The following is a 93,448-nucleotide window of genomic DNA, read 5'->3' as shown; positions in this document are numbered from 1 at the left end:
AACACAAAATCCGCAACCCCGGCGCGCAGCGCGGTGATCGCGGTTTCCAGGTCCGCATAGGCGGTGATCAGGATCGCATCGGCAAAAAATCCGACCCGGTGTTGTTCGCGCAGCCAGTCGAGCCCGGTTTTACCTGGCATGATATTGTCGAGGATCACCAGGTCAAAATGATTGCCGTCCAGCAGTTTGGCCGCCGCCGTTGCACTGTCGGCCTGCTCCACCCGCTTGCAGCGCGGCGCGAGAATTTTATGCAGGAAATTCCGCATCCCGGGTTCGTCATCTACAATCAGGATCGAGGCGCGGAACAGGCTTTCACCATAGGTATCAGCGTCTTGAGAGACAGGGCTCCGGGTTGCGGGGATCCGGGCGGCCGGGCTGTGCCGGTTCATTGGTCTAACCTGACGGCAGCACCCAGGTTTTGCTCCTGAGACGAAAAGCCGGCCGTTTGCAGCGCGAAATTTGCGGTAATGGTAATCAACACAATGGCGGCAAAGGCCAGCAACATCGTTTTCATCTCAAATCCCCCATGACGAAATCATTCTCTTGTCGAAATCACTCAACCGTCGGCTCAGAAGCTGAAGGGGCAGAATCAGACGGGCGGTCTTCAGATGAAATTTCATCAAGCCAGAGAGAGTGATGCTCGCGCGCCCACTGCTCTTCGACTTCGCCGCTGCTCATCGCATCAATTGCGCCCTCCATGCCGACCGAGCCGATATAAATATGCGCCAGCACGATCGCCATCAGGACGAATGCTACCAAAGCATGGGCGATCTGGGAATACTGCATTTCCTGGTGCGGCGTCTGCGCCAGCGGCAAATCGCCAATACCAAACAATTGCGGCAGGCCAGAACTGTTCAGAACGGCGAAAGTTTTGGCAAACAGCGGCATTTCAAAGGGGAACAGAAGCGACAGGCCCGACAGCGACACCGAGGCGCCAAGCAGAATGACCGTCCAGAAAATCAGTTTCTGGCCAGCGTTGAATTTGCCCGCCGGCGGGTGCACGCCTTTTTTCAGAATGCCGCCGCCCTGGGCCAGCCAGGTCAGATCGTGGCGTTTGGGAAGGTTGTGCAGCACCCACATAAAAAACACCAGGATGAGGCCGATGATGAAGGCCCAGGAGATATTGTTATGGATCCATTTGGAACTGCCGGCCAGCAGCGCAAAACTGTCGCGGCCAAACATTGGGATCAGCACCGTACGGCCAAAGAGCGTGATCAGCCCGGTCAGCGCCAGCACAATGAAAGAGCCGCCCATCAGCCAGTGGGCAAAGCGCTCCACCGCTTTGAAACGGGTCACCGTGTTGCCGGTTTTTTCACCGTCAATGCGGATGCGGCCGCGGATCAGGTAAAACAGCACGAGCGCCAGCAGCGTGCCGCCCAGCAGCCAGGCACCGCCCCGCATCAGGGGCCCCTCGCGGAAGTTCAGCCACCAGATGCCCTCGTTCTGGATCACCACGCCTGCGGCCGGCCCCCGGGCAGAGACCGTCACATCAGCTGAGCCATAGCGCAGCGCGCGCCAGAGTTCGGGATCAGAGACACCACCCAGCGTACCAAGCGGGTTAACCAGGCCGGCCGCATTGTCCGGATTGCCGGTGGCACCGCTGCGGAAACTGTCGTCAATCTGCGCGCCACGCTGACGGGACATGATATCCGACAGCGTCTGGGCGCCGCCGGTTGCGCTGCGGTCAGGCACGCCGGTTTCCTGCGCCACAGCCGCCAAGCTTAGCAGCAGGCTCAGTAAAACGCCGGACAGGAATGCAAAAAGGGCGCGGGCCATTGGCGGGCTCCTAGAAAAGGTAAGGGAGAAGACGGCTCCAAGGGACACGGGACCCACGGGACAGAGACATCCGTTGCACAGGGACACCGATGCGCCGGGGTATCCGTTGCACAGAGGCGTCCGTTGCGTGGAAGCGTCCGTTGCGCGGAAGCGTCCACGGCTCAGAACCAGACTTCAGGTGTCGGAAACAAAGGGCGGCCCGTCAGAACCGCCCCTTGCTGTGTTACATGAGGCCCCAAATGTGGCCTGCAACAAGGTCCGGCTTAGCCGCCCTTCTGGTTATAGGCCGTGCCCCAGCCCCAGGCGCCGGAGCCAAAGCCGCGCGCCACAACCCGTTCGCGGTAAATGCCCGAGACCACATCGCCATCCCCTGCAAGCAGGGCTTTGGTAGCGCACATCTCGGCACAGATTGGCAGTTTGCCCTCTGCGATCCGGTTGCGGCCATATTTGGCGAATTCGGCGGCGGAGTTGTTTTCCTCCGGACCACCGGCGCAGAAGGTGCATTTGTCCATCTTACCGCGGGAGCCAAAGTTGCCGGCCTGGGGATATTGCGGAGCGCCAAAGGGACAGGCGTAGAAGCAATACCCGCAGCCGATGCACAGGTCCTTGGAATGCAGCACCACACCTTCGTCGGTCTGATAGAAACAATCCACCGGGCAGACCGCCATACAGGGCGCGTCAGAACAATGCATGCACGCCACCGAGATTGAGCGCTCACCGGGTGAGCCATCATTGATGGTCACCACTTTGCGCCGGTTGATGCCCCAGGGCACCTCGTGCTCGTTTTTACAGGCTGTCACGCAGGCATTGCATTCAATGCAGCGTTCAGCATCGACGAGAAACTTAGATCTTGCCATCAATCATACCTCCTTATGCTGACCAGATTTTGCAAAGAGTGGCTTTGGTCTCTTGCATCTGTGTCACTGAATCATAGCCATAGGTCTGCGCGGTGTTGGAGGATTCCCCCAGCACATAGGGATCGGCGCCGTCAGGGTATTTGTGCCGCCGGTCCTCGCCTTCAAAATGGCCGCCAAAGTGGAACGGCATAAAGGCGACACCTTCGCCGACCCGCTGGGTAACCATGGCCATCACTTTGACCTTTGCGCCTTCAGCGCCCTCGACCCAGACCTGTGCACCATCGCGGATGCCCAGGTTGTTGGCGTCTCTGGTGTTGATTTCCACAAACATGTCCTGCTGCAATTCAGCGAGCCAGCGGTTGGAGCGGCTTTCGTCACCCCCACCCTCATATTCCACCAGACGACCAGAGGTCAGGATCATTGGATAATCCTTTGAAAAGTCGTTCTTCTGGATCGAGGCATACATGGTGGGCAACCGGTAAAATTTGCGGTCTTCATAGGTGGGATAATCCTCCACCAGATCGCGCCGGTTGGTATAGAGCGGCTCTCTGTGGACCGGCACCGGATCGGGGAAGGTCCAGACCACAGCGCGGGCTTTGGCATTCCCAAATGGCGCACATTCATGTTTGATCGCCACCCGCTGGATGCCACCGGAAAGATCGGTTTTCCAGTTGGTTTTTGGCCCCGCCACCGCATCAATCGCGGCGCGTTCTTCAGCGGTCAGATCGCCGTCCCAGCCCAGATCCATCAGCATCTGCATAGTGAACTCAGGGTAGCCATCCTGAATTTCAGAGCCAGCAGAATAGACGCCCTCGGCCAGCAGGTTGTCTCCGTCGCGTTCCACGCCAAAGCGGGCGCGGAAAGTCAGCCCGCCTTCAGACACCGGTTTAGACATGTCATAAAGGTTGGGCGTGCCGGGATGGCCCATTTCGGCTGTGCCCCAGCAGGGCCATGGCATGCCGTAATAATCGCCGTCAGCCGGTCCGCCGATCGCCTGCAACGTGGTGCGGTCAAAGGTGTGCTGATTGGCCATATGCAGTTTGATGCGTTCCGGCGACTGGCCGGTATACCCAACGGTCCACATGCCGGCGTTGATTTCGCGGGTGACGCTTTCCACATTCGGCGTCTCATCGTCTTCCATCTCAATGTTGCGGAAGAACCGGTCCCCCCAGCCGAATTTATTGGCGAATTTGGCCATGATCACATGGTCCGGCAGGCTTTCAAACAGCGGATCCACCACCTTGTCGCGCCACTGGATCGAGCGGTTTGACGCGGTGACCGAGCCCCGGGTTTCAAACTGGGTACAGGCCGGCAGCAGATAGACCCCGTCTTCGCGGTCATGCAGCACGGCGGATACAGTGGGATAAGGATCCACCACCACCAGCATGTCGAGCTGCTCCATCGCGGTTTTCATCTCTTTGCCGCGGGTCTGCGAGTTGGGCGCATGGCCCCAGAGCACCATGGCGCGCACCTTGTTGGGCTGGTCCATGTTCTCAACATCTTCCAGCACGCCATCGATCCAGCGGCTGACCGGAATGCCGGTGCTGTTCATCAGCTTCTTGTCTTTGCCGTCGGCGCCTTTGAGAACATCAAACTGGGCTTTGAGCCAGTCCAGATCTTCGCCCCAGACACGGCCCCAATGGGCCCAGGCCCCGGCCGACAGCCCGTAATAGCCCGGCAGCGTATGGCTGAGCACACCAAGGTCGGTGGCGCCCTGCACATTGTCATGGCCGCGGAAAATGTTGGTACCGCCACCAGAGGTGCCCATATTGCCGAGCGCCAGCTGAAGCACGCAATAGGCGCGGGTGTTGTTGTTGCCGGTGGTGTGCTGGGTGCCGCCCATACACCAGATCACGGTGGCGGGACGATTGTTGGCGAGCGTGCGCGCCACTCGGCGCAGCTGCGAGCCAGGCACGCCGGTGACACGTTCGGTCTCTTCCGGGGTCCAGCGTTTCACCTCTTCCCGGATCTGATCCATGCCCCAGACACGGGTGCGGATGAACTCTTTGTCTTCCCAGCCGTTTTCAAAAATATGCCACAGCAAGCCCCAGATCAGCGCCACATCAGTGCCGGGACGCAGGCGCACATATTCATCGGCATGCGCAGCGGTGCGGGTAAAGCGCGGATCACAAACGATCAGCGGTGCGTTGTTCTGCTCCTTGGCCTTGAGGATATGTAGCAGAGACACCGGATGCGCTTCGGCCGGGTTGCCGCCGATCAGGAAAATGGCGCGGGAATTGTGGATGTCGTTATAACTGTTGGTCATGGCGCCGTAGCCCCATGTATTGGCCACGCCGGCCACGGTGGTGGAATGACAGATACGCGCCTGGTGGTCGACATTGTTGGTGCCCCAGTAGGCGGCGAATTTGCGGAACAGATAGGCCTGTTCATTGCTGTGTTTGGCCGAACCGAGCCAATAAACTGAATCCGGGCCGCTTTCTTCGCGGATCTTCATCATGCCGTCGCCGATCTCGTTGATCGCGGTTTCCCAGCTGATGCGTTTCCATTCACCGCCTTCGCGTTTCATCGGATATTTCAGCCGCCGTTCGCCATGGGCGTGTTCGCGCACCGAAGCACCTTTGGCACAATGGGCACCCAGGTTAAACGGGCTGTCCCAGCCGGGTTCCTGGCCGGTCCACACACCATTGTCGACCTCGGCAATCACCGTGCAGCCAACGGAACAGTGGGTACAGACCGATTTCACCGTTTCAACCGCCATGCGGGCGGCGCTCTGGGCATTGGCGGCGGTGACGGTACCGCCAGTTGCGGCAATGGCAGTCAGCCCGCCGATGGCCAGACCGGAACCGCGCAGAAAGGCACGGCGGTCCACCGCTGTCTCGCGGGCGTCAGAAAGGATACTTGTCCGCTGGGAGCGTCGCGCAACCCCGTTGGTCTTTTTCCTGAGCATATCAATTCTCCCTTGCTGGCACCGGCGGGGCCGGGCTTGCTGGGTTTCAAAATCTCCGGACAGTCGGGCCTCACGCAACCAGTCGTCCGAAGTCAGTTAATGTCGTCTTTGTCTTAAAACCGGGCGCTGTCGAAATAGGCGCGGGTATGGGCGGTGTCCTGCATTTTGTCCGAGGTGAGATCCACCGGTTGGGCCTCAGCCGCAGTGCCACTAATGGCGACAGCGGCCACCGCAGCCGGCGCGGTCGTGGCCGCTAATTTCAGGAAATCGCGACGGCTGGTGCCATCGTCAGTCTTGTTGGTCATCTGACTTCTCCCTTCTGGTGTGTGGCGGCTGTTGCCGCCAATGTGCGGGCCGGGCCCGCGATCATGCGAAACGCTTCGCGTTCGACGTCGATAAAGGCTTTGCCCACCGCACCGACAGAGGCGTAGAGGACAGAATTTTTCGCCGCTTCCAGATCGGCAAAGAAATGTGCCGCCCAGGGTGCGATGTGTTTGTTGAAAAACACTTTTTGGCTTTCCAGGTCAGAGCTGCGGCCAAAACGCCCGACAATCATGCCGCCCATCATTTCCATCAGCGAGGCGATATTGTCTTCGGGTTCAAACACGTTCGGGGCCCGGGTCACGCCGCGTGCTGCCATATCGGCGCGCAAGGCGGCCAGCGGTTTTTCGTTGAGAAATCCGGTCAGGTAATAGCTGGCATAGGGCAGCAGTTCGCCGCGTCCCAGGCCAATAAACAGAGCGTTGAATTCGCTGATGACCGCCTTTTCTTTTGAGACCTTCGCCACGCGCGCAAGGGTTGAGATTGACTGACCCAACGGGCTGGCGTCCCCACTCAACGCGGCGCTCTGCAACAGCAGTGTCTGGTCCGGCGGGCCCGAGAGCATCAGGCCAAGATAGTTGTAAAGATCGGCGCGCAACCGGTCTTCAGAGATCACGGGGAGCACAGAGGTCTGATCAGAAGCCGGGCCTTCGGTCTGAATTGCGGTCGGGTCTGCAGTGGCGCTCATGTTCGGATCTCCGGCGTTGGATCGGGGGTAAAATGAAACTGCATGCGGCGGCGCGGCAGCGGCGGCTCCTCGACAGGAGCCTCGGCAAAGGTGTCCGGCGCGGCCAATGGAGAAATCAATACCGGCGCCGCATCGGTATCAGCAGACGTATCCGCCAGATCCGGAGCTGCAGAGGGTGTCGGTTCAGAGGGTTTTTCGCTGTCAGCAGTTATGTCTTTGAAATGTTCGGGCTGCAGCGGCGCAAGCGCGTCCGGGGCGGTATCTATCTGCATCCTGGCTTGTTCAGCGGCCTTTTCTTCCGCCTGGCGCGCCATTTCCTGCACATGTTTCAACATGCCTTTTCCGACCTGATAGGCGGTCTGCAAATTTTCCACTGCCAGCGCACTGTCAGAAAAGTCCTGACCGTAATCAACCAGGCCGTCCACATTGGCCAATACCGGATTGAGCCGCCACAGCTGACGCAAGGCGCGCCGGCGCAGGCGCTCGGGCACGGCTTTGGCCATGAACCCGGCAATGTTGTCGCCAGGCTGCAGCGTATCGGGATCGGGCAGCTCCAGTTCAAGCAACAGTTCTTCGTCAGATTTTTCTTCCTGAAGTGCCAGCTCTGACGCCTCCAGCGCAGCCTGATCGGCTTGCACTTCGGCGCGGGCTTCGGCCTCGACCCGGGCTTTACGCCGGGACCAGAAATCGACTGGCGGGGCTGCAGAGGTCAATTTAACACCTCTTTGCCGGCGGGCCTGTGCGGGGCGCGGTAGACATCGGTCAGCTGCGGGATACGCGCATCCCCAACACCGTCCTCAACCGTATCTACCCGCTGGCGGTCGCGGCGCCGTTTCACAAAGGTCTCGTGCTCGTGGTATTTTTGGGCAAAGTCGCGGATCCAGGCGATCAGCCCCTCGGGCATCGGGATTTTTTCCACCAGGTCTTCGCCGTTGTCGGCGTAATCCTGCGCCTCATAGGGCGACGCGGTCACCAAAAGCACCTCCCAGGCTTTTTGTGTATCCCCGGTCTGGCGCAGCACAGTAAATATGGACGGGATCCGGTCAGAGAGTCCTGCGAGATAAGCTTCGCTTTCGGCACCATGCAGTTCCAGAAATGGGGTGGAGATGTGATAATCTGCGGTCTCGCCATCGCGGCGCAACAGGTGCCAGTCGGCTTCGGCAGCACCGGGCAAAACGGCCACGACCTGCCAGGTCCAGCGCGCCCAGCGGGTTACCCCCGGGGATTTGCGCAGTACAATACCAAGCGGCATTGTCTGATACTGATGCGGATTATGTATCAAAGCTCCTCCCAAAGCCGAGTTGCAGTCTCTGGAAGCAACGCTGGCCCAGGCCCGCAGCATCACAAAGCCATTTTGCACGAATTTTAGCGAATTGCGGCGAAGCTGGACAATTTGGGGCGGTGGACAGGCCACGGTGTTCGACCCGGGACGAATTGTCCCTTGGGGCGGCACGCCATGCGCCTGAAACGCGCTTCACAGGCGGTGCTTGCCACCCTGATCCGAATCGCTTTGCGTCGCCCTGCCCCCACAAGAAGCACCGGATTTTTTGTTTACGCGCCCTCTTTTCCGTGACTACACTCGGAGGAATTCAGCACAAACCGGTCGCCAATTTTTGACCAATAGCGGGCAGGAATACATGTCTAAGAAACTGATATTATGCGATTGTTTGGGCAGCCAGCAGATGGACGCCGAAGGGTTGGAGCGGGCGACAGACATGCAGTGCTCTCGCGTCTACAGCAGCCTGTGCACCACTCAGATTGACAGCGCTGCACGCCTGATTGCCGCAGGGGAAACCGTGATTGCCTGCCAGCAGGAACGCCCCCGTTTCGAGGAACTCGCACGTGAACTGGAGGCCGAAATCGCAGGTTTTACCGACCTGAGGGACCGGGCGGGCTGGTCCGCGGACAGCGCTTCAAAACTACCCAAAATGGCCGCACTTGTTGCCGAGGCCAACCTGCCGGTGCGCGGCGAATTGACCGGGGTCCGGACGCTGGACGTGCTCTCCGAAGGGCTCTGCCTGATCATCGGGCCCGGCGAAGTGGCGCTGGAAGCCGCAGAACAACTGCGCGATATCTTAAGTGTCACCGTGCTGCTGAGTGATATGAGCGCGCCGCCCGTGGGTGCCTCCTTTGAGGTAATCCGCGGCGCAATGCGACAGGCGCAGGGCGCCCTTGGCGGCTTTGAACTGCAACTGGACCGGTTGCAGCAGATTGAGCCTGGTGGCCGCGGAATGCCAGAGTTTGGGCCCGCCAACGACGGCGCCCACACACAATGCGATATCATCCTGGACCTGAGTGGCGCCCCTGCCCTTTTTCCAGCCCCGGAAAAACGCGAAGGCTATCTGCGCGCCGACCCGAAACACCCGGCCGCCGTGGCCAAAGCGGTACTCGCAGCCTCACAGCTGACCGGCACTTTCGAAAAGCCACTGTATGTGCGGCTGGAGCCGGCGCTCTGTGCCCATTCGCGTGCCGGACAGCCCGCCTGTTCCAATTGCCTGGACGCCTGTCCGACCGGTGCCATTACCACGGCCGGCGATTTTGTCAGCATCGATCCGATGATCTGTGCTGGCTGCGGCGCCTGTTCCTCGCTCTGCCCGTCGGGCGCGATCAGCTATGACGCACCGCCGGTTGAGACTCTGCTGCGGCGCCTGCGAGTGCTGGCCGATACTTATCGCAAAGAAGCAGGATCTGCGCCGCGCCTGCTGGTGCATAATGACACCCACGGGCGCGAGATGATTTCCCTGTCCGCCCGCATGGGACGCGGTTTGCCGGCGGATGTTATCCCGTTTGAGATCAGCGCATTAGCTTCGTTTGGTCATGCGGAAATTTTGGCGACGCTGGGGGTTGGATTTGCCGCTGTTGATGTGCTTGTCTCCCCCGGATCAGACCACGATACATTACAGCGGGAGGCGGAGCTGGCGCAGGCGGTCAGTGCCCGCACCACCGGGCTGCTGGAGCTGGAAGACCCGGATGCGCTGTCGGACGCCCTGTTTGACGCTGAGGTCCCGGACGCCGTAGACACGCCAATCCTGCCGATGGGAACCCGGCGTCAGGTGACCCGCACCGCCGCCAAAGCGCTGGCGGCAAAAGACGCTATCCTGGCCCTGCCCGACAGCGCCCCTTATGGAGCTGTGCTGGTCGATACCGCGGCCTGCACCCTGTGCCTGTCCTGTGTCTCGCTGTGCCCTTCCGGCGCTTTGGGCGACAATCCGGACGCACCACAGCTGCGCTTTCAGGAGGACGCCTGTCTGCAATGCGGGCTCTGCGTCAATATCTGCCCGGAAAAGGCGATCACGCTGGAACCGCGTTTAAACCTGAGCGACGCCGCCTTTAATCAGGTGGTGCTGCATGAAGAGGAGCCCTTTGCATGTATCGAATGCGGCAGCCTGTTCGGGGTGAAGTCGACGGTGGAAAAGATCACCGAAAAACTGGCCGGAAAACACGCGATGTTCGCCAATCCGGAAACTGCAAAGATGATCCAGATGTGCGATAATTGTCGCATTCAGGCCCAGTATCATTCCCAGGACAACCCGTTTGCAGGTGGCGAACGGCCGCGGGTGCGCACCACTGACGATTACCTGTCAAAGCGCAAGGATCACTGAGCTTGCAACGGAGCACCAAGATCAGCCGGCGCGATGGTTGCCACGTAATCCGTGATGGCGTCGAGCTCCTCCGGCGTCAGCCTGAGCGGCACAATCGGCGGCGGGCGTGCCGGATCAAACGGCGCGGTCACGCCTTCGATCTGGGTATAGGCGGGATGTGGTTTACGGGCATAGAAGCTCTGAAACCGCTCTTCCCAGTCGTCAAACGTCCTGAGCAGAGCAAAAGACGGGGTCGAACCGATGGAATTCATCCGGTTTTTCTCATTCACCACATGGCAGCGGCCGCAGGTGGTCAGCGCCAGACCTGCACCGACAGCGGTGTCCACCGGCGCCCCTGCAGGCGCTGTGGCGACGCGTTCAACTGTCGGCGGCGTGAACAGAGACACCCCATCAGGCTGATAGCCCAGGATGGTCCGATGACCGATGTCAGAGGCGAGCCAGGTCAGGAAGCGCGCGGCCGCAGGGCTGTCCGAAACACGTTCAATATGCCAGAGTATCTGCGGGCCCTGAAACACTGCCGGCCCGCCGTTGCTGTCATTGCCGCTGGCGCTCAACTGCAAATCTGCTGCAGCGCCTGGAGCGGCCCGCTGAATTCTGACCGATGTTTTCAGCGAAAACCGGGGCAGCAGATAGTCGAGAAATCCGCTGTTTTCAAGCGCTTGCGGCACAGACAGCACGAAGCTTTTTTCCTGAGCGACAAGGCCCGACGGGATCAGGAAACAAGCCAGAAATGCACAGATCAAAATACGCATGCGACCTCCGGAAATGAATTTATACCGACAGTGTTAGCGGCGGATCAGCCTTCAGGTCAATCTTGTGACCAAAGCCAACAGGAGTGAAATACATGAGCGATGAATTTAATATGTCGATGCGCAAATTTCTGAAACAAGTCGGTGTCACCTCGCAGCAGGCCATTGAGCAGGCTATGCGCAAGAGTGGCAGCGGCACAAAAACCTATGAGGCGAAAGTGGTGCTGACCATTGATGGGCTGGCGCTGGAACATATGGTCACCGGCACCATTACCGGAGCGGACAGCTGAGATGGCGGTCACGAGGGACGAAGTACTGGCGGTTCTCAAACGTATTGCAGACCCGCAGTCTGAGCAGGATATTATGGCCGCAGGTCTGGTGCGGGCGCTGTCAGTGGACGAGGGCAATGTGCGCTTTGTGTTTGAAGTCACAGCCGCGTCAGCCCCGGTGATGGAGCCGGTGCGGGCACGGGCGGAAGCGGATCTGAAAGCGTTGCCCGGCATTGGCAAAGTCTCGGCGCTGATGACCGCCCACAGCAGCCCGGCGGCGCCACCGGACTTGAAACCACACCGCAAGGCCGAGCCGGCAGGTCCGGAAAAAATCCCCGGCATTGACCACATCATCGCAATTGCCTCGGGCAAAGGCGGCGTCGGCAAATCCACCGTGGCGGCCAATCTGGCCTGCGCGCTGGCCGCTGAGGGCAAGCGGGTCGGATTGCTGGACGCTGATGTCTACGGGCCGTCGCAGCCGCGCATGCTTGGCGTGTCCGGCCGGCCGGCTTCGCCTGATGGAAAAACTATCCTGCCGCTGCGCAATCACGGTGTCACCATGATGTCGATTGGGCTGATGACCAATGACGACCAGGCGGTGGTCTGGCGCGGACCGATGCTGATGGGCGCGTTGCAGCAGATGCTGATGCAGGTGCAATGGGGCGCGCTGGATGTGTTGCTGGTGGATCTGCCGCCGGGCACCGGAGACGTGCAGATGACGCTGGCGCAAAAGACCAGACTGGACGGGGCGATTATCGTCTCGACACCGCAGGATGTGGCATTGATGGATGCGCGCAAGGGCATTGATATGTTCAATCAGCTGGGCACCCCGATCCTCGGCATGGTGGAGAATATGAGCACCCATATTTGTTCCGCCTGTGGCCATGAGGAGCATATCTTTGGCCATGGCGGCGTGGCGCAGGAAGCGGAAAAACTGGGCGTACCGTTGCTGGCAGAAATTCCGCTGCATCTGGACATAAGGCTGGCGGCGGATGGCGGCGCACCGATTGTGGTGTCTGACCCTGAAAGCGCCCAGGCACTGGGGTTCCGCAATCTGGCACGCAGGTTGATGGCAGAGGGGACGTTATGAGGGACGCGAGTTTTCCGCCGCTGCTGAGCGGCTACCCTGTCGCGGGCGAATCTGACCCGCTTGACGCGGCGATCGCCCAGGCGGCGCTGGGCTGTGATGCCGGGCTGGTGGTCTATAATCTGGGCGCGTCCGAGTTGCGCGCCTCCATCATCTTTGCGCCGGAAGTGCCGCTGGAGGACGCCATGGCGATGCTGCCGGCCTGTGGCATCGGTTTTCAGAACGCGCTCGGGGCGCTGGCCCCACCGGAAGTGGCGGTGCATCTGGACTGGGCTGGTGGCATAAAAATCAACGGCGCCAGCTGTGGCCACCTGCGGGCAATCAGCTCAACTTCAGATCCGGCGCAAGTGCCCGACTGGCTGGTGATTGGGCTGGAACTTCCGCTGTGGCCGGCTTCAGACGGGCCGGCATCCGACCGTCCGGGCGACACTCCGGGCGAAACCGCGCTTTATGCCGAGGGCTGCGCCGATGTGGACGCCAAAGCCCTGTTGGAAAGCTGGGCGCGCCATACGCTGGTGTGGATCAACCGCTGGTCCGGTGAAGGCACAGGCCCGCTGCACAATGAATGGCGTGGCCTGGTGCCGGGCATCGGCGAAGAGGCGAACCAGGGCGGGCTCAGCGGCACTTTTCTGGGGGTGGATGATCGTTTCGGCATGTTGTTGCGCGATCAGGACGGCACCACCCACCTGATCCCGTTAAGTTCCCAACTGGAGGCGACACCATGAGCGCGGAGAACAGACCGCTGCTGGCGCGTGCAATTCATTTTGACGAAAGTGATATGAACATCTTTCACACTCCTGCCCGCACCGGCGAGTGGTGTATTTCCGGCGGGTTTGAATTTTCTGACTGGTCTGAGGGCGATCTGAACGGCAAGGCACGTCAGGCGTTTGCCAATGGCTGGCTCGGGCTCGAGACTTTCGGCCGGGTGACCTTTGTGGCGGTCACCAGGGTTGAAGCCTCCGAGACCGCTGAGCTCGTGGAGATGCTGGCGGCGCATTTTGTCAGCCATTACGGCGCGCCTTCACTTGAGGCAGCGCGTGGGGTCGCAGAGAGCGAGCTGGCGCAGATGGCTGAGCTCTGTGACGGCCATGACGACAACACATTGCTGACCGTAAGCCGGGAGCTAACGGATGCCGGGGTGAAAGAAGCCTATCGCAATATCGCACCGCAGCAGGCGGAGCTGGATCAGTTTGCGGTACATGGCTCTCTGGACGACGCGCCGCACACACATTAGTGGCGGCTGCGGGCCCGGAGGTATCTGACGCCGGCCAATCCCGGTCAGTTTACCGACCAACGCTGAGCCAGCGCGGCCTGAAGTATGCGATAAGGACCGGGTCAACTTCAGCCGGGGCGCTGGCCTGGTCTTTGGCCGATCCGCGCATTCATGCCCGCAGCAGTGCCCGGCAGGAACCGGTCAGGGTACCGGATTTGCATTGAAAGTAAAAAGGGTCTCGCCGTTGATCTGATACCCGTTGATAAGCCCGGCGGCGCGCTCTGAGGTCAGCCAGCTCTCCAGTTTTTGCACCAGATTGTTTTTAACATGGGGGAAACGGGCGGGATCAACCGGGATAAAGGCATATTGGTTGAACAGCACCGGGTCGCCGGCATAGAGCAGCGCCAGATCGCCTTTGTTGGCGAAGTTAAGCCAACTTGCGCGGTCCGCCATCAGATAGGCGTTCATACCAGAAGCCGTGTTCAGCGCCGCGCCCATGCCAGCGCCAACCGGACGGTACCAGCCTTTAAACGTGTCGGGTTCAAGCCCGGCGGCGGTCCAGAGCGTGCGTTCCATTTTATGAGTGCCGCTGTCGTCGCCACGGCTGACAAAGACTGCTTGTTGTCCAAATATGCGCTGTAGCGCCTGCGTGGCGGTCGGTGCGCCGGAAATGCCTGCCGGGTCCTCTGCCGGGCCGATCAGAACAAAATCATTATACATAATTTCGCGGCGGTAAGTGCCGTAGCCCTCTGCCACAAAAGCTTCTTCGGCGGCGCGCGAATGCACCAGAATTGCGTCCACATCGCCGGCTTTGCCCAGGCGCAACGCCTGGCCAGTGCCCACGATCAAAAGTTGTACTTCTATTCCGGTGTCCTGTTTGATCGCTGGTAGCAGGACGTCCGAAAGACCTGAATTGTTAAAGGAGGTGGTGACGGCGAGTTTCAGCGTCTGGGCCTGAGCAACAGAGGCAAACAAAGTTAAACACAGAGTTGAAATCAAGGCAAAAACGCGGATCATTCGACGATATCTCCGTTCAGAAGCGCAACAGCCTGAGGCGTGGACGGGGTGTGAAAAAAAGTGGTTGCAGGGCCGGTTTCGATGATCCTGCCGCCCATCAGAAAGACAACATCGCTGGCGAGGCGCCGGGCCTGGCCGATGTCATGGGTCGACATCAGAATGCGGGTGCCATTGGCCTGGGCGGTTTGCAGAATGGCCTCGATTTCGCGGGTGGCGCGCCCGTCCAGATTGGCGCATGGCTCGTCCAGAAACAGGATCTCCGGGTCGCGGATCAGCGCACGGGCGAGCGCCAGTTTTTGCTTTTCACCGCCCGAAAGCTGGCTGGCGGCCTGATCCAGCATGTCCCCCAGGCCGATTTTCTCCGCCCAGAGCCCGGCGCGTTGGCGGGCCTCTTTGCGCCGCACACCATGCACGATCAGCGGATAAGCGAGGCTGTCCCGCACATTGCGCCGCATCATCACCGGCGCCTGAAAGACAAAACCCTGGCGGCTGCGCGCATCCCGCAGGGGCACCTGCCAGCGCGCCGAGCCGGAATCAAGATGTTCCAGCCCGTGCAGCGCCCGCAACAGGGTGGTTTTCCCCGCCCCGTTGGGACCGAGGATGATGGTAAAGCCCCGGGGCGACACCGTCATATCAACAGGGCCCAACAAGGTCTTTTTGCCACGTTTCACCGTGGCACCGCTGAGCGTCAGAGGAAGAATGGAAGTCACCACTTGCCCTCACTTTCCGTGCGCCCGATCATATGAGTTGTCACGTTGACCAGGATCGCCAGCGCGATCAGCACAAAACCAAGCCCCAGCGCCAAATCAAAGTTGCCCTTGCCGGTTTCAAGTGCAATGGCGGTGGTCAGAACCCTCGTAGCGTGTTCGATATTGCCACCGACAATCATAATGGCGCCGACTTCGCCGATGGCGCGGCCAAACCCGGCCAGTGCCGCTGTGATCAGCGCCCGCCTGCCGTCCCACAACAGGGTGGCGATGCGCTGGCGTTTGCGGGTGCTGATCGAGATCAGCAGATCATGATAGCTGGCCCAGAGATCGCGCATCGCCTGATGCGAGATCGAAGCAATCAGCGGGGTGACAATCACAATCTGTGCCAGGATCATGGCCGTGGGAGTGAACAACAGATCAAGCACGCCAAACGGGCCGGCGCGCGACAGCAGCAGATAGACCACCAGCCCGACCACCACCGGTGGCAGCCCCATCAGCGCGTTCAGCAGCGCGATGGTGGCGCGGCGGTGGCGAAACCGGTGCACTGCCAGCCAGGCGCCAAGCGGCAGTCCGATGAGTGAAGCGATGGCGACGGCGGTCAGCGTCACCTGAAGCGAGCGCAGGGTAATCTCAACCAGGTCAGAATCAAAAGTCAGCACCAGCCAGGAGGCCGCCTTAAGACCTTCAAGAATTTCGTTCATGGCCGGGTTCCGCCTGCTGCCTCCAGCCCGGAATTGCCGTGGCTGCTAAGGCCCTAAAGATTCCACGCGCCCCGAAAATATTCAATCGTGAAAACCTCGCGTGCACCATTTCGGACAAATTGGCCGCGATAAGTCCGGACCCCAGGCAAGTGAGATCAGTTTGTCCAGCAGATCTGGCCCGGCGGCGGCTCCGAGGCGGCGATCTGCGTACTTATATATGCAGGCCTGATCAATACAGAGCAGCGCGCAATATCAATGACATAGGAGGGTATCCAATCCTGCGCCCGACAAAGCGGAGCAGCGGGCAGAGGCTTTCCGTATTCGCGGGTTGCGATTGGCATTCCAGGCAGACGGCACCGCTTTGCCGGGCCGGAAACCTGCGGTACGCCGGTAGCCCGGGCGAGTTGTGGCGCTTTGACGGCACAGAGAGCGACAGATTTACCGGCATCGTAGCCCAGAGAATCAATCGCTGCCCGCGGGGGGCTGCTCTGCAATCCAGGCCCAGCGCGCAGTGGCAAAGTTGTGCAAAATTGGTATGCATGCTTTGTGCAATTTTGGACATTTTTATACTACCATTACCCTGATAGGCTTTGACCAGACAGCTCACCAGCAACCGGTTTTCCGGTGAATACGGGGAATTCCGATGAATATCAGTGCCAAGACCCAGATCCTGCCCAGCGTATGTCCGCTGGATTGCCCCGACACCTGCAGCCTGAATGTGGAAGTGACCGGGGGTAAGATCAGCGGCATCAGGGGCTCAGAGGCCAATCCGTTCACCGCTGGGGTGGTCTGCAACAAGGTCATGCGCTCCTATCCCGAGTTTGTGCACGGGGAAGCACGGCTGACCCATCCGATGAAACGGACCGGGCCGCGCGACAGCGGTCAGTACGCGCGTATCAGCTGGGCAGAGGCGCTTGATCTGATTCACGTCGGTTTCACCCGCGCGATCGACGCCCATGGCCCCCAGTCAGTGATGCCGTTCAACTATGCCGGCCCCCATGGCGAATTGGCCGCTGCGTCGATGGACCGGCGGTTCTTTCACCGGCTGGGTGCGACACAGCTGAACCGCGGGCCTCTGTGTGGCGCGGTGCGGGGACGCGCCTACAGCAGCCTGTTTGGCGCTGCGCCAGGCATGCCGCCGGAACAGGCGGAACACAGCGATCTGATCCTGATCTGGGGCAACAATGTCACCGTGTCCAACTTGCATCTGATGCGGGTGATCAAACGGGCGCGCAGCCAGGGCGCGCTGCTGGTGGTGATTGACCCCAAGCGGACCAAAGTTGCCGAGCAGAGTGACCTGTTTATCCAGATCCGGCCCGGCACCGATGTGGTGCTGGCGCTGGCGCTGGCGGCGGAGGTGGAACGGCGGGGCGCGTTGGATCACGCGTTTATCAAACAGTGGGTTGAGGGCTTTGAGCCCTACATCAGCGCGGCGCGGCAGTATTCCGTCTCTGACGTGGAACGCATCTGTGGTGTCACTGCGGATCAGTTCCACCAACTGGCAGATCTCTATGTCAGCCGGGACAATGTGGCGGCGTCATTTGGCAACGGCATTGAGCGTGGCCACAGCGGCGGCTCGGGCCTGCGCGCGGCGATGGCATTGCAGGCGCTGACCGGCAATCACGGCCGCCTTGGTGCCGGGGTGCTGGCCAAACCGGGACTGGCCGCGCCCAAGACTCAGGAGCGTCTGCAACGCAGCGATCTGGTGCCTGCGGGCACGCGCACCTTCAATATCGTCGATGTCGCCGCGAAACTACTGAACAAAAACATGAAGATACCGGTCAAAGCGATGATGATCTATAACCACAACCCAGTGGCCACGCACCCCGATCAAGCGCGGCTGATCCAGGGGCTGATGCGGGATGATCTGTTTATTGCCGGCTGCGATGTGGTGATGACCGACAGTATGAAGTTTGCCGATGTGATCCTGCCTGCTGCCAGCCATTTCGAAATAGACGACATTTATGGCGCCTATGGGCAGAACTATGTGCAACGGGCGGCGCCGGTGATCCCTTGTGTTGGCGAAGCGCTGCCCAATACCGAGATCTTCCGGCGGCTGGCGGCGCGGTTTGGCTTTGATGAGCCAATGTTTAGCGACAGTGATGCCGATCTGATGGATCAGGCGATGGATGGTGATGATGTGCGTTTTGACGGGGTACGCCCAAGCCAGATTGCATTGGACCAGGCGATCGAAATGCGCGCGCCGGGCGGCGAGGATCTGATCCTGTGTAAAACAGTGAAACCCGGCACCAAAAGCGGGTGTATTGAGCTGTTTTCCCAGGAGTTGCAGGAACAGTATGGCTATGGTCTGCCGCGCTATGAGCCGGTGGCACGTGATCTGCCGCTGGTCCTGATCACGCCGTCTTCCAGCAAACGCACCAACGCGACTTTTGGCGGCTGTGCCAGCTCTCTTGGGGCTGAGGTGGTGGAGATGCACCCGGAAGACGCTGACAGTCGTGGCCTGCTCAATGGCGCCAAGGTGGTGGCCTGGAACGCGCGCGGCCGGGTGACGTTTGTGCTGGCGGTGACCGATGCGACCCGGCCTGGCGTGCTCTACAGCCCTAAAGGGACCTGGCGACACTCGAGTGACACGGATTTGACCGCCAATGCGCTAATCCCGTCTGACATCCGCACCGATATCGAGGACGGCGCTTGTTACAACGAAACCTTTGTTGAGGTTGAGCTGCAGTGAGGTCCAGTCTGCTGGGGTTACGGACTGGCAAGGTGATGGGACAGCGCACTGCGGGGGACTGCACCGCGGAGGGACTGTGGGGCAGTTGTCGCGCCTGTGATGCGCTCTTATGGTGCTGATATCACCAGTTGAGGCAGAGATATCCCGATGAAGCAACCCGTGCCACAGCCCAAGCCACAGCCCTCTGGCCTGGCCATTTTTATTGACCGCGCCTCAAAGGTGCCGGTGTTTGAACAAATCTGCGCTGCGGTGCGGGAACGCGCACGTTCCGGTGCCATGGCGGCCGGGGCCAGCCTGCCGCCGACCCGGGCCTGGGCCGTTGAACTCGGCGTGTCGCGCTCCACCGTGGTCAGCGCCTACGAACAATTGGTGGCAGAAGGCTATCTGAGCAGCCTGCCGGGTTCAGGGTATACGCTGTGCCCGGTCGGAGCGGTTGAGTTGCCAAAGACCCATCCGCTGTCTGAACCGCCAGCACCAGAATTGACAACACCGGAGCGTGCCCCCGGCGCTGCACCCGGCGCTGCACCCGGCGCTGCACCCGGGCCCGCCAAAGCAGCGCGCAGCGAACCCCAGACACGGCCCCGTCCACGCCCGTTTCACGCAGGCGTGCCCGACATGCGACTGTTTCCCCATCGCCAGTGGGCCAGGGCTCTGGCGCGGCTGTGCCGGAGCAATCCAGCCGGGCTTTTGCAAGGGCATGGCCCGTTCGGAAACCCGGAGCTGCGCCAGGCGGTGGCGCGCCATGTCTCGGAATGGCGCGGGCTGCAGGCAACGCCGGCACAGATCATCATCACCGCCGGCGCCACCGATGCGCTTGAACTCTGTATGCGCACTCTCGCCCGTCCCGGCGAGACCATCGCGCTGGAAGATCCGGGCTTTCTGCCCATACGCGCGCACGCAGGCGCGCTGGGGCTGGTGCCGCAATCCTTGAGAAACGACGACCAGGGCGCTGTGCCAGGACAAAACGAGGCGCGGTTGGTGGTTTTGACACCTTCCCATCAGTTTCCCCTGGGAGGCGCGATGTCACCCCAGCGCCGGCAGGCTTTCCTGCACCAGGCCCAAGCGCGTGACAGCTGGATCATTGAGGATGATTATGACAGTGAGTTCCGTTACGCGGGCCGGCCGATCCCGGCGATGGCGGGTTTTGACGCGTTACAGCGCAGCATTTACATCGGCAGTTTTTCCAAGATCTTCTCCAATTCTCTGCGGCTGGGGTATTTGATCATCCCGGACAGTTTGTGCGACCAGTTTCAGCGCAGCCTGGAGCGGTTTGGCAGCAATGGGTCGGTGATAGCGCAACAGCCGCTGGCGGATTTCATTGCCAGTGGCGAGTTTTACCGTCACCTGCGCCGGGTGCGGCGGATCTATGGCGAGCGCCGCCGGTTCCTGACCACGCGGCTGGCGGCGGATTTTGCCACGTTTGGCAGCTTCAGCGATCATCAGGCCGGTATGCAGATCGCCTTTCATCTGCAGGCGCGTTTTGACGACCGGAAGATTTCCATCGCCGCCACGGAACTGGGCCTGAGCACCCAGGCACTGTCGGGCTATTGCAGCGACAATCGCGATATCAATGGCCTGCTGCTGGGGTTCTGCGCTTTCAGCGAGGCGGAAATGCAACCGGCACTGGATCAGCTGCACCGGTTGCTGTCCAGGCACTGACGGCTCAAAGCCAGCACAGAGACGGCACAAGGCAGGCGCAACGGTAACAGCTCGTTGCGGCGTGCATTGATTGCTGCAGCGGCGGACACACGTTCGGGCTGTTTTCGACTGCATTCCGGCCCCGGCGAAAAAGCCCGCATTTGGCCCCCGCCCGCCCTTGGCCCGGCGGGGTTGCCCGGCTATGCTGGCGCTCCCGATCCCCATGCCCAGGACGCATATGACTCCCGAGACCTCCCGCCGTATCGCCAGCACCATTGCCACCGAAATCAGCGCCCGCCCCGATCAGGTTGTGGCTGCGGTGTCCCTGTTGGACGAAGGATCGACCGTGCCGTTTGTGGCGCGTTACCGCAAAGAGGCAACCGGCGGGCTGGACGACACCCAATTGCGCAACCTGGCGGAGCGGCTGGTCTATCTGCGCGAACTGGAACAGCGGCGCGGGGTGATCCTGCAAACGATCCGGGACCAGGGCAAGATGACGGATATGCTGGAGAAATCCATCAATGGCGCCAGTACCAAAGCGGTGCTGGAAGACATCTACCTGCCCTATAAAACCAAGCGTCGCACCAAGGCGACCATCGCGCGGGAAAACGGGCTGGAGCCGCTGGCGGATGCGATCCGCGCCAACCGTGCCGCCGATCCGCAGCGGCTGGCCACTGCCTATAACACCGACGCTGTGGTCGATGTGAAAGCGGCTCTGATGGGGGCGCGGGACATTATTGTGGAAGGGCTGGTGGAAGACGCCACGCTGATCGGGCGGCTGCGCGACTATATGCAGAAAAACGCCTGGATGAACGCCACGGTGATCAAGGGCGAAGAGGACAAGGGCGCCAAATTTTCCGACTATTTTGCCCATAGCGAGCGTTGGTCTGTGGTGCCGGGTCACCGGGCTCTGGCGATGTTGCGGGCCAGCAAGGAGCAGGTTCTGACGCTGGAGATTACGCCGGGGGCGGAAAATGACACCGCGCCGGTCGAAGCGATGATCTGCGGCGCGCTGCAGGTCAGCGGCCAGCAGCCGGGCGATCTCTGGTTGCGCACCCAGGCGTCCTGGGCCTGGCGCATCAAGTTGAGCCTGTCGATGACGCTGGATCTGATGGCAGATCTGCGCCGGCGCTCCCATGACGAGGCGATCCGGGTGTTTGCCCGCAATCTCAAGGACCTGCTGCTGGCCGCGCCCGCCGGACCGCGCGCCACGCTCGGGCTGGACCCGGGCATCCGCACCGGCTGCAAAATCGCAGTGGTAGATGCCACTGGCAAGGTATTAGACACAGCGACGGTGTACCCGTTCCAGCCACGCAAAGACATTCAGGGTTCGATGGCAACGATTGCGGGTCTGATCCGCAAACATGGCGTCGATCTGATCGCGATCGGCAATGGCACCGCCAGCCGCGAATCCGAGCGGCTGATTGCCGATGTATTGCAGGCGCTGCCGACGCCCAAACCCACCAAGGTGATTGTGTCCGAGGCCGGTGCCTCGGTTTATTCTGCCTCTGAGCTTGCGGCGAAAGAATTCCCTGATCTCGACGTGTCGCTGCGCGGTGCAGTGTCGATTGCGCGGCGTCTGCAGGACCCGTTGGCGGAACTGGTGAAGATCGAGCCAAAATCCATCGGTGTTGGCCAGTATCAGCATGATGTGGACCAGTTCCGCCTTGGCCGATCGCTTGAAGCGGTGGTGGAAGATGCGGTGAACGCGGTCGGAGTGGATCTGAACATGGCTTCGGCACCGTTGCTGGCGCATGTCTCCGGTCTCAGCCCGGCGCTGGCGGAAAGCATTGTGGCCTATCGCGATGAAAATGGTGCCTTTGAAAGCCGCAAGGCGCTGATGGAAGTGCCGCGGCTTGGCAGCCGGACCTTTGAGCAATGCGCCGGATTTCTGCGCATTGCTGACAGTAAAGAGCCGCTGGATGGCTCTGCGGTCCACCCCGAAGCCTATCGTTTGGCGCGCAGGATCATCAAGGCCTGTGGCCGCGATCTGCGTGCGTTGCGCACAGAGCCGGCGCTGCTCGCGAATATTGCGGCTGAGGATTTTGTCGACGAGAAATTCGGCCTGCCGACAGTGCGCGACATTCTGGCGGAGCTGGAAAAACCCGGGCGCGATCCGCGTCCCGAATTTGTCACCGCCAGTTTCACTGATGGCGTTGAGGATATCAAAGACCTGAAACCGGGCATGTCGCTGGAGGGCACGGTCACAAATGTGGCGGCCTTTGGTGCCTTTATCGATGTGGGGGTGCATCAGGACGGGTTGGTGCATGTGTCACAACTGGCCGACCGGTTTGTCAAAGACCCCCATGAGGTGGTCAAGGCCGGCGATGTGGTCAAAGTACGGGTGGTCGAGGTGGATATCCCACGCAAACGCATCGGGTTGACCATGCGCAAAGACAACGCGGGCCAGCAGGACGCCGGGCGTGGCGGCGCAGCCGGGACGCGGGACCAGGATCGCAGGGGCGGTAGTAAGCCTGGCGGTGGCGCTGGTGGTAAATTCCAGGGCCAGTCAAAACAGGGTCAGCACAAGCACGGTAAAAACCAGCACACGCCAAATCAGGGCCAGAAACCGGCGCCAAAAGCGGCGGAAACCGGGGCTTTTGGCGCCGCGCTTCTGGATGCGATGAAAAAGAAATGAGGCCGGTCCGGCAGCCGCGACACCGGCATCCGCTATAAGTGTGTATTGGCGACACCGGCACGAAGTTGAACAAAAGGGGTCGCTGCGCCCGCCATCCGGCACCTGCAGCGGCTGTACAGTACGAAATCTACGGGGGACCGGAATGAGCGCTTTGGTATTTGGCGCGGTGATCGCCGCCGCTTTGCTGCACGCGACCTGGAATGCGCTGGTTAAAAACGGTGCCGACAAATACACCAGTATGACCGCTGTCGTAATGGGGCACATGCCGCTTGCGGCGCTGAGCCTGCTGTTTGTACCCGCCCCGTCCGTTGCCAGCCTGCCCTGGCTGATCACAGGTATCGCGCTGCATGCGGGCTATCAGCTGTTCCTGCTGCATTCTTATCGCGCAGGGGATCTGACCCAGGTCTATCCCATTGCCCGGGGCAGCGCGCCCTTGCTGGTGGCGCTGGTGTCGGTGCTGTTTCTTGGGGTGGTGCTGCAACCGCTGGAACTGCTGGCCGTCGGCATCATCGGGGCCGGCATCCTGAGCATGAGCCTGGTGCGCCGCAGTGACGGGCAGCGCAATCTGAAAGCAGCAAAGCTTGCCTTTGTCACCGGCTGTTTCATCGCCGCCTATTCGATAGTGGACGGGATGGGGGCGCGGCTGGCGGGCACGTCGCTTGGGTTTTACAGCTGGCTGGCGTTGGGCAATGTGGTGCTGATCGCCATCTACACCGCGCTCACCGCGCCGCGGCGTTTCAAAACGGTGTTCACCTCGGCCTTGCCGGTGTTTGTCTTTGGCGGTGGCGCGTCTTTTGTCGCCTACGCGCTGGTGATCTGGGCCTTTACCCAGGCGCCCATCGCGCTGGTCACCGCTTTGCGCGAGAGCAGCATTGTGTTTGCCCTGCTGATCGGCGTGTTCTTTATGAAAGAGCGCATGGACCTGGCAAAAGTGTTTTCGACCATGGCCACGCTTGTCGGCGCGGCACTGCTGCGCTTTGCCAGATAGCGGCCCGGGGAGACCGAGCGGCCAGGGCGCTGTAACTCCGGTAATTCCGAACCTTTGGTGGCCTCTGCGCCCGGATATGCGAAGCGGCCCTTGGTCCGGAGACCGGGACGGGCCCCAGCGACAGGCATCAGTACCCGGGCCGTCAGCCCTGTTTCAGGCCTGGCACCCGCTCCACGTCAAACTTTGCGGCCACAGCAAGGTCCAGTTCCGCCACCTGTTGATTGCCCGCGCCGGGCAGGATGCGCAGCACCCGCCGCCCGAGCGCCAGCTCCGCCATCACCCGTTCTGCAATTGCAGCCTCGGTCCAGGCCGCTGTGACCTGAGTTTTGCCAATGCAGATCCGGGTGCAATCCCGTCGCGCCAGTTCCAGCACTGCGGCGCTGCTGGCATCGGGGTAAAACACGATATCGGCTTCCTGCAGGCGCTGCACCGCGCGCAGGGTCAGCAGATCAACCGGCCCCGGCCCTGCCCCGATCAGGGTAAGCGCCCCGTGCCCGGCGTCGTCCGGCGCACCCCCGGCAGCAATCGCCTCTTTCAGCAGACTGGCGGCCTCGCGTTCCGCGCCACGGGCATGGAGCCGGCGCGGCGCACCGCCAAACACCCAGCGCCACAAGCCGCGCCGCCGCTCGGACGCCACATGCTGGGCAGCGGAGAGCCGCAGACGGGCTGCAAGCGCCACCAATTCGCCAAGGCGGGGTTCCAGTGTCTCCTCAATGCGGGTTTTGATCTGGCGCGCCAGCACCGGGGCCGCGCCTTCGGTACCTATGGCAATCACCAGCGGATCACGGTCCACAATCGAGGGCGTGGTGGCGTCACACAGCTCGGGTTGATCCACCACGTTGATCATGGCGCCTGAGGGGCGCAGCTCGCTGCAGATCTCCGCATCCTGAGCGCTGTCGCCGGTGCAGATGAACACCAGTGCCGCGCCGCGCACACTGTCTGCGGTCGCCCGGTCGCCACGCCATTTGGCAGCACCCTCTGAAACCAGCGCAGAAAGCTCTTCGTCAAGCTCCGGCGCCACCAGGGTGATGCGGGCTTCCGTCTTTAACATCAGCCGTGCTTTTTGTGCCGACTGTTCGCCGCCGCCAATGATGAAGACATCCTGATCGGCGACGCGCAGAAACATCGGGAAATATTTCATACTGCACCTGTCTTATTACGGTCGCCCCAGAGGGTGTTGGCAAGCTCACCCGCCGCAGAGACGCTGTCGGCAGCGCCCAGGCTGTGCAACGCGAGCGCTGCTGTGCCAGTGACCACTGCGAGGGCAAACTCGTCTTGCAAATCGCCGCTCCAGAGCCGGGCAAGATCCGTAACCTGATAGTCGCCGTCGCCGAGCCGGCGGGCCTCACCGGACAAAGGCTGGCCCTGATCCTGCCAGGGCGCACCCTGACGCAGGCCAAACACGGCGATCTCTTTGGAGGGGTGGCGTTCAAACTCACCGCCACCGCCTTTGATTACGCTGAGGGCAGATTGCCCGAGCAATGCGCCCGCATCGGCCTGAAGTTCCCGGTAGGACGGATGAAACACTCCCTGCACCGAGGCCGGGGCCAGGCCCGGGTTGAGCATGCGGCAGACGGTGTTCATTGCCGAGCGCAGCCCCAGCACGTCGCGCAACTTCAGCAGGTCCAGCACTTTGGGGGCAAAAAGTTCAAGCGGCAGATAGGCAATGTTGTGGGATTGCAGCAGGGTTGAGGCCTGTTCGATACTGCTGGCCTCGGGGATGGCAGCGGCGGGCAGCGCTGCGCGCACTGACGCCAGCGGATTCTGGTGCGAGTTCCAACCATGCAGTAGAACCGGATAACCGGCGCCGGCAACCAGGCGCGCGGCAAGCAGGAACCAGGCCACGCCCCGTGTGCGCCCGGCCGCATAACTGGGCCAGTCCAACGCCGGGCGCGCGCCGCTCCAGGGCGCAAAATCCGCGCGCACCGCCTCAACAAAACCGGCAATTTCAGCGGCGCTTTCACCGCGGTAGCGCAGCAGCATCAACAGCGCCCCGACCGCTTCGGGCGCCGGCGTGCCGGCAAGGATCTGGCGCATTGCATCCTGCGCCTCCTCCTGGGTCAGCGCGCGGGAGCGTCCGGGGCCGCGGCCCAGGGTGCGAACATAACTGCTGAATTCCATGCCGGGCTTTCTGCTGTGGCGCCGGAGGGTCCGGCGCAGTTGCGGTGGGCGTTGTCGCATTCAGAGATAGCCGAGAATAGTGGGTAATGCCATGGCCGCCGCCTGCCTGGCTGCGTGGAAAGACAACTGGTCCACTGAACAGGCATTTGCAGCTGAAACAGCCCGTTTTTTCATCAGAACCGGGGAGGATGTCCAGGCCGGCGAATACGAGGCTAAAAAAGATGCTTTTGCATTTAATGTTTTATCAACAAATTCGGCGCTCAATACACCTATACGGCGAGTGCCGTCTGCGGCCCGCCTTGTTAACTGTGTAACGAGTGCGCCACCCTGCCCTTTGGACAGGGTGGTTTTTTTTGTCTTTAGCGCGGGGCCATCCGGATCGCACCGTCCAGCCGGATCACCTCACCGTTTAACATCGGATTGTCGATAATATGCGCCACAAGCGAGGCGTATTCGCCGGCCTTGCCCAGGCGCGACGGAAACGGCACCTGCTGACCCAAACTGTCCTGAACCTCTTGTGGCAGCCCGGCCAGCATCGGCGTCTGCATAATGCCCGGCGCAATGGCACAGACGCGAATCCCGGCCTGAGCCAGATCGCGCGCCATCGGCAGCGTCATCGAAACGATGCCGCCTTTGGACGCGGCATAGGCCAGCTGTCCCACCTGGCCTTCATAGGCGGCAACCGAGGCGGTGTTGATGATCACACCACGTTCGCCGTCTTCATTCACCGGCTCAGAGGCCGCCATCAGCGCCGCGCCCTGACTGGCAACGTTAAAGCTGCCGATCAGATTGACGCTGATCACTTTGGAAAACATTTCCGGATTGTGGGCGACACCGCGGGACACGGTCTTGGCGGCAGGTGCCAGACCGGCGCAATTGATCACGATGCGCAGGCCGCCACGCTGGGCAACATTTTCAAACCCAGCCGCGACACTGGCAGGATCGCTGACATCCACCGCCTCGAAATGCCCGTTGAGATCAGCAGCGGTGGCGTTGCCCGCCTCTGCATTCATGTCAAATATCGTGACCAGAGCGCCGGCATCCGCCAGGGTTTTGGCCACGGCAGCACCCAGACCAGAGGCCGCTCCGGTGACAACCGCCTGCATTCCTGCTTCAATTTTCATGGTCTCTCCTCATGCGCGAAATGAACAAACGTTCAGTTGAGCAGAGACTAGCGCCCCCCGGTCTGTTCAGGCAACAGAAATCCGGAGGGTACAGCTCATCTGCGCCGCGTCTCAGGCCTGAGTTTTGACTTGAGACGCACCCGGAAGTTTGACCGTCTGATCGCCCACATCCGCAAGCGCCCGCATCGCCTCATATTGCGACAGGAACACCTGACCGCTGAGATCACCCACAAAATCAACCCGTTGCAGTTTATCCATCACCGGGCCTTTGACCTCGGACAGGTGCAGCCGGATACCCATATCCTGAAGACGGTGATTGATCGCTTCGAGACTTTCCAGCGCCGACGCATCAATGTCGTTCACTGCCGGACACATCAACACCACATCGGTGACCGGACAATCTTTGGTGACTCGGTCATAGATCAGATCTTCCAGAAACCGTGCATTGGCGAAATATAGGCTTTCATCCACCCGGATGGTGACCAGATGGTCCCGGGTCAGCACGTCGTGGCGGTCGATATTGCGGAAATGCTCGGTGCCGGGAACCAGCCCGACTTCGGCCACATGGGGGCGTGAGGTTTTGTAGAGATGCAGCAGGATGGAGAGCAGCACGCCTGAGGAGACGCCGACCTCGACTCCAAATCCAAGAGTTAGCACCACCGTCGCAGACACCGCCGCGAAATCGGAGCGCGCATAGGTCCATGTGGTGCGCAGGATCGACAGATCCACCAGGCTGAGCACCGCGACGATGATGGTGGCGGCGAGCGTGGCCTTGGGTAAAAAGAACAGCAGCGGCGTCAGGAACACGGCCGCAAGCATGATGCCCACGGCGGTAAAAGCACCGGCGGCGGGAGTTTCTGCACCGGCGTCAAAATTCACCACCGAGCGGGAAAACCCACCGGTGACCGGAAAGCCGCCCGAGATCGCCGAGGCCACATTGGAGGCGCCCAGGCCGATGAGTTCCTGATTGGGCACGATGCGCTGACGTTTTTTGGCTGCCAGGGTTTGCGCCACCGACACCGATTCCACAAAACCAATAACGGAAATCAACAGCGCGGAACCAAACAGGCTGCTCCAGACCTGGGGCGAAAACCCAGGCAATGTCAGCGGTGGCAAGCCGCTTGGCACCTCACCGACAAGTGCGACGCCGCGCGCTTCAAATCCAAATGTCCAGGCGGCAATTGTGGTCAGCGCCACCGCGGCCACCGGCCCGGCTTTGGCGAGGATTTCAGCCATGCGCGGGCCCAGGCCCGTCGCCAGAAGAAGAGGTTTTAAGCCTTTGCGAACCCAGAACAAAAATGCAGTAGTAGAAACGCCAACCATCAGGGTAATCCAGTTGAAATCCCCCAGGTTTGACAGCAGTGAGCCGAGGATCTGCGGCAAAGTGTGGCCCTGAGCCTGGACGCCAAATATATGTTTCAGCTGCGAGGTGGCGATCAGAATGCCCGAAGCGGTGATAAAACCGGCAATCACCGGGTGAGACAGGAAATTGGCCAGAAAACCAAGACGGAACAGGCCCATCACCAGCAGGATCAGCCCGGAAATAAACGCCAGCGTGATCGCCGCCGCGGCGTATTCTGCGGTGCCTTGCAGTGCCAGATTGCCCACCGCCGCCGCGGTCATCAGCGACACCACCGCCACCGGCCCCACCGCAAGTACGCGCGACGTGCCAAACACCGCATATGCCAGCAGCGGGGCGATCGAGGCGTAAAGGCCCATCTCTGCCGGCAGACCGGCCAGCAACGCATAGGCCAGCGACTGCGGGATCAGCATGATGGTCACGATGAGGGCTGCCACCAGGTCATTGCTCAGCCGGTCACGGTTGTAGCGCGAGCCCCAGTCGAGGATCGGAAAATAGCCGCGCAGTTTTTCTGAATTGATACGCAACAGCGTTATCCTTTTTCTTTACGGCACCAGTTTGCGGGCGCCGTGTTGTTGACACGCTGAAGTGCTGTCGTGGTTCTTGATGCTTGTGCTGGCATGTCCCAGGATGAGCCAATACGTTCCGACACGCCCCGGCCTGGCGCCGGACCTGGGTGTTTATCTGCCGGGGTTCAGCATCGTCCAAAGCATGGCGGAGCGTCTGCCGGAAGCACAGTAGGCCAGAACCGGCTCAGGAAGTTCGCGCAAAGCGGCTTGTATTTCTGCAGCTTTATCTGCCGTCAGTTCCGTATGGGTCACCGGAATGTAGCGCAGCTCAAGTCCGGCTTTTTCCGCCGCGTTGCGAATGACCTGCACTGGCGGCTGTCCGGGCACTTCTGCATCTGGGCGATTACAGATGACGGCGCGAAAGCCGCTGGCCCCGATTTCGGACATATCATCCGGGTGGATCTGCCCGCAGACCGAAAAGGCAGGGCTGAGTTTACTGATGTCCATCATGACTCTCCATCGTTCAGGTTTTGCAACGGGGCCTGTCGCCAGCCGCCGCTAATAGGATTTATCGGAAATCAAAGCAGGTTGACCGGCACTTTCAGGAAGGTTGTGCCCTGCGCATCGGCGGGTGGCAGTTCGCCGCCGCGCATATTGACCTGCAGCGAGGGGATGATCAGCTTTGGCATGCCCAACTGCGCGTCACGCTCGGTGCGGAAGGCCACGAACTCGTCTTTGTTTTTGCCGCCGCCCACGTGAATGTTATGCGCCTTTTGCTCAACAACAGTGGTTTCCCAGGCAATGTCGCGCCCGTTGGGGGCGTAGTCGTGGCACATATACAATTTCATCTCATCGGGCAGGTTCAGCACTTTCTGAATACTGTCATAGAGTTCCCCGGCGTCTCCGCCTGGAAAATCGGCGCGCGCCGAGCCGCCGTCAGGCATGAACAGCGTATCCCCGACAAAAGTCGCATTGCCCATCGTATGGGTCATGCAGGCCGGGGTATGGCCCGGCGTCGCCATGGCAAAGCAGCGCATTTCGCCCACCATGTAGATATCAGCATCGGCAAACAGCTTGTCAAACTGCGAGCCGTCGCGTTGAAATTCGGTGCCCTCGTTAAAGACTTTGCCGAAGACCTCCTGGATTACAGTGATGTTTTCGCCAACGCCGATCTTGCCGCCAAGCTTGCCCTGGATATAGGGCGCGGCAGACAGGTGATCGGCGTGAACATGGGTTTCAATCAGCCATTCAAGGCTCAGACCATTGCCGGTGACAAAGGCGATCAACTCGTCGGCGTGATCACAGGTGATGCGGCCGGCAGCATAATCAATATCCATCACCGGGTCGATAATGGCGCAGGAAGTGGACGCCGGGTCCTTCACCACGTAGCTGATAGTGTTGGACGCCTCGTCAAAAAACGCGGTGACCTCGGGGGACACATTCATATCGGCTGGATAATTCACAGACATCTCTTTCTCCGTATATGCTGCCGGACACTCATTGTCAGATTGTTGCAGTCTTATTCATCATGGTTTTGGCGGCAAAAATTCCGGTCACCAGAGAGGCAACAAAGATCAGCACGTCCGGGTTCAGCGTGCCAAGCGCCGGCAATGCGCCACCCGGGCAGAACCCGGCAATGCCCCAGCCAATGCCAAACAGGGCGGAACCGCCGACAAGCCTGCGGTCGATCAAACGGCTGGAAGGCACGTTAAACGCTGTGTCCATCATTGGCGCGGGTCGTTTCAGCACAAAGCGGTAACCAATGAACGTCACCACCACCGCGCCGCCCATGACAAAGGCCAGACTGGGGTCCCAGCTGCCGGCGATGTCGAAAAAGTTAATCACTTTCGCAGGGTTGGACATGCCGGACATCACGATACCCAGCCCGAACACCAGCCCCGTCAAAAAGGTAAGTACATGTTTCATCAGACGTTCCTCACAGGCCAAGAACATGACGGACCACATAGACCGTCAGGAAGGTGAACAGCATGAATACTGCAGTGGCGACGATGGAGCGCGGCGACAGGCGGGCCATGCCGCAAACGCCGTGGCCCGAAGTACAGCCGGAGCCAAAGGTGACGCCGATACCAACGATCACGCCTCCGATTACCATCATCGGGGTAGAGACCGGCACCTGGATCACCGGCATCTGACCAAACAGCAGTGAATACAGCAGCGGCCCGGTGACCATGCCGGCCAGCAGCTGCGCCCGCCAGGTCCAGTCAGAGCTGCCGGAAGGGCTCAGGACACCTGCGAGGATGCCGGTGGCGCCAAAGACGCGTCCGCGCAGCAACATCAGCAGAACCGCGGCGAGCCCGATCAGTATGCCGCCGATCAGTGAGGCCCAGGGGGTGAATTCAGTGACCACGACCACGCTCCCTTTTGAGTTTCGAAATATTCATTTGTGCGTTTCCTTTTTGCAAACCCTACTTCAACCCGCTGGCGAGTTCGGTGAGTTTGTCACACAAGGAGCAAAAAAGACCAGGTTATCGTCGCGCCCGCGTGGTTATTCAGTAAAACCAATCACTTGAGCGGAAGAATATTTTACCGATCAGCAGATCGGCAGACCGTGCGAAGGTTAAAGCGCCTGGCGCAACTGTGCCATCCAGCTCAACACGCGCGCCTTGTTCACGCCCAGATCAGAGCGCCCGAAGCGCAGGCGGGCGAAAATCACCAGTTGGCTGCCGCCAGTCACGTCTGTCGCGGTCACGGAGGTGTAATCGGGAAAACCCCAGAAACGGCTGCGGGTGATATAGGTGATGCGGCCTTCAGCAACAGATCCGGTCAGCACTTTGGTGCGCGCCGTGGCGCGGGCAATCCCGTCCAGCGCGCGCAGCACTTCGCTTGTATCTGCCTCAAGAACCGGGTTGTCGGCACTGGACGCCATCAACAGATATCCTGCCCGGCCCGGATCAGCCGCTCGCAGCGGCGCCACATGCCAGAGTTCCGGATCGCTGGGGGCAAAGCGCACCCAGGCCGCAGCGCCGCCAATGAGCACCGCAACACTCAACAGCAGAATTTGCACCAGAGTCATCATATCTGAACCACCTGTCAGGGAGCGCCCTGCCCCCGCCTGTCCACAAAATATCTAGCGTGAACAGCTATGCAAACCAACAGGTTGCGTGACGTCAGTTATTTCGCCGCCCGATCTTCCAGCGCCATCCACTCTTCTTCGGCAGCGTCCAGCGCGGCCTGACGTTCCAGCAGCGCATCGGTGGCTTTCTGGAATTTCAGCGGCTCTTTGGTGAACAGATCCGGGTCCGACATGAAATCGGTGACTTTGACGATCTCCGCTTCCAGCCGTTCCATGATGCCGGGCAGCTCTTCCAGGCGGTGTTGTTCCGTATAGCTCAGCGCGCCGGCGGGTTTTTTCTCTGCAGCCGCAGATTTCCCCCCGTTTTGCCGCGAGGGTTTGACTGTGACGTCAATACCGAGTCGCTCCTGGCGCTGATCCTGATAATCGCTCCAGCCGCCGGGATAGAGCGTGGCATCGCCATCGCCCTCCATCGCCACGGTCATCGTCGCCACCCGGTCGATAAAGTCGCGGTCGTGGCTGACCAGCAGAACAGTTCCGTCAAAATCGGTCAGCAGTTCCTGCAGCAGATCGAGTGTTTCCACATCGAGATCGTTGGTCGGTTCATCGAGCACCAGCACATTGGATTCGCGCGCCATGATTTTGGCCAGCAGCAGCCGGGCTTTTTCGCCGCCTGAGAGGCTGCGCACCGGGGCGCGGACCTGGCTTTCGTCAAACAGAAATTCTTTCAGATAGCCAACCACGTGTTTGGGTTGTCCGCGCACCATCACCTGATCGGCCTTGCCGGAAACGCGCATGCCCTCTTCTGAGGTCATGCTGTCCCACAGGCTGAGATCCGGGTCGAGTTTGGAGCGGTTCTGATCAAACACTGCCATTTCAAGCCGTGTGCCCAGTTTGACCTCGCCACCGTCAGGCGCCAGCTCGCCGGTGAGCATTTTCAACAGCGTGGTTTTGCCAACCCCGTTGGGACCGACAAAGGCGATCCGGTCGCCACGGGCGATTTTGATCGAAAAATCGCGGCAGATGGTTTTGCCGTCAAAGGTTTTGGAAATACCGAAGGCTTCCACCACTCGTTTGCCGGATTTCTGCCCCGAATCCAAAGCCATGGCAGCAGCGCCCTGGCGGCGGATCATATTGCCGCGTTCCGCGCGCAAATCACCAAGGGCGCGCACCCGGCCCTGGTTGCGTTTGCGCCGCGCAGAAATGCCTTCCACCGCCCAGCGGGCCTCAGATTTGATTTTGCGGTCGAGCTTGTGGCGGTTGATGTCTTCTTCTTCCCAGGTCTTGTCGCGCCAGGCCTCAAAAGCGTCAAACCCCTGTTCCTGACGACGCACCGCGCCCCGGTCGATCCACAGGGTGGCTTTGGTCAGGGCGCGCAGGAATGCCCGGTCGTGGGAAATCAGCACAAAAGCGGCGCGGGTGTTCTTCAGCTGGTCTTCCAGCCAGGCGATGGCTTCGATGTCCAGGTGGTTGGTCGGCTCGTCCAGCAGCATCAGCCCGGGTGCTTCGGCCAGCAGTTTGGCCAGTGCCGCGCGGCGACGCTCGCCGCCCGAGGCTGTGGCGGTCTTGCCATCCGGGTCGAATTTCAGCCCTTCGGCGGCCATCGCCACTTTGTATTCTTCGCCCGCAGCGAGACCACTGGCGGCAAATTCGCCCAGCGTGTCAAATCCGGAGATGTCCGGGTGCTGATCCATATAGCCCACCGCGGTACCGGGGCGGATGATACGACTGCCGCTGTCCGCCTCCACCAGCGAGGCCATGACTTTCATCAGGGTTGATTTGCCCGAGCCGTTGCGGCCAACAAGTGCGACATGATCGCCTTGCTGGACCACCAGATCGAGGCCGTTAAATACAGGATCACCGCCAAAAGTAAGCGAGATATCGGAGAGCTGGAGTAAGGGTGCGCGTGCCATAACGCTCAGCTAACGCCCGGCGGCGGGCGCGTCAATGCCAAGCGACGGTTCGGGCCATGCAACGCGCCGTTTCAGCCAGAGAACTGACCGGTGTGGTGCTCCGGCGGCAGCAGTTACGTGCAAAACTGCTGTTGGCAAATCACTTTTAGGCCCGGTGCGCTGACGCGGCAGCGTGGACATCAGGCGACACGCCTGCCCGGCGATTGCAGCGACCTACAAAGCTGCTGTTGGCAAATCAACTGTGGGCCAACGGGCTAGCGGGGCCGCAATCAGGCGTTACGCCTGTCCGGCGGCGCTGCGCAGCAGACGCGCCCGTGCTGGCGGGATGGTTTTGATTTCCAGCCCCGTGAACACATGCAGCGTGTTCAGCTGCCGGTCCACCACCGCATGATCGCTGACCCACCCCCCCATCATCAGATAGCTGCGCAATAAAGGCGGTATCTGCGCCATAGCGCGCCGCAGGTCGGGTTCATTCCCCTCCTGCGGGGGAAAAGGAACCACCTCCGACGCTTTGATGCCCGGTGCCTGGCTCTCTGGCGCAAGGTGGCGGGCTCTGAGCCAGGCAAACGCATCCGCACAGGTGCCGGCATCGGTGCCCTGAAAGGAACTGCAGCCAAACAGCAGCGCCACGCCGGCCTCATCGACAAAGCGCGTCAGCGCCAGCCAGGCCAGGCGCATAATATCGGGGTCAAACCAGGCCGGATGGATACAGAAACGACCCATTTCCAGCATCGGACCGGGGAAGGCCGCCAGTTTTGAGAGATTATAAAACTGCGCCGAATAGCTCTGGGAAATGTCTGCGCCCGACGCCAGCGGCAGCAGCCGGAAACAACAGACCAGGGCGCCGGTTGCGACATCCTTCACCAGCACATGTTTGCACAGCGCATCAAACCGGTCGGCATCGCGCCCGTCCGCCCGGACTGCAGCCTGATCCGATGAGCACCCCGCCGAATGATTTTCTGTGTGCCTCTCTGTGTGCTTCTCTGTGCGACCCTCTGAGTGCCCCTCTGAGTGCCCCTCTGTGCTGCGACCTGCCACAAAAGCCAGATGGCGCAGCCGCTGCGCCGCGTCGATATCCGCAGGGCTCTCCGCGAGCCGCGCCTGGTAGCGCCCTTTGCGCAAAAGCAGCATAATATCTCCATTGTGATTTGCAGACCGGGGCCCGACCTATAAGTAAGGGGGAAAGCCCGGGTGCCGCAAGGTGGGGCCAGGGCGGCAACATGGGGAGCCAGCACGATGAGTGACAAAAATATCCGGTCTGATGAAGAGTGGCGCGAGATGCTGGATGCGGAGACCTATCGGGTGACGCGCCAGGCCGGCACCGAACGGGCTTTTTCCCATCCCGGGTTCCCGAAGTCTGAAGGGGTCTTCCATTGCAGCTGCTGTGGTGCAGAACTGTTTGAACAGAGTGAAAAGTTTGAAAGCGGTTGTGGCTGGCCTTCATTTTCCGCGCCCAAAGACGGCGCGCCGGTCGGTGAGACACATGATCTGAGCTTTGGTATGCGCCGCACCGAGGTGCATTGCGACAAATGTGCTGCCCATCTGGGACATGTCTTCCCCGACGGCCCTGGTCCGGGCGGGCTGCGCTATTGCATCAATGGCGTGTCGCTGGATTTCAAAGAGAAGAAGTAAGCCCTGTCCGCTCAGTGTACTGGACGGATTGGAACTTTGACCAAACGTCAGGATAAAGGGCAGCGCCTGAGCCTGCGGAGGCCGCGGATTTCAAATGAGAAGATCCACGCCTCAGAAGCAGTTTTTTCTGGCCCGCCTGGCAGGCTGACCGGGGATTAAGTTCCTTTGCCCGGCACCACCGGGCAACGCCTGTTTCAGGGCTCCGCCCGTTCAAACCTGAAATGGTCCCCCAGATCATTTCCGAGACGGTTCTCACTCCCCACGGCAAGGCGTTTCACGCCTCCCCAAGGTCTGGCACTGCGCTGTATTCTGGCGTCCGTCCGGAGTTCAACACCGGCAGCCCGATCTGCGGACCTCCCCCAAAAACAAAAACGCAGCCCCGGTGCTTCCGGCGGGCCGCGCTTTTCATTCCAGATATCGGACCGCGTTACTGGATCAGTTGATCGGCCGAAATTTGTCCCAGCCCGCCGAGCAGTTGCTGCAGGAAGGTTACGCCTTTGATATTGTCGTCGGTCACCCGGCGCGACAGAGCAACGACCCGGCCGTCGTCCAGTCCGAAGCGTTCAACATTGGACAGCACACCACGCGAATCAAAGCTGAGCGCAACCACCTGGCGGTCGACTTCCCTGGCTTCCTGCCAGGCAAACTGGCGGAACCGGCTGCCGACATAATACCAGGTGCCATCTTTTTGCATGCCCTGCGCCGTTGGCGCACCAATGGAGGTGGCAAGGCTTTCGCGGGTGTCAAAGCCCACGGTCAGATCCGCAAGTTGTTCTTGTCTGGGAACATAGCCGGTATTGCGGTATTGTGCGGCACAGGCCGACAACGTGACAAAAGCCATTGCAAAAATGCCCAAACGGACCCGTGTCGACATTTTCTGCATACTGTCCCTCTTGCCTTGCCTGGTCTTGCCTCGTATCGGCTTACAGAAGGTTTCACATCTGATCAAGACGGAGCGCAACCGATGAGCGCCAATACCCCGCCCCTTGCCTGGGCACATCCACTGCGGATCGCCGATCTGCCCAACCGTACTGCGACTCAGTTCTCGCTGATCCCCGATGCGCCCACGCGCGCGGCGATCGCCAGAGAACTTGGGCTGCATGGGCTTAAAAAGCTGCGTTTTACGGGTACCCTGCAAGCCAGTGGCAAGGCCGACTGGCAACTGAAGGCCGATCTGGGCGCTACGGTGACCCAACCCTGTGTGGTCACTCTCACGCCAGTCAGCACCCGCATAGATGAAAAAATGTTGCGTACCTATCTGGCAATGATTCCGGAAGACGACACTGAGCAGGGCGAAGAAATCGAAATGCCCGATGACGATTCGGTAGACCGCCTGGGCGCGTGGCTTGATCTTGGCGAAGTGATGATTGAAGCGCTGGAACTGGCAATACCGGATTACCCGAGGGCAGAAGGTGCGGAAATGAGCGAGGCCACTTTCAGCAAAGAAGGTGTAACGCCCATGACCGATGAGGATACCAAGCCATTTGCGGGTCTGGCCGCTTTGCGCAACAAGTTGCAGGAAAAATAAAATCGCCGGGCCCGGCCGGCCCCGGCGGTCGGCTGGCGCTCTGATTTCCGAACAAATACTGGCGTTTGCAATGTTTTTTGATAAAGGTTTGTATAAGGGCGCGGTTTTTCCTTGAATTACCTGCCACAAACACGCAAAAGGCCCGTCATATCCGGTGCACCAGAATTCTGGTTGCGCCGATCCGGAATCCGACTATGTTCCCGGGCTCGAGTACAAGTTGGGTTCAACTTCGGCGCGGTGAACGCATCAGACGCCGTAACCCAGAGATAACGGGGCATCTGCCCCCCTGAACGCCGAAGGTTGAGACATGGCCGTCCAAAAGAATAAAAAGACACGCTCCAAGCGCAACATGCGCCGCTCCCACGATGCACTCGTGGCCAGCAACCCATCCGAATGCCCGAACTGCGGTGAGCTGAAGCGTCCGCACCACGTCTGTGGCGCCTGTGGCAAATACGACGATCGTGAAGTCGTCGCACAAGCTGACGAGACCGATCTCGACGAAGACGCAGCATAAGCTATCCGGGGCACCCGCAGGTATGTCAGCGAGTTCGCAAGCTACACAGACGGGCGCCCGGCGCATTACAATTTCGGTTGACGCCATGGGCGGCGACCGGGGGCCGGCGACTGTTGTCGCCGGCTGTGCACATTCTGCCAGGCAGAATTCTGAAATTCTGTTTCTTCTTCATGGTCCGGAACCGGAACTGAAGACACTGGTGGCGCAGCACAAATCGCTGCAGGGCCGCTGTGAAATCCACAATTGTGACGATATTGTTTCGATGCAGGACAAACCCAGTCAGGTCATGCGACGTGGCAAGGGCACTTCTATGTGGTCCGCCGTTGATGCAGTGCGCAATGGCGACGCCGATGCAATTGTCAGCTGTGGCAATACCGGCGCGCTTATGGCGGTGTCGATGATCCGTCTGCGCAAGCTTCCTGGTGTCAACCGTCCGGCCATCGCCTGCCTGTGGCCCTCACAGAACCCGGGCGGCTTTAATGTGATGCTTGATGTTGGTGCTGATATTCGCGCCGATGAAAACGACCTGCTGCAATATGCGATGATGGGCACCTCTTATGCCCGCAATGGTCTGGGTCTGGCGCGACCGCGTATTGGTCTGTTGAATGTCGGCACCGAAGAACACAAAGGCCGCTCTGAACTGAAGCTGGCCCATGATCTGATTTCTGAAAATGCCAAAGCCGGTGAGTTCGAATTTGTCGGATTCGTTGAAGGCGGCGATATCCCTGGTGATTCGGTCGATGTGATTGTGACCGACGGCTATACCGGCAATATCGCCCTGAAGACCGGTGAGGGCACCGCCAGGCTGGTTGGGGATCTGCTCAAACAGGCGTTTCGGGCCAACTTGCTGTCCAAATTTGCCGCGCTTCTGGCGCTGCCATCGCTGAAACGACTGTCCGGGCGGATCGATCCGCGCCGGGTGAACGGCGGCGTTTTCCTCGGGCTGAACGGCACTGTGGTCAAGTCCCACGGCTCTGCCGATGCCACTGGTGTCTCCGCCGCAATCAAACTTTCCTTTACCCTGGCAAAGTCCGGATTTTCTGACCGGCTGGCGGCACGGGTTGCATCTGCTGCGACCTCGCGTAAAGATGCGCCCTCTGCGGGTGAAAAAGGCACAGAAAACACATGACAATTCGATCGGTTATCCGGGGCGTCGGGCATTATCTTCCTGAGCGTATTGTAGAAAACGCTGAGTTTGAGGAAAGCCTGGACACAACGGATGAATGGATCCGCACCCGATCGGGCATCGAACGCCGCCACATTGCCGCCGAAGGCCAGACCACATCCGATCTCGCAGTCAACGCCTCCGCAGCTGCGTTGAAAGACGCCGGCATGAGCGTCGATGATCTGGATGCTGTCATTGTGGCCACCTCCACTCCGGATCTGACATTCCCGTCTGTCGCCACTATGGTGCAGCACAAGCTCGGCATGAAGCGTGGTTTTGGTTTTGATGTCCAGGCCGTGTGCGCCGGGTTCGTTTTTGCCCTGACCAACGCCAATGCGCTGATCCTGTCGGGTCAGGCAAAACGGGTTCTGGTCATTGGCGCTGAAACCTTCAGCCGCATCATGGACTGGAGCGACCGCTCCACCTGTGTGCTGTTTGGCGACGGTGCCGGCGCTGTCATTCTGGAAGCCAGTGACGGTGATGGCAGTTCAGACGACCGCGGCATCCTGTCGGCCGACCTGAATTCAGACGGCCAGTATCTTGATATGCTTTATGTGGACGGCGGTGTCTCCAGCACCGGCACTTCGGGCAAACTGCGTATGCAGGGCAACCCGCTGTTCCGCCAGGCGGTTGGCAAACTGGCCTCCACGGCCCATCACGCGCTGGAGAAAGCCGGGCTCGGCGCAGACGATGTCGATTGGATCGTGCCGCATCAGGCCAACATCCGCATCATCCAGGGCACAGCCAAAAAAATGGGCGTATCGATGGATCGGGTTGTGGTCACCGTGCAGGACCATGGCAATACTTCTGCCGCATCGATTCCCCTGGCCCTGTCTGTCGGCCGTGACAAAGGCCAGATAAAACCGGGCGATCTGCTCGTCACCGAAGCAATTGGTGGTGGTCTGGCCTGGGGTTCTGTGGTTTTACGCTGGTAATCATCACTCTGCACCCTTGGCGCAAGCTGTTGATGTTGACTTAGAAATACCGGCGTTCCACACTGTCACTAATCTGTGAAGGGAGAAATCATGAGCGAAAAAACTTTGACCCGTATGGATCTCAGCGAGGCCGTGTTTCGTGAGGTCGGCCTGAGCCGCAATGAATCCGCGCAGCTGGTTGAAAGCGTGCTTGGACACATGTCTGACGCGCTGGTCTCCGGCGAAAGCGTGAAGATCTCGTCCTTCGGGACATTTTCCGTCCGCGCCAAAGCGGCACGGATCGGCCGCAATCCCAAGACCGGCGACGAAGTTCCGATCCTGCCGCGCAAAGTCCTGACGTTCCGCCCTTCGCATCTGATGAAAGACCGTGTGGCCGCCGGCAACAAAAAATAAGGTCACGCCGTCATGGATAAATCCAAAGAGGCCTTCCGTACCATCAGCGAAGTCGCTGAATGGCTCGAAACCCCTGCGCATGTACTGCGCTTCTGGGAAAGCCGGTTTACCCAGATCAAACCGGTGAAGCGGGCCGGTGGGCGACGCTATTACCGACCGGCCGATATGCGGCTTCTGGGGGGTATCAAGAAGCTGCTGCATGAGAATGGCATGACCATCCGCGGCGTGCAGAAACTGCTGCGCGAAGAGGGGGTAAAATATGTCTCCGCCCTGTCCACCGCACTGGATCCGGATCTGGAGAGCACCGCTGACGTCGTGCCTGAGGCACCGATGGCCGAAGACGTGCCACTGGAGCCGGTTGTGGACAATGTTGTGAGGATGCAACGGCCCGACGAGGAAAGCCTGGCGGCAAAAGACCCCGGCCAGGAAACACCGGGCGACAGCATCCTGGCGTCTGAAACCGGTGTTGACGCGGATGAGAACGATTCTGGCACCGCCGGTCGGAGTTACGATCCTGGCAAGGCGACCGGCATCCCTCCGGTATCTGACATCAGTCTTGAGCCGGTCGACTCAGGTCTTCAGACAAAGCCTGTCGCACCCCTCTCTCCGGTCGCTGAAGGCGCGCCGGAATTTGACGCCACGGCACCGGCAGATGCTGCGCCAGGTGCCCCGGTACCAGGCGACGCAGCAGCGGACAACTCAGCATGGATTGCAGGCGAAGAGCTAGTTCAGAGCGACATGGATCTGGCCCCTGCCCCTTCGTTGCCCTCAGAAGAGCCCGCGGAAGAGACTGCGCAGCCTGACACAGCGTTTGAGATACCAGCCCCGGAAACCGGGATCCCCGCTCCGGAACCGGATACGCCATTTATTGACGCCACTGAAATCCAGGATAATGAACCAGGCACAGGGGAAGACCTATCACCACCCCCAGTGGAGACGCCAGAGCTGGCGAGCGCGTCAGAGGCCCGCGACGCGCCTGTTGACGTCGTCCTGCCATCCGCAGCAGAAGCGAGCGCCGCTGACGAATTCACAGCGGTGGCAGCAGAGACTGCGACCTCAGATGCTGACAGCGTTGCAGACAGCGGCCCGGATTTGAAAGGTTTTGCCGACTTTGACACCGACGCGGCTGCAGATGCCGCTGCAGATGACATCCCGGAGTTTTCCGCCCCGGGTGTTGCGGTGCCCACCAGTGACCTGCCCGGGACTGAACCGGTACCGGCAGAAGCGCCGTTTGTCGCAGACCCTGTTGCTGAAACGCCCTATTCCGAAACGCCGGTTGCCGACGCGCCTGCTGTCGAAGTGACCGTTTCCGATGCAGATTTTTCAGAGCCGGAAGCAGCCGCCCTCCTGCCCGAAATGACGACGACTCCGATCACAGCCCCGGCGCCAGAGCCAAAAACCGGCGGTGATCTGCCACATCTGGTGCTTGCGACATCAACCGGTGACGCAAATCAGTCGGATCCACTGGACGACGATCTTACTTTTGTCTCTGAGAGCGGTGTGCTTGCCTCTCTGCGTCGCAAGCCGGATCTCTCGGCGTCACGCCAGCAGGTCAGCAAAATTTACCACCGGTTGAGATCACTGCGCGAACGGCTGTAAGCCCCGGGCAAATATTTGAGGCCGGAGCGCCGAGCAGCCGGAAATTTCTGCCACCGATTTCGATTCCTCTCTTGCAGCTGACCCAAAAGATAGTATGAACACTCTCACGTCGGGCTATAGCGCAGTCTGGTAGCGCGTCCGTCTGGGGGACGGAAGGTCGCAGGTTCGAGTCCTGCTAGCCCGACCAACAAAAACGCCCGCACCAGCAATGGTTGCGGGCTTTTTTGCAACCAGCGCCCTGATTTCACTGTAAATTCGGCGCCAATCGCATAGGCTGACGAACAACAGTCAGGGAGAAACAAGATGAGTGCAATGACCGGCGTTTTGCCCAGCCAGGTTCTGAGACAGCTGATTTCAGATGGCATACTGACCGGCAGCCCGGACATCACCGAAGCACAGATCCAGCCGGCCTCCCTTGACCTGCGCCTTGGCACTGTGGCTTACCGGGTGCGCGCCTCTTTCCTGACCGGCGAAGGCGCCACCGTGGCCGAGCGCCTCGCTGAGTTTGAAATGCACCGCATTGATCTGAGCGCTGGCGCTGTGCTGGAAAAGGGCTGCGTTTACGTGGTGCCGCTGATGGAACATCTGGATCTGCCAGACACAATCCAGGCGGTGGCCAATGCCAAATCCTCCACCGGACGGCTGGATCTTCTGACCCGCACCATCACCGATGGTGGCGTTGAATTTGACCGTATCGCTCCAGGCTATACCGGCCCGCTTTATGCCGAGATCTGCCCGCGCAGTTTTTCCGTGCTGGTGCGCCCGGGCATGCGGCTTAACCAGATCCGCTTTCGCCAGGGCCAGGCGGTGCTGTCAGATGCCGAGCTGAAGCAGTTGCACGCGGACGAACGCCTGGTGTCCGGAGAGGCATTGATTTCCGACGGGCTGGGCTTTTCGGTGGATCTCTCCCCCAGCGAAGGCACGCTTGTCGGCTATCGCGCCAAGCCCCACACCGGGGTGATCGATCTGGACCGTATCGCCCATTATGACCCGGCAGAGTACTGGGAACCCATCCACAGCACCGAGGGGCGAATCATCCTGGATCCCGGCGCATTTTATATTCTGGTCAGCCGGGAAGCGGTGCATATCCCGCCGCAATATGCGGCAGAAATGGCGCCCTATCTGGCGATGGTCGGCGAGTTCCGCGTCCATTATGCTGGCTTTTTTGACCCTGGTTTCGGCCATGGTGCCGCCGGTGGCACCGGCTCACGCGGCGTGCTGGAGGTGCGCTGCCACGAGGCGCCTTTTGTGCTGGAACACGGGCAGGTTGTCGGCCGGCTGGTGTATGAGCAGATGGCTGCGGAGCCTGAAACACTCTATGGCGCCGGTATATCGTCAAACTACCAGGGCCAGGGATTGAAACTGTCGAAACATTTCCGCTGATAGCGGCGGGCGGCCTGGCCGCCGCTCAGGCGCTGAACGGCAGCGGCTCCCGCGCCGCCATCTCACGCGCCTGGCCTTCAAGCTGTTCGCGCAGGTCCTCCGCTTCAACCCCGTCAAATTCTGCAACCATATTGCGGCCCTGATCTTTGGCACGGTACAGCGCCTGATCGGCACAGATGAGTCCTTCATACAGGCCAACTTCGCCCTGGCCCACTTCGGCAACACCAAAGGAGGCGGTGATGTCAAACGTGCCCCCCTCAGCATTAAGCCGCATGTCACTCTCCAGCGTGGCGCGCAGCCGCTCAGCGATCTCCACCGCCATATTCAGGCGGGTTTCCGGCAAAAGGATCAGAAACTCCTCCCCACCCCAACGGGCCAGTATGTCAGTGGGGCGCAGAGATTTTGACAGCAACCGGCTGACCCGGACCAGCACTTCATCACCGACCTGATGACCGAACTGATCATTGACCTTCTTGAACTCATCCAGATCCACCATGATCAGCGCCATGATACTGCCACCCGCCTGGGCATCCCCCAGCGCCACTTGTGTTTCCAGCAAGGCGCCCCGACGGTTGCGGGCACCGGTCAGAGGATCACACAGAGCCTGGCGGGCATAGCGCCGCTCGGCCGTGCGGCGATTGCGGTCCATTTTCTCCAGCGTTCTGGCGGAAGCGTAGACCATGAACCAGATAAACCAGGTCACCAGCGCGACAAACAGCGGCCCGGTCTGCTGGCTTTCCGGGTGGGCATCCCGCAACAGAAGAAAGCCGACAGCCCAGGGCACCAGCATCGCCAACAAGATCTGAGTGCGCAAAACCCGGCCCGATACCCGGTTGCTCAGGAACGGGCGTACATAGCCGTGATGAGCATAAAGTGACAATGTGGCAAGCGCCAACGGTGCGACCAAAACAATCGACGTTGGCGACATCGCTCCAAAGAAACTATTGTGCCCGTAAGAATATCCGATCAGCGAGATGAGCGGCAGCCAGAGCGCCAGCGCGGCGGAAACAAGCCCGGCGCCGACCACCTTGTGGCGCAACAGGATGCCAAGAGAGATGCAAAGCAGCGCAATTTCTGTCGACAGCGTCAGCCAGGGTGAACTGTGGGAGTGGTCCGGCATCCAACTGCTGAACCAGCCCTGAATCTCAACGGGAATATTACCCCCATGGTGCAGTTCTATGCCCGCAAGAATCAATATGACAGATAACAGTGACAGGACCCGGGTGACAAAATACAGCCGCCAGTTGGTCTTATATTTCACCAGCGCCAGCGCCAGCATGCTTATGACAAGCAGGCTCAGACCGTGGGTTTCCAATCGCAATCCAACAGCACTGCTCTGGCGAAGGGACCCCAGAATATACTCCCCCCAGACGACTGTGGAAAGAATCAGAACAGCCACGACGAGGCTCTGACGCACCAAATGCACTTGCCGGACAAGAGGATAGGATACCGACCAGCTCCCATTCACGCCACGTTCCAAAATCTCATCCCCGGCAAAATCTCATCCCCCAAAATCGCAATTTACCCCCAACCAAAGGGCATTCTAATATCCTGGTCCTTAAATTTCTTTACGCATTGGCAAATGGCCTGTACACGCAATTTTCTGAATAAAATCAAAAAGCTTAGGCTATCTGAGCCCAAAGTATCTATGTCTGGTCTACTTAAACAATCTACGGCTCAACCGGAGCGTTTTCTGAGCGTTTTTCGCAATCTTTTCTGCGGTTCGGCTCTGTTGCAAAGTCTTACCCCCTGCCCCACGTTTAACGAGGAACCCCTTCAAAACCCTGAAACCTAATCCTAAAATAAAATTATACCGCATCCAATTTCCCCCGGTACTTGGTGGAATATTACAGAAATTGCTGAAAAAAGCAGCAATTATTCGCTTTCGAACATATCTGTCTGCTCATCCGTGCTTTCCGGGTCGTCCTCCTCAGAGACATATCCCGGCGCAGGCCGGTTCTCCAGCAGGCCGGCGGCGCGCAATTCCCGCAGCCCTGGCAGGTCGCGCGCGCTTTCAAGGCCAAAGTGGTCGAGGAACTCGGCCGTCACCACAAAAGTCACCGGGCGGCCCGGTGTCATACGCCGGCGTCCAAAGCGGATCCACTCCAGATCGATCAGCAGATCCACAGTGCCGCGCGATACAGAAACCCCGCGGATTTCTTCGATCTCGGCACGGGTGACCGGTTGGTGATAGGCGACAATTGCCAGGGTTTCGATCGCGGCGCGTGACAATTTGCGGTGTTCCACTGTTTCCCGTTGCATCAGAAAACCAAGGTCAGGCGCGGTGCGGATCGCCCAGCTGTCGCCCACCCGGCACAGCCGGACGCCCCGGCCCTCATAACGTTTGCGCAGATGTTGCAGCGCCACCGCAGCGTCCGCCCCATGGGGCATACGGGCGTTCAGATCGGCCACTGTCACCGCCTCTTTGCTGGCAAACAGGATCGCTTCAACCATGCGCTCCTGGTCCCCGACCGGTGGCGCTTCAAACAGGCTTTGTTCTTCACTCTCACTCATCTGGATTTCCTGCGTATTTCGATCGGTGCATACAGTTCCTGCTGGCGGATTTCAGCGCGGCCCGCTTTCACCAGCTCAAGTGAGGCTGCAAAGGTAGCCGCCGTAGCCGAGCGCCGGCGTTTTGGGTCCCCGATCCAGCCATCAGGTAGATAGGTCACGATATCGGTCCAGTCGCCGGTATAGCCGATCAGCGCACGCATTCGCTCCAGCGCCTGCTCCATAGTCAGAATTGACTCCCGGTCCAGCACAAAAGGGCGGAAGTCGTCTTTGGTACGGATGCGGGCATAACCCTGCATCAGGTCCAGCAACGTGGCGCCATAAGTGACCTTGCGCACCCGGCTGACATTTTCGGACATGCCGCGGGCAAAAAAGTCGCGCCCTTTCTGATCGCGCGCCATCAAACGCGCCGCCGCTTTGCGCATGCCCTCCAGCCGTTCAAGCTGAAAGGCCAGGTGTGCCGCCAGTTCTTCGCCGGACGGGCCTTCGTCAGAGGGATCAGGTGGTAGCAGCAGCCGTGATTTAAGAAAGGCCAGCCAGGCCGCCATCACCAGGTAATCCGCCGCCAGTTCAATGCGCAGCTCTTTGGCCTTTTCGACAAACCCGAGATATTGCACCGCAAGATCCAGCACCGAGATCCGCCGCAGATCGACTTTCTGGGTGCGCGACAGGGTCAGCAACAGGTCGAGCGGGCCTTCAAACCCGTCGACATCAATGATCAAAGCCTCGGCCGCCAGCCGTGCTTCAACTTTATCTCCGAAATCCAGTTCCTGCTCGCCGGCCATTTCAGCCCTGTTTTGCCATACTCAGACTTTGAAGTTCCGCCCGGGCGGCCTTTATGTCAATGGGGTCTGGCACCTGACGCAGCAGAAGCGCCTTTTGTGCCCGCGTTTCTGCCGCGTCGCTCATATCACCTGCAGCCTCGACCACCAATTTCATTTCCGCCAGATCACCATTGCAGTGCAGTACCAGATCACAGCCCGCAGCAATTGAGGCCCGGCTGCGCGTCGCCACGTCACCGCTGAGCGCCTGCATGGAAATATCATCGCTGATCAGCAACCCGCCAAAGCCAATCTCATTGCGGATCAAATCCGTCATAACCGCGCTTTGAGTGGCCGGATGCGCCGGGTCGATGTCTTCAAATACGATATGGGCGGTCATCGCCATCGGCAGGTCAGACAGCGCCCGGAAACTGGCGAAATCTGTCTCCTTCAGGGTCTGACGGCTGGCGGAGACACGTGGCAGGTTTTTGTGGCTGTCCACAGTGGCGCGCCCGTGGCCCGGGATATGTTTCAGCACCGGCAGCACACCGCCGGAGAACTGGCCGTCGGCCATGGCACGGGCGTTTTTCACCACGGTGGCCACGTCGGAGCCATAACAGCGGTTGCGCAGAAACACATGGGTGGTGTCGCTGGCCAGATCGGCGCAAGGCGCACAGTTCACGTCAATGCCGCAGCCCCGCAGCTCATGTGCGATCAGCCGGCCGCGCAGCCACATGGCGCGCTGCGCTGCGGCTCCGGCCCATTCGGCCTGATCCAGCGGCGGCAGATGCTGATGCCAGTGCGGGGCGGTCAGGCGCTGAACCCGGCCTCCCTCCTGATCAATCAGGATCGGGGCATTGCGCCCGACAGAGCCGCGCAGGTCGGAAGTCAGCTGGCGCAGCTGCGCCGGGTCAATGACATTGCGGGCAAACAGGATAAATCCCCAGGGATTTGCCGTGCGGAAAAAATCTGCCTCGGCAGAGGTAAGAACGGGCCCCTCAACGCCCAGAATGGCGGCGCTACACCGGTTCATCGGGTTGTAACCGGCACACACTCGCTGTTTGCCGACACCAGAGTGGCGCAAAAACGGCGGCTGTCCGCGAGATCGACAAACCCCATCGCCCGCAACCGGTAAAAGGTTTTACCGCCTGAGCGCGCTTCCTGGATGACACGCTGTTTGCCGGGCACTTCATCTTCAAACCGCAGCGCCAGGGTCTCCCAGGCGGCGCGCGCCAGATCAGAACTGCCAAAGGCGCCGAGCTGGACCAGAGTGCTTCCGGCCGGGACGGTTGCGGCTTCAACCTCGGTGACGCCGGTCACCGCCGCCAGAATGCTGGCCGCGGCGCCAACGGCGATATCTGTGGCACCAGCGCTGCGGCTGACCAGACTGGCCGGACGCAGACGGGGGGTGCTGGAGCGCCTCAGCCCGCCTGCAACTGGTGTGGCTGCTTCTGCAACTTGCGGCATGGCCTCAATGGCAGAGGGGGCGGTTTCTGAGGTCTCAGCGCCGGACGGAGATACATCTGACGGCGCAGTGTCGTGCGGCACGTTATCAGAGGCTGCGCCAGAGACCGGGTTTGTTTCTGTTTGCAACAGCTCAGACGGCTGCAGCGTGCGCAACACGTCCTGCACCGCGCCGGAGAGACCGCCATTCGCGGCGCCGGGCGCGGCTGATCCTGTTGCCGCGGGCAACGTCAGCGGTTGCAGATCAGACATCGGCAGATCATCGGCGGACAGTTCAAGCGGGCGCGGTGCCAGGGTCAGCTGGTCCGCCGGGGCTGCAGCCTCGCCCACCGCTGCGATCGCATTCACCGCCAGGCCCATGTGGCTGGCAAACTGGCCACCGGGATCTTCAGGCGCCACGCGCATGGGCCCTTCCAGCGCACGGACCACCGGCACCCCGGACACGTCCCGCATCACCAGTTGATAGCCCCAGACCGCCAGGCCGCCGATCAGCAGCAGCGATACAGCTGCGCCTGCGAGGCTGACCAGCCGGCCGCGTCCGCCACCGCCACCGCCCGGCGCCGTCTGATTGTTTTGAGGGGTATAAATGTCTTGTTGCGGCGCTGCGCCCTGCTCCGGCCAATAGCCGGCAGCCGCATCCTGTGCGTCGCCATACCCGTATTGAGTACCGTAATCGAGATTCGCCATTTTTGCCTCACCGCCCCCGATTGAATCCGGAGATCAAACCTACTGCCCGACCCCCGGAAATCCCTGCGGTGCGGCTTTTATCAGCGCATCTCGTCAGCCGGAGTCACGCCCAGGATACCAAGACCTGCAGAAATAACAACGGCCACGGCACGTGGAAGGGCAATTTTCGCCGCCGAAGCGGCCAAATCATCTTGCAAGAAGCGCAATTCGGGCTTGTCGTTGCCTTTGTTCCACAGGCTGTGGAAGTCCGACGCCAGATCGTACAGGTAGAACGCAATGCGGTGCGGCTCATGGCCTTTGGCGGCGATTTCCACCAGACGCGGCCATTCGGCAAGCTTTTTGGCCAGGGTGATCTCGGCGACATCCGTCAGGCTGGCGGAGTCGGTGAGAGCGATGCCGGCCTCATCAGCCTTGCGCAGCACGGAACAGATACGCGCGTGGGCGTATTGCACATAGAACACCGGATTGTCCTTGGACTGCTCCAGAACCTTGTCAAAATCAAAATCAAGCGGCGCGTCGTTCTTGCGGGTCAGCATGTGGAAGCGGGTCACATCCGGGCCGACCTGCTCGACCAGGTCGCGCAGCATGACAAAAGTGCCGGCGCGTTTGGACATTTTAAACGGTTCGCCGTTCTTGAACAGTTTCACCAGTTGCACCAGTTTGATGTCACAGCCAACCTGGCCGTCAGAGAGCGCCGAAACGGCGGCTTTCATCCGTTTGACATAACCGCCGTGGTCGGCGCCAAAAATGTCGATCACGGTGTCAAAGCCGCGTTCGACCTTGTCATAGTGATAGGCGATATCCGGGGCGAAATAGGTCCAGGCACCGTCGGATTTCTTCACCGGCCGGTCAACATCGTCGCCATGTTCGGTGGATTTGAACAGCGTTTGCTGGCGCGGCTCCCAATCGTCGGGTTTCTTGCCTTTGGGCGGCTCAAGCACGCCCTCATAGATCAGGCCCTTGTTTTCCAGTGCCGCCAGCGCATTTTCGATCTGACCAGTGCCGTAAAGCGATTTTTCGCTGTAGAACACGTCCATCTCGACACCGAGGGATGCCAGATCTTCGCGGATCAAGTGCATCATCGCGTCGGTGGCATATTCACGAATATCATCCAGCCACTCAGATTCGGGTTTACCGACCAGCTTGTCACCAAAGGCCGTCGCCAGCGCCTGCCCCACCGGGATCAGGTAATCACCGGGATAGGTGCCGTCTTCAAAGGCGACCTCCTGGCCGTTGGCTTCGAGGTAACGCAGGTAGACCGAACGTGCCAGTACATCGACCTGAGCACCGCCATCGTTGATGTAATATTCCCGCGTCACATCATAACCGGCAAAGTCCAGCAGCGAGGCCAGCGCATCGCCGAACACCGCGCCACGGGTATGGCCCACATGCAGCGGACCGGTCGGGTTGGCGGAGACATATTCGACGTTGATGCGTTCGCCGGTGCCCACGAGAGAGCGGCCATATCCGCTGTCTTTCAGGATCGCGCCAACCAGGCCGCCCCAGAGCGCGGCGTCCAGCCGCAAGTTGAGAAAACCCGGTCCGGCAACTTCGGCGCTCACAATACGCCCGTCGGTCTGAAGCTTTGCCGCCAGCGCCTCGGCAATGTCGCGCGGTTTCATTTTGGCCGGTTTGGCCAGCACCATTGCGGCATTGGTCGCCATATCGCCATGAAGCGCATCGCGGGGCGGCTCGACCGCCACATTGTCAAAGCTCAGCCCTTCGGGCAAAACGCCGTCCGCGACCAGAGCGTCAAGAGTGTCGAGTACCAGCGAGCGAATATCAGAAAATAAATTCATGTCGGTCTTCCCAGATCTGTTGCGCGCGGTGTAACAGGATTGGCGCGACAATCAATGATGGTTGAGAACTGCGGCGCTAATTACCGCAGTTTCAGGGTATTTCGAACCGGATTCGCACGCAATGGGCGCACAGGCCGTTGTCAGCCGCACAGGCGCTCATGTTCCTGGATCGCAAAGCGATCGGTCATGCCCGCCACATAGTCCAGAATGATGCGCGCCAGTTCGGTGTCGCTGGTCGCCGCCGCAACATCAACTTCCCAGTCAGCTGGCAACAGTTCGGGCTGTTTCATGAACAGCGGGAACAGGTCTTCCACCATTGAGGTCACCTGCTGGCGCATGACAATTACTGAGGGCGCGCGGTACATGCGCCGGAACAGGAAACTCTTGATGGTCTTCAGCTCCATGAACAGTGGTTTGGAGAAGCGGATCACCGGCTGGCCCAGATGACGGATGTCGTGCACCGATTTGGGTTGCGCCGCCGCCAGCCGGTTGTCGGCGATGTGGATGACATCTTCGACCATCACTCCAAAAATCCGCCGCAGCGCCTCATAGCGCCGCCGCATCGGGTCAAGACCGGGGTAAAGCTTGTCCACGGCTTCATAGGCGGGTCCCGTCAATGGCAGCTCCATCAGGTCCGCATCCGTGAACAGCCCGGCGCGCAAGCCGTCATGCAGGTCGTGGTGATTATAAGCAATGTCATCGGCGACCGCCGCCACCTGGGCTTCGGCGCTGGCATGGGTGCTGAGCTCCAGGTCATATTCGTCGTTAAAATCGACCAGCGCATAGGGCAGATCGCCGGTGACCGGCCCGTTGTGTTTGGCGATACCCTCAAGGCTTTCCCAGGTCAGGTTCAGCCCGTCAAAACCGGCATAGTGTTTTTCAAGCTTTGTGACGATGCGGATGGCCTGGGCGTTGTGATCAAACCCGCCATAGGGCTCCATCAACACCGCCAGCGCGTCTTCGCCGGTATGCCCAAAGGGCGGATGGCCCAGATCATGCGCCAGCGCCACCGCTTCAGCGAGGTTTTCGTTCAGCCCCAGCGCGCCGGCAATCGTGCGGGCCACTTGCGCCACTTCAATCGAATGGGTCAGCCGGGTGCGGTAATAATCGCCTTCATGTTCCACAAAGACCTGGGTCTTGTGTTTCAGCCGGCGAAAGGCTGACGCGTGAATGATCCGGTCCCGGTCGCGCTGAAACGGCGAGCGAAATGTGCTCATGGTTTCGGGATGCAGGCGACCGCGGGTTTCGCCGGGCTGAGACGCATAAGTTTTCAACATAATTCTGCTCGTCCTTGTCGGCATCTGTTGTGCCTCTTATATTCAAATATCTAACAACGCGACAGATGGAACTCACATGGATCTGACACTCCCCCCTAAAGTTACGGAACGGGCCTTTGCCCGCCTGGCCGAGATCAACGCCGATGCCGACAGCCCGAAAGCGCTGCGCGTGGCGGTCGAGGGCGGCGGTTGCTCCGGGTTTCAGTATAATATCACCCTGGACGAGCCGACCTCTGAGGATCTGGTACTGGCCGGCGGCGGCCAGCGAGTGGTGGTGGATGAAGTGTCGCTGCCGTTTCTGACCAATGCGGTGATTGACTTCAGCGATGAGCTGATCGGGGCGAAATTCACCGTCGAAAATCCCAATGCCACCGCGTCCTGTGGCTGCGGCACCTCCTTCTCCATCTGACATTTTGTGATCACACAGTTGAAAAACCGGCTATTTTTGGCCGGTTTTGACTTTTTTTCATCGCATTTATTGGTGCGTTTCAGCCCGGATCACAGCTTTCGTGACCGTCGTGAGCGCGATCTCACCAGATTGTGCCTGCAACCGTGATAACTGGTGAACACATAAAAGGCTCAACTCGGACGCCTCTGGTCACGGCGCGTTGTTGAAACCGGTTAAAAAAAAGCTGCGTTCAGAACAGTTTGTCCGACCATACCAATAACAGACCCGGGTCCCGGCCACTGCGCGCCCCGCGTCCCAATCAAAATTCCGCCGGGACGCACAGCCGCCTCTGCATTAATGCACACACGAAAATGTCAATTATCGATCTTTTTATTGTGTACTTTCAGCACTTTACCAATACCCTCCCACAGGTGTATCTCTTAATTATCGAAACGGGCACAAAGGGCCAACCGCTGTTGTTCCCGAAATCACATAAAGACCCGAAAGGACATACCGTGAATAATTTCGCACTCAAGACCGCCATCGTTGCAACCGTTTTCTTTGGTGCAGCTTCGGCAGCCTCCGCCGGCGAGGGCTTTAACAATCTCTTTTTCGACGATTATGAGCAGCGCACCAACAATCGCATAGAAGTGGATCTTGTGCGTTCTGAAACTGGCGGCACTGTAGAAGTCGTTGAAATGATCGGTGGCGCGATGGGCGACAGCCTGGGCACGACTCCTGTGCGCGCTGGCGCCAATAAAGACGTGTTTATTCACTTCAATACATTGCCGTCCTCAAGTGATGTGGCGGTGATTCTGCGCGACAGCGCCGGCAATATTGTCGACATTGAAGAAATCGATATCGACAACTTTTGATCTCTGGTCCGAGCAGGTTCTGACCCTGTCATCAGAACATTCAGAACCGGAGGGCTGCGGCGGTTTTTAACGTCGCAGCCCCTCTTGTTATTGAGCCCCTTGCCTTGCGCGCTGCGCCTGCGCATATGGGGCCATGACTCATTACGATACAATCATTCTTGGCGCTGGCGCCGCCGGGCTTATGTGTGCCACCCATGCATCCAAAGCCGGCGGCCGTGTTCTGCTGGTGGATCATGCCAAACGTGTGGGCGATAAAATCCGCATTTCCGGCGGCGGCCGCTGTAATTTCACCAACATGTACGCAGCGCCAGGAAATTTCCTGTCCTCAAACCCCCATTTCGCCAAATCCGCACTGGCGCGTTACAGCCAGTGGGATTTTATCGAACTGGTCGCAGGTCACGGCATCGCCTATCACGAAAAAACCCTGGGCCAGCTGTTTTGTGACGGTAAATCCCAGGCAATTATCGACATGTTGTTACACGAGGCGCGCAGGGCCGAGATCCGCACCTCGACCTCGGTGGATGAAGTCCGCCATGACGGCTGCTTTCAGCTGCGTCTGAGCCGGGATCAGAGCCAGTGCAAAGTGTCCGCTGACAATCTGGTGGTGGCGACCGGCGGCAAATCCATCCCCAAAATGGGCGCGACCGGGATCGGCTATCAGATTGGCGAACAGTTCGGCATGAAACAGGTGGACACCCGGCCTGGCCTCGTGCCGCTGACCTTTGCGGAACAGGAACTCGCGTGGCTGAGGCCGTTGGCCGGCGCCGCCCTGCCCTCTGTCGTCTCCTGCAACAACACCGGGTTTGAAGAAGCTTTGCTGTTCACCCATCGCGGCTTGTCCGGCCCGGCGATTCTGCAAATTTCCAGTTTCTGGCGCGAGGGCGATCAGATCGCGGTCAATTTCCTGCCGGGAGCCGATATTCTGGCCGTGCTGCAGGCAAAACGCCGCGAGTCGGGCCGGCGAAACCTGTCCACTGTGCTGGCGGATCTGTTGCCCAATCGGGTCGCGCAGACTCTGGTGGAGCAGTTGAAACTTGATGGCAACATTGCCGACTGGTCCGACAAACGCCTGGGGGAGCTCGCAGGGCAGTTGTCCGCCTTCGCGATGACCCCGGTCAGTTCAGAAGGCTACCGCACCGCCGAGGTCACTCTGGGCGGCATTGACACGGACAGTCTGAACTCTAGGACCATGGAGGCGAAATCGGTGCCCGGGCTGTATTTCATCGGCGAAGTGGTTGATGTCACCGGCTGGCTTGGAGGCTTCAATTTCCAGTGGGCCTGGTCCTCGGGCTGGGCGGCGGGCACCGCCATCGCCACCCGGGGCTGAAGTCTGGCACTGCGGTCAATTCACCTGATGCACGTCGCCGCCGCTGCTGTCGGAGGCCGAGATATTAGTGGCGCCATTGACCTCAATGTCACCGCCGCTGGAAGCACGTGCCACCACATCGCGGGCGAAAAGTTCGATATCAGCACCGCTGGAAGCGCTGGCATCTGCGGAGATGCATTTCAATTGACTGGCGGAAATTTCGGCGCCGCTGGAGGCGTTCAGGGTGACGGAGCCGCAGCTGCCGCGTGCCTCGATTTCAGCGCCGGAACTGACGTTCAGCGACATCGCCGGCACGTCCTCGCCAAAAAACTCCAGATCCGCGCCGCTGGAGGCGCGCAGCACCAGCGGTTGTTCAAACCAGCCACCAAGCTCGGCCCGGGCGCCCGATGAGACCGATACAGCCCGGGTCACCGGCAGGCCGATTTCGACCTCCAGATCGCTCATCATGTTCAGGATCGGCGACAGGCCAAGCAGGCCTTTGCTTTTCTGACCCACACTCAAAACGCCGTCGCGAACCTTGACTTGCAACCGGTCTTCAGCCCCGAAAGCCCCTGTCGCCCGCACAAAAAACTCTGTGCCGGAGGTGATCGTCGCTTTCACACCCTGCTTGATTTCAACCTTTTCAAATCCGCTGAGCGGGAATGTTTTTTCACCGGCCTCAGCCGCGGAAAATGTTGCCAAAACAGCGACCGTGCCAATTCCAAGTTGTCTGAGCATCTGACCGTCCCTTGTTGCGCCGGATCTGTCCCGGTGCACTACATGTATGTAAACTCGATTAACATACAAGGAGGCGCGAGGGGATTTTCTGTCTTGCCCCTGCCCGCCCGCGCCCGATAGTTAGGGAGGGACAAGGAGAACGCGCATGAAAATCGCCACCTATAATATCAACGGGATCAAAGCCCGGATCAACGCTCTGACGGACTGGCTGAAAGAAGCAGAGCCGGACGTGGCCTTGCTTCAGGAGATCAAATCCGTCGATGAAGGTTTTCCGCGCGAGCACTTTGAAGACATGGGCTATATCGTTGAAACCCATGGGCAAAAAGGCTTCAACGGCGTGGCGATTCTGTCAAAGCTGCCGCTCGAAGATGTGACCCGTGGTCTGCCCGGTGACGCAGAAGACGAACAGGCACGCTGGATCGAAGCCACCGTCATGGGCAAGACCCCGGTACGGGTTTGTGGCTTGTACCTGCCCAATGGAAATCCGGTACCGGGGCCGAAATACGACTACAAACTGGCCTGGATGGAACGGCTTTATGCCCGCGCCAAAGAGATCATGGCCAGTGAAGAAACCGTTTTGATGGCCGGGGATTACAACATAATTCCCCAGCGCGAAGACGCAAGGAACCCGGACGACTGGGTCGGCGATGCGGCCTTCCGCCCCGAAAGCCATGCGGCCTGGCGGCGAATCCTGAACCTGGGCTTTACCGAAGCGTTTCGGGCCCGCGTTCAGGGGCCGGATCATTACAGCTTCTGGGATTATCAGGCCGGGGCGTGGAACCGGAACAACGGCATCCGCATTGACCACTTTCTGCTGACGCCGCAATGCGCTGATCTGCTGCTCGATTGCCAGATCGACACCTATGCACGAGGGCGGGAAAAACCGTCTGACCATGTGCCGGTCTGGGTCGAACTGGACGCGTAAAGCGCGTCATCAAGACTACAGTTTAAGTTCGCTACGGACGCTTATCCTGTTGGTTGGCGATGACGGGCACAGCTGACGGATGAGATTTATTTGGCCCGGCAGCGCCGGGCCGCGCCTGACCTTCCCCCCCGGAAGGGCGCTTCTCGCCTCCCCAAAGTCAGGCGCGCCCCCGTTTCTGGTCCACTGCCTGGGTCTCTGAGCCAACCAACAGAATTTTCGCACAGGTCCAACGAAAACGGGCGCCCTCAGCAATGAGGACGCCCGTAATTCTAAAACTTTTCGCCGGGTTTTACGCCATGTGGCCGTTTTCCCAGGTGTTTGCGCAATCTCGACGGTGTCGATTTTTTGCGGTTCTTGAACGGGTTGGCGTCGCTCTGGTCTCGGAAATACAGCCGGATTGGAGTGCCAGGCATGTCAAAGTCCACCCGCATCCCGTTGATCAGATAGCGTTTATAGCTTTCCGACAGCTTGTCAGGATGGGAACACATTGCCACAAATCCTGGTGGACGGGTTTTGGCCTGGGTCATGTAGCGCAGCTTGATGCGCTTGCCCCCCGGTGCGGGCGGCGGATGCGCCTCAATCATGCCGGCGAGCCACTGGTTCAGCTTGGCAGTGGTGATCCGGCGGTTCCACACTTCATGCGCTTTCATCACCGCCTCTTGCAGCCGGTCCATGCCGCGCCCTGTGCGGGCCGACACGGTCACCAGCGGCGCGCCGCGCAATTGGGGCAGCAGACGCTCAAATTCTTCCCGCAGCATCCGGATCTTGGCGTTTTTATCGTCTTCCAGATCCCATTTATTCACCGCAATGACCACAGCGCGGCCTTCGCGTTCAGCCAGATCGGCGAGCCGCAGATCCTGCTGTTCAAACGGAATTTCCACATCCAGCAGGATGACCACGACCTCAGCGAATTTCACTGCGCGCAACCCGTCAGAAACCGACAGTTTTTCCAGCTTTTCCTGAACCTTGGCCCGTTTGCGGATACCGGCGGTATCAAAGAAACGCACCGGTACGCCTTCCCAGTCCATCATCACCGAAATGGCGTCGCGGGTGATGCCGGCCTCAGGCCCGGTCAACAGGCGCTCTTCGCCCAGCAGCTGGTTCACCAGGGTGGATTTACCAGCGTTGGGACGGCCGACAACAGCTACCTGAAGTGGCTTTTCTTTGGTGGGCACGCGCGGGCCGTCAAAATCATCATCATCATGCACCGCCACGTCCACGTCGGGCGCGTCCCGTTTGGCGCGCTCAGCAAACTTGTCCGCCAGCGGCATCAGGATCGAATAGAGATCGTTCAGACCTTCACCATGTTCGGCAGAAAGGCGGATCGGCTCGCCGAGGCCCAGGCCCCAGGCTTCGATCACACCGCCGTCAGCGGCACGGCCTTCGGCTTTGTTGGCCGCGAGGATCACATTGGCGTTTTTCTTGCGCAAGATATCGGCAAAGACTTCGTCAGTGGCAAGAACGCCATCGCGGGCATCGATCAGAAACAGACAGACATCGGCCATTTCGACGGCGCGTTCGGTCAGAATCCGCATCCGGCCCTGCAGGCTTTCATCGGTGGCCTCTTCCAGCCCGGCGCTGTCAATCACAGTGAATCGCAGATCGCCCAGACGGGCCTCACCTTCGCGCAGATCGCGGGTGACACCTGGCTGGTCATCGACCAGGGCAAGTTTTTTGCCAACCAGACGGTTGAACAGAGTGGATTTGCCCACATTCGGGCGTCCCACGATGGCAAGTGTAAAGCTCATGATACCCTCAGGCGCGCAGTTGAAGACGCGCAGATACACCAAAGACGGCCCGCCGGAAAGGGCGAACCGTCATATTGTTGAAATTGTCGTCCGCTCTCAGCGGTAGGCGAGCAGTTTACCGTCAGCGCTGACCACATAGAGCACCTGATCGACAACAATCGGATTGGTGCTGGCCCCACCAGGCAGATCGCTTTGCTGGCTCAACGCGCCGTCTTCCGGTGAAAACGCCCGCAGCATCCCGTCAGAAGACGCCACCCAAAGCTGACCACCGGCCAAAACCGGACCAAAGTTGGCATAGATCGCTTTGCGTTTTTTGATTTTTGCGGTCTCGAAATAAGGCAGTTGCGTGCCCCAGATACGTTCACCCGTGCGGGCTGACAGCCGCACCAGTTCACCCTGATCGGATACGAGGAATACCGATCCGCCAGTGATCCACAGCGGGCTGTAGGCGCCTTCGCGCGCGGTCCACTTGCGTTCACCAGTGGTGGTATCCATCGCCACAACACGACCGGATTGATTGCCGGCATAGATGGTATCGCCAATAATCACCGGGTCGGCGGTGATGTCTGAGACATTGGCATAGGCGCGCCCTTTGCGCTGACCGGACACCGTGCCCGCCCAGAGCTGAACGCCGCCTTTGCGGAAACTGGTCACGATCTCACCAGAGGAGGTCGGGAAGACCACAATGCGCCGGTTCACTGCCGGGCCGGCACCGCCAACAACACCGGCGGCAGACGCCACACCGGGACGCTGCCAGCGCACCCGGCCGTCCTCAGTGTCAATCGCCCAGGCGCGGCTGTCATTAGAGACCACATAAACGGTGCCCTCATAGACTGTCGGCGCACCGGATGCGGCAGATTCAAGCTGCTGACGCCAAATCAGTTCGCCGCTGGCAGCGTCAAGCGCGGTGAGCGCACCGAACCCGGTGGTGATGTAAAGCTTGCCATGCAGCACTGCCAGGCCGCCGCCAGACGCATCGCCGGCGCTTTCGCCGGGAGGGGTCAGATCTGCGGTCCACAACGTCTGACCGGATGTCGAGGTTGCGGTGACACGGGCCTGAGCGTCGAGGGTGAAAATCCGGCCATCCTCTGCCACCGGATCGGCAGTAATGCGCTGTTTGCGGCTGTTGCCTTCGCCGATATCTGCGCTCCAGGCCAGCGTTGCAGTCTCGCCAAAAGCAGGGTGTTGAATGGAATGGGACTGATTGCCGGCGCGGTGGGTCCAGGCATCATTGATGATTTGTTTGGGCAGCCTGATCGCCTGGCTTTTGCTGGCGACGGTGGTCGCGGCCACATCGCCGCCACGCAGGTCAAGCCGTTCACCGGGCAGGATAACTTCCTGATTGGCGCCGCCACATGCCGCAAGCAGCAAAATCAGCGCCAGTCCACCGGCTGTTTTCTTTTGCAACACTCGCATGCCCCCCTCGTATTCATCGTCTGTACCTGTGCCGATGGCACGGGCTGGCTGCGCAGATCAATTGCGCCGCCAATCCTGGTTATTCTACCGAACCGCCAAGCGCCACAATCAACTGGCTGGCGCGCTGGCGCAAGCCCGCTGTTGCTTCGCTGTCATCGTTGAGCAGATTGAGGCGGGAAATCGCTGCCTCAACATCCCCGGCTTCTGCCTCAGCCAGGGCGATTTGCTCTTCTGCCAGCAGCCGGTATGGCGCGCCGGGTGCGGCGAGAGGCGTCAGTGCGGTGATCCGTTCGGACGCGGGTGTTTCGCCTGCGGTCAGCATCACCAGTTTCAGCGCGGCCAGATCGCGGTACACCGCATCGGCGTTCAGATCAGCGGCCAGGGCGCTGAGCGCCTCACGGGCAGCAGCGGCAGCATCGCTTTCGTCAGACCGCGCGGCGGCAAGCAAAGCCAGTACCGAAGCCGCAGCCCCGTCGGCCGCGACAGCCTCAAGCCCGGCGGCGCCCTCGGTGTCCATTGCGGACAGAACCGCATCCCCCAGCGCCTGGGCCGCGGCCTCCTGATTGGACTTGTTCCACTCATTCCAGCTGGCGCCCCCGACAAGGGCAACCACGGCGACAATGCCGATCCAACCATAGCGGCGGAGTGATTTATAGAGATTGTCGCGGCGAACCTCGTCGTTCACCTCATCAATAAAGCTTTCCGGATTACTCATCATCGGCCTCATGGCAATTGTTTCGACGCCTGTCATAACGTGAAGCACCCCCCCTGCCAAGGGTCCGTTGCGTCAGACTTGGTGCTTCACAAATAAAGCGCCGGCTTTCGCGACAGAACGTCCGAAATCCGGCAACAGCCTTGAATCGCTTTGAAAGCTTTCTTATGTAGCCCAATGTTACGCCTATTTACACTTTTTCCAATCTGTCCTGTCGAGGCCACAATGCGCATTTTCCCCGTTCTGACCGCTGCCCTGGTCATCACCACGCTGTTTTTTGTTATCTTTCAACGCGATGCCCTGATCGAATTCGCGTCTGGCTCTGACGACGGCGCCGCCGCCACCGCCCAGCTCTCTGAAACAGCGGACAGCGTCCCTGCCGCAGACAGTGCCACGGATGCGGTCTCTGTGGTTGCCCGCAAATCTGTGGCCCGTCAGATCGACGGTGCGGTGGTGCTGCGCGGCCGGACCGAAGCGGCACGCTCGGTCATTGTGCGCGCCGAAACCACTGCGCGGGTGGTGAGCAGCCCCTTGTCCAAAGGCACCTACGTAAGCACCGGGCAGATCCTGTGTGAGCTGGACCCGGGCATCCGAGCTGCCGCATTGCTGGAAGCGACCGCACGGCGTGCTGCCGCTCAGGTCGAAGTCGATCAGGCGCTGAAACTGTCACAGGGCGGTTATGCCTCCCAGACAAGGGTTATCACGGCGCGCGCCGGCCTTGAAAGCGCCATAGCCGCAGTAAAAGCCGCCGAGCAGGAAATCGGGCGTCTGACCATCACCGCGCCGTTTGCGGGTCTGCTGGATACCGACACAGCCGAGCTTGGTGAGTTTGTCAGCACCGGTGGCACCTGTGCCTCGATCATTCAGCTGGACCCGATCCGGATTGTCGGATTTGTCTCAGAATCAGAAGTCGACCGGGTCACCCCTGGTGCACTCGCTGGCGGACGGCTTCTGTCCGGGCGCGAACTTGTTGGCGAAGTCACCTATCTGGCGCGCTCCTCAGATGAGGCCACCCGCACCTTCCGGGTTGAGATCGAAGTTGCCAATCCCGATCAGGCGGTACGTGCCGGTCTGACCGCTGAAATCGCCATATCCGCTGAGGGGCAGCTGGCCCATTTGTTGCCGCAGTCCGCGCTTACCCTAAATAATGAGGGCGAATTGGGCGTGCGCATCGTAGCGGAGGGTAATATCGTGGAATTTGTGCCGGTTGAAGCGCTGCGCGACACCACTGAAGGTATCTGGATCTCAGGTCTGCCCACGGAAGCGGATGTGATTACAGTGGGTCAGGAATACGTCACCCAGGGCGTGAAAGTACTGCCCACATACCAGGAGCTGACTCAATGAGCAGCATCATTGACTGGGCTGGCACCAGGGCGCGCATGGTCCTTGCCTTTATTGCGCTGACCCTGGTCGCCGGGATTGCCACCTATATCACCCTGCCCAAAGAGGGTGAGCCGGATATCGAAATCCCGATGTTGTTCATCTCGGTGCCCTTTCCCGGCATTTCGGCAGAAGACGCGGAAAAACTCCTGACCAAACCGATGGAAACCGAACTGTCGGATCTTGACGGTTTGAAATCCATTGGTGGCATTGCTGCCGAAGGTTACGCCGGGGTCCAGCTGGAATTTGAATTTGGCTGGGACAAAACCAAAATCCTCGCTGATACCCGCGACAAGATGAATACGGTTGAGGCCGATTTCCCGGACGGCGCCGATAAATACTCGATCAACGAGGTGAATTTCTCTGCTTTTCCCATTGTTATCGTCAATCTGACCGGTGAAGTGCCCGAACGCACCCTGGTACGGGTGGCGAAAGACCTTCAGGACCGGCTTGAAGGGTTGGATTCAGTGCTGGAAGCCTCGCTGACCGGGCAGCGCGATGAAATGGTCGAGGTGACCATCGATCCCTTGCGGCTTGAGGCTTATGACGTCACTGCGGTGGAGCTGATTGACGTGATCAGCAACAATAACCAGTTGATTGCTGCGGGTGAGATCGAAACCGAACAGGGCAGTTTCGCCGTCAAGATCCCCTCGTCTTTTGACGGGCTGGAAGATATTTACGCGCTGCCGGTCAAGGTCAACGGCGACCGGGTGATCCGGCTCTCGGATCTGGCGGACATCCGGCTGACGTTTGAAGACCGTGCCGGAACCGCACGGTTCAACGGTGTCACCACCGTGGCGCTGCAGGTGGTCAAACGCAAAGGCTACAACATCATCGACACCGCCGCTGCGGTGCGTGAAGCGCTGTCAGTGGAACGCGCGACCTGGTCTTCTGACCTGCAACAGGCGGTCCAGACCGGCGTGTCCAACGATCAGTCCACCCAGGTCAAAAGCATGGTGCGTCAGCTTGAAGGTGCAGTGATGACCGCGATTGCGCTGGTGATGGTGGTGGTGCTGGCCTCATTGGGCAGCCGCTCGGCGCTGCTGGTGGGGTTTTCGATCCCGACCTCGTTCCTGTTGAGCTTTATCATGCTGGGGGCGATGGGCATTACAATTTCCAATATGGTGATGTTCGGCCTGATCCTTGCGGTGGGCATGCTGGTGGATGGCGCCATCGTCATCGTTGAATATGCCGACCGCCGTATCCGCGAGGGCGCCGGCCCGATGTCCGCCTATCTGGAAGCCGCCAAACGCATGTTCTGGCCGGTTGTTTCGTCAACCGCGACGACGCTCTGTGCCTTTTTGCCGATGCTGTTCTGGCCCGGTGTCGCCGGCGAATTCATGAAAATGCTGCCGATCACCATCATCTTTGTGCTATCGGCCTCGATGATAGTGGCGCTGATCTATGTGCCGGTTATGGGCGGTGTTGCCGGCCGGATGAGCCGGTTTTTTGAGGGCAGTTCAGCTGTGCTGGAACAACGCCTGCCCTGGCTGGTGCGGGTTCTTCTGGCGATCGGGTCGCTTTTCCTGATTTTCACCTCCGCACTGCAGACCATCAATCCGGGTTATTTGTTTGGCGGTGAACCCATTGCCGAAGGCGCAAAAGGTATGATCCCAGGCGCCATCATGTTTGTGATCTCCGCCTGTCTGGGCTCCATCACCCTGGGTGCTGCCAAAATCAAACGCAAACCCAAAGCGGTGAAAGCCGGTTACAGACGCACAAGATTTGGCTGGTTCATTCACCTGATATCGGGCAACCCGGTGATGCCGCTGGTGGCGATTGGCACCGTGATCTTCATGGTTGTCGCCACCTTCGGTTATTACGGCGAGAACAACAACGGCACCGAGTTTATCGGCGGCAGTGACCCGGAACAGGCGATTGTATTTGTACGGGCGCGCGGCAATCTGTCTTTGACGGAAAAAGATCGCTATGTGCGCCAGGTTGAAGACATCATTCTGGCCCAGAAAGGGGTGTCCAACGCCTTCAGCTTTGCCGGCGACGGTGGCTTAAACTCCAATACCGGCGGCGCGTCTGGTCCGAACGATTCCATTGGCCAGATCCAGGTTGAACTGATCCCCTGGGACGACCGCCCCAGTGTCAGCAACGGCAACTGGTGGATTTTTGAGCGCTCCGGGCTGGACCCGGAATACGAGGGCAATTTTGTACTGGCGCAATTGGAAGAAAAATTCGCAGCGCTGCCCGGCATTTACGCCGAGATCCTCAAGCTGTCCAACGGCCCGGCGTCGGCGAAACCGGTGCAATTGCGCCTGAAAGGCGACATTTGGGACCGCCTGGAAGAAGCCACTCTGATGATGCGCGCCCGCTTTGACGAAACGCCTGCGCTGATCGATGTCGAAGACAGCCTGCCGCTGCCGGGCATTGACTGGCAGATTAACGTCGACGTGGAAAAAGCCGGTCGGTATGGCGCCAATGTGGCCTCAGTAGGAGCGATGGTTCAGCTCGTGACGCGCGGCATTTTGCTCGACACCATGCGGGTGGACAGCTCGGATGAGGAAATCGAAATCCGCGTGCGCCTGCCGGAAGAATACCGGGTACTGTCCACACTCGACTCCCTCAAGGTCCGTACCGGTGGCGGACTGGTGCCGCTGTCCAACTTCATCTCGCGCGAACCAGTGCCGTCGCTGGCACAGATCAGCCGGGTGGACCAGCAACGCTATTTCGACGTCAAAGCCGCTGTTGCCAGCGACCTGGTGATACTCACCCGTGAAAGCGACGGCGAGACGCGTATTGTGGCCGCAGCGGGCTACGAGACGGACACCGAATTGCAGGCACAACTGGAAGCCGACGGGTTTGCTTCGCAGGTTCCGGTCACCGCCAATGAACGCATCGAAACGCTGACGGCCTGGCTGCAGACCGTCGAATTGCCGCAGGGTGTTGAGTGGGAATGGAAGGGCGACCAGGAAGAAGAAGCCGATTCCATGGCCTTTCTCGCCACCGCTTTTGCCGGCGCGCTGGGGCTGATGTTCATCATCCTGCTGGCGCAGTTCAACAGTTTCTACAATTCCGTGCTGGTGCTGCTGGCGGTGGTTCTGTCCTCTGCCGGTGTGTTGATCGGCATGCTGGTGATGGGGCAGCCCTTCTCGGTGATCATGACCGGCACCGGCATCGTGGCGCTGGCGGGCATTGTGGTGAACAACAACATCGTTCTGATCGACACCTATCAGGAATACGCCACCTATATGCCGCGCATTGAGGCGATCACCCGCACGGTGGAAACCCGCATCCGTCCGGTGCTGCTGACCACGCTGACCACCATGGCGGGGCTGGCGCCGATGATGTTCGGGCTGAGCCTTGATTTCATTAACGGCGGCTATTCCATCGACAGCCCGACCGCGTCGTTCTGGAAACAACTGGCGACGGCGGTGGTGTTTGGCCTTGGCATTGCGACGGTGCTGACGCTGATATTCACGCCGTCGATGTTGGCGCTGCGGGTCTGGGCCTCGGCCGGTGCCTACCGGTCCTTCTCGATCCTGAAAGCCCTCTCGATGGGGCGGAACAGCAGTGAGGCACGGGATAATGCGCTGCGCCGCGCTGCCAGAAAAGTGAAACATCCGGAGATCATCTGGGACTTTGAAGAGACCCCGGCCCCGGTCGCCGTGCCCAAAGAAGCCGGGCTGCGAGCTGCGGAATAAAAAATAGGCGCCCTGCCCCCGGGGCGCATTCCAGAACTTTTGACACGCACGCAACGCCCGCCGGGACATCCCCTGGCGGGCGTTCGATTTAACACATCAAGGCCGAACAGAGCTTTCGAGAGTTGTGTCCTGCAGCAACACATCAGTGAAAAACCGAAGATGGGACTTCGGTTTTCCGAATTTCGACCAGTGTCCGCTTTGCTGTATTGCTCTGTTTTAAGGACAAAGCAGAAGCTCATTTCTCAGGGATGTAGTCGCCTTCGAATTTCTTCAAGTCATCAACGATCTCATACCAGTCAGGTTTTGACGCGGTATGGATATGAACCGTCGGCCGTATTTTTGGATCATCGTCCAGCGCGGAGGCCGCGATCACATATACATCACCACTGGCCATGTCGCCCAAAGAGGTGCCGCATTCCTTGCAAAAACAGCGCTCAAACTTCGACTCTGATCCGGTGGTGAATTTGGCGATCTCTTCTTGTCCTTCTGTGATCAGAAGATCATCGGCCTTCCCGATCAGAACTGCGGAAAATACACCCGCAGCTTTGCGGCATCTCGAACAGTGGCAATAGCTCAATGAATATGGTTCGCCCGAAATGTGAAACTTCACTTTTCCACAGAGGCAGCTTCCCTTGATCATTTGATGTCCTGTCTTTTGCTCTTCAGTTGGCAAGAACATATCGAGAACACGAAGCGCCAGCAAGAGAAGAATATCTTTTTGACAATGACTTAGCCGGGTTCAAGGGTGAGCAACACAACAGGAATGCTTGCTAAGGCAAGGGCCCGGCGAAAGAAACGTCGGGGACGCTCCGGGCCCCAAATCCAGCAATGTGTTACCGTCGCCGGGGCGCCCTGCTTCATGGCAGCGGTGAGGCGCAGTTACGCCAGCGCCGCCGCCATCAGCCGGTAGGTGATCTGGGCGGCCGTAAAATCCCAGGCGGCGTTGCCGTCGGGTGCAAGCTCCACCACGTCCAGACCAACACAGCGCCGGCCTTTAAGCGCATGTTCCACAAGCCGCAGCGCCTGATAATAACCAAGCCCGCCGGGCACAGGCGTGCCGGTCGCCGGCATTTGCGAGGGGTCGAGCCCGTCCACGTCAAAGGAGACATAGACCAACTCGGGGAAATCGTCGGGCAGATCTACGGCCAGCACATTGCCGGTGACCAGCTCTTCGGCATCGACATAGAACACATTGTTGGCCACGCGGCTGTCCACTTCCTGCTGACACAGGGCGCGCACGCCGAACTGGGCCAGGCGCACGCCCGCTTCACTCAGCAGATGCATCACGGAGGCGTGGGAATGTTTGTTGCCCTGATAGGCCACACGCAGGTCGGCATGAGCGTCGATCTGCACAATGCCCACAGGTTTTCCCAGCGCACGCGCCACGCCGGTGACCGCACCATAAGACAGCGAATGTTCCCCGCCCAGGGTCACCGGGATCTGACCGGCAATCACCGCCGCCTCTGTGCGGGCGGCGAGCCGTTCCATAACCTCAGGCATCGGCCCGGTACAGTCCACCGGCGCCTCGGTAAAGACACCGCTGGCGCAGGGCTCAATACCGTTGCACAGACGCTCGAGCTCGTTTGAAGCCTCAATGATGGCCGCGGGCCCCAGCGCGGTGCCGGAACCGTAGGAGACTGTGCGCTCCAGCGGCATCGGGATCACCCGGAAGCGGGCGGTTTCTGAGCGTTCAGCACCAGTCAGTTCACTGTCGAGAAAAATGGTCATAAGCGCCTCACGAAAGCCGGGATTTGAAATCGTCGTAAGAAAATTCGCGCACCATGCGCAGATCGTCAGTGTCGCTGTTCCACAAGGCGATGGCAGGCAAAGCCACCCCGTTGAACGTATTGGTTTTCACCATCGAATAATGCGCCTGATCGAGAAAAGCAAAACGATCCCCGATCGCCAGCGGTTTGGCCCAGGTGTAGTCACCGATCACATCCCCCGCGAGGCACGATGGCCCGCCCAACCGGTAACGATGGCCACTTTCCTGCTCATCCAGCAGCGCCGGGCGGTACGGGGCTTCAATCACGTCGGGCATATGGCAGGTGGCGGAGATATCGGTGATCGCCAGATCAATGCCGTTTTGCGGCAGGTCCAGCACTTCACCCACCAGGATGCCCGCGTCCAGCGCCACCGCCTCGCCCGGTTCCAGATAGATGGTCAGCCCGGTCCGTTCACGCAGATCGCGGATAAACTTGACCAGGGCTTCGCGGTCATAATCGTCACGGGTAATATGATGCCCGCCGCCAAAATTCAGCCATTTCAGCTGGCCCAGATACGGCGCGAGTTTTGGCTCCACTGCGGCCCAGGTGCGGGCCAGCGGCTCAAAGCCTTGTTCACACAGCGTGTGCATATGCAGCCCGTCAACACCGTTGAGCGCCTCAGCCGTCAGTTGCGACACCGGCATTCCCAGACGGGAGCACGGGGCGCAGGGGTCGTATCTGGCCACCTCGCCCTCGGAATGTTCCGGGTTGAGGCGCAGACCGACCTGCACCGGGCGCTCAGCGGCGCGGATACGGGGCAGAAAGCGGTCCTTCTGCGCCACGGAGTTGAAGATCACATGGTTGCTGAGCGCGATGATCTCATCGATCTCGCTGGTCTTGTAGCCGGCACAGTAGGTGGCCAGTTCACCGCCGTATTCTTCGCGCCCCAGGCGGGCCTCGAAAAGGCCGGAGGCGCAAGTGCCGCTCAGATACCGTGACACCATGGGGGCGAGCGCAAACATCGAAAATGCTTTGAGCGCGGAGAGCACAACAGCGCCAGAACGATCAGCCACATCGGCCAGCACCTTCAGGTTGCCCTCTACCGCCACCTCATCGACGACAAAACAGGGTGAGGGCACACGGGAGAGATCGAACTCCCGGAACGCACCAGCGTCGCCTGCCTGAGTCTGCATCATTTCGGCCATAGGGCGTCCTTTATAGTCTGGCAAACGCGGGCGCATAACCCACCGCGAAAGGAGTTGAGAGCGCGCCTTGATGGAGTTCCAGCGCCATAAAATGAGGGCCTGCAAAAGGATTTTCGAACCCTTCGGCAGCCTTCGAAGTAAACCCAAAACGGGCGTAATAGCCAGGATCGCCCAGCACAAACACCGCCTGCCAGCCTGTGTCCCGTGCCAATTCCAGCCCTTTGCGCACCAGCAACGCGCCGATGCCCTGTTTCTGGCAGTGCGGTGCCACTGAGAGCGGCGCCAGTCCCAGTACCCTGACTGGCGCCGCCATCGGCGAGAACAGCACATGGCCAAGAAGGACACCGCCCTCTTCTGCCACCAGCGACAGCGCCACATCGCCGTCAGCGCGGAGCATGCCGATCAAGCGGGCCTCGTCTGGCTGACCGAAGGCGTCTTCGGTCAGCCGATGGACAGCCTGTTGATCGCCGGCACGCTCCGCGCGGATTTTCATCAGAAGTCGACGGGACCGTCGAGTTCATGCACCTGCCAGGGCAGACCCTGGCTGTTCAGCATATCCATGAACCCATCCGGATCCAGCTGTTCCATGTTCCACACACCAGGATCGCGCCAGATGCCTTTCAGCACCATCGCCGCGCCGATCATCGCCGGCACGCCGGTGGTATAGGACACCGCCTGGCTGCCCACTTCGGCGTAACATTCTTCGTGGTCACAGATATTGTAGATGTAATAGGTCTTTTCGACCCCGTCTTTCAGCCCGGTGGCAATGTCACCAATACAGGTTTTGCCAACGGTCAGAGCGCCCAGATCCGACGGATCCGGCAGCACCGACTTCAGGAACTGCAGCGGGATGATTTCCTGACCATTGTGCATCACCGGTGCGATCGAGGTCATGCCGATGCCTTCGAGAACGCGCACGTGGTTGATATAGGCGTCGCCAAAGGTCATCCAGAACCGTGCCCGTTCGATTTCGGGGAAGTGGGTTTTCATCGACTCCAGTTCCTCATGATACATGAGGTACATGTTCTTTTCGCCCACCGCCGGGAAATCATAGGCCACTTTATGGGTCATCGCCGGGCTGGTCACCCAGTCGCCGTTTTCCCAGTGGCGCACGTCGGCAGTCACTTCGCGGATGTTGATTTCCGGGTTGAAGTTGGTGGCAAACACCATGCCATTGTCACCTCCGTTACAGTCCAGCACGTCGATCTGGCGGATGGTGTCCAGCTTGTGTTTTTTCAGCCAGGTGGCAAAGACCGAAGTCACGCCCGGATCAAAACCTGATCCCAGGATCGCGGTCAGGCCAGCGGCTTTGAAGCGTTCCTGATAGGCCCACTGCCAGTGATATTCGAACTTGGCCTCGTCTTCGGGCTCATAGTTGGCGGTGTCCAGGTAGTGGATTCCGGCCTCAAGACAGGCGTCCATCAGTTTCAGATCCTGGTAGGGCAGCGCCAGGTTGACCAGAAGTTCAGCGCCGGTGTCGCGGATCAAAGCCACCACGGCGGCCACATCCATCGCATCGACCTCGGCCGTTTTGATGATGACGCCAGTGCGTTTTTTCACCTCAGCCGCGATGTCATCGCATTTGAACTTGCGGCGCGAAGCCAGGGTGATGTCGGAAAAGATATCCGCATTCATCGCCATTTTATGCACGGCAGCAGAGGAGACGCCCCCTGCCCCGATAACCAGTGTTTTACCCATCCGTATCTCTCCAGATTGAGGTGTCATTCGTAATAAGTATAGCCGTTGATGCTGTCGCGGTAAGCCGCCATCAGCGTTTTGCGGTCTGCCGATTTCAGATTTCCGGCAGAAATGGCTTCGTCCACCAGCTTGCGGAAGGCGGCGACACAGTCGCGCGGATCATATTCCACATAGGACATTACCTCAGATATGGTATCGCCCTCCTGCTCGTGCAGCAGGTCAAAACCGCCGTCCGGGCGCAGCTCGATGGTGGCCACATTCGTGTCGCCGAACAGGTTGTGCAGATCGCCCAGCGTTTCCTGATAGGCACCAACAAACAGCACGCCCAGGTAATAAGTTTCACCCTCGCGCAGCGAATGCACCGGCATTGAGGCCGCCGGACCATCCCCGAGGATGAACTTGTCGATTTTGCCGTCGGAATCACAGGTGATGTCAGACAGAATCGCGCGCCGGTCCGGGTGTTCATTTAACCGTTGCAACGGCACCACCGGGTGCAGCTGATCAATGGCCCAGACATCGGGCAGTGACTGAAACAGCGAAAAATTGCAGTGATAGATATCGGCAAGCTGGTCCAGCGCTTCCTGGACCTCGGCGGGCTGATCTTCTTTGGCCGCCAACGCTTTGATCTGCGACATCAGATGCAGGTAGATGCGCTCGGAACGCGCCATCTGTCGCAGGTTGATATAGCCGCGCCGGAACAAGGCCCGCAGCTCTTCCCGGTAGAAAGAGGCGTCATTCATGCATTCCTGCAGCCGCACCGGTGTCAGGTAGCCTGCCACTGCCGCCAGATCGCTGATCAGGTGGTGGTCGTCCGTTTCGGGTTTTGGCGCGGTCGGCGCGTCATAAAGCGTCGCTTCCAGCACATCGAATATTAGCATCGAGGAGGTCGCCACCACGGCGCGGCCGCTTTCGGTCACCAGAGTCGGATGATCCAACCCGGCCTCATCCATTGCATAAGCCACGGTTTCCACCACATTGTCGCAATATTCCGCCATCGAATAGTTGATCGAATTCACCGCAGCGCTTTTTTCACCGGTGTAATCAACACCCAGGCCGCCGCCGAGATCCAGATGGGTCAGCTCCACGCCTTCGGCCTTCAACTCGGCAAAATAGCGGCAGGCCTCGGTGGTGGCACGGCGCACATCGTTGACGTCGGGCACCTGGCTGCCAAGGTGGGAATGCTGCAGTTTCAGGCAATGCAGCAGCCCGGAATCGCGCAGCTTGTCCAGCACCGCGACGAGCTGATCGGTGTTCATGCCAAAGGTGGACCGGTCACCAGAGCTTTCGGCCCATTTACCAGTAATCCGGTTGGTCAGTTTGACCCGCACGCCGAGCAGAGGCTCTTCGCCAAGCTCCTCAACCACCTCGATCACCGTTTCCAGCTCTTTCGGGCTTTCCAGCACGATCACGGTGTTAAACCCCAGCCGGCGCGACAGGATCGCGAGGCGGATAAATTCCGCGTCCTTCACCCCATTGCACACGATCAGCGCCTCGCGCGCCAGTTTATGCGCCAGCGCGATCACCAGTTCGGGTTTGGAACCGGCCTCCAGCCCATAAGAATAGGGCCGGCCAAATTCGACAATCCGGTCAATGACCTGCGCCTGCTGGTTCACCTTGATCGGGAACACACCGCGATAGACACCTTTGTAGCCGACCCGCGAAATCGCGCGCTCAAAACAGCCGTTGATCGATTGAATCCCATGTTCCAGAAACTGGCTGACCCGCAGCAAGACCGGTGCCGCGATGCCACGTTCCCGCAGATCACTGACGATCTGTGGCAGGCTGACATGGGGCATATCGGGGGCGATCGGGTTGGCCAGCGCCAGATCGCCGTCGGGCAGAACGGACACCAGATCCATGCCCCAGTTTTCAATCCCGTAAAGGTCGTTTGGTGTGTTCACAGCCTGGTTCAATATCGTCTCCATGCGCCTGGTGTCGGAATCAGATTTCCGGTGTCTAACTGTCTTTTGAAACCGCGCAAGACACCAATTGCATTTAACATGTTTTTTCTGCAGCCGCGGCTAATTTAAAAGCGGTGCGTTTGGCTCTTGAACCTGCCCCGCGGGACGCCTACATTAAACGGGCTTCGGCTATGGACATAAACGCGCTCGTAATAAGCGGATCGGACCCGGGGGCGGTACCCGGCGACTCCACCAAACCTCCTTCATTTGGGGACCATGGGGTCGAAACAGGATCGACGGACGTCTAAAGGAGTTAGCTTTGTCTCGGTGAGATACCACCGTTATCGGTTCATTAAAGCTAGTTGCAAATGACAACAAAGCTCCGATGGCTCTTGCTGCGTAAGCAGTTCGAGAAATCGAAACCTTAAGTCCTTTCGCTTAGCAGCGATTGGCGGGGTTCGCAGGTACCTGGCAACAGAAACCTGCACCTAACTCCCTCCCCATGTCTTTGTCGCTGTACTCCCACAGCCTTTGTCGTCGCGCTCCGCCAGTGTTTGTCGCCGCACGCCCACAGTCATTGCCGCTGCGCATCCACAGATTTTGTCGCCGCGCGCACGCGGTGGCTGTTGCGCCCGGGCCTCAGCGCCGGGTTGCCTGGCGGTGCCGCTTATTGTGCGGACGCGCTGCCCCCGAAGCCTTGCCGCCTGCCGGTCTCTGATCCGGTGCGCGTTTTCTGTGGCATCGAAATTTCCCCCGTCAAATCCGGTGGCAGCGCATGTCTGAGTCTGGCGGGATATAGCGGCCTCTGTTGACAGTGCAGACCCTGTTTGCAATACCCGCTGTATGGGGCGCGCGAATACCCCGTGAGGTTTTGAACCGGAGTTTCGCATCCTCGGTCTGCTTCCGCAGGCCGCCTGTTAACCCAGTAAGGATGCCCATGTCAGCCCCGAATGAAATCACCCCAAATCAGTTAATCCGCCTTCTCGGCACCCCCGAAGCTCCGGTGGTCGTTGATGTCCGCATTGATGCAGACTTTGACGACGATCCCTGTCTGGTGCCAACCGCGATCCGCATCCCGCACCGTGACCTGCCTGCCATTCAGGACGCAGCGCGTGGTGGAAAAATTGTCGTCACATGCCAGAAGGGTAAAAAACTCAGTCAGGGCGTAGTGGCCTGGCTGCGGGCCGACGGCACAGACGCGGAATATCTTGGCGGCGGAAACCTTGGCTGGCGCGACAGTGGCATGCCCTGCGTTCCGGCCGCCGCAGTGCCCGCCAGATCAGAGGGCGCAACCCTGTGGGTGACGCGGCACCGGCCAAAAATTGACCGCATCGCCTGCCCCTGGCTTATCCGTCGTTTTGTCGACCCGCAGGCGCGTTTTCTGTTTGTCAGCCCCGGTGAAGTCGCGGATGTTGCCGACCGGTTTGGCGCAACCCCTTTTGACATTGAGGGCACGTTCTGGAGCCATCGGGGCGACAGATGCACCTTTGACACGATGGTGGAAGAATTCGCCCTGGATCTGCCGGCGCTGCACAGCCTGGCGGCGGTGGTCCGGGCGGCGGATACCAACCGCCATGATCTTGTGCCGCAAGCGGCGGGTTTGCTGGCCATTTCCGTCGGGTTGTCGCGCCAGTACCGCGATGATCATCAACAATTGTCTGCTGGCATGACGCTATATGACGCCCTCTATCGCTGGGCGCGCGACGGGCAGAATGAAGGCCATGACTGGCCGGCGTCGCGAGGATAACCCATGAAAAAACCTTCATTTTCTGAAGCCGCCCGTGTTTTCATCCGCATCGGGCTTCTGTCCTTTGGCGGCCCGGCGGCGCAGATTGCGGTGATGCACCGGGAACTGGTGGACGAAAACTCTTGGCTTTCAGAAGCGCAGTTCCTGTCGGCGCTGTCTTTTTGCATGTTGCTGCCCGGGCCCGAAGCGATGCAGCTGACCACCTATGCCGGTTGGCGCCTGCACGGCGTCGCCGGCGGGCTGTTTGCCGGGCTTGCCTTCGTGCTGCCCGGAGCCCTGGTGATGATGGCGCTGGCCACCGGATACGCGCTCTGGGGCACGTTGCCGCTGGTCTCAACTCTGTTTCTGGGCATCAAGGCCGCGGTGGTCATCGTGGTGATCCAGGCATTGATGAAACTGGCGGCGAAAGCCCTGAAAACAAAGGCCGACCGGGTGCTGGCCCTGCTGGCGTTCCTCGGGCTCTTTGCCCTGGCCCTGCCCTTCCCGCTGGTTATCGCCGCCGCTGCCGCCTGGGGCGCGTTCACGGCACGCGGCACTGCAGGCGAAAGCCACACAGTCCGCGCCACGCCGCTGCGTACAATCACAATCTGGGGCGGCCTGTGGGCCGCGCCGCTGCTGGCGGCCTGGGCGGCAGGCGCTGACCGGTTGCTTGAAATCGGCTTGTTTTTCTCCCGCCTGGCGGTGATCACTTTTGGCGGCGCCTATGCGGTTCTGGCCTGGATGGCGCAGGACGTGGTGACCAACCGCGGCTGGCTGACGCCTCAGGCCATGGTGGACGGGCTGGGTCTGGCGGAGACCACCCCGGGCCCGCTGATCCTGGTCACTGAGTTTGTGGGGTTTCAGGCCGCGACCGGTGGCGGCATATCTGCTGGTGTTCTGGCGGCACTGATGACCCTCTGGGTGACGTTTACCCCCTGTTTTTTATGGATATTCCTCGGCGCGCCCTACATCGAGATGTTGTCATCCAAACCCCGGCTGCATGGCGCAATGCGCGCGATCTCCGCCGCTGTCACCGGGGTGATTCTGAACCTGTCTGTGTGGTTTGCGCTCAATGTTATGTTCGGCGAGTTGTCGCTGTGGTCCCCCGGTCCGGTCAAGCTGCTGATCCCGGTCTGGAGCAGCGTCAGCCTCATTGCCCTGTCGCTTACGGCACTGGCGGCACTGTTATTGTTGCGCCTGCGCCTCGGCTTGATTCCGGTGCTGTTTATCAGCGCCGGCAGTGGCTGGCTTTTGTCGCTGGTTTAACGCACCAGCGGCGCCGCCATAGCCACAGCTGCCCTTCCCTTTGGGGCCGAATCCCCTATGCTGGAGCTACAGTTCGAAAGGTACCGAAATGACTGGGTCAATTGACTACGGGAATCTGATGCACCGCGCGATGCGGAGCCTGATCAAACAAGTTCTCCTCGATGTGGCGGACAGTGGACTGCCCGGGCAGCACCATTTTTTCATCACGTTTGACACCAAACACCCGGATGTCGCCATTGCAGACTGGCTGTCGGACCGTTACCCGCGGGAAATGACCGTGGTGGTGCAACACTGGTTTGAGGATCTCGAAGTGAATGACGATGGATTCGCCATTACGCTGAACTTCGGGGACAATCCTGAGCCGCTCTATATTCCCTATGATGCCATCCGCACCTTTGTGGATCCGTCCGTCGAATTCGGCCTGCGCTTCGAAACACAGGATGAGGACGATGAGGAAGAGTCGGGGCAGCAGGATGATGAGGTCGAAGCCTTCATCCCGCCGGAACCGATTGAAGATGATCACCACCGGCACAAGGAAGCCGAAATTGTCAGCCTGGACAAGTTTCGCAAATAACATGACAGGCTAATATTGTGAACTTTTCGTGACAACAGCCTGTAGGCAGTTGTTTTCGTTCGAAGTATTTGCATAAGTGTACTGAAAAAATGCGTTTACGGAGAGCGGACATGGCCATTGATATTGCAGTATTTTTGAGTGAAGCGATCCGTCGCCCGACCCAGATTGCCGCCATTGCGCCGTCCAGCGCCCGCACCGCCCGTCTGATCACCAGGGGGCTGGAAAACACCCGGGGGCCGGTGGTTGAAATCGGCCCGGGCACCGGGGTTTTCACCCGGGCGATTCTGGCGCGCGGCGTCGATCCGTCCCGCCTGACCCTGCTGGAAATGAACCCGCTGTTTTGCGAACACCTGCGCGAGAAATTTCCTGGAGTCACCGTGTTGAACCGCACCGCACAGGACATCGCCGATATTGGTCTGAGCGATATCAGCGCCGTGGTCTCTGGTGTGCCGCTGCTGGCCCGGCCGCAGTTGCAGCGCGCCATTGTCGTCCCGGCGCTTAAAGTGATGGCCCGGGACGGGGTGATGACCCAACTGGCCTACAGCCGCAAATCACCGCTTTCAGAAACAATGCAGGCAGAGCTTGGCGTGACCAGCCGCCACCGTGGTACGGTCTGGGCCAACCTGCCGCCGGCGCGCATTTTTGAATACACCCGACACCAACAGTAACGTGCCGGCCAGCGGGTTGGGGCAATGTTTTCGCCAACATTCTCGCCCGCGACCCTCTGGCTGATTGCCCAGTCGCCTGCGACACTCTATAGGTTTTTCCCGACCCGCTATTGTCAGGAGAGCAGCCCATGACCGACACCCGTACCGAAACCGACAGCTTTGGCCCGCTTGAGGTTCCCGCAGACAAATACTGGGGCGCTCAGACACAGCGTTCCCTGCTCAACTTCCCCATTGGCTGGGAAAAACAGCCGGTGGCCATTGTCCGCGCGCTGGGGGTGATCAAACAGGCCTGTGCTGAAGCCAATAAAGCCAGCGGCAAACTGGACGGTGACAAGGCCGACGCAATCATTCAGGCCGCCTCAGAAGTCTTTGCCGGCAAGTTTGACGACAACTTCCCGCTGGTGGTCTGGCAGACTGGCTCCGGCACCCAGTCCAACATGAATTCCAACGAGGTGATCGCCAACCGCGCCATCGAAATCATGGGCGGCGTGATCGGATCCAAAGACCCGGTGCACCCGAACGACCATTGCAACATGGGGCAGTCCTCAAACGATACCTTCCCCACCGCCATGCATATCGCCACCGCGATGACGGCGCATGACGTGCTGCTGCCCGGCCTGGAAAAACTACACGCGGCGCTGGAAGCCAAAGTGGTTGAGTTTGACGGCATCATCAAAATCGGCCGCACCCATACGATGGACGCAACACCGCTGACGCTGGCGCAGGAATTTTCCGGCTACAGCCACCAGGTGGCGATGGGCATCCGCCGCGTCAAAACGGCGCTTGGTGCCATCTATGAGCTGGCCCAGGGCGGCACTGCTGTTGGCACCGGGCTGAACACACAAGAAGGCTGGGGCGAAACCGTAGCTGCCAATATGGCGCGCATCACCGGCCTGCCCTTTGTCACCGCCCCCAACAAATTCGAAGCGCTCGCCGCCCATGACGCCATGGTCGAGATTTCCGGCGCGCTGAAAACCGTCGCCACTTCGCTGTTCAAAATCGCCAATGACATCCGCATGCTCGGCTCCGGCCCGCGTTGTGGTCTCGGCGAGCTGATCCTGCCAGAAAATGAGCCCGGTTCCTCGATCATGCCCGGCAAGGTAAACCCGACCCAGGCCGAAGCGATCACCCAGGTCTGCGCCCATGTTCTGGGCAATGATGCGGCGGTTGGTTTTGCCGGCACCCAGGGTCATTTTGAGCTGAACGTCTACAAACCGATGATGGCCTATAACGTGCTGCAGTCGATGCAGTTGTTGGGCGATGCCTCTGCCACGTTCACCGACAATTGTGTGGTGGGCATTCAGGCCGACCGCGACCGGATCGAAAAGCTGATGCGCGAAAGCCTGATGCTGGTCACCGCGCTGGCGCCTGAGATTGGCTATGACAACGCCACCAAAGTTGCCAAGACCGCGCATAAAAACGGCACCACGCTGAAAGTAGAAGCCATCGCGCTTGGATTTGTGGACGCCGAGACCTTTGACCGGGTGGTGCGCCCGGAACAGATGATCGGCCCCAAAGCTTGAGCAAGCCGATAAATCTCAACCGTGTCCGCAAACAGCGGGCACGGGACACAGCCCGGCAGCAGGCTGATGAAAATGCTGTGAACTTTGGCCGTACAAAAGCGCAGAAACAGGTTGAGGCGTTTGACAGCGCGCGCGCCGGTTCAGCGCTTGACGGCGCAAAGCTGGACGGCTCGGATGCTGACAGGTCGGAAACACAGGGTGCAGACGCCCCGGAGCCAAAAACACAAGTGGCGGACAACGGCAATGCCATTTCCAACAAAGCTGAGCGGGAGCCGGACAGATGAGCCGACCACAAAAACGCTCCCTCACCCTGCGTGGCCATCGCACCTCAGTGTCGCTGGAAGACGAGTTCTGGCAGGCGTTCCGCGACATCGCCGCCGAAAGCGGCCAGCCGATCAATGTGCTTGCGGCCGAGATCGATGCAGCAAGAGGCGCCGACAGCGGGCTTGCCTCCGCCATCCGCCTGTTTGTGCTGCGCCATCACCGCACTTAACCGCACCAAACCTGAATCAGCTGCCACATGACAGAGACTGCATCGGTTCCGGCTGCCACAGCCCGTCCAGCCATTGCCCGTCCAGCTCACAGGCCGTCCAGACTACTACCCGTCCATAGTACGCCCGATATAGTCAGCGCTTAAACCTGGCTGTGTTAAAACCTGTCAGTCGTCAGGCCTGGCAGTGATCGGGCCGGGCGGCGCTCAGACCCGGCCGCGCAATCGCGCCAGCATCAGACTGCCGTGCCGGGCAAAACCGGAGATGCCAAGACTGCCCTCCGCCACGCGGGCCGGCTCACGGGCCGCCTGTTTCAGCAACGCCCGTGCCTGCCAGGCCGCCAGTGCTGCCGGGCGCCCTGCGGCCTCCACGGTCGTGACAGTGGCGAGCCGGGCAAGAGCACCCTCGGCCAAAGCCGCAACCGCCGAAGCCCGTCCATCCACCAGCGGTTTGCGGCCCTGGTTCTCCAGTTCCGGAATGGCGCGGAACCAGGAGGCAATACCGCTGGCATAGCCAATGGCGCGGAACACCTTTTCCTGCTTTGCGCCCAATGCACGCGCTGCCACCCACATCAGCGTGGCCGAAGTGGCTTCAATATGGGCCTCAAACGCCACCTGATCTTCAAACGCATCGCTGTAAATGTCCCAGCTGCGCGCGGTGACCAGACCGTCCAGCATGCGGGCGGCCTCATCGTCCAGCACGCCTGCAAGTGGTGTGATCACCTCATGGCGGCGCACTGTGGTGCCGGTGGCAATTTCTTCCAGCGCATCGCGCCACCATTGCAGCCGCATTTCCGCGATCATCGCTTCTTTCGTCACCCAGGGCGCGCGTGCCACTTCCAGGTTAAACGCATAGATCGGCAACAGTATTTCGCGCGCGGCCAGCGGCGCCGTCATCGTGGCCAGAAAGCGGTCGGGATCTCCACGGTGCACCAGCTCAGCGCAGGCCTGAATGCTCATGCGCCCGTTCCTGATCCGGGCACTACGCCAACGCCGGCCCCAACGGTTGCCCCGTCGCGCACCAGTTTCCAGTTGATTGCGTCCAGCAGCGCCTCAAAACTCGCGTCCACAATATTGGCCGACACCCCAACGGTGGACCAGCGCCGCCCGGCACTGTCTTCGCTGTCGATAATGACCCGGGTTTTGGCCTCGGTGCCGCCCTGGGTGATGCGCACCTTGTAATCCACCAGTTGCAGATCATCGATGATCGCCTGATAGGGACCGAGATCCTTGGCCAGCGCTTTGGCCAGCGCGTTCACCGGGCCACGGTCATGGCCGCCCTCATCCATGCTTTCACTGACAGAGAGTTTCTTCTCGCCGCCGATTTTCACCACCACGACCGCTTCCGAGAGGCTCACCGTCTGGTCATATTTGTTTTTGCGCCGCTCCACCGTGACCCGGTAGCGTTTCACCTCAAAAAACTGCGGCAGCAACGCCAGTTCGCGGCGCGCCAGCAGCTCAAATGAGGCCTGGGCGGTGTCATAGCTGTAACCCTCATCCTCGCGCAGCTTGATCAGCTCGAGGATGCGCCCCAGCGCCGGCGCCCCGGCGGCAACTTCAAGTCCCATGTCCAGCAGACGTTTGCGCAGATTAGACTGGCCAGCCTGGTTGGACATCGGAATGATGCGCGCGTTGCCCACTGTATCGGGGGCAATATGTTCATAGGTGCTGGGATCCTTCAGGATCGCGCTGGCGTGCAGTCCGGCCTTATGAGCAAAGGCCGAGGCGCCCACATAGGGGGCGGAACGCTGCGGCACCCGGTTCAGGATATCATCCAGCGTTCGGCTCACCCGCACGAGACTGGCCAGCGCATCCTCAGAAACGCCAATGTCAAACTGATCCGCATAGGGCTGTTTCAGCTTCAGTGTCGGGATCAGAGTCACCAGGTTGGCATTGCCACAGCGCTCGCCCAGCCCGTTCAGCGTGCCCTGGACCTGGCGCGCACCCGCCTCAATCGCAGCGAGCGAATTGGCCACCGCATTGCCGGTATCATCATGGGTGTGAATGCCCAGGTGACTGCCGGGAATGCCGCTTTCAATTACCGCACGGGTGATGCTGGCAACCTCATGGGGCAACACACCGCCATTGGTATCACAAAGCACAATCCAGCGTGCGCCGGCGCCGTAGGCCGCATGCAGGGATTTGAGCGCATAACCCGGATTGGCCTTATAGCCGTCAAAGAAATGCTCGGCGTCAAACAGTGCTTCCCGGCCCAGCGCTTTCAGGTGTTCAAAACTGCGGGTGATATTGTCGAGATTTTCCGCCAGAGATATGCCCAGCGCGGTCTCGACGTGAAAATCATTGGATTTGCCGACCAGGCAGACCGAACCGGTGCCCGCGTTCAGCACCCCGGCCAGCACGTCGTCGTTTTCTGCCGAACGACCGGACCGTTTGGTCATGCCAAAGGCGGTGAACTTCGCGGCCACTTTGGGGGCTGATTCAAAAAAGGCGCTGTCGGTGGGGTTGGCCCCGGGCCAACCGCCCTCAATGTAATCCACGCCCAGAGCGTCCAGCATCTGCGCGATCTGGTGTTTCTCATCAGAGGAAAACTGCACGCCCTGGGTCTGCTGCCCGTCGCGCAGGGTAGTGTCATAAAGATAAAGGCGTTCTTTGGTCATAACAGGTCTCGCGAAACAGAGGGCAGCGCCCGGCCCGGGGGGAGCGCAAAGTGCCCGCCCGTAGGGGCGGGGCGGGCGCTGTCCGGGCGCACCCGGACGGTTTCAATGCACGGCAGGATCATTCGCACAAGGCGTCCAACTTTGAAGTGTCAATCTGGCCGGAGGCAAGAACCTCAACACCCTTTTTGGAAATACGAACTTCAAATCCGGCCTCCACCAGCGCCGCCTTCAAACGATCCACTTCAGAAAAGTCCTTTGTTGCCATTGCATTAGACCGCAATGTTTCAAGCCGGTCGCGCAAATGCTCCAACCGGTCAGACACCGCGGAGGTAACGGGCTCCACGGCGACAGACGGATCGAAGCCGAGGAAGTCCAGCGACGCCCGCAATGCCGCGCCCGCGCCGTCTTTGGCCTGACGGTGCATCACCGCGATGGCGCCGGCCGTGTTCAGGTCATCGGCAATCGCTGCCAGCAGTTCCGGCGCAGGGCTTGGCGCGGGCTCGATGCCCGCGACGAGACCTTTCCACTTGCGCAATGTAGCCTCAGCGTGTTTCGCCTTCTCGTCGGTCCAGTCCATCGGTTTGCCATAATGGGTCTGCAGGAAGACAAAGCGGATCACTTCGCCGGGCACACCCTGGTCCAGCAAATCGCGCACGGTAAAAAAGTTGCCCAGCGATTTGGACATCTTCTTGCCCTCGACCTGCAGCATCTCATTGTGCAGCCAGTAGTTGGCGAATTTGCTCTCCGGATGGACACAGCAGCTTTGCGCGATCTCGTTCTCATGATGGGGGAACTGCAAATCATTGCCGCCGCCGTGAATATCAAATGTTTCGCCCAGCAGCTCATAAGACATCGCTGAACATTCGATGTGCCAGCCGGGCCGGCCGCGCCCCCAGGGGCTGTCCCAGCCCGGCAGCTCATCGGTTGACGGTTTCCACAGCACAAAATCCATCGGATTGCGTTTGTAGGGCGCCACTTCCACCCGTGCGCCGGCGATCATATCGTCAATGGAGCGCCCCGACAGCTTGCCATAGTCTTTGTAGCTTTCGACCGCGAACAATACATGCCCCTCGGCCTCATAGGCGTGGCCCCTGGTGATCAGCTCCTGGGTCATGGTCACCATCTGCGGGATATAGGCGGTGGCGCGCGGCGCGTGATCGGGCTCCAGCGCGCCCAGTGCGCCCATGTCCTTCAGGAACCAGCCAATGGTTTCATCAGAGCGCTGCTGCACCAACTCTTCCAGTGTTCCTGGCGCGCCCGCTTGTTTGCGGGCCACAGCCGCGGCGTTGATCTTGTCATCCACATCGGTGAAATTGCGCACATAGGTGACATGCTCAGCGCCATAAACATGACGCAGCAAACGGTTCAGCACGTCAAAAACCACCACAGGCCGGGCATTGCCCAGATGCGCCCGGTCATAGACCGTCGGGCCACAGACATACATGCGTACATTCTGCGCGTCGATCGGGGTAAACACGTCTTTCTTGCGCGTTCTGGTATTGCTCAGCCGGATTTCGGTCATGTCAGCTCCTTCGGGTGTCCCCGCAGGCTTTAGCAACTTCACTTACAATAGAAAAGAAAAGACCGGCCTGCGTGACGATATCAGCAGGGAATAATGCAACAAATAATGGTTGTGCTTCGGGTCATATGACATCGATAGCAGCATGGGCGCGGTCTGCCAAGCCCGCAACAGGACGCGACCAGGCACTGCGCCTGTGCCTCTGCCCGCGCCTACACCTGGCAACTCATCGCATTTGCTGAAGCATTCCGATCAAAATCGCTGATTTGACAGCAAAAGCCCGGCTGTGGCCTGTTGGGGGTCATTAGTTCTACACGAGGCACCTATGCAGCTTTCCCAACGTATCCGTGGCATCAATCCCGACGCATCCAACAGCTGGGAGGTCTTTGACCGTGCCCGCGAGATGAAACTGGCGGGCGAAAGCGTCGTCGAACTGACTATCGGCGAACACGATACTGCCACCGATACGGCCATCCTGAGCCACCTGCACCAAAGCGCCGTGGACGGCCATACCGGATATTCCGCAATGTCGGGCACCGATGCGCTGCGCCAGGCCGTCGCTGCGCGGGTAGAGGCACGGACCGGCGTCCCCACCAGCGCCGCGAATGTGCTGATCACTTCCGGCGGCCAGGGCGCTTTGTTCGCGGCGCATATGCTGGCCTGTGATCCCGGCGACAGTGCCGCATTCATTGATCCCTATTATGCCACCTACCCCGGCACCATCCGGTCTGTCGGCGCAGTCCCCCGCCCGGTCATGGCCCGCGCAGAGCACAATTTTGAACCGTCTTATGCAGCCCTGTCCACGTCCACCAGAGGGTCCAGATCGCTGCTGGTCAACAGCCCGAACAACCCCACCGGCGTGGTCTACTCCGCTGAAACGCTGAACAATATTGCCCGCGCCTGTCAGGAGAACGATCTCTGGCTGATCTCAGACGAGGTCTATGACACCCAGGTCTGGCACGGCTCCCACATCAGCCCGCGCACGCTGCCCGGGATGGAAGAGCGCACCCTGGTGATCGGCTCGATGTCCAAAAGCCACGCCATGACCGGTTCGCGTATTGGCTGGGTGGTGGGGCCGGAAGCGGCCATCAGCCATATGGCAGAGCTGGCCATCAACACCACCTATGGCGTGCCGGGGTATATTCAGGATGCCGCCTTGTTTGCGCTACAGCAGGGCCGCAGTTTTGAAGAGGATATCGCCGCGCCGTTTCAACGCCGCCGCGCCCTGATCCAGCCGCTGATTGCAGCCCAGGACGTGGTCCGCGCGGTGCCCTCTATGGGGGCGATGTATCAGATGCTGGATATCCGGGCCACGGGTATGAGCGGAATTGATTTTGCTCTGCGATTGCTGAAAGAGGAAAAAATTGCCACAATGCCAGGGGAAAGCTTTGGTCAGGCCGCTGCGGGGCATCTCCGCGTTGCCCTTACCGTTGATGACGACACCCTGACCGGGGCTCTGGGCCGGATGCTGGCATTTGCCCGCGCACGCGCCCTGCAAGCCGCCGGGTAATCGTCCCGGCCAAAGGAGGCTGTGATGCACGTGTCTTTCCGCGATCTGCACCGACCCGGTGATCCATTTATCCTCGCGAATGCATGGGACGCAGGCTCGGCGCGTATGCTGGCCGCGCTGGGGGCCGAAGCCATCGGCACCTCCTCGGCGGCGCACGCCTTTACTCTTGGCCGCCCGGACATGGGCTCGGTCACACGCCAGGAGGCGCTGACCCACGCCCAGGACATCGTCGCTGCCGTCAACATCCCGGTGTCAGGAGATTTCGAAAACGGCTTTGGCGATGATCCAGACACGGTGGCGGACACGGTGCGCATGGCTGCCGAAGTCGGGTTGGCCGGCATCTCGATTGAAGATACCACGCTGCCCTCCGCCACGCCCTATGACCGCGAACTTGCGGTGGAACGCATCAAAGCGGCAGCGTCCGCTGCGCGCAGCCTGCGCAAAGACTTCGTTTTGGTGGCACGTGCAGACGGGGTGGACAACGGAGAATATGATCTAGCAGAAGGCATTGCCAGGCTGCTGGATTTTGACAGCGCCGGGGCCGATTGCCTGTACCTGCCGATGCCCCCCCATACGGCGGATCTGACCATCATCTGCAAAGCGATCCAAAAGCCGGTCAACGCGCTGGCGGCCGGGCGTTTCACCGAACTCAGCCGCGCCGATTTCGCCAGACATGGCGTGGCGCGCATCTCAATTGGTTCATCGCTGGCACGTGTCACCCACAAAGTCATTCATGACGCCGCCACCGCGATGTTCAATGACGGCTGTTTTGACCCGCTGGGCCAGGGGCTTCCCGGCGCAGCGGTGGATCAGTTGCTCGCCAGATAGTGCTTTGGTCCTCGCCAAATTAACTCTCCATCAGCGCACTGATTGCGCTCAGCCCGCAGGTGCCAGCTTTTCGACCAGGCGCGCAAAGAACGAAGCGCCGACCGGGGCCACCTCGTCGTTGAAATTGTATTGCGGATGGTGCAGCCCGGCGCTCTCGCCCTGACCCAGAAACAGATAAGCGCCTGGACGGGCCTTCAGGAAATAGGCGAAATCCTCTGCCCCCATTTCCGCTTCCGTTTCCCGCTCGACCCGGTCTTCTCCCATCAGATCTGCAGCGATATCCGCCGCCAGTCGGGCCTGCTCCGGGTGATTGACCGTTGCCGGGTATTCGGTGGCGTAATCCAGCTTCGCGCTTACGCCGAAACTGGCGGCCTGGCCGTCAACAATCTCATGCATCCGCTGCATCACCAGCGCCTGTACGTCTTCTGAATAGCTGCGCACGGTGCCCTGAATATACGCCTGCTGCGGCACGATATTGTCTTTGCTGCCGGTGTGGATCTGGGTCACCGAGATCACGATCTTTTCCATTGGCGGCACATTGCGCGACACGATGGTCTGCAGCGCCATCACCATGGAGGCCGCCGCCACCACCGGATCCACGCATTGGTGCGGCCGCGCGGCGTGACCGCCCTGGCCTTCAATATGGATGTCAAACGTATCCACCGCCGCCAGCAGCGGCCCGGAGGAAGTCTGAAAATCCCCCAGGGGCACGTTGGGCCGGTTGTGCAGCCCATAGATCTGACCGATGTTAAAGCGCTCAATCACGCCCTCTTCCACCATGACCCCGGCGCCACCGCCCTCTTCTTCGGCGGGCTGAAAAATCAGTGCCACAGTGCCGGAGAAATTGCGTGTTTCTGCCAGGTAGCGCGCCGCGCCAAGCAGCATGGTGGTATGGCCGTCATGGCCACAGGCATGCATTTTGCCCGGGTTATCAGAGGCGTAGTCCAGCCCGGTGGCCTCCATGATCGGCAGCGCATCCATATCGGCCCGCAGCCCGATCGCCGGGGCGTCGCTGGCCTCTTTGCCATGGATCAGCGCCACGATGCCACTGGTGGCAATGCCCTCATGGATCTCATCCACGCCAAAATCGCGCAACCGCTGCGCCACAAAACCCGACGTTTCCGGCAGCTCAAACGCCAATTCCGGGTGCCGGTGCAACCATTGGCGCCACTCAGACATTTCAGGTGCGAATCCGGCGATACGGTTTAAAACGGGCATGTGGACAGACCTTTCATCCTGGAAGATAACAGGGGCAGACATTTCCCTAATTCAAGTGGCAGCGCAATGACGATTTATGACAGATCCCACGATGGTATCACCCGGTTGCTGGAGATTATGAAGCGCTTACGCGATCCCGACACCGGCTGTCCCTGGGATATTGAGCAGACCTGGGCCAGCATCGCGCCTTATACCATTGAAGAGGCCTATGAGGTCGCAGATGCGATTGAACGCGGCGACGTGCAGGACCTGGAAGGCGAGTTGGGGGATCTGTTGTTGCAAACCGTGTTCCACGCCCAGATCGCGAGTGATACCGGTGCCTTCAGCTTTGACAGTATCGCCCATAAGATTTCCGACAAGATGGTCGACCGGCATCCGCATGTGTTTGGCGATGAAGAGGTCAAAAAGTCCTCAGAGCAGCAAACCCGCGACTGGGAAGTGCAAAAAGCACAGGAACGCGCCGCACGGGGTGAAGAACGCACGCTGGACGGGGTGGCGCTGGGGCTGCCGGCGCTTCTGCGGGCGTTAAAACTGCAAAAACGCCTGGCGCGGGTGGGATTTGACTGGGCCAATACTGGCGATGTGATTGCCAAGATTGTTGAGGAATCCCAAGAACTTGTCGAAGCGCGGGACCATCTGAGCCAGGATGAGGTCGAAGCTGAATTCGGCGATCTGTTGTTTGTGGTGGCGAATCTGGCGCGACATATGAATGTGGACCCGGAAAAAGCGCTGCGCCGCACCAATGCCAAGGTCGAACGCCGGTTTGGCGCCATTGAGGACCGGCTGGCGGAACAGGGCAAAACGCCGCAGGACAGCGATCTCGATGAAATGGACGCGCTGTGGAATGCGGTAAAAGCAGCGGAAAAAGCGGTGGCGGAGTAAGCAGATAGCAGTCAGGCCGCGGGCTGGCTCGGGGCAGATGCATGCGAATGAGAATTCCCCCTTGACCAAAGTAAAAGACTCGGGTTTAAGCGTCCCGACAAAAACACTAAGGATTTAAAAATGACCATTCGTGCTCTTCTTCTGGCCTCGCTGGCCGTGACCGCCGCCGCACCAGCTATGGCTGCAGAAGTCAATGTTTACTCCTACCGCCAGCCTGAATTGCTCGCTCCGCTGACCGATGCATTCACCGCCGAGACCGGTATCAAAGTGAATGTTGCCTTCCTGGAAAAAGGCATGGTTGAACGGCTGCAGGCCGAGGGCAAACGCTCCCCTGCTGACGTGCTGCTGACCGTTGATATTTCGCGTCTGGCCGGCGTGGTTGCTGCCGGTCTGACCCAGCCGGTCGACTCCGAAACGCTGCGGGCAAACGTGCCGGCCGAATACCGCGATCCCGAAGGCCAGTGGTGGGGTCTGACCACCCGCGCCCGCATTGTATACGCTTCCAAGGACCGCGTCGCTGAGGGCGAAGTCACCACCTATGAAGATCTGGCTGACCCAAAATGGGCCGGACGCATCTGTACCCGCTCCGGCACCAACGCCTATAACATCGCGCTGACCACGGCGATGATCAACCAGCAGGGTGAAGAGGACGCCAAAACCTGGCTTGCCGGGCTGAAATCCAACCTGGCACGCAAACCTCAGGGCAACGACCGCGCCCAGGTCAAAGCCATCTGGGCTGGCGAATGCGACATCGCCATCGGCAACACCTATTACATGGGCCAGATGCTGAGCGACCCTGAGCAGGTGGCTTGGGCCAACTCCGTCAACCTCGTGTTCCCGACCTTTGAAAATGCTGGCACCCATGTGAACGTATCTGGTGTGGCGATGACCAAAGCCTCCAAAAACCAGGACGAAGCGCTTCAGTTCATGGAATTCCTCACCTCGCCAACAGCGCAGGAAATCTATGCCGAGGCCAATTTTGAGTACCCGATTGCGCCTGGGTCCAAACCATCCGAGATTGTCTCGGGCTGGGGTGAATTTACCGCAGACACCGCCAATCTGATGGATCTGGCCCGGCTGCGCGGCACCGCGTTGAAAATCACCGAAGAAGTTGATTTCGACGGCTGACCCGTCACACATGACCACATGAAAACGCCGTCCCACACCGGGGCGGCGTTTTTTATTGCCCGGGCTAAAGCTTTGATACACTGGTTCTTCCGGCGCCAAGCGGTTAGAGGTGCTGGACAAGCCGCGCCGTGCCAGGCACTGTCTTGCCAACCTGTCTTTGCCGCAAGGAAACGTGATGCCATCGCCACGTAAAATCATAATTGACACCGATCCGGGCCAGGACGATGCGGTTGCTATCCTGCTGGCGCTGGCCAGCCCGGAGGAGCTTGAACTGCTGGGTATCACCGCAGTGGCCGGCAATGTGCCACTGGCGCTGACCCATGTGAATGCACGCAAAATCTGCGAGGTGGCCCATAAAGTCGACGTGCCGGTCTATGCCGGGTGCGACGCACCGTTGAAACGGGCGCTGGTGACGGCGGAACATGTGCATGGAAAAACCGGACTGGATGGCATTGATCTGCCAGCGCCAGTAATGGCATTGCAGGAGATGCATGCGGTAGATTTCATCATTCATGAATTGCGCCGCCACGCACCCGGCAGTGTCACCCTATGCGCCCTGGGCCCCCTGACCAACATCGCGACCGCCTTTGATCGCGCCCCTGACATTATAGGCCGGGTGGCCGAAGTGGTGCTGATGGGCGGCGCCTATTTTGAGGTCGGCAACATCACCCCGGCAGCCGAATTCAACATCTATGTCGATCCCGACGCCGCTGCGATCGTATTTGGCTCTGGCGTCAAACTGACGGTAATGCCGTTGGATGTGACCCACAAAGTCCTGGTAGATGCGGACCGCGCCGAAGCTTTTGCTGCGCTTGGCAGCGATACCGGCAAGACGGTCGCCGCCTGGACACATTTTTTTGAGCGTTTTGATATGGAAAAATACGGCTCTGCCGGGGCGCCGCTGCATGATCCGACGGTGATCGCCTGGTTGTTAAAACCCGACCTGTTCGCAGGCCGCTTTATCAATGTCGAAATCGAAACACAGTCTGAACTGACTCTCGGCATGACCGTCGCCGACTGGTGGGGTGTCACGGAACGGCCCGCCAATGCCACATTTATCGGCGATGTGGACGCGGCGGGCTTTTTTGAGCTGCTGACCAGCCGGCTGGCGCGGCTGTGAGCGCGGCGCTGCATCTGGCGGGACCAGACGATCTGGCAAAGCTCGAACCTCTGGTGGCAACCTTCCACGATCATATCGGCCAGCAAAGCGATGAGGCCGCGCGACTGGCGATGCTGACGCCGGTGCTGGACGGCACGCCGCTGGCAGTGGTCTATCTGATCGGCATCCGCCGCGCACCGGTTGGCTATATCGCGCTCAGCTTTGGTTATTCCTTTGCCATGGGCGGCATCACCGCCTCGGTGGAAGAGTTCTTTATCCGCGAGAAACTGCGTCGCCGCGGCATGGGCGGTGAAGTTCTTGGCTCGCTGGCCTCTGCCCTGTCCGGTCACGGTGTTGTGGCAATGCGCGTCTCTGCCTTGCCCTGGCTGCGCCCATGTGAAAAACTATTTTACCGCGCCCTGTTTCGCGCCGATGAGGGCGCTCCGGAACTGATCCGGCGGCTGTAACCCGCCGGAACGCGCAGAAAGACCAGGAAAACCAATGCCGCTGACCATAGAATTCGACAACAGTTATGCCCGCTTGCCGGACCGGTTTTTTGCCCCTCAGGCGCCGGTGCCAGTGGCCGCGCCCGAACTGATTGTGGTCAATGACGCCCTGGCGCGTGAACTGGGCATCGATCCGGCTGAATTGCGCAGCCACGAGGGCGTCGAAATGCTGGCCGGCAACGCGATACCAGAGGGCGCAGCGCCGCTGTCTCAGGCCTATGCCGGGCATCAGTTCGGTGGCTGGGTGCCGCAACTTGGCGACGGGCGTGCGGTGTTGCTGGGGGAAGTGGTTGGCGCAGAGGGCCGCCGCGATCTTCAGTTGAAAGGCTCCGGGCGCACCCCGTTCAGCCGCGGCGGTGACGGCCGTGCCTGGCTGGGGCCGGTGCTGCGCGAATATCTGGTGTCTGAGGCGATGTATGCGCTTGGCATTCCGACCACCCGCGCCCTGGCAGCCGTGTCCACCGGCGAACGCGTGCAGCGTGAACAGGGGCGCGACGGCGCGGTGCTCACCCGCATCGCCGCCAGCCATATCCGCGTCGGCACCTTTCAGTATTTCGCGGCGCGCCAGGATGTAGAGGCGCTGCAACTCCTCACCAATCATGTGATCGAGCGCCATTATCCGACCGCCACCGACGCCATAAGCCTGCTGGATCAGGTGCTTGAGGCCCAGGCCGGTCTGATCGCGCAATGGATGTCGGTCGGCTTTATCCACGGGGTGATGAACACCGACAATATGGCGGTGTCTGGCGAAACCATCGACTATGGGCCCTGCGCCTTTATGGATACCTTTCACGCCGAAAAAGTCTTCAGCTCAATAGACCAGTTCGGGCGTTACGCCTGGTGTCAGCAACCGCTGGTCGCGCCGTGGAATCTGGCTCAGTTCGCCTCGTGCCTGCTGCCCCTGATGGGCGAAGAAACCGCTGCCATCGAACAGGCCACCGCGATCATCCACAGTTTTCCCGATCGCTACCAGCGCCACTGGCGCCGCCAGTTTGGTGCCAAAATCGGCCTTGTTGAGGCTGGCCTGGAAGACGACGCGCTGATTGACGGTCTGCTGTCACTGATGCAGGCCCAAAATGCTGATTTCACCAATACATTCCACGCCCTGGCCGGGGGCGACGCACGGCAGGAATTTGACGATCCCACCGCGTTTGATGTCTGGGAGACCAGTTGGCGCGACCGGGTGCAGCGTGAAACGAATCCCGAAGCGCGCATGCAGGCGGCGAACCCGGCCGTCATCCCGCGCAATCATCAGATTGAAGCGGCGATATCGCAGGCGGAGGGCGGAGATTTCACTCTGTTCCACCGGCTGAATGCCGCGCTGGCAACGCCTTACGAGCTGGACACAGCCAACGCGGACCTGGCCCTGCCACCAACACCTGAACAGGTGGTGCCCAATACATTCTGCGGCACCTGAACGCCGGGCGTCCTATCCGTCACCATCGCAAAACGGCGTGAGCAGCCGTCAGAGCTGCCCTGCCCCACGCGGTCCGACATCGCCCCAGGCTGCCCCGGGCCACCGGGCCACCGGGCCACCGGGCGGTGCGCTGCATTTGTCACGTGCATAAGACGGCAGCACGCCCTGAACCCGACGCCGGTTTTGTCAGTCCCAGCAATATGCTAGCTGTTTTGAAACCGGGCCAACAAAAGAACTGAACCAATGAATATTCTGCAAATCACTTCGCTTCTCATTGTGCTGGCCGGTGCCTTTGGCGCCATCAACTATCTGTTTCTGAAACTGCCGGGGTCCATCGGCATTCTGGTGGTGGCGCTGGTGGCCTCTGCGGGCGTGCTTGGGCTGGACGCTGCTTTGCCTGCGCTTGGCATGGCGGACACTATGCGCGAACTGGTCAGCGGGCTGAATTTCTCTGAGGCGCTGCTGGAAGGCATGCTGGGTCTGTTGCTGTTTGCCGGCGCGCTGCATGTGAAGCTGCGCGACCTGAGCGCCCAGTGGAGCGTGGTGGTGCTGATGGCGACAATCGGCGTTGGCCTGTCCACTGCGGTGGTCGGGTTTGGCTTCAGCTGGATCACCGGCATGCCACTGCTGGTGGCGCTGGTGTTTGGCGCGCTGATCACCCCCACCGATCCGGTGGCGGTGTTGGGCGTTCTGCGCCAGGCCAGCCTGCCCAAAACGCTGGAAACCAAGATCGCCGGAGAAAGCCTGTTTAACGATGGTGTCGGCTATGTGGTCTACCTGGTGCTGGTCGGGCTGGCCTTTCCAAAAGGCGAAAGCGAAGGCTCAGCCCTCGGCGATGCCGCCAGCCTGTTTTTCCAGGAAGCGGTCGGTGGCGCTGTGCTGGGCGTGGTGTCGGGCTGGCTGGTGTTTCAGGTCATGAAACGCATCGATGATTATGCCCTTGAGGTGCTGCTTACTCTGGGTCTGGCGCTTGGCGGTTACGTGCTGGCGGATTCGCTGCATTTCTCCGCGCCTATCATGGCGGTCTGCGCCGGACTGCTGATCGGGGATGTGGGCACCAAATACGGCATGTCAGAAGAGACCCGCCAATATGTCGATGCGTTCTGGAAGATGATCGATGAGATCCTGAACGCGGTGCTGTTCCTGATGATCGGCTTTGAAGTCTTTGCGGTGGCCTTTGACGCCGATGCGGTGCTGGCCGGCGTGCTGGCCATTGGCCTCGCGCTTCTGGCGCGGCTCACCGCAGTGGCGGTGCCGGTGCTGATGCTGCGCCCGTTTCGCGAATTTTCCCCCGGGGTGATCCCGATCATGACCTGGGGCGGGCTCAAGGGCGGCATCTCGGTGGCGCTGGCGCTCAGCCTGCCGGACAGCGAATGGAAACCCTTGATCCTGACCACGACCTATATCATCGTGATTTTTTCAATCATCGTGCAGGGGCTGACAGTGGCGCCCCTGGCGAAACGTCTTGGCCGTGAACCGGAGCTGATGTGATGACCCATTATGTAGTCTATGACGTGTTCACCGATCAGGTGTTTGGCGGCAACCCGCTGGCGGTGATACTGGATGCCGGAGCACTGCCGGAACACGACCTGCAGCGCATCGCGCGTGAGTTTAATTTTTCCGAGACCGTGTTTCTGTTCCCGGCAGAAAACCCGGAACACACCGCAAAGATGCGCATTTTCACCCCGACAATGGAAATCCCCTTTGCCGGCCATCCCACCATCGGCACCGCCATTGCACTGGCCGATATGGGCACGCCGGGGGAAATGATCCTCGAGCTTGGTGTCGGTCCGATCCCGGCGCGGGTCAAAGATGGCCAGGCCAGTTTCACCACCAAAGTGCCGCTGAAAAAGTCAGGCACGCCTGATCCTGCGCTGGTGGCGCAGTGTCTGGGGCTGGATGTGGACGAGATCACCACCGCCACCCATGCACCACAGATCGCCTCTGTCGGGCTGCCCTTTGTCATTACTGAACTGACGTCGCGCGATGCGCTGGCCCGGATCCGCACCGATACCGACGCGTTCCGCCAGGGCGCTGAGACCTGGCCCGACAGTATGGATTTCGCCCAACTGGCCTATGTGCGCAACGCCCATATGGTCGAAGCCCGCATGTTTGCGCCGCTGGACAACATTCCGGAAGACCCCGCCACCGGCAGTGCCGCCGCCGCGCTTGGAGCGCTGTTAGAAGAGCGTCTCGGCCATTCGATAAACCTGGAAGTGTCCCAGGGTGTCGACATGGGCCGTCCCAGCCGGATTGACGTGCATGTGAAAGAGGGCGCCATCACGATTTCCGGCACCGCCCGCCGTGTCATGTCCGGCACGCTGGAATATTGATTTTTTTAAATGGAGCAGTGGCAGCGGCGGATGTCCGGGGCGTGTCACAGAAACAACGCACGAGGCAGCCACAGCGCACTCCCTGGTGTGAATTCCGGGCCACCGCCTTTCTAAGTTGTACCCGTTGCCCGATCGCCCGGATCGGCCCCATTCCGAAACAGGGCCGCGCCTGAGCCTGGGGCGGCGTAAAGCGCCTTCCTGAGCGAAAAGTCAGGCGCAGCTCTACCGGTGGAAAGGCCTCGCGTCCGTCATTGCGGTGCGGCGACCTGGTGTCATCATTGATCCTTGATGATTGGGCGGGTGCCCTCAACAGCGTCCCGCAGAACGAGATCCTCGTCTTTCGCACGACAGCCTGAACCTTGGGGGGATGTTATTGAGATCCAGAACCAGTTTGATCCTCAGATCGAATAATTTCACCGAAAAAAGTCATGTATATATTGGAAGATTTGTACCACTAGCCCCTGGGGGGACATACACAAGTACCCGGAGAAAGTCCACTTTCTCTCCTGGTGAAGAATATGTCTCTCAATTCCTCAAAAAGAGTCCGGTCACAGCATTCTTCGTCAGAGAACTGATCCGGATCGACAAATGTTGCGTCTGGCTCCGCAGTTTCGAGATTGAAATACTGTGCGACCGCTGCGCTTGGTGTTGACGCTGCAGAGATCAACAAAGTGACGGCTGGCGCAGCCGATGCGAGGCTGCCTGACCGAGCCAGAAACTGGCGTCGTGTAACGCGGTTTCCACCCTTTTTCGTACCCATAGGTTCCTCCTGCCTTTCGGCGTTGAAACAGGGACTCATATTATACCAAATCGCCCAGATTCTGACTCGTGTTTTGCGGGTTTCTCTTTGGGTTTGTTTGTGATTCCCTTTTGGAATAATCGACACTCTTTGTGGAGGGGATCATGGTTGGCATTGAGTTACGGGGAGA

General features: G+C 60.0%; 85 protein-coding genes, 1 tRNA gene and 1 other RNA gene. 41 read left to right on the top strand and 46 right to left on the bottom strand.

Annotation, left to right across the window (positions count from 1 at the left end; genetic code table 11):
• The 8 genes from DWA01_RS17815 to DWA01_RS17780 form a co-directional block, all read right to left on the bottom strand.
• Nucleotides 1-389 (bottom strand): response regulator (locus tag DWA01_RS17815; RefSeq protein WP_114287153.1); only part of this gene is annotated, 389 nt, incomplete at its 3' end.
• A gap of 163 nt (nt 390-552) precedes the next feature.
• A complete protein-coding gene (locus tag DWA01_RS17810; RefSeq protein WP_114287152.1) occupies nt 553-1,776 on the bottom strand; it encodes a formate dehydrogenase subunit gamma in 1,224 nt (407 codons plus the stop codon).
• A 263-nt stretch (nt 1,777-2,039) separates the two neighbouring features.
• On the bottom strand, nt 2,040-2,633 hold the full coding sequence (fdh3B, locus tag DWA01_RS17805; RefSeq protein WP_114287151.1) for a formate dehydrogenase FDH3 subunit beta: 594 nt from the start codon (nt 2,631-2,633) through the stop codon (nt 2,040-2,042).
• Nucleotides 2,634-2,646: 13 nt separating this feature from the next.
• On the bottom strand, nt 2,647-5,541 hold the full coding sequence (locus tag DWA01_RS17800; RefSeq protein WP_114287150.1) for a formate dehydrogenase subunit alpha: 2,895 nt from the start codon (nt 5,539-5,541) through the stop codon (nt 2,647-2,649).
• A 113-nt stretch (nt 5,542-5,654) separates the two neighbouring features.
• On the bottom strand, nt 5,655-5,846 hold the full coding sequence (locus DWA01_RS17795) for a ubiquinol-cytochrome c reductase iron-sulfur subunit N-terminal domain-containing protein (RefSeq protein ID WP_114287149.1): 192 nt from the start codon (nt 5,844-5,846) through the stop codon (nt 5,655-5,657).
• The gene (locus tag DWA01_RS17790; protein ID WP_114287148.1) at nt 5,843-6,550 is read right to left on the bottom strand and encodes a TorD/DmsD family molecular chaperone; all 708 of its coding nucleotides are present in this window, start codon (nt 6,548-6,550) and stop codon (nt 5,843-5,845) included. The genes DWA01_RS17795 and DWA01_RS17790 overlap by 4 nt, the downstream gene beginning before the upstream one ends.
• Nucleotides 6,547-7,263: a DUF3306 domain-containing protein gene (locus DWA01_RS17785; protein ID WP_114287147.1), complete on the bottom strand. Its 717-nt coding sequence runs from the start codon at nt 7,261-7,263 to the stop codon at nt 6,547-6,549. Before DWA01_RS17785 ends, DWA01_RS17790 begins: the two co-directional genes overlap by 4 nt.
• Complete coding sequence (locus DWA01_RS17780; RefSeq protein ID WP_336470014.1) at nt 7,260-7,832, bottom strand: DUF3305 domain-containing protein; 573 nt, start codon at nt 7,830-7,832, stop codon at nt 7,260-7,262. Before DWA01_RS17780 ends, DWA01_RS17785 begins: the two co-directional genes overlap by 4 nt.
• 355 nt (nt 7,833-8,187) lie before the next feature.
• On the opposite strand from DWA01_RS17780, the gene DWA01_RS17775 reads away from it, so the two are divergent.
• On the top strand, nt 8,188-10,152 hold the full coding sequence (locus DWA01_RS17775) for a 4Fe-4S binding protein (RefSeq protein WP_114287145.1): 1,965 nt from the start codon (nt 8,188-8,190) through the stop codon (nt 10,150-10,152).
• Here the strand turns inward: DWA01_RS17775 and DWA01_RS17770 are convergent.
• Nucleotides 10,146-10,904: a c-type cytochrome gene (locus tag DWA01_RS17770; protein ID WP_114287144.1), complete on the bottom strand. Its 759-nt coding sequence runs from the start codon at nt 10,902-10,904 to the stop codon at nt 10,146-10,148. The two genes, DWA01_RS17775 and DWA01_RS17770, sit on opposite strands and share 7 nt — an antisense overlap.
• A 92-nt stretch (nt 10,905-10,996) precedes the next feature.
• Between DWA01_RS17770 and DWA01_RS17765 the strand changes: the two genes are divergently transcribed.
• Genes DWA01_RS17765 through DWA01_RS17750 form a run of 4 tightly spaced genes read left to right on the top strand, consistent with a single transcriptional unit; the run spans nt 10,997 to nt 13,491 of the window.
• Entirely contained in the window at nt 10,997-11,191 is a 195-nt protein-coding gene (locus tag DWA01_RS17765) for a DUF6494 family protein (protein ID WP_114287143.1), read from the top strand.
• Between the two features lies 1 nt (nt 11,192).
• On the top strand, nt 11,193-12,260 hold the full coding sequence (locus DWA01_RS17760) for an Mrp/NBP35 family ATP-binding protein (protein WP_114287142.1): 1,068 nt from the start codon (nt 11,193-11,195) through the stop codon (nt 12,258-12,260).
• On the top strand, nt 12,257-12,982 hold the full coding sequence (locus tag DWA01_RS17755) for a biotin/lipoate--protein ligase family protein (protein ID WP_114287141.1): 726 nt from the start codon (nt 12,257-12,259) through the stop codon (nt 12,980-12,982). The genes DWA01_RS17760 and DWA01_RS17755 overlap by 4 nt, the downstream gene beginning before the upstream one ends.
• Nucleotides 12,979-13,491: a DUF6505 family protein gene (locus DWA01_RS17750; RefSeq protein WP_114287140.1), complete on the top strand. Its 513-nt coding sequence runs from the start codon at nt 12,979-12,981 to the stop codon at nt 13,489-13,491. Before DWA01_RS17755 ends, DWA01_RS17750 begins: the two co-directional genes overlap by 4 nt.
• A gap of 180 nt (nt 13,492-13,671) precedes the next feature.
• Here the strand turns inward: DWA01_RS17750 and DWA01_RS17745 are convergent, their stop codons facing one another.
• From DWA01_RS17745 to DWA01_RS17735, 3 genes are read right to left on the bottom strand one after another with little or no spacing between them, the layout of a single operon-like run.
• Entirely contained in the window at nt 13,672-14,487 is an 816-nt protein-coding gene (locus DWA01_RS17745; protein WP_114287139.1) for an ABC transporter substrate-binding protein, read from the bottom strand.
• Entirely contained in the window at nt 14,484-15,200 is a 717-nt protein-coding gene (locus DWA01_RS17740) for an ATP-binding cassette domain-containing protein (protein WP_235008602.1), read from the bottom strand. Before DWA01_RS17740 ends, DWA01_RS17745 begins: the two co-directional genes overlap by 4 nt.
• Entirely contained in the window at nt 15,194-15,898 is a 705-nt protein-coding gene (locus tag DWA01_RS17735) for an ABC transporter permease (RefSeq protein ID WP_114287138.1), read from the bottom strand. The genes DWA01_RS17740 and DWA01_RS17735 overlap by 7 nt, the downstream gene beginning before the upstream one ends.
• Nucleotides 15,899-16,541: 643 nt before the next feature.
• Between DWA01_RS17735 and DWA01_RS17730 the strand changes: the two genes are divergently transcribed.
• From DWA01_RS17730 to DWA01_RS17715, 4 genes are all read left to right on the top strand, one after another.
• Nucleotides 16,542-18,590 (top strand): molybdopterin-dependent oxidoreductase, encoded by a 2,049-nt coding sequence (locus DWA01_RS17730; RefSeq protein ID WP_114287137.1) that lies wholly within the window; start codon nt 16,542-16,544, stop codon nt 18,588-18,590.
• A 147-nt stretch (nt 18,591-18,737) separates the two neighbouring features.
• Nucleotides 18,738-20,249, top strand: a complete 1,512-nt coding sequence (gene pdxR, locus DWA01_RS17725) for a MocR-like pyridoxine biosynthesis transcription factor PdxR (RefSeq protein WP_114287136.1) — start codon at nt 18,738-18,740, stop codon at nt 20,247-20,249.
• Between the two features lie 217 nt (nt 20,250-20,466).
• Nucleotides 20,467-22,866, top strand: coding sequence for a Tex family protein (locus DWA01_RS17720; RefSeq protein WP_114287135.1), 2,400 nt, complete (start codon nt 20,467-20,469; stop codon nt 22,864-22,866).
• 142 nt (nt 22,867-23,008) lie between these two features.
• On the top strand, nt 23,009-23,854 hold the full coding sequence (locus DWA01_RS17715) for a DMT family transporter (protein WP_114287134.1): 846 nt from the start codon (nt 23,009-23,011) through the stop codon (nt 23,852-23,854).
• A gap of 142 nt (nt 23,855-23,996) precedes the next feature.
• Here the strand turns inward: DWA01_RS17715 and DWA01_RS17710 are convergent, their stop codons facing one another.
• The 12 genes from DWA01_RS17710 to DWA01_RS17660 all read right to left on the bottom strand — a co-directional run bounded on the left by DWA01_RS17710 (nt 23,997) and on the right by DWA01_RS17660 (nt 35,046).
• On the bottom strand, nt 23,997-24,995 hold the full coding sequence (locus tag DWA01_RS17710) for an NAD(P)-dependent oxidoreductase (protein ID WP_114287133.1): 999 nt from the start codon (nt 24,993-24,995) through the stop codon (nt 23,997-23,999).
• Complete coding sequence (locus tag DWA01_RS17705; RefSeq protein WP_268807750.1) at nt 24,992-26,035, bottom strand: glycosyl transferase family protein; 1,044 nt, start codon at nt 26,033-26,035, stop codon at nt 24,992-24,994. Before DWA01_RS17705 ends, DWA01_RS17710 begins: the two co-directional genes overlap by 4 nt.
• Nucleotides 26,036-26,239 (bottom strand): hypothetical protein, encoded by a 204-nt coding sequence (locus DWA01_RS23005; RefSeq protein WP_136057777.1) that lies wholly within the window; start codon nt 26,237-26,239, stop codon nt 26,036-26,038.
• Between the two features lie 95 nt (nt 26,240-26,334).
• Entirely contained in the window at nt 26,335-27,099 is a 765-nt protein-coding gene (locus DWA01_RS17700) for an SDR family NAD(P)-dependent oxidoreductase (RefSeq protein WP_114287131.1), read from the bottom strand.
• Nucleotides 27,100-27,210: 111 nt separating this feature from the next.
• Nucleotides 27,211-28,986: a SulP family inorganic anion transporter gene (locus DWA01_RS17695; RefSeq protein ID WP_235008601.1), complete on the bottom strand. Its 1,776-nt coding sequence runs from the start codon at nt 28,984-28,986 to the stop codon at nt 27,211-27,213.
• Nucleotides 28,987-29,139: 153 nt separating this feature from the next.
• Nucleotides 29,140-29,475: a protein tyrosine phosphatase family protein gene (locus tag DWA01_RS17690; protein ID WP_114287129.1), complete on the bottom strand. Its 336-nt coding sequence runs from the start codon at nt 29,473-29,475 to the stop codon at nt 29,140-29,142.
• A gap of 71 nt (nt 29,476-29,546) precedes the next feature.
• Nucleotides 29,547-30,437, bottom strand: coding sequence for an MBL fold metallo-hydrolase (locus DWA01_RS17685; RefSeq protein WP_114287128.1), 891 nt, complete (start codon nt 30,435-30,437; stop codon nt 29,547-29,549).
• A gap of 34 nt (nt 30,438-30,471) precedes the next feature.
• Nucleotides 30,472-30,894 carry a DUF6691 family protein gene (locus DWA01_RS17680; protein ID WP_114287127.1) on the bottom strand — a complete coding sequence of 141 codons (423 nt, stop codon included), beginning with the start codon at nt 30,892-30,894 and terminating at the stop codon, nt 30,472-30,474.
• A gap of 10 nt (nt 30,895-30,904) precedes the next feature.
• Entirely contained in the window at nt 30,905-31,336 is a 432-nt protein-coding gene (locus DWA01_RS17675) for a YeeE/YedE family protein (RefSeq protein ID WP_114287159.1), read from the bottom strand.
• A gap of 210 nt (nt 31,337-31,546) precedes the next feature.
• Nucleotides 31,547-32,005: a DUF1499 domain-containing protein gene (locus DWA01_RS17670; protein ID WP_336470013.1), complete on the bottom strand. Its 459-nt coding sequence runs from the start codon at nt 32,003-32,005 to the stop codon at nt 31,547-31,549.
• 95 nt (nt 32,006-32,100) lie between these two features.
• Nucleotides 32,101-33,915, bottom strand: a complete 1,815-nt coding sequence (locus DWA01_RS17665) for an ABC-F family ATP-binding cassette domain-containing protein (RefSeq protein ID WP_114287126.1) — start codon at nt 33,913-33,915, stop codon at nt 32,101-32,103.
• A 276-nt stretch (nt 33,916-34,191) separates the two neighbouring features.
• Nucleotides 34,192-35,046, bottom strand: coding sequence for a GNAT family N-acetyltransferase (locus DWA01_RS17660; protein WP_235008600.1), 855 nt, complete (start codon nt 35,044-35,046; stop codon nt 34,192-34,194).
• 105 nt (nt 35,047-35,151) lie between these two features.
• Here DWA01_RS17660 and msrB point away from each other — a divergent pair, with 105 nt between their 5' ends.
• Complete coding sequence (msrB, locus tag DWA01_RS17655; protein WP_114287125.1) at nt 35,152-35,547, top strand: peptide-methionine (R)-S-oxide reductase MsrB; 396 nt, start codon at nt 35,152-35,154, stop codon at nt 35,545-35,547.
• 427 nt (nt 35,548-35,974) lie between these two features.
• Here the strand turns inward: msrB and DWA01_RS17650 are convergent, their stop codons facing one another.
• The gene (locus DWA01_RS17650; RefSeq protein WP_200832610.1) at nt 35,975-36,430 is read right to left on the bottom strand and encodes an outer membrane protein assembly factor BamE; all 456 of its coding nucleotides are present in this window, start codon (nt 36,428-36,430) and stop codon (nt 35,975-35,977) included.
• An 81-nt stretch (nt 36,431-36,511) separates the two neighbouring features.
• Between DWA01_RS17650 and DWA01_RS17645 the strand changes: the two genes are divergently transcribed.
• From DWA01_RS17645 to DWA01_RS17610, 8 genes are all read left to right on the top strand, one after another.
• Entirely contained in the window at nt 36,512-37,075 is a 564-nt protein-coding gene (locus tag DWA01_RS17645) for a YceD family protein (RefSeq protein ID WP_114287124.1), read from the top strand.
• Between the two features lie 307 nt (nt 37,076-37,382).
• On the top strand, nt 37,383-37,589 hold the full coding sequence (rpmF, locus tag DWA01_RS17640) for a 50S ribosomal protein L32 (protein WP_114287123.1): 207 nt from the start codon (nt 37,383-37,385) through the stop codon (nt 37,587-37,589).
• 22 nt (nt 37,590-37,611) lie between these two features.
• On the top strand, nt 37,612-38,718 hold the full coding sequence (gene plsX / locus DWA01_RS17635; protein ID WP_114287122.1) for a phosphate acyltransferase PlsX: 1,107 nt from the start codon (nt 37,612-37,614) through the stop codon (nt 38,716-38,718).
• Nucleotides 38,715-39,689 carry a beta-ketoacyl-ACP synthase III gene (locus tag DWA01_RS17630; protein ID WP_114287121.1) on the top strand — a complete coding sequence of 325 codons (975 nt, stop codon included), beginning with the start codon at nt 38,715-38,717 and terminating at the stop codon, nt 39,687-39,689. The genes plsX and DWA01_RS17630 overlap by 4 nt, the downstream gene beginning before the upstream one ends.
• 90 nt (nt 39,690-39,779) lie before the next feature.
• Nucleotides 39,780-40,082, top strand: a complete 303-nt coding sequence (ihfA, locus tag DWA01_RS17625) for an integration host factor subunit alpha (protein WP_114287120.1) — start codon at nt 39,780-39,782, stop codon at nt 40,080-40,082.
• 12 nt (nt 40,083-40,094) lie between these two features.
• Nucleotides 40,095-41,681, top strand: a complete 1,587-nt coding sequence (locus tag DWA01_RS23700) for a MerR family transcriptional regulator (protein WP_235008599.1) — start codon at nt 40,095-40,097, stop codon at nt 41,679-41,681.
• Nucleotides 41,682-41,791: 110 nt separating this feature from the next.
• A tRNA-Pro gene (locus DWA01_RS17615) sits at nt 41,792-41,868 on the top strand.
• Nucleotides 41,869-41,993: 125 nt separating this feature from the next.
• A complete protein-coding gene (locus DWA01_RS17610) occupies nt 41,994-43,064 on the top strand; it encodes a 2'-deoxycytidine 5'-triphosphate deaminase (RefSeq protein ID WP_114287155.1) in 1,071 nt (356 codons plus the stop codon).
• Between the two features lie 25 nt (nt 43,065-43,089).
• Here the strand turns inward: DWA01_RS17610 and DWA01_RS17605 are convergent, their stop codons facing one another.
• The 7 genes from DWA01_RS17605 to DWA01_RS17575 all read right to left on the bottom strand — a co-directional run bounded on the left by DWA01_RS17605 (nt 43,090) and on the right by DWA01_RS17575 (nt 51,563).
• Complete coding sequence (locus DWA01_RS17605) at nt 43,090-44,379, bottom strand: GGDEF domain-containing protein (protein WP_136057776.1); 1,290 nt, start codon at nt 44,377-44,379, stop codon at nt 43,090-43,092.
• A gap of 560 nt (nt 44,380-44,939) precedes the next feature.
• A complete protein-coding gene (gene scpB / locus DWA01_RS17600) occupies nt 44,940-45,578 on the bottom strand; it encodes an SMC-Scp complex subunit ScpB (RefSeq protein ID WP_114287118.1) in 639 nt (212 codons plus the stop codon).
• On the bottom strand, nt 45,575-46,360 hold the full coding sequence (locus DWA01_RS17595; RefSeq protein ID WP_114287117.1) for a segregation and condensation protein A: 786 nt from the start codon (nt 46,358-46,360) through the stop codon (nt 45,575-45,577). The genes scpB and DWA01_RS17595 overlap by 4 nt, the downstream gene beginning before the upstream one ends.
• 1 nt (nt 46,361) lies before the next feature.
• The gene (gene nagZ, locus DWA01_RS17590) at nt 46,362-47,369 is read right to left on the bottom strand and encodes a beta-N-acetylhexosaminidase (RefSeq protein WP_114287116.1); all 1,008 of its coding nucleotides are present in this window, start codon (nt 47,367-47,369) and stop codon (nt 46,362-46,364) included.
• On the bottom strand, nt 47,366-48,487 hold the full coding sequence (locus DWA01_RS17585) for an SPOR domain-containing protein (protein ID WP_114287115.1): 1,122 nt from the start codon (nt 48,485-48,487) through the stop codon (nt 47,366-47,368). Before DWA01_RS17585 ends, nagZ begins: the two co-directional genes overlap by 4 nt.
• Nucleotides 48,488-48,567: 80 nt before the next feature.
• Nucleotides 48,568-50,286, bottom strand: coding sequence for an arginine--tRNA ligase (gene argS, locus DWA01_RS17580; RefSeq protein ID WP_114287114.1), 1,719 nt, complete (start codon nt 50,284-50,286; stop codon nt 48,568-48,570).
• Nucleotides 50,287-50,426: 140 nt separating this feature from the next.
• Nucleotides 50,427-51,563 carry a deoxyguanosinetriphosphate triphosphohydrolase gene (locus DWA01_RS17575; protein WP_114287113.1) on the bottom strand — a complete coding sequence of 379 codons (1,137 nt, stop codon included), beginning with the start codon at nt 51,561-51,563 and terminating at the stop codon, nt 50,427-50,429.
• A gap of 82 nt (nt 51,564-51,645) precedes the next feature.
• On the opposite strand from DWA01_RS17575, the gene DWA01_RS17570 reads away from it, so the two are divergent.
• From DWA01_RS17570 to DWA01_RS17560, 3 genes are all read left to right on the top strand, one after another.
• Nucleotides 51,646-51,972 carry a HesB/IscA family protein gene (locus DWA01_RS17570; protein WP_114287154.1) on the top strand — a complete coding sequence of 109 codons (327 nt, stop codon included), beginning with the start codon at nt 51,646-51,648 and terminating at the stop codon, nt 51,970-51,972.
• Nucleotides 51,973-52,322: 350 nt separating this feature from the next.
• On the top strand, nt 52,323-52,826 hold the full coding sequence (locus DWA01_RS17565) for a hypothetical protein (RefSeq protein WP_114287112.1): 504 nt from the start codon (nt 52,323-52,325) through the stop codon (nt 52,824-52,826).
• Between the two features lie 133 nt (nt 52,827-52,959).
• Nucleotides 52,960-54,153 (top strand): BaiN/RdsA family NAD(P)/FAD-dependent oxidoreductase, encoded by a 1,194-nt coding sequence (locus DWA01_RS17560; RefSeq protein ID WP_114287111.1) that lies wholly within the window; start codon nt 52,960-52,962, stop codon nt 54,151-54,153.
• Between the two features lie 15 nt (nt 54,154-54,168).
• On the opposite strand, the gene DWA01_RS17555 is transcribed toward DWA01_RS17560, so the two are convergent.
• A complete protein-coding gene (locus DWA01_RS17555) occupies nt 54,169-54,870 on the bottom strand; it encodes a GIN domain-containing protein (RefSeq protein ID WP_114287110.1) in 702 nt (233 codons plus the stop codon).
• Between the two features lie 145 nt (nt 54,871-55,015).
• Here DWA01_RS17555 and xth point away from each other — a divergent pair, with 145 nt between their 5' ends.
• Nucleotides 55,016-55,795, top strand: a complete 780-nt coding sequence (gene xth / locus DWA01_RS17550) for an exodeoxyribonuclease III (RefSeq protein ID WP_114287109.1) — start codon at nt 55,016-55,018, stop codon at nt 55,793-55,795.
• 269 nt (nt 55,796-56,064) lie between these two features.
• On the opposite strand, the gene der is transcribed toward xth, so the two are convergent.
• From der to DWA01_RS17535, 3 genes are all read right to left on the bottom strand, one after another.
• Nucleotides 56,065-57,543: a ribosome biogenesis GTPase Der gene (gene der, locus DWA01_RS17545; RefSeq protein WP_114287108.1), complete on the bottom strand. Its 1,479-nt coding sequence runs from the start codon at nt 57,541-57,543 to the stop codon at nt 56,065-56,067.
• Between the two features lie 96 nt (nt 57,544-57,639).
• Nucleotides 57,640-58,959 carry a PQQ-like beta-propeller repeat protein gene (locus DWA01_RS17540; RefSeq protein ID WP_114287107.1) on the bottom strand — a complete coding sequence of 440 codons (1,320 nt, stop codon included), beginning with the start codon at nt 58,957-58,959 and terminating at the stop codon, nt 57,640-57,642.
• Between the two features lie 79 nt (nt 58,960-59,038).
• Nucleotides 59,039-59,674 (bottom strand): hypothetical protein, encoded by a 636-nt coding sequence (locus DWA01_RS17535; RefSeq protein ID WP_114287106.1) that lies wholly within the window; start codon nt 59,672-59,674, stop codon nt 59,039-59,041.
• A 222-nt stretch (nt 59,675-59,896) separates the two neighbouring features.
• Between DWA01_RS17535 and DWA01_RS17530 the strand changes: the two genes are divergently transcribed.
• Both DWA01_RS17530 and DWA01_RS17525 read left to right on the top strand, forming a co-directional pair.
• Nucleotides 59,897-61,015 carry an efflux RND transporter periplasmic adaptor subunit gene (locus DWA01_RS17530; protein ID WP_114287105.1) on the top strand — a complete coding sequence of 373 codons (1,119 nt, stop codon included), beginning with the start codon at nt 59,897-59,899 and terminating at the stop codon, nt 61,013-61,015.
• Entirely contained in the window at nt 61,012-64,704 is a 3,693-nt protein-coding gene (locus tag DWA01_RS17525) for an efflux RND transporter permease subunit (RefSeq protein ID WP_114287104.1), read from the top strand. Before DWA01_RS17530 ends, DWA01_RS17525 begins: the two co-directional genes overlap by 4 nt.
• Before the next feature lie 235 nt (nt 64,705-64,939).
• Here the strand turns inward: DWA01_RS17525 and DWA01_RS17520 are convergent, their stop codons facing one another.
• The 6 genes from DWA01_RS17520 to speA all read right to left on the bottom strand — a co-directional run bounded on the left by DWA01_RS17520 (nt 64,940) and on the right by speA (nt 71,238).
• Nucleotides 64,940-65,407 (bottom strand): GFA family protein, encoded by a 468-nt coding sequence (locus tag DWA01_RS17520; protein ID WP_114287103.1) that lies wholly within the window; start codon nt 65,405-65,407, stop codon nt 64,940-64,942.
• Nucleotides 65,408-65,583: 176 nt separating this feature from the next.
• The gene (speB, locus tag DWA01_RS17515) at nt 65,584-66,432 is read right to left on the bottom strand and encodes an agmatinase (protein ID WP_114287102.1); all 849 of its coding nucleotides are present in this window, start codon (nt 66,430-66,432) and stop codon (nt 65,584-65,586) included.
• Nucleotides 66,433-66,439: 7 nt separating this feature from the next.
• On the bottom strand, nt 66,440-67,615 hold the full coding sequence (gene nspC, locus DWA01_RS17510; RefSeq protein ID WP_114287101.1) for a carboxynorspermidine decarboxylase: 1,176 nt from the start codon (nt 67,613-67,615) through the stop codon (nt 66,440-66,442).
• 10 nt (nt 67,616-67,625) lie between these two features.
• Entirely contained in the window at nt 67,626-68,108 is a 483-nt protein-coding gene (locus tag DWA01_RS17505; protein WP_114287100.1) for a GNAT family N-acetyltransferase, read from the bottom strand.
• Nucleotides 68,108-69,313 carry a saccharopine dehydrogenase family protein gene (locus DWA01_RS17500; protein ID WP_114287099.1) on the bottom strand — a complete coding sequence of 402 codons (1,206 nt, stop codon included), beginning with the start codon at nt 69,311-69,313 and terminating at the stop codon, nt 68,108-68,110. Before DWA01_RS17500 ends, DWA01_RS17505 begins: the two co-directional genes overlap by 1 nt.
• Nucleotides 69,314-69,336: 23 nt before the next feature.
• Complete coding sequence (speA, locus tag DWA01_RS17495) at nt 69,337-71,238, bottom strand: biosynthetic arginine decarboxylase (protein WP_114287098.1); 1,902 nt, start codon at nt 71,236-71,238, stop codon at nt 69,337-69,339.
• A 119-nt stretch (nt 71,239-71,357) separates the two neighbouring features.
• Here speA and ssrA point away from each other — a divergent pair.
• The 8 genes from ssrA (at nt 71,358) to DWA01_RS17455 (ending at nt 77,464) form a co-directional block, all read left to right on the top strand.
• Nucleotides 71,358-71,703: a transfer-messenger RNA gene (gene ssrA / locus DWA01_RS17490) on the top strand.
• 448 nt (nt 71,704-72,151) lie between these two features.
• The gene (locus DWA01_RS17485; RefSeq protein WP_114287097.1) at nt 72,152-72,961 is read left to right on the top strand and encodes a chromate resistance protein ChrB domain-containing protein; all 810 of its coding nucleotides are present in this window, start codon (nt 72,152-72,154) and stop codon (nt 72,959-72,961) included.
• A gap of 3 nt (nt 72,962-72,964) precedes the next feature.
• Nucleotides 72,965-74,206 (top strand): chromate efflux transporter, encoded by a 1,242-nt coding sequence (gene chrA / locus DWA01_RS17480; RefSeq protein ID WP_114287096.1) that lies wholly within the window; start codon nt 72,965-72,967, stop codon nt 74,204-74,206.
• A gap of 88 nt (nt 74,207-74,294) precedes the next feature.
• Nucleotides 74,295-74,780, top strand: a complete 486-nt coding sequence (locus tag DWA01_RS17475) for an SspB family protein (protein ID WP_114287095.1) — start codon at nt 74,295-74,297, stop codon at nt 74,778-74,780.
• A 110-nt stretch (nt 74,781-74,890) separates the two neighbouring features.
• Nucleotides 74,891-75,448 (top strand): class I SAM-dependent methyltransferase, encoded by a 558-nt coding sequence (locus DWA01_RS17470; RefSeq protein ID WP_114287094.1) that lies wholly within the window; start codon nt 74,891-74,893, stop codon nt 75,446-75,448.
• A 128-nt stretch (nt 75,449-75,576) separates the two neighbouring features.
• Nucleotides 75,577-76,971: a class II fumarate hydratase gene (gene fumC / locus DWA01_RS17465; protein WP_114287093.1), complete on the top strand. Its 1,395-nt coding sequence runs from the start codon at nt 75,577-75,579 to the stop codon at nt 76,969-76,971.
• Nucleotides 76,968-77,255, top strand: coding sequence for a DUF4169 family protein (locus tag DWA01_RS23970; protein WP_114287092.1), 288 nt, complete (start codon nt 76,968-76,970; stop codon nt 77,253-77,255). Before fumC ends, DWA01_RS23970 begins: the two co-directional genes overlap by 4 nt.
• The gene (locus DWA01_RS17455) at nt 77,252-77,464 is read left to right on the top strand and encodes a ribbon-helix-helix domain-containing protein (protein ID WP_114287091.1); all 213 of its coding nucleotides are present in this window, start codon (nt 77,252-77,254) and stop codon (nt 77,462-77,464) included. The genes DWA01_RS23970 and DWA01_RS17455 overlap by 4 nt, the downstream gene beginning before the upstream one ends.
• 204 nt (nt 77,465-77,668) lie before the next feature.
• Here the strand turns inward: DWA01_RS17455 and DWA01_RS17450 are convergent, their stop codons facing one another.
• From DWA01_RS17450 to cysS, 3 genes are all read right to left on the bottom strand, one after another.
• Entirely contained in the window at nt 77,669-78,421 is a 753-nt protein-coding gene (locus tag DWA01_RS17450) for a squalene/phytoene synthase family protein (protein ID WP_114287090.1), read from the bottom strand.
• The gene (gene cimA, locus DWA01_RS17445) at nt 78,418-80,079 is read right to left on the bottom strand and encodes a citramalate synthase (RefSeq protein ID WP_114287089.1); all 1,662 of its coding nucleotides are present in this window, start codon (nt 80,077-80,079) and stop codon (nt 78,418-78,420) included. The genes DWA01_RS17450 and cimA overlap by 4 nt, the downstream gene beginning before the upstream one ends.
• A 118-nt stretch (nt 80,080-80,197) precedes the next feature.
• Nucleotides 80,198-81,601: a cysteine--tRNA ligase gene (gene cysS, locus DWA01_RS17440; RefSeq protein WP_114287088.1), complete on the bottom strand. Its 1,404-nt coding sequence runs from the start codon at nt 81,599-81,601 to the stop codon at nt 80,198-80,200.
• Nucleotides 81,602-81,923: 322 nt separating this feature from the next.
• Here cysS and DWA01_RS17435 point away from each other — a divergent pair, with 322 nt between their 5' ends.
• Both DWA01_RS17435 and DWA01_RS17430 read left to right on the top strand, forming a co-directional pair.
• The gene (locus DWA01_RS17435; RefSeq protein WP_114287087.1) at nt 81,924-83,108 is read left to right on the top strand and encodes a pyridoxal phosphate-dependent aminotransferase; all 1,185 of its coding nucleotides are present in this window, start codon (nt 81,924-81,926) and stop codon (nt 83,106-83,108) included.
• 24 nt (nt 83,109-83,132) lie between these two features.
• Nucleotides 83,133-83,936, top strand: a complete 804-nt coding sequence (locus DWA01_RS17430; RefSeq protein ID WP_114287086.1) for an isocitrate lyase/PEP mutase family protein — start codon at nt 83,133-83,135, stop codon at nt 83,934-83,936.
• Between the two features lie 48 nt (nt 83,937-83,984).
• Here the strand turns inward: DWA01_RS17430 and DWA01_RS17425 are convergent, their stop codons facing one another.
• The gene (locus DWA01_RS17425) at nt 83,985-85,154 is read right to left on the bottom strand and encodes a M20 aminoacylase family protein (protein ID WP_114287085.1); all 1,170 of its coding nucleotides are present in this window, start codon (nt 85,152-85,154) and stop codon (nt 83,985-83,987) included.
• Between the two features lie 66 nt (nt 85,155-85,220).
• Between DWA01_RS17425 and mazG the strand changes: the two genes are divergently transcribed.
• The 7 genes from mazG (at nt 85,221) to DWA01_RS17390 (ending at nt 92,519) form a co-directional block, all read left to right on the top strand.
• Nucleotides 85,221-86,036: a nucleoside triphosphate pyrophosphohydrolase gene (gene mazG, locus DWA01_RS17420; RefSeq protein ID WP_114287084.1), complete on the top strand. Its 816-nt coding sequence runs from the start codon at nt 85,221-85,223 to the stop codon at nt 86,034-86,036.
• A 120-nt stretch (nt 86,037-86,156) separates the two neighbouring features.
• Nucleotides 86,157-87,164 (top strand): Fe(3+) ABC transporter substrate-binding protein, encoded by a 1,008-nt coding sequence (locus DWA01_RS17415; RefSeq protein WP_114287083.1) that lies wholly within the window; start codon nt 86,157-86,159, stop codon nt 87,162-87,164.
• Nucleotides 87,165-87,339: 175 nt separating this feature from the next.
• Nucleotides 87,340-88,284, top strand: coding sequence for a nucleoside hydrolase (locus DWA01_RS17410; RefSeq protein WP_114287082.1), 945 nt, complete (start codon nt 87,340-87,342; stop codon nt 88,282-88,284).
• Nucleotides 88,281-88,730: a GNAT family N-acetyltransferase gene (locus DWA01_RS17405; protein WP_114287081.1), complete on the top strand. Its 450-nt coding sequence runs from the start codon at nt 88,281-88,283 to the stop codon at nt 88,728-88,730. The genes DWA01_RS17410 and DWA01_RS17405 overlap by 4 nt, the downstream gene beginning before the upstream one ends.
• 34 nt (nt 88,731-88,764) lie before the next feature.
• Complete coding sequence (locus DWA01_RS17400) at nt 88,765-90,186, top strand: protein adenylyltransferase SelO family protein (protein WP_114287080.1); 1,422 nt, start codon at nt 88,765-88,767, stop codon at nt 90,184-90,186.
• Nucleotides 90,187-90,429: 243 nt separating this feature from the next.
• The gene (locus tag DWA01_RS17395) at nt 90,430-91,677 is read left to right on the top strand and encodes a cation:proton antiporter (protein ID WP_114287079.1); all 1,248 of its coding nucleotides are present in this window, start codon (nt 90,430-90,432) and stop codon (nt 91,675-91,677) included.
• Nucleotides 91,677-92,519 carry a PhzF family phenazine biosynthesis protein gene (locus tag DWA01_RS17390; protein ID WP_114287078.1) on the top strand — a complete coding sequence of 281 codons (843 nt, stop codon included), beginning with the start codon at nt 91,677-91,679 and terminating at the stop codon, nt 92,517-92,519. The genes DWA01_RS17395 and DWA01_RS17390 overlap by 1 nt, the downstream gene beginning before the upstream one ends.
• Nucleotides 92,520-93,448: the final 929 nt, after the last annotated feature.

The sequence above is a fragment of the Candidatus Halocynthiibacter alkanivorans genome, from assembly GCF_003333265.1.
GTDB classification, from domain to species: Bacteria; Pseudomonadota; Alphaproteobacteria; order Rhodobacterales; family Rhodobacteraceae; genus Halocyntiibacter_A; species Halocyntiibacter_A alkanivorans.
This window is presented reverse-complemented; position numbering and strand designations above follow the sequence as displayed.

Coding starts and splice junctions, on each gene's coding strand:
- DWA01_RS17595 (WP_114287117.1), bottom strand. CDS start 46,360: ATGGCCGGCGAGCAGGAACTGGATTTCGGAGATAAAGTTGAAGCACGG.
- cimA (WP_114287089.1), bottom strand. CDS start 80,079: ATGACCAAAGAACGCCTTTATCTTTATGACACTACCCTGCGCGACGGG.
- DWA01_RS17810 (WP_114287152.1), bottom strand. CDS start 1,776: ATGGCCCGCGCCCTTTTTGCATTCCTGTCCGGCGTTTTACTGAGCCTG.
- DWA01_RS17645 (WP_114287124.1), top strand. CDS start 36,512: ATGAGCGCCAATACCCCGCCCCTTGCCTGGGCACATCCACTGCGGATC.
- speA (WP_114287098.1), bottom strand. CDS start 71,238: ATGGAGACGATATTGAACCAGGCTGTGAACACACCAAACGACCTTTAC.
- DWA01_RS17485 (WP_114287097.1), top strand. CDS start 72,152: ATGTCAGCCCCGAATGAAATCACCCCAAATCAGTTAATCCGCCTTCTC.
- DWA01_RS17500 (WP_114287099.1), bottom strand. CDS start 69,313: ATGGGTAAAACACTGGTTATCGGGGCAGGGGGCGTCTCCTCTGCTGCC.
- DWA01_RS17775 (WP_114287145.1), top strand. CDS start 8,188: ATGTCTAAGAAACTGATATTATGCGATTGTTTGGGCAGCCAGCAGATG.
- DWA01_RS17650 (WP_200832610.1), bottom strand. CDS start 36,430: ATGCAGAAAATGTCGACACGGGTCCGTTTGGGCATTTTTGCAATGGCT.
- DWA01_RS17575 (WP_114287113.1), bottom strand. CDS start 51,563: ATGTTGAAAACTTATGCGTCTCAGCCCGGCGAAACCCGCGGTCGCCTG.
- DWA01_RS17540 (WP_114287107.1), bottom strand. CDS start 58,959: ATGCGAGTGTTGCAAAAGAAAACAGCCGGTGGACTGGCGCTGATTTTG.
- DWA01_RS17765 (WP_114287143.1), top strand. CDS start 10,997: ATGAGCGATGAATTTAATATGTCGATGCGCAAATTTCTGAAACAAGTC.
- der (WP_114287108.1), bottom strand. CDS start 57,543: ATGAGCTTTACACTTGCCATCGTGGGACGCCCGAATGTGGGCAAATCC.
- DWA01_RS17400 (WP_114287080.1), top strand. CDS start 88,765: ATGCCGCTGACCATAGAATTCGACAACAGTTATGCCCGCTTGCCGGAC.
- fumC (WP_114287093.1), top strand. CDS start 75,577: ATGACCGACACCCGTACCGAAACCGACAGCTTTGGCCCGCTTGAGGTT.
- scpB (WP_114287118.1), bottom strand. CDS start 45,578: ATGAGTGAGAGTGAAGAACAAAGCCTGTTTGAAGCGCCACCGGTCGGG.
- DWA01_RS17410 (WP_114287082.1), top strand. CDS start 87,340: ATGCCATCGCCACGTAAAATCATAATTGACACCGATCCGGGCCAGGAC.
- DWA01_RS17610 (WP_114287155.1), top strand. CDS start 41,994: ATGACCGGCGTTTTGCCCAGCCAGGTTCTGAGACAGCTGATTTCAGAT.
- DWA01_RS17690 (WP_114287129.1), bottom strand. CDS start 29,475: ATGGACATCAGTAAACTCAGCCCTGCCTTTTCGGTCTGCGGGCAGATC.
- DWA01_RS17395 (WP_114287079.1), top strand. CDS start 90,430: ATGAATATTCTGCAAATCACTTCGCTTCTCATTGTGCTGGCCGGTGCC.
- rpmF (WP_114287123.1), top strand. CDS start 37,383: ATGGCCGTCCAAAAGAATAAAAAGACACGCTCCAAGCGCAACATGCGC.
- DWA01_RS17730 (WP_114287137.1), top strand. CDS start 16,542: ATGAATATCAGTGCCAAGACCCAGATCCTGCCCAGCGTATGTCCGCTG.
- DWA01_RS17715 (WP_114287134.1), top strand. CDS start 23,009: ATGAGCGCTTTGGTATTTGGCGCGGTGATCGCCGCCGCTTTGCTGCAC.
- DWA01_RS17750 (WP_114287140.1), top strand. CDS start 12,979: ATGAGCGCGGAGAACAGACCGCTGCTGGCGCGTGCAATTCATTTTGAC.
- DWA01_RS17755 (WP_114287141.1), top strand. CDS start 12,257: ATGAGGGACGCGAGTTTTCCGCCGCTGCTGAGCGGCTACCCTGTCGCG.
- DWA01_RS17700 (WP_114287131.1), bottom strand. CDS start 27,099: ATGAAAATTGAAGCAGGAATGCAGGCGGTTGTCACCGGAGCGGCCTCT.
- pdxR (WP_114287136.1), top strand. CDS start 18,738: ATGAAGCAACCCGTGCCACAGCCCAAGCCACAGCCCTCTGGCCTGGCC.
- chrA (WP_114287096.1), top strand. CDS start 72,965: ATGAAAAAACCTTCATTTTCTGAAGCCGCCCGTGTTTTCATCCGCATC.
- DWA01_RS17585 (WP_114287115.1), bottom strand. CDS start 48,487: ATGGCGAATCTCGATTACGGTACTCAATACGGGTATGGCGACGCACAG.
- nagZ (WP_114287116.1), bottom strand. CDS start 47,369: ATGAACCGGTGTAGCGCCGCCATTCTGGGCGTTGAGGGGCCCGTTCTT.
- msrB (WP_114287125.1), top strand. CDS start 35,152: ATGAGTGACAAAAATATCCGGTCTGATGAAGAGTGGCGCGAGATGCTG.
- DWA01_RS17560 (WP_114287111.1), top strand. CDS start 52,960: ATGACTCATTACGATACAATCATTCTTGGCGCTGGCGCCGCCGGGCTT.
- DWA01_RS17770 (WP_114287144.1), bottom strand. CDS start 10,904: ATGCGTATTTTGATCTGTGCATTTCTGGCTTGTTTCCTGATCCCGTCG.
- xth (WP_114287109.1), top strand. CDS start 55,016: ATGAAAATCGCCACCTATAATATCAACGGGATCAAAGCCCGGATCAAC.
- DWA01_RS17710 (WP_114287133.1), bottom strand. CDS start 24,995: ATGAAATATTTCCCGATGTTTCTGCGCGTCGCCGATCAGGATGTCTTC.
- DWA01_RS17535 (WP_114287106.1), bottom strand. CDS start 59,674: ATGAGTAATCCGGAAAGCTTTATTGATGAGGTGAACGACGAGGTTCGC.
- DWA01_RS17450 (WP_114287090.1), bottom strand. CDS start 78,421: ATGAGCATTCAGGCCTGCGCTGAGCTGGTGCACCGTGGAGATCCCGAC.
- DWA01_RS17705 (WP_268807750.1), bottom strand. CDS start 26,035: ATGCGACAACGCCCACCGCAACTGCGCCGGACCCTCCGGCGCCACAGC.
- DWA01_RS17720 (WP_114287135.1), top strand. CDS start 20,467: ATGACTCCCGAGACCTCCCGCCGTATCGCCAGCACCATTGCCACCGAA.
- DWA01_RS17665 (WP_114287126.1), bottom strand. CDS start 33,915: ATGGCACGCGCACCCTTACTCCAGCTCTCCGATATCTCGCTTACTTTT.
- plsX (WP_114287122.1), top strand. CDS start 37,612: ATGTCAGCGAGTTCGCAAGCTACACAGACGGGCGCCCGGCGCATTACA.
- DWA01_RS17425 (WP_114287085.1), bottom strand. CDS start 85,154: ATGCCCGTTTTAAACCGTATCGCCGGATTCGCACCTGAAATGTCTGAG.
- DWA01_RS17745 (WP_114287139.1), bottom strand. CDS start 14,487: ATGATCCGCGTTTTTGCCTTGATTTCAACTCTGTGTTTAACTTTGTTT.
- DWA01_RS17565 (WP_114287112.1), top strand. CDS start 52,323: ATGTCAATTATCGATCTTTTTATTGTGTACTTTCAGCACTTTACCAAT.
- DWA01_RS17555 (WP_114287110.1), bottom strand. CDS start 54,870: ATGCTCAGACAACTTGGAATTGGCACGGTCGCTGTTTTGGCAACATTT.
- DWA01_RS17455 (WP_114287091.1), top strand. CDS start 77,252: ATGAGCCGACCACAAAAACGCTCCCTCACCCTGCGTGGCCATCGCACC.
- cysS (WP_114287088.1), bottom strand. CDS start 81,601: ATGACCGAAATCCGGCTGAGCAATACCAGAACGCGCAAGAAAGACGTG.
- DWA01_RS17660 (WP_235008600.1), bottom strand. CDS start 35,046: ATGCTGCTTTTGCGCAAAGGGCGCTACCAGGCGCGGCTCGCGGAGAGC.
- nspC (WP_114287101.1), bottom strand. CDS start 67,615: ATGGCCGAAATGATGCAGACTCAGGCAGGCGACGCTGGTGCGTTCCGG.
- DWA01_RS17790 (WP_114287148.1), bottom strand. CDS start 6,550: ATGAGCGCCACTGCAGACCCGACCGCAATTCAGACCGAAGGCCCGGCT.
- fdh3B (WP_114287151.1), bottom strand. CDS start 2,633: ATGGCAAGATCTAAGTTTCTCGTCGATGCTGAACGCTGCATTGAATGC.
- DWA01_RS17435 (WP_114287087.1), top strand. CDS start 81,924: ATGCAGCTTTCCCAACGTATCCGTGGCATCAATCCCGACGCATCCAAC.
- DWA01_RS17415 (WP_114287083.1), top strand. CDS start 86,157: ATGACCATTCGTGCTCTTCTTCTGGCCTCGCTGGCCGTGACCGCCGCC.
- argS (WP_114287114.1), bottom strand. CDS start 50,286: ATGAATTTATTTTCTGATATTCGCTCGCTGGTACTCGACACTCTTGAC.
- DWA01_RS17530 (WP_114287105.1), top strand. CDS start 59,897: ATGCGCATTTTCCCCGTTCTGACCGCTGCCCTGGTCATCACCACGCTG.
- DWA01_RS17680 (WP_114287127.1), bottom strand. CDS start 30,894: ATGAAACATGTACTTACCTTTTTGACGGGGCTGGTGTTCGGGCTGGGT.
- DWA01_RS17630 (WP_114287121.1), top strand. CDS start 38,715: ATGACAATTCGATCGGTTATCCGGGGCGTCGGGCATTATCTTCCTGAG.
- DWA01_RS17390 (WP_114287078.1), top strand. CDS start 91,677: ATGACCCATTATGTAGTCTATGACGTGTTCACCGATCAGGTGTTTGGC.
- DWA01_RS17685 (WP_114287128.1), bottom strand. CDS start 30,437: ATGTCTGTGAATTATCCAGCCGATATGAATGTGTCCCCCGAGGTCACC.
- DWA01_RS17525 (WP_114287104.1), top strand. CDS start 61,012: ATGAGCAGCATCATTGACTGGGCTGGCACCAGGGCGCGCATGGTCCTT.
- speB (WP_114287102.1), bottom strand. CDS start 66,432: ATGACCATTTTTCTCGACAGTGAACTGACTGGTGCTGAACGCTCAGAA.
- DWA01_RS23700 (WP_235008599.1), top strand. CDS start 40,095: ATGGATAAATCCAAAGAGGCCTTCCGTACCATCAGCGAAGTCGCTGAA.
- DWA01_RS17760 (WP_114287142.1), top strand. CDS start 11,193: ATGGCGGTCACGAGGGACGAAGTACTGGCGGTTCTCAAACGTATTGCA.
- DWA01_RS17670 (WP_336470013.1), bottom strand. CDS start 32,005: ATGATGACTCTGGTGCAAATTCTGCTGTTGAGTGTTGCGGTGCTCATT.
- DWA01_RS17470 (WP_114287094.1), top strand. CDS start 74,891: ATGGCCATTGATATTGCAGTATTTTTGAGTGAAGCGATCCGTCGCCCG.
- ihfA (WP_114287120.1), top strand. CDS start 39,780: ATGAGCGAAAAAACTTTGACCCGTATGGATCTCAGCGAGGCCGTGTTT.
- DWA01_RS17800 (WP_114287150.1), bottom strand. CDS start 5,541: ATGCTCAGGAAAAAGACCAACGGGGTTGCGCGACGCTCCCAGCGGACA.
- DWA01_RS17430 (WP_114287086.1), top strand. CDS start 83,133: ATGCACGTGTCTTTCCGCGATCTGCACCGACCCGGTGATCCATTTATC.
- DWA01_RS17475 (WP_114287095.1), top strand. CDS start 74,295: ATGACTGGGTCAATTGACTACGGGAATCTGATGCACCGCGCGATGCGG.
- DWA01_RS17795 (WP_114287149.1), bottom strand. CDS start 5,846: ATGACCAACAAGACTGACGATGGCACCAGCCGTCGCGATTTCCTGAAA.
- DWA01_RS17505 (WP_114287100.1), bottom strand. CDS start 68,108: ATGAAAATCCGCGCGGAGCGTGCCGGCGATCAACAGGCTGTCCATCGG.
- DWA01_RS17735 (WP_114287138.1), bottom strand. CDS start 15,898: ATGAACGAAATTCTTGAAGGTCTTAAGGCGGCCTCCTGGCTGGTGCTG.
- mazG (WP_114287084.1), top strand. CDS start 85,221: ATGACGATTTATGACAGATCCCACGATGGTATCACCCGGTTGCTGGAG.